The sequence below is a fragment of the Microbacterium sp. NPDC060132 genome (genome assembly GCF_042729675.1).
Classification (GTDB): Bacteria; Actinomycetota; Actinomycetes; order Actinomycetales; family Microbacteriaceae; genus Microbacterium; species Microbacterium sufflavum.
The window spans coordinates 3072787-3184467 of record NZ_JBHWXU010000001.1; the positions used below are offsets into that span (position 1 = coordinate 3072787).

Here is a 111681-nt window from a genome sequence, read left to right on the forward strand (position 1 = left end):
GCTCCGGCATGCACACGCACCAGTCGCTGTGGAACGACGGCAAGCCGCTGTTCTACGACGAGGCCGGCTACGGCCAGCTCAGCGACATCGCCCGCTGGTACATCGGCGGCATCCTGGCGCACGCTCCCGCGCTGCTCGCCTTCACGAACCCGACGCTGAACAGCTACCACCGTCTGGTGAAGGGCTTCGAGGCTCCGGTCAACCTGGTGTACTCGGCCGGCAACCGCTCCGCCGCGATCCGTATCCCGATCACGGGCTCCAACCCGAAGGCCAAGCGCATCGAGTTCCGCGCTCCCGACGCCTCCGGCAACCCGTACCTCGCCTTCGCGGCGCAGCTCATGGCAGGTCTCGACGGCATCAAGAACCGCATCGAGCCGCACGAGCCGGTCGACAAGGACCTCTACGAGCTTCCGCCCGAGGAGGCCAAGAACATCCCGCAGGTGCCGAACTCGCTGCTCGACTCGCTCGAGGCACTCCGCAACGACCACCAGTTCCTCCTCGAGGGCGGCGTGTTCACCGAGGAGCTCATCGAGACCTGGATCTCCTACAAGTACGAGAACGAGATCCTGCCGATCGCGCAGCGTCCGCACCCGTTCGAGTACGAGCTGTACTTCGGGGTCTGACCCGCACCGCGAAGCGCCCGCCGGGATTCCTGGCGGGCGCTTCCGCGTGTCCGGGGGTCATTCCACACACCCTCTTGCAGGTCCCTGCCCCGGAGTCAAGCCCGAAGACGGGAATCGTGCAGGGCCCTAGCGTGAGAGAGTCGCCGGGCTACCCGACCCGGCGACGGGGAGGCGGCACCATGTGGACGCAGGAGGCGACGCCGACCGAGGCTCTGCTCGACAGCCGATACCGGCTGGGCGATGCCGTGGGCGTCGGCGGCATGGCGACCGTGTACCGCGCCGAGGACATCGTGCTGGAGCGCACGGTCGCGGTCAAGATCTTCCGCACCTCGGACGATGCCGTGACCTCGACGGACCGCGCGCACTCCGAGAAGGCGCTGCTCGCCTCCCTCAATCACCCCAACCTGGTCACGCTCCTCGACGCCCGCCTCGACCCCGGCCGGGCGATGTACCTGGTGATGGAGTTCGTTCCCGGCCCCACGCTCAGCAGCCGCCTCTCCCGCTCCGCCGTGACCCCCCAGGAGGTCGCGACGATCGGTGCCGACGTCGCCTCCGCCCTCCATGCCGCTCACGCGGCGGGCATCGTGCACCGTGACGTCAAGCCCTCCAACGTTCTCCTCACCCCGCCGACGTCGGGCAGCGACCGGTGGACGGCGAAGCTCGCGGATTTCGGGATCGCGTGCATGATCGACACGTCGCGGGTCACCGCGCCGGGCATCGTCCTCGGCACCCTCACGTACATGGCGCCCGAGCAGCTGCGCAACGGCGAGGTACGGCCGTCGGTCGACATCTACGCGCTGGGCCTTGTGCTCCTGGAGGCACTGACCGGCACGCCCGGCTTCGCGCCCACCCTGAGCGTCGAGACCGCCCTCGCCCGCCTGCACCTGGCGCCGGACGTTCCCGCGTCGCTCGGACAGGACTGGGGGCGGCTGCTCACCGCGATGACGAGCATCGACCCGGCCGAACGGCCGCACGCTGCCGAGGTCGCGGTCGAGCTGCGGCGGTTGAGCGAAGCACTCGCGGAGGCCGACGAGCGCGCCACCGCTCCCCTTCCCGCCGTCGTCGCGCCCGCCGCCACGCGCGTCCTGCCCGTTCCCGGCATCCCCTCGCCCGCCGCATCTTCGGCGCCCGTGGCCCCGCTGGTCATCCCTCCCGTGCCGTCGCTCCCCGCCCCCGCGGCTCCGGTTCGGCCGCTCACCCGTGCCCAGGCCCGGCGGCGGCTCGCCGCCGGTGCGGTCGCTGCACCGCGCCGGACACCGCGGCGACGCGACAGTCTGCTCTTCGCCGCCGTCGTCGCCATCGGAGCCGTCACCACGGTCGCGGTGTCGCTGTCGGGCCAGGCCCCACAGGCCGTGGCGAGCTCCGGCGCCGTCCTCAGCGGGATCTCCTCCGTCGAGTCGCCCACGGCCGCCGAGACGGCCCCGCCCACCGTCGTCGAGGTGCCCGCGGCCGTCGCTCCCGCCCCCGCCGAGTCCCTCACCGTCGAGTCCGTCGGCGACGAGCACTCGACCGACCATGCCGACGACAACCCGGCTGCACAGCAGGACAACGGCAAGGGCAAAGGCAAAGGAGCGAAAGGCAACGGCGAGGGCACGAGGGGCGGAAAGCCGGGTTCCGCGGACCAGGGTTCGCCGACCACGGACGATCGAGCCGCGGTCGAGACGCCCGGCAAGGGCGATAAGGGCACAGGCTCGCAGGGCAAGGGCTCGGACGACTAGGCCCGGCGTCCAGCCGCACGCCCTCGGGTGTCGCTGAGCGCGCCGGGCCCCGGTGTGGAGCAAGATCGAGTGCGAGCACGCACAGTTGGAGGGGACATGCGCCGCAGGAGAATCATCGCGACCGACGAGGCGCAGACCGTATCGGCCCAGCGCCGCTCCCCCACCTCGGTGGTCGCAGGGGCGAGAGCGAACCCGTTCATGTTCGGGCTGCTCGGAGCCCTGGGCGTCCTGGTCGCTCTCGCGATCGGCGGCATCGTCAATCAGCTCGCGACCGTACTGGTCTACATCGGCGTCGCGATCTTCCTCGCGCTCGGACTCGACCCCATCGTCACCAGCATCGAGCGCAAGCTCCCCCGTCCCGCCGCCGTCGCGATCGTCGTCGCCGGCGTCGTCCTCGCGTTCGCCGGGATCATCCTCGCCATCGTCCCGATCCTCGTCGAACAGATCACCAACCTGATCAAAGACGGTCCGAAGATGATCGAGGACTTCATGAAGACGGACTGGTACAAGGACATGAGCGCCCAGTTCGGCTCGACCATCACCGATGCCGTCAACGGCGTGCTCGGCTTCGTGCAGGACCCCGACAACTTCTTCGACATCGGCGGCGGTGTCTTCGCGGTCGGCGCCGGGATCGCCGGAGGCATCACCGGCGTCACCATCGTCCTGATCCTGACGCTGTACTTCATGGCGTCGCTGCGCAGCATGAAGCGCGTCGCCGCTCGCTTCGTGCCCGCCTACCAGCGCGACACGTTCAGCGAACTCCTGGAGGACGTCTCGAGCGCGGTCGGTCGCTACGTGATCGGTCAGGCGAGCCTCGCCCTGACCAACGGCGTGCTCAGCCTGATCTTCCTCAGCATCATCGGCGCACCGGTGCCGGCGCTGCTGGCCCTCATCGCCTTCATCGGCTCGATGATCCCGCTCGTCGGAACCCTGTCGGCATCGATCATCATCTCGCTGATCTGCCTGTTCGAGTCGCCCACGACCGCGCTCATCGCGATCATCTACTACCTCGTGTACATGCAGATCGAGGCATACGTGCTATCGCCCCGCATCATGAGCCGCGCGGTCGCCGTTCCGGGGGCTCTCGTGGTGATCGCGGCCGTCGCGGGTGGTGCGCTCGGCGGGATCCTCGGCGCGCTGGTGGCCATCCCGATCGCGGCGAGCATCATCATCATCGTGCAGAAGGTGGTGTTCCCGACACAGGACCGGAAGAAGACACCACCGGCCGTGACGGTCGCGTGATCAGCGGACGGTGACGGCGCCCGCCTGCACGCGCACCGCGAACGACGAGATCTCCCCGACCTCCTCGCCGTCGATCTCGAACATCTGCGGAGCCGCAAGGCGCACCTCGATGCGCTCGGCGGAGACGTGCGTGGTGGAGTCCGTGCTCACCGCCTGATCGACACTCCCGAGAATCCGTCGGATGCCGTTGTCCCACACCACGGAGCGGACGGTGTCGAGCCACTGGAGCGGTCCGTCGGCGCTGATCAGCAGCATGTCGAGGAGCCCGTCGTCGACGAGGGCGTCGGGCAGCAGCCGGATACCGCCCTGCAACATGCCGCAGTTTCCGATCAGGAGGGTGTGCCCACGCAGCTCCTGCGGCTCACCGTCGTCCAGCTGCAGCGTGATGTCGGTCATCTCCGTGCCGGCGAGTGCCCGGCCCATCGCCTCGACGTACGCGAGCCATCCCGCGCGGTCCTTGAGGTCGTCATTGGTCTCCACCAGCATCTGGGCATCGACGCCGAAGCCCACCATGACCGAGAACGCGTGCTCCTCCCCGTCGATCTCGACCCATCCGAGGTCGATGTTCCGCGGCTCGCTGTCGCGGACGTGCTCCAGCGCGGGAAGGACGCCCTCCAGGGGGATGCCGAGGTTGCGGGCCAGGAGGTTGCCGGTGCCCTGCGGCACGATGCCGAGGGCGACCCCGGTCTCCGCGAGGGCCTCCGCGACCGCTCGGATGGTCCCGTCTCCGCCCACCGCGATGACCGGGTCGCAGCCCTCCGCGACCGCCTCCGCCGCCATGCCACGGCCCGCGTCCTCCGGGGTGGTCTCCCACCAGCGGATGTCCGCGTCATCGCCGAACGCGAGCCGGACGGCCTCCTCGAGAACCGCCCTGTCCGACTTCGTGGGGTTCCAGATCACTGCCAGAGGAGAAGACGTCATGCGCTCAGCCTGGGCGACCGGAGCCGTTCCCGCAACTCGGTTGACAGTCACCCGTAGAACAGGTGCTCGAAGGTCCGCCGAGCCCGGCGCGTGACACCCAGGTAGTCCTCCTCGAGCTGCGTGGCCGCGCGGTTCGGGTAGCCCAGCAGCCGCGCCAGCGCGTCGAGCTGCCGGCGGTCGGCCGGGAGCACGTCGCTGGTCTGTCCGGTGAGCAGGGTGATGGCCGACCGGAGCCGGCTCGACAGCAGCCAGGCGGCCCGCAGACGCTCCGCGTCCTCCTCCTCCACGAGCCCGGCAGCGACCGCCGCGTCCAGCGCCCGCAGTGTCGAGGTGGTGCGGAGTCCCGGCACCTGCGCCGCATGCTGCAGCTGCAGCAGCTGCACGAGCCACTCCACGTCGCTCAGGGTTCCCGGTCCGAGCTTGAGGTGCCGCCGCGGATCCGTGCCCTGCGGCAGCCGCTCCCCCTCGACCCGCGCCTTGATGCGCTTGATCTCCCTCAGCCCCTGGAGGTCGACCGTGTCGGGGTAGCGGATCGAATCGGCGAGCTCCGTGAACCGCGCGATCAGCTTGACGCTCCCCGCGACGCCCTGCGCGCGCAGCAGCGCCTGCGCCTCCCACGACAGCGACCAGCGACGGTAGTACGCCGTGTACGCGTCGAACGAGCGCACCAGCGGACCGTTGCGCCCCTCCGGACGCAGTCCGGCGTCGAGCTCCAGCGGCAGCCGGTGGTCGGTGAGGTGCTCGCGCAGACCCGCCACGATCTTCGTGGCGAGCCTCTCGGCGCGCTGCGGATCCACGCCGTTCGCGTCGTACACGTACAGCACGTCCGCGTCGGAGCCGAACCCGAGCTCGCCACCGCCGAACCGGCCCATCGCGATCACGGCGAAGTCGAGCGCCGCGTCCTCCGGCGGCACGACCTCACGCATCACCGCGCGCAGCCCGGCCTGGATCGTCGCGGCGGTGATGTCGGTGAGGGCCGTCGCCACCTCCTCGATCGTGAGCACATCGAGCACCGCGCCCATGGCCGTGCGCAGCAGCTCGCGCCGCCGCAGGGCCCTGACCGCCCGCAGCGCGTCCGCGACCGTCTCGTGCCGCGTCTGGATCGCCCGCGCCTCCTCGTCCAGCGCCTCCGCGCCACGTGGTCGCAGGCGCTCCGTGCTGTCGAGCCAGGCCACGGACTCCGGGATCCACTCGAGCAGCTCCCCGATGTAGCGCGACGACGACAGCAGCCGCGTGAGACTCTCGGCCGCGCCGGAGGAATCCCGCAGCATCCGCAGGAACCACGAGGTGTCGCCCAGCCGCTCGCTGATGCGACGGAACGCCAGGAGCGCGTAGTCCGGGTCGCTGCCGTCGGCGAACCAGCGCACCATGATCGGCATCAGGTGCCGCTGGATCGTGGCCTTGCGGCTCAACCCTCGCGTCAGGGCACCGATGTGGCGCAGCGCCCCGGCCGGGTCGCGGAACCCGATCGCCGCGAGCCGGTCGTGCGCCTGCTCCAGCGACAGCGTGCGCTCCTCCTCCGGCAGACCGGCGACCGCGCTCAGCAGCGGGCGGTAGAACAGGCGCGTGTGGATCTCGCGCACCTCGCGGCGCACGGCCTCCCAGCGCGCCCAGATGGCGTCGCCGCTGTCGGCCAGTCCGGTCGCGCGGGCGAGGAACCGTCGTCCGGCCGGCGTGCGGGGCATCAGGTGCGTGCGGGAGAGCTCGCGCAACTGCAACCGGTGCTCCATGAGCCGCAGCACGCGGTAGTCGGCGGCGAAGGTCGCCGCATCCGCCCGGCCGATGTACCCGCCGTCGACGAGGGCGTCGAGGCTCTCCAGCGTGCCGCGGGTGCGCAGCGTCTCGTCGGTCAGCCCGTGCACGAGCTGCAGGAGCTGCACCGTGAACTCGATGTCGCGCAGACCGCCCGCGCCGAGCTTGAGCTGGTACGGCGCGTCCTCCGGATCGATGTGCTCCATGACCCGTTCGCGCATGCGCTGCACGTTCTCGACGAACTCCTCGCGCGCGGCGCTCGACCACACGAGGGGCTGCACGGCCGCGATGTACTCCGCGCCCAGCACGGGGTCTCCCGCGAGCGGCCGTGCCTTCAGCAGCGCCTGGAACTCCCACCCCTTCGCCCAGCGGTCGTAGTAGGCGGCGTGCGAGGCGAGCGAGCGCACCAGCGCCCCCTGCTTGCCCTCGGGCCGCAGCGCCGCATCGACCTCCCACAGGGGCGGCTCGACCTCGATCGCGCTGAGGGCACGCATCGTCTCGCGCGCCAGTCGCGTCGCGATGTCGATGGCCCGCGCCTCCGACACGACCGCGTCATCGGCGGTTCCCGCGACGAAGATGACGTCGACGTCGCTGACGTAGTTCAGCTCCCGCGCGCCGGCCTTGCCCATGCCGATGATCGCGAGCCGGGTCGCGGCGAGCTCGTCGTGGCCGGTGCTCGCGCGCAGCCGCGCCCGCGCTACCGCCAGCGCCGCCTCCAGCGCCGCACCGGCGAGGTCGGCCAGCGCCGCGGCGACCGCGGGCACCGCGTCCTCCGGGCGCTCGTGCGCGAGGTCGAACGCGGCGATCGCGGCGAGCTCACGCCGATACGCCACGCGCACCGCCACGACCGCGTCGTCGTCGCCCGCCGCCGCGACACCGTCGCTGGCGTCCACGGCGGCGAGGAGGCGGCTGCGCAGCGCGTCGGCCGATGGCAGCGCTGACACGGGCTCGCTGAGCACGGAGAGCTGTGCGGGGTGGCGCAGGAAGAACTCGGCGAGCCCGGTCGAGGCGCCGAACACCCGCCACACCGTGCGGCGCGTCTCCGCATCGTCGACGAGCGGCCGCACCGCCTCCGGGTCACGGCGCGCCACCCGGAGCAGTCCGCGCACCGCCGCATCCGGGTCTGCGGCGCCCATGCCGTCGAGCAGCCCCGCACGGGGTCGGTCCAGCAACGACTCCAGCTCTGCCAGCGACGCGGCGGCCTCGGACAGCTCGGAGAAACCGATCCGTGCGAGCGCGGAGAGCGAGACGGAGGCGTCGGGTCGGGCCATGCCGCGCCTCAGAGGAGCTCGAGGTTGTTCTTCAGCTCCAGCGGCGTGACCTGCCCGCGGTACGCCTCCCACTCCTTGCGCTTGTTGAGCAGCACGTAGTTGAACACCTGCTCGCCCAGCGTCTCGGCCACGAGCTCGGACTCCTCCATGTACTCCAGCGCGTGGTCGAGGCTCGCGGGCAGGGCGGAGTACCCCAGCGCACGGCGCTCGGCGTCGCTCAGCGCCCACACGTTGTCCTCGGCCTCCGGCGGCAGCTCGTACCCCTCCTCGATGCCCTTGAGGCCGGCGGCGAGCATGAGCGCGTAAGCCAGGTAGGGGTTCGCGGCCGAGTCGAGCGCGCGGTACTCCACGCGCGACGACTGCCCCTTGTTCGGCTTGTACATCGGCACCCGGACGAGCGCCGAACGGTTGTTGTGACCCCACGTGATGAAGCTGGGGGCCTCGTCGCCGCCCCACAGCCGCTTGTACGAGTTGACGAACTGGTTGGTCACGGCGGAGATCTCGTTCGCGTGCCGCAGGAGCCCGGCGATGAAGTGACGGCCGGTCTTGGACAGCTGGTACTTCGCCCCCTCCTCGTAGAACGCGTTCTGATCGCCCTCGAACAACGACATGTGCGTGTGCATGCCGCTGCCGGGCTGACCGCTGAGCGGCTTCGGCATGAACGTGGCGTACACGCCCTGCTCGATGGCCACCTCCTTGATCACGGTGCGGAACGTCATGACGTTGTCGGCCGTGGTGAGGGCGTCGGCGTAGCGCAGGTCGATCTCGTTCTGACCGGGACCGCCCTCGTGGTGGCTGAACTCCACCGAGATGCCGAGGTCTTCGAGCATGCGCACCGAGCGGCGCCGGAAGTCATGGGCCGTACCGCCCGGCACGTTGTCGAAGTACCCGGCGGAGTCGACCGGGACCGGACCCTCGGGCCCGAACGACGAGGACTTGAGCAGGTAGAACTCGATCTCCGGGTGCGTGTAGAACGTGAAGCCCGCGTCAGCGGCCTTCGCGAGCGCGCGCTTGAGCACGTGACGCGGATCCGCCACCGCCGGCTGCCCGTCCGGGGTGGTGAGGTCGCAGAACATGCGCGCCGTCGGGTCGATCTCCCCGCGCCACGGCAGCGTCTGGAAGGTGGTCGGGTCGGGCTGCGCCAGCAGATCGGACTCGTATGTGCGGGTGAGGCCCTCGATGGCCGAGCCGTCGAAGCCGATGCCCTCCGCGAACGCCCCCTCGACCTCGGCCGGCGCGATCGCGACCGACTTCAGCGTGCCGATCACGTCGGTGAACCACAGCCGCACGAACTTGACGCCGCGCTCCTCGATCGTGCGAAGCACGAAGTCCCTCTGCTTGTCCATGGCTACTCTGCGCCCTGGCCCTTCGCGTCGGAGCCGAAGCCGCTCGACGGCTTCGCGTCCCAGCCCTGCTCCGCGGCCTCCTCCTCGGCCCAGGCACGCGACCGCTCCTGGAGGACCTCGGGCGCACGACGCGCCTCGGCCTCGGTGTCGAAGGGGCCGACGCGGTCGATCGAGGGCGACAGCATGCCGAACTCGACCTCGCCCGTGGCGGAGTTGTACCAGTACTTGTGATCGCCGTCGGTCATGGCTTCTCCTTCTTCCCGCGAGTCGTTCGGGTGATGTCATCGATCCTACTGGCGCACACAGCGGTCGCTAAGCTATCGGCCATGGCAAAAGCGATCGGCGTCGACATCGGCGGCACGGGTATCAAAGCGGGAATCGTCGACCTCGAACACGGCACCATGGCCTCGGATCGGGTACGCGTGCCCACCCCGGAGGGTGCGGCGCCGGAGGACGTGCTCCTCGCCGTGCAGACCGTGCTCAAGACCCTCGACGTGCACGAGTCGACGCTCCCCCTCGGCGTGGCCTTCCCGGCGATCGTCAAGCGCGGCAAGACCCTGTCCGCCGCCAACGTGTCCAAGAAGTGGATCGACTTCGACGCGGAGCGGTTCTTCCGCGACGGGCTCGGCCGCAACATCGTGTTCGTGAACGACGCCGACGCGGCGGGTGTGGCCGAGGCTCGCCACGGTGCCGCGCGCGACGTGATCGGCTTCACGCTGCTCACCACTCTCGGAACCGGGATCGGCTCGGCCTTCCTCTACGACGGCGTGCTGCTGCCCAACACCGAGCTCGGCCACCTCAACTTCCGCGGCTTCGAGTCGGTGGAGACCTGGGCGGCCACCTCCGCCCGCGAGCGCGAAGGGCTCAGCTGGGCCGAGTGGGCGGAGCGGCTGCAGGAGTTCTACTCCCACATCGAGTTCATCTTCAGCCCCGACCTGTTCGTGGTCGGCGGCGGGGTGTCGAAGAACGCGGGCGACTTCCTCCCGCTGCTCGACCTCAAGACCCCGATCGTCCCGGCGATCCACCGCAACAACTCGGGCATCATCGGCGCCGCGTCACTCGCCGGCGACTGACACCCGCGACACGTGGAAGGCCCCGCAGAGCATCTGCGGGGCCTTTCCTCGTGGGGCGAATGGGCCGGCCTGTACGCCGGGTTCTGTTCCGGGGTTCTTCGCCCCTTCGACGGCCATCTCTCTCGGCGACACGTTGCCGTGCCGCTCCAGCGGTCTACCCGAGGACTCGGCGGGCCGCGTCAACATCCTCTGTCTGACCTTGCTCCGGGCGAGGTTTACCTGGCGGGCCGTGTCACCACGGCCCCCGGTGGTCTCTTACACCACCCTTTCACCCTTACCCGCGATCCGAGGATCACGGGCGGTCTGCTCTCTGTGGCACTTTCTCGCGGATCACTCCGGGTGGGTGTTACCCACCGCCCTGCCCTGTGGAGCCCGGACGTTCCTCGGTGCGGTCACCCGCCACGCGACCGTCCAGCCGACCCATTCGCCCCTCCAGTCTACGGCGCTCACTTCTCCGCGGAATCCGCGATGCGCAGGTCGAGCGGCACCTCGATCGGGAACGTGCCGAACAGGCGGGTCGTCGCGACCTCCGCTGCCTCTCGCACCGCCGCCGCGGCGGCCTCGGCGTGCTCGCGCGGGGTATGCACGATGATCTCGTCGTGCAGGAAGAACGCCAGATGCGGCTCGCGGGCGAACGGGCCGGAGGCCTCGGCGGCCCCGAACACGGGCGGCAGCTGCTGCAGCCGGTGTCGGATCTCGGCGAGCCAGATGAGCGACCACTCGGCCGCCGTGCCCTGCACCACGAAGTTGCGGGTGAAGCGTCCCCAGTCCCGGGCTCGCCGACGAGCGAGGGCCACCACGGCGGGATCAGCCTCCGCGGCCGTCGCATCCGACTGCAACCGCATCCACTCGTCCGACGGCCGCGGCGAGGACCGGCCCAGCCACGTCGAGACGATCCCGCCGTCCTCGCCCGTGCGCGCCGCCTCGTCGACGAGGGCCATGGCGCGCGGGTAGACGCGGCGCAACCGTGGCACCAGACGGCCGCTGTCGCCGCTCGTCGCGCCGTACATGGCCCCGAGCACCGCGTACTTCGCCTCTTCACGGGTCGCGACCGCGCCCGACGCCACGACACCCGCGTAGAGGTCGCCACCGCGCGCCGCCTCGGCCATCGCTTCATCCGCCGCCATGGCCGCCAGCATCCGCGGCTCCAGCTGCGCGACATCCGCGACCACCAGCGTCCATCCGGGGTCGGCCCGCACGGCGGGTCGCAGGTTCCGCGGCAGCTGCAGCGCTCCCCCGCCGGCCGAGGCCCAGCGCCCCGTGACCACGCCACCGGGGATGTAGACCGGACGGAACCGCCCCTCGTGCACCCACTCGGACAGCCACGTCCACCCGTTCGCGCTCAGCAGCCGGGACAGCTTCTTGTACGCCAGCAGCGGCTCGACGACGGGATGGTCCTGCGTCGACAGCTCCCACTTGCTCGTGGACTCGACCTGCACTCCGACGCGATGCAGGGCGCGCAGCAGCTTGGGCTGGCTGTCCAGGTGGAGAGTCGCATCGCCGAGGAGCGCCCGCACCTCGTCCGCACGCTCCACCATGTGCCGGGGAAGACCGCCGCCCGCGGGCCGGGCGCCGAGGGTCTCGGTGAGGATCGCGTCGTGAACCGCCGTGTCCCAGGGCAACCCGGCGGCGCGCATCTCCTCGGCGATCAGGCCACCTGCGGACTCGGCGGCGCACAGGAGCGTCAGCCGACCGTCCCGCGCGGCGGCGATCACCCGGCGTTGCGCGCGGTACTGCTCCAGGGCCGCGACGACCGCCGGCTCCCCCGATTCCTCGTCGAACACGTCGAACAGGGAGGGCGTCGCGTCCGCGGGCTGCCGCGGCTCCCAGGCGGCCGACGGAGGCAGCGGCGCGGGCACCGTCGCGGTGTCCCGCAAGATCGCATGGCACAGGACCAGGTCGTGACTGCGGCCGATGCGGACTCCCTCCCGCAGCAGCAGTGCGTACACCTCGGCGGCCGAGCGCAGGATCCACCGGGGGCCGTCCTCCGCCTCCGTCGCGGCGACCCAGGACGCGAGTTCGCCCGCGGGCACGAGCGTCCGACCGCTCTCCCGGTCGTGCTCGTCGAGCTCGACCGCCGCGTACTCGGCCGCCCCGAGCGCGATCAGGGCGATGCGGCGCTCCGTGCCCGACGCCGGCACCGTCATCGGCGGTGCACGACGGATGCGCTCACGAGAGCCCCGACTCCTCGGTGCGGACGAGGATGCAGCCGCACTCGGGGCAGGAGACCACGGCGTCCTCCGGGGCTCGGCGGATCTCGTTGAGGTCGGTGCCAGGGAGCATCATGCGGCAGCCCTCGCAGGTGCCGCGGGTGAGGAGCGCCGCCCCCGCGCTGTTCTGGGCGCGGCGGTCGTACTCCGCCAGCAGCGGGGCGGGGATCGAGCCGGCGACGGCCTCCCGGTCACGCGTCAGCTGAGCGCCGAGCTCGGTGGCCGCCGCCACGTCGGCCTTCGCCTGCGCGGTCAGGGCCGTGCCCTCGGTCGTGGTCGTGTCGAGCAGCGCCTGCTGAGCGGCGACGGCGGCATCGGCCTCTTCCACGCGCCCCATCACGTCGAGCTCCGCGTCTTCCAGGTCGCTCAGGCGCTTGGCCAGGCTGGCGAGCTCGTGCTCGAGCGCCTGCGCCTCCTTCGCGTTGGTCGCCGCCGCCAGACGCGCGGTGTCGCGGTCCCGGCGCTGTTCGGCCAGGGACACGTCGGACTCCAGCCGCGCGAGCTCGGCACGCGCATCGTCCCGCGCGCCGGTGAGAACCGTGAGCTCGCGGAGCTGCTCCTGGCGGACGGCGACGAGCTCGGTGATCCGCGCCGCCTGACTCGGCTGGGTGCGGGCACGCTCGGCCTGCGCGATGCGCCGGTCGAGGTCCGCGATGTCGAGCAGGGTGCGCTGGTTCTCCGGGGTGGCGTTCACGCTCTCAAATCTAGTCGGTCGGCCGTCGTCCGGTCCTCAGCCGATGACGCCGTCGACGTAGAGCCACGTCCGGCCCTCGCGGACGAATCGGCTGCGCTCGCGCAGGGAGCCGCGCTCGGCGCCGTGCCGCCAGAACGCCTCGAACTCCACGACGCCGTCGCGGTCGAACGGTCCCCCGGCCACGCGGTCGATAATCAGCAGCCGACGCCACTCCAGACCCCGGTCGAACTCGACGTCGCGGGGCCGCGTGCTCGGATGCCAGGTGCGCAGCAGGTACGCGTCGTCCTCCCGGGAGAAAGCGGTGTAGCGGGAGCGCATGAGTCGTTCAGCGGTCGGAGCGGGCGCACCTCCGAGAAGGGGCGCGCAGCACTCGTCGAACGGGTTGCCGGAGCCGCAGGGGCAGCGCGTGGACGAGATCATGAGAGCGCGACGTTCAGGGTCATGCCTGCCAGCATCACCTACGCCGGGCTCATCGTCCAACGCTCCACCGACAAGGCCTACGCTGAACACAAGCCACCGAAGGAGCACCGATGCCCGCCATCCCCACCGTCACCGCCCACAACGGCTTCACCCTCCCCGCGATCGGGCTGGGCACCTATCGCCTCGACGGCGATGCGGGAGCCGACGCCGTCGCCGCGGCCATCGGCGCGGGCTACCGCCTCATCGACACGGCCTTCAACTACGAGAACGAGGGGTCCGTCGGGCGCGGTGTCGCCGCCGCCGACGTCGACCGCGCCGAGATCATCGTCACCACCAAGCTGCCCGGCCGACACCACCCCGCCGACCGGGCGCGGATCAGCATCGAGGAGAGCCGCTCCCGGCTCGGGCTCGATGCGACCGATCTCCATCTGATCCACTGGCCGAACCCGCACCAGGACGAGTACGTCCCCGCATGGACGGCGCTCGTCGAGGCCCAGTCCCGCGGCGTCGTGCGGCAGATCGGCGTGTCGAACTTCCTGCCGGAGCACCTGGAGCGCATCGAGAGGGAGACCGGCGTCCGCCCCGTGGTCAACCAGATCGAGGTGCACCCGTACTTCCCCCAGGAGGAGCAGCTCGCCCACCACCGCGCCCAGGGGATCATCACCGAGGCGTGGAGTCCGATCGGCCGGGCGAAGGCGCTGCTCGACGAGCCCGTGATCAGGGAGGTCGCCGCCGCACACGACATCGCACCGGCGCAGGCGGTGCTGGCCTGGCACGTCGCCCGGGGGACCGTGGCGATCCCCAAGGCCTCGTCGCTCGCTCACCAGCTCGACAACCTCGCCGCGGCGGAGATCGTGCTCGATGACGCCGAGGTGGCCGCGATCACCGCACTCGGTCGCCCGGACGGACGGCTCTTCGACGCGGACCCCGCCGTCCACGAGGAGTCCTGACCGCGGGAGCGCTCAGACGGTCTGCGTCCCCAGCACCCGCAGGAACTCCAGCTTGCCGGCCGCCTCGCTCCCCCGCGGCGCGGTCAGCACGATCAGCGCCTGCGACTCGTCCTCCGTGAACAGCGCCTGGCAGTCGACCTCGATCTCGCCGAGCTCCGGGTGCACCATCACCTTGTGCTGCTCGAAGCGACGGCTCACCTCGTGCGCCTCCCACAACCGCACGAACTCGTCGCTCATGGCCGAGAGGGCCGTGACCATCTCGCAGGCGCGGGAGCGCGCACCAGGGACCGCGTGCGCGGCCCTGAGCGTCGCCACGAGAGACCGCGACTGCCGCACGTGATCGACCTCCCGATAGCGGAGGCGCTCCGTCTCCGGGGAGGCGAACCAGCGGTAGATCCCGCTGCGATCCATCCCGGTCAGGCTTCCCGCATCGCCGATCAGCGCCCGGGAGGCGTCGTTCTGCACGAGCACCTCGTCGAGCACCGACACCACGAACGCCGGCGTGTCGTGCAGCCGGTCCAGCACCCGGAGGATCCCCGGCCGCACGTAGTCGGTCGCCGTGACGCGATCCGGGGCGCTGTGGCCGCTCAACCGGAACAGGTAGTCGCGCTCGTCCTCGGTCAGCCGCAGCGCCCTGGCGAGCGAGCCGAGGATCTGCACGCTCGGCTGCGGTCCCCTCCGCTGCTCCAGGCGTGCGTAGTAGTCCGTCGACATCGTGGCCAGCTGGGCCACCTCCTCGCGCCGCAGACCGGCGGTTCGGCGGCGCGCTCCCGCGGGCAGCCCCACGTCGGCGGGCGTCGACGCCTCCCGGCGGCGCAGCAGGAAGTCGGCCAGCGCATCACGATCCATTCCTGAAGTATCCCCCCGCCGCGGCACCCGAACCAGGGATCGGCGGTCCCTGGACGATCCCTCTCTGGAGCGTCCAGCCGCCGCCGTCGACGCTGGAACCATGGACATCACCGGAAACACCATCTTCATCCCCGGCGCGACCAGCGGCATCGGCCTCGCGCTGGCCCTCCGACTCCACGAACGCGGGAACACCGTGATCGTCGGCGGGCGGCGCGCCGACCGGCTCACCGCGATCGCCGACGCGCACCCCGGCATCCACACCGTGCAGATCGACACCGCGGACGCCGACAGCATCCAGGCAGCCGCCCGCACCGTCCTCGCCGAGCATCCGGCGCTGAACGTGCTCGTCACCATGGCGGGCATCATGCGCGCCGAGGACTGGCGCTCACCCGACGGCTTCCTCGCGACCGCCGAGGAGATCGTGACCACCAACGTCCTCGGGCCGATCCTTCTGATCGCCGCGTTCGTCGAGCACCTGCGCGCGCAGCCCGCCGCGACGATCATGACCGTGACGTCCGGGCTCGCGTTCGTCCCGCTCAAGGCGACGCCGACCTACAACGCCAGCAAGGCCGCGATCCACATGCTCAGCGAATCCCTCCGCCTGCAGTTCGCCGGCACGAGCATCTCCGTCGTCGAGCTGGAGCCGCCGGCGGTTCGCACCGCTCTCATGCCCGGGCAGGAGCAGGACGAGTCGGCGATGCCTCTCGACGAGTTCGCCGACGAGGTCATGGCGCTCATCGAGACCGACCCGGAGGCGCCCGAGGTGCAGGTCGAGCGCGTCAAGTTCCTGCGCCACGCCGAGGCGAGGGGGGACTACGCCCGCGTCGTCGCCGCGCTCAACAGCACCGATCGTCACGCCCGCTGAGGCCGGGGCGGTGCCCGCGCACCGCCCCCCAGTTCACGCCTGCAGGGACCCCGCGACCGCGGTGAGAGCATCGGCCGACTGCCGCAGCTGCTCCAGCTCGCGCTCCGAGAAGGAGGTGGCGCGGATCGGATCGGCCCCGGCGGCGCTCACGATCGACGGCACCGACAGGGCGACGCCGTCCAGGCCGTGGAAGTCGCGCAGCACCGTGCTCACCGGCATCACGGCGTGCTCGTCGCGGAGGATGGCCTCCACGATCCGCGCGCTCGACAGCCCGATCGCGTAGTTGGTCGCCCCCTTGCCGCGGATCACCTTGTACGCGGCGTCGCGCACCTCCACCGCGATCTCGTCCAGCTCCTCCAGCGTGAACCGCGGGTGACCCGGCGTCTCCCACTCCAGGATCGGCACCGTGCCGATCGTGGCGCGGGACCACAGGGGGAACTCCGTGTCCCCGTGCTCGCCGATGATGTGCGCGTGCACGCTCGCAGTCGACACTCCCGCCCGCTCGGCGAGCTTCCATCGCAGACGCGACGTATCGAGCACCGTGCCGGAGGCGAAGATCCGCTCCGGCGGCAGCCCCGTCTCCTGCTGAGCGATCACGGTGAGCACGTCGCACGGGTTCGTGACGATGACGTACACCGCGTTCGGTGCGACGGCGAGCAGGTCGGGCATCATGCGCCGGATGATGCCCGCGTTCACCCCGGCCAGCTCGGTGCGGGTCTGCCCCGGGTTCTGCTTGGCCCCGGCGGTGATGACCACCACGTGCGAGCCGGCCGCGACCGAGATGTCGCTGCCCCCGACGATCGCGCTCGACCCGGTGAACTGGGTCCCGTGGGCGAGGTCGAGCACCTCGGCCTCGACCTTCTCGGTGGCGATGTCATAGAGCGCGACGTGACGGGCGGAGCCGCGGATCAGTGCGGCGTACGCGACGCTGGAGCCGACGCTCCCCGCACCCACGACCGTGAGCTTCGAGTTCTCGATGATCTCCATGCGCCCATACTGACAGCGGGCGCGTCGCTCCGGGAGGGGGCGAGCCGTGCGAAAGCGCGCAGGTCAGACCGCCGCGGCCACCGCATCCGCCGCGGTCCGGTGGGTGAACCGGAACCCCGAGCGCTCGAGCACCTCCGGGCGCACATCGGCATCCGGCAGCAGGAGCGAGTCGGCCGCGTCCCCGAGCGCCAGGCGCAGCGCCCAGCGGGGAGCGCGAAGCCAGTACGGGCGATGCATCCGCGCGGCAAGGGCGCGTCCGATGTCGTTCATGGTGGCGGGCGTCGGACCCGCGAGGTTCACCGGACCGGTGAGCTTCGCGTCGAGCGTGTGCCGGATCGCCCGCACCTCGTCCTCGAGCGAGATCCACGGCCACGTCTGCGTGCCAGGGCCCAGCGGTCCCGCGACCCCGAGCCGGGTGAGCAGCACCAGCGGCCGCAGGACGCCGCGGCGATGGATCACGGGGGCGGTGCGCAGCAGCGCGACCCGGGTGAGGTCCTCCACCCGTCTGGCCTCGGCCTCCCATCGCACGCAGAGGTCGGCGAGGAACGTGTCGCCCGGCCGCGAGTCCTCCGTGAGGGTCTCCCCCGGCGCGGAGCCGTAGTAGCCCACGGCCGACGCGGAGACCAGCGCCGGAGCGTCGGAGCCGAGCGAGCGCAGCGCCGTCGTGAGGGTGTGCGTCGCATCGAGCCGGGACTCCACCAGCTCCCGGCGGTACCGCAGCGTCCACGGGAGCCGGCCGACGCTGGCACCGCCCAGGGCCACGACCGCCTCCGCACCCGCGAGCACGTCGGGGTTGAGGGAGCTCACACCGGGCATCCACTGATGCTCGCCGTCCTCCCGGGGCGGGTGACGCACGAGCGTGTCGACCTCGATCCCGTCGCCTCGCAGCGAGGCCGCGAGGGCGGAGCCGATCAGGCCGGATGCCCCGCTGATGACGATGCGTCGCGCCATGGTCGCTCCCCCGGTCTCCTCGAGACGGTGGGCCCTGCCGGGATCGAACCGACGACATCCACGGTGTAAACGTGGCGCTCTACCAGCTGAGCTAAAGGCCCTGGTGCGCTCAGTCTATCCGGCGGCGCATGCGCACCCACGTCGTGGAAGAGGGATAGGCTGAGGTCGGCGCGCGTTGTGCACGGCCGACAAGGCTGCCCGTGTCGCTTCCCGTTTCCTTGGCATGACCTGCCAGCTTGACGAAAGGTTCCCCCGTGACCGTCCACGACCAGGATCCGTACTCTCAGGGCCCCCTCGACAGCGATCCGGAGGAGACCGGCGAGTGGCAGCAGTCGCTCGATGAGCTGGTGGATGCCAAGGGACACGGCCGCGGCCGTGAGATCATGCTCAGCCTCCTCAAGCGCTCCAAGGAGCTGCACCTGAACGTGCCGATGGTCCCCACCACGGACTACATCAACACGATCGCTCCGGAGAACGAGCCGGAGTTCCCCGGCGACGAGGAGATCGAGCGCCGCTACCGCGCCTGGATCCGCTGGAACGCGGCCATCACGGTGCACCGGGCGCAGCGTCCCGGCATCGGTGTCGGCGGTCACATCTCCACGTACGCCTCCTCCGCCGCCCTGTACGAGGTGGGCTTCAACCACTTCTTCAAGGGTGCCGACCACCCCGGCGGTGCCGACCAGATCTTCATCCAGGGTCACGCCTCCCCCGGCACCTACGCCCGCTCGTTCCTCGAGGGTCGTCTGACCGAGGACCAGCTCGACGGCTTCCGCCAGGAGAAGTCGCACGCCCCGAACGGCATCCCCTCCTACCCGCACCCGCGGCTGATGCCCGAGTACTGGCAGTTCCCCACCGTGTCGATGGGGCTCGGCCCGATCAACGCGATCTACCAGGCGATGTCGAACAAGTACCTGGAGAACCGCGGCATCAAGGACACCTCGCAGTCGCACGTCTGGGCCTTCCTGGGCGACGGCGAGATGGACGAGGTCGAGAGCCGCGGTCAGCTGCAGGTCGCGGCGAACGAGGGCCTCGACAACCTGACCTTCGTCGTCAATTGCAACCTGCAGCGTCTCGACGGCCCGGTGCGCGGCAACGGCAAGATCGTGCAGGAGCTGGAGTCGTTCTTCCGCGGTGCCGGCTGGAACGTCATCAAGGTCGTCTGGGGCCGCGAGTGGGACGACCTGCTCGCCCGCGACACCGACGGCGCGCTGCTGAACCTGATGAACGTCACGCCCGACGGCGACTACCAGACCTACAAGGCGGAGTCGGGCGCGTACATCCGCGAGCACTTCTTCGGGCGCGACGAGCGCACCGCCGCCCTCGTCAAGGACTACTCCGACGACGACATCTGGAACCTCAAGCGCGGCGGCCATGACTACCGCAAGGTCTACGCCGCGTTCAAGGCCGCGACCGAGCACAAGGGCAAGCCGACCGTCATCCTCGCGAAGACCGTCAAGGGCTACGGGCTCGGCCCGCAGTTCGAGGGCCGCAACGCGACCCACCAGATGAAGAAGATGACGCTGGACAACCTCAAGACGTTCCGCGACGCGATGCACATCCCCATCACGGACGCGCAGCTCGAGGAGAACCCGTACCTTCCCCCGTACTACAACCCGGGACCGCAGGACGAGACGATCCAGTACATGCTGGAGCGTCGTCGCGCGCTGGGCGGCTTCCTGCCGGAGCGCCGCTCGACCCACGTGGGGCTCTCGCTCCCCGAGGAGAACGCGTACGCGCTGCCGAAGAAGGGCTCGGGCACGCAGGAGATCGCCACCACCATGGCCTTCGTCCGCCTGCTGAAGGACCTGCTGCGCTCGAAGGAGTTCGGTCACCGCATCGTGCCGATCATCCCCGACGAGGCGCGCACGTTCGGCATGGACGCCTACTTCCCGACCGCGAAGATCTACAACCCGAACGGTCAGCACTACACGTCGGTCGACCGGGAGCTGCTGCTCGCCTACAAGGAGAGCCCGCAGGGCCAGATCGTCCACGTCGGCATCAACGAGGCGGGCGCCCTCGCGGCCTTCACCGCGGCCGGCACGTCGTACGCCACGCACGGCGAGCCGCTGATCCCGATCTACATCTTCTACTCGATGTTCGGCTTCCAGCGCACGGGCGACGCCCAGTGGGCGGCGGGCGACCAGATGGCACGCGGCTTCATCATCGGCGCGACCGCCGGACGCACCACCCTGACCGGTGAGGGCCTCCAGCACGCCGACGGCCACTCGCACCTGCTGGCCGCGACCAACCCGGCCACCGTGTCCTACGACCCGGCCTACGGCTACGAGATCGCGCACATCGTCCGCTCCGGTCTGGAGCGCATGTACGGCGGCGAGCACGAAGACCCGAACGTCATGTACTACCTCACGGTGTACAACGAGCCGATGGTGCAGCCCGCCGAGCCGGCGGACGTGGACGTCGACGGCATCGTCCGCGGCATCCACCGCGTCTCGGTCGGCGAGGGCGACGGGCCTCGCGCCCAGCTGTTCGCGTCGGGCGTGGGACTGCCGTGGGCGATGGAGGCGCAGGAGCTGCTCAAGAACGACTGGGGCGTGATCGCAGACGTGTGGTCGGTCACCTCCTGGACGGAGCTGCGCCGCGACGGTCTCGCCGCAGACGAGCACAACTTCCTCCACCCCGAGCAGGAGACGCGCACGGCGTACCTCACGCAGAAGCTGCAGGGCGTCGAGGGTCCGGTCGTGGCGGTGAGCGACTTCATGCACGCCGTCCAGGACCAGATCCGTCCGTGGGTGCCGAACCGCTTCGCCACGCTCGGCGCCGACGGTTTCGGCTTCTCCGACACGCGGGCCGCTGCTCGTCGCTTCTTCAAGATCGACGGTCCGTCGATCGTGGTGCGCACGCTGCAGTCGCTCGCGGAGGAGGGCACGGTCGACCGTTCGCTCGCCGCGCAGGCCATCGAGAAGTACCGTCTGCACGATGTGAACGCCGGCACCAGCGGTAACGCAGGCGGGGAAAGCTGAGCCTTCGGTGACACCGTCGTCTGCCGCCGGCATGGACAAGGCCGCGACACTCACCTGGCTGCGCCGGATCTCCGGTGACATCGCCTCGGTGACGATCAAGCGGCTGGAGGACACGCTCCCGTGGTACGCCGACATGCCACCGGCCCGCCGTTCTGCGGTCGGGCTGGTGGCGCAGGCGGGCATCACCTCGTTCATCCAGTGGTACGACGACCCCACCTCGACCCCGTGGATCGCGGCGGACATCTTCGCCGCCGCGCCACGGGAGCTCCTGCGCAGCGTGAGCCTGCAGCAGACGCTCCAGCTGATCCGCGTGACGGTGGAGGTGACCGAGGAGCGCGTCGCCGGCAAGGGTGAGCATCTCCGCGAGGCCATCCTGCTGTACTCGCGCGACGTCGCGTTCGCCGCGGCCGACGTGTACGCCCGCGCCGCAGAGGCCCGCGGCCTGTGGGATGCGCGCCTCGAGGCACTCGTGGTGGACTCGATCCTCACGGGAGAGGCCGACGAGGAGCTGCCGAGCCGCATCGCCGCCCTGGGCTGGCACGGACACGGCGAGGTCGCGGTGCTGGTCGGCACGACGCCTCCGCAGTTCGATGTGGACCTCGTGCGTCGGACGGCGCGGAAGCTCGCGGTCGACGTGCTGATCGGCGTGCAGGGCTCACGGCTCGTCCTGGTGCTCGGCCGTGCCCGCGTGGCCGGACAGGAGGGCGAGGACGAGGAGCTGGGCTTCCAGGAGATCGCCGCCCGGCTCGAGCCGTCGTTCGGGCCCGGCTTCGTCGTGCTCGGACCCGCGGTCGCCGCCCTCGTCGATGCGAGCCAGAGCGCCAGGGCGGCCCTCGCCGGCTTCGCGGTGGCTCGCGCCTGGCGGAGCGCACCGCGACCGGTGGAAGCCGACGACCTGCTGCCCGAGCGCGCTCTGGCGGGCGACCCCCTCGCGAAGCAGACGCTGGTCGAGCGCATCTTCCGCCCACTGCAGGCCCATTCGACCGATCTGGTGACGACGCTGTGGAGCTACCTCGACAACGGCCGCTCGCTGGAGGCGACCGCGCGCGAGCTGTTCGTGCATCCGAACACCGTGCGCTACCGCCTCAAGCGCGTGAGCGAGGTGATCGGGTGGGACGCCACGGGCCCGCGCGAGGCCCTCATCCTGCAGACGGCCCTCATCCTCGGGTCCATCGGTGCCGCGGAGCAGGTGCGTCGCCGCCCGTCCGCACGGCGCCCGCCGCGGTGACGCCGCCAGGCCCTGTGCGCCACACACAAGGGATCCTCGCAATCTTGTGATGGATCATCCACCGCTCGTCGGCAATCGTTGGCAGACTGGGTGGGTGATTGTCGTCGTCTGCCCTGGACAGGGCTCGCAGACCCCCGGTTTCCTCGCCCCCTGGCTCGACCTCGACGGCGCCGAGGAGCGTCTCGCCTCCTTCTCCGAGGCGGCCGAGGTCGACCTCCGCACCCACGGCACCGTGTCCGACGCCGACACCATCCGTGACACGCGCATCGCGCAGCCGCTGATCGTCGCCGCGTCGCTCCTCGCCGGCGACGCCCTCGTGCAGCGGTCCGGCCGCCGTGCGGACGGCATCGCCGGTCACTCGGTCGGCGAGGTCGCCGCCCTCGTGGGCAGCGGGGTGATCGACGAGACGACCGGCATGCGTCTGGTGGGGATCCGCGGCCGCGCGATGGCCGATGCCGCCGCGCAGACCCCCACGGGCATGAGCGCGGTGCTGGGCGGCGACGAAGAGGCGCTGCTCGCCCGCCTGGCCGAGCTCGGCCTGTCCCCCGCCAACTACAACGGCGGCGGCCAGATCGTGGTCGCCGGACCGCTGCCGGCACTGGCTGCTCTGGCCGAGGAGCCGGTGAAGGGCACGCGCGTGGTGCCACTGCAGGTCGCCGGCGCGTTCCACACCTCGTACATGGGCTCGGCGGTCGCCGCGCTCCGCGACGCGGTGGCCGACGTGTCCCCCGTCGACCCCGACATCACGCTCTGGACCAACCGCGACGGCTCCGTGGTCTCCGACGGCGCGCAGGCGCTCTCGTATCTCGTCGACCAGGTGTCCTCGCCGGTGCGCTGGGACCTCTGCATGGCGTCGTTCGCCGAGGCGGGCGTCACCGGGGTCATCGAGCTCGCCCCCGCCGGCGCCCTCGTCGGCCTCGCCAAGCGCGGGCTCCGTGGTGTGCCGACCGTCGCCGTCAAGACCCCCGAAGACCTCGACGCAGCCGTCGCGCTGCTGAACGGAGACGCCGCATGAGCGCCACGCTCGCCCAGCTCACCGGCCCCGCGTACACCCGCATCTACTCGTACGGTGCCGCGCGCGGCGAGAACGCCGTCCCGAACGACGACCTGATCGGTCCGATCGACTCGAGCGACGAGTGGATCCGCCAGCGCACCGGCATCGTGACTCGCGTGCGCGCCGACAAGGGAACGGATGCGATCGACCTGGCCACCGCCGCGGCCGCCGAGGCCATCGAGAAGTCGGGCGTCCCCGCCGACCAGGTCGACCTCGTGATCGTCGCGACGATCAGCAACCCGAAGCAGACGCCCTCGGTCTCGGCGATCGTCGCCGACCGCGTCGGTGCGAACCCGGCGGCCGCCTACGACATCAACGCCGCCTGTGCGGGGTATGCGTACGCGATCGCGCAGGCCGACGCGCTCATCAAGGCCGGTACGGCACGCCACGCTCTCGTGATCGGCACCGAGAAGCTGTCCGACGTGGTCGACCCCACCGACCGCAGCATCTCGTTCCTGCTCGGCGACGGTGCCGGCGCTGCACTGATCGGCCCCAGCGAGACGCCGGGCATCTCCCCCGCCGTGTGGGGTTCGGACGGCTCCAAGGCCGACGCCGTGGGCATGAACGCCACCCTCACCGAGTTCCGCGACGGCGAGGTGCCGTGGCCCACGCTGCGCCAGGAGGGCCCGACCGTCTTCCGCTGGGCGGTGTGGGAGATGGTGAAGGTCGCTCGTGAGGCACTGGACAAGGCGGGCGTGACCGCGGAGGACCTCGCCGCGTTCATCCCTCACCAGGCGAACATGCGCATCATCGACGAGTTCGCCAAGCAGCTCGGTCTGCCGGAGACCACGGCGATCGCCCGCGACATCGAGACGACGGGCAACACCTCGGCCGCCTCCATCCCGCTCGCGAGCCACCGCCTCCTGGCTGAACACCCCGAGCTTTCGGGTGGGCTGGCGCTGCAGATCGGCTTCGGCGCCGGTCTCGTGTTCGCCGCACAGGTCGTCGTCCTCCCCTGAGTCCGCGCCGACCTTCCCTAGACTGTTCCACGGTTCCTAATACACCCCGTAAGAAAGAGGAAGACCACCATGGCTTTCACCAACGATGAGGTCCTCTCCGGCCTCGCAGAGCTCATCACCGACGAGACCGGCATCAACGCCTCCGAGGTCGCCCTGGAGAAGTCGTTCACCGACGACCTCGACATCGACTCGATCTCGATGATGACGATCGTCGTCAACGCCGAGGAGAAGTTCGGCGTGACCATTCCCGACGACGAGGTCAAGAACCTCAAGACCGTCGGCGACGCGGTCAACTTCATCGTCGCGGGCCAGGAGTAACACGGCAGGATGCCACCCCCGCTGCGGCGGGGCGTGGCATCCTCCGCTCTGCCCATCTCCCGCACGACTCCCGTTCGACAAGGAACCACCTTCATGACCAAGCGCATCGTCGTCACCGGCATCGGCGCCACGTCCGCCATCGGCGGGACGGCTCCCGAGAACTGGACCAACCTCCTCGCCGGGGTGTCCGGCACCCGCACGATCGAGCACGACTGGGTGCAGCAGTACGAGCTGCCCGTCACGTTCGCCGCCTCGGCGATCGTCCGCCCCGAAGAGGTGCTGCCGCGCCACGAGGCCAAGCGTCTGGACCCGTCTTCGCAGTTCGCGTTGATCGCGGCACGCGAGGCCTGGGCCGACGCCGGTTCCCCCGAGGTCGCCCCCGAGCGCCTCGGCGTCGACTTCGCGACCGGCATCGGCGGCCTGTGGACCCTGCTGGACGCGTGGGACACGCTGCGCGAGAAGGGACCGCGCCGCGTCATGCCGCTGACGGTCCCGATGCTCATGCCCAACGCTGCCGCGGGCAACCTCTCGCTGCAGTTCGAGGCCCGCGCCTACGCGCAGACCGTGGTGAGCGCCTGTGCCTCGAGCACCGAGTCCCTCATCCACGCCTTCCACCACCTGCAGGAGGGTCTCGCCGACGTCGTGATCGCCGGCGGCACCGAGTCCGCGATCCACCCCATCACGATGGCGGCGTTCGCTTCCGCGCAGGCCCTCTCCCGCCGCAACGACGACCCGGCCCACGCATCGCGTCCGGGCGCGATCGACCGCGACGGCTTCGTGATGGGCGAGGGAGCGGCCGCGCTGATCCTCGAGACCGAGGAGCACGCCAAGGCTCGCGGCGCCAAGATCTACGGCTACATCCTGGGCGGCGGTGTCACGGCCGACGCCTACCACATCACGGGCAACGACCCGGAGGGCAACGGCGCGGCCCGTGCGGTCACGCAGGCTCTCGAGGAGGCCGGCATCACGGCCGACCAGGTCACGCACATCAATGCCCACGCCACCTCGACGCCGGTGGGCGACCCGAACGAGTACACAGCGCTCAAGAAGGTCTTCGGCGACCGAATCGATGAGATCCCGGTGTCGGCCACCAAGGCGTCGACCGGGCACCTGCTCGGCGGCACCGGCGCGCTGGAGGCGATCTTCTCGATCCTCGCGCTGCGCGACCGGGTCGCCCCTCCGACGATCAACATGACGGAGCCCGACCCCGAGGTCCCGTTCCGCCTGTCCGGAGAGCCGATGCCCCTGGGCGACGGACCGCAGATCGCGATCAGCAACTCCTTCGGCTTCGGCGGACACAACGCGGTGCTCGTGGTGGGCAGCGCCGACTGACGACCCCGTACGACACGACGAGGCCCCCGGGACGTCCCGGGGGCCTCGTCCTGTCTCGACGGACCCGGCTCAGCCGTTCGAGACGGCGAGCCGCTGCGACCGGGCCCTGCGGCGCCGCTCGATGCGGGGAAGGAACCAGCCGATGAGCGGACCGACGCCGAACGCGAAGAGCACGGTCCCCACACCCACCGGGCCGCCCAGCAGGAATCCGATGAGGAGCACCGAACCTTCGATCACGGTCCTGGCGAGCCAGACCGGCCATCCGGTGGTCCGGACGAGACCCGTCATCAGTCCGTCCCGCGGGCCGGGACCGAAGTCAGCGGCGATGTAGAGCCCGGTGGCGAACGCCAGCAGCACGAGTCCGAACACGAACATGGGCGCGCCGATCCACACGTTCGGCGGGGAGGGCAGTGCCAGCAGCGCGAGGTCGGCGCTGGGGCCGATCAGGAGGGCGTTGAGCAGGGTGCCGAGACCGACGCGCTGGCGCAGGGGGATCCACAGCAGCAAGACCACGATCGACACCAGCACGGTGACGGCGCCGTAGCCGAGGCCGCTCCGTCCCGCGACACCGAGCGCGAGCACGTCCCACGGCGCCACACCGATGCCCCCGCGGACCATGAACGCCAGCGCGATGCCGTAGAGCATCAGTCCGATGACGAGCTGGACCAGGCGCTCCGCGAGGTCGCGAGGGCTCGTGGCGCGGACGGGCAGGAGGATGGAGCGCAGGAGCATCTCTCCATCGTGGAACGACGGGAGCCGCGGTCGCCGAGACCACTGCGACAAAAGTGGCCTGCGTATAGCAGTCCACTTTTGCGGCAAGCTGGAGTCATGTCCTCACGACTCGTGGAACAGCTCGGAGCGCGCAGCGTCGCCGGCGCCTCGGCCACCACCCTGGCCCGCCAGATCACCGCGCTCATCCTCGACGGCCGGCTCACGGTGGGGGAACGACTGCCCAGCGAGCGTGCTCTCGCGGTCGAGCTGCGCCGCTCCCGCTCGACCATCACGCGCGTGTACGGCCTGCTGGAGGCGGACGGCTACGTCACACGGCACCACGGCGGCAGCACCCGGGTCGCACTCCCCCACGGCCCCGCGCTGCCGGGACAGGACGGCGACGGCGACGCGATCGACCTCTCCATCGCCTCGATGGACTCCACCCCCGGGCTGTACGACGCGACCGTGCGCTCACTCCCGCGACTCGCGGCGCTGCGCGGCACGAGCGGCTACTCGCTGCAGGGGCTTCCGGAGCTGCGCGAGGCGCTCGCGCAGCGCTTCACGGAACGCGGGGCCGACACCACCGCGGACGAGATCATCGTGACGTCCGGAGCGCTCAACGCCGTGAACCTGATCCTCACCGCGATCGGGCGTCGGGGCGAACGCGCACTCGTGGAACAGCCCACCTTCCCCCACGCGCTCGAAGCCCTCCATCGGCACGGCTACCGCCTGGTGCCCACGCCGGTCGACACGGACGGCTGGGACACCCGCCACGTCACGGACACGCTGCTCAGCGCGCGCCCCCACGTCGCCTACCTCATCCCCGACTTCCACAACCCGACCGGTGCCACCCTTCCGCAGGAGGAGCGCTCCCGCATCGCCGCCACCGCGCGCCACGTGGGAACCCATCTGATCGTCGACGAGACCACAGCCGAGCTCGACATCGACCGCGGCTGGGCTCCTGTCCCCCTCGCCGCGGAGGGACCGCACGTCATCACCGTCGGCTCGATGTCGAAGATCGCGTGGGGCGGGATGCGCATCGGGTGGATCCGGGCCGAGCGTTCCGTGATCGCGCGCCTGCTCGCCGTCCGCCCCTCGTTCGAGCTGGGCACCGCGCTGCTCGAGCAGTGCATCGCGGTCGAGCTGCTGCGCGACATGCCTGCACTCGGCGCGCACGTGCGCAGCCGGCTCACGGCGGGACGCGCTGCCGTCGCCGAGGGCCTCACGCACCTGCCCGGCGTGCGGATGCCGCGCACCCCGGGCGGTCTGTCGGCCTGGATCGATCTGGGCGCGCCGGTCTCGACGGCGTTGTCGCTCGCCGCCCGCGAGCAGGGCCTGATCCTGCCCCCAGGGCCGCGCTTCACGACCGGCGGGGTGCTGGAGCGGCGGCTCCGCATCCCGATCACCCTTCCGCCGGAGCGCACGGCGGAGGCGATGGCCCGTCTCGCCCTGGCGTGGGGCGACCTGGTGGGAGGCAGCCGACAGCCCGCGGCGGAGATGCGCCACGCGGCTGTCATCTGACGACGAAGACCCCGCCGCGGCATCCGTGGCGGGGTCTTCGTCGAGCGGGGCGAGGATACGTCTTCTCAGCGTCCGGGATCACTCACCGGAATCCGATACTCACGCCTCCCGCGCCCCCGGTCTGCGGGCCGGTCAACCGACCTTGTGGAGCCAGACGACGCGCGCATCGTCACTGGCGTGGCGGAACGGTTCGAGCTCCTCGTCCCAGGCGGAGCCGAGCGCGATGTCCAGCTCGCGCTGCAGCTCGACGGCGTTCCCTGCGGCGATCTCCATCGCGTAGCGGATGCGGTCCTCGCCGATCACGATGTTGCCGGCGGCGTCGGTCTGCGCGTAGTGGATGCCGAGATCCGGAGTGTGCAGCCAGCGTCCGCCGTCACTGCGGGGCGTCGGGTCTTCCGTGACCTCGAAGCGCAGGTGCTCCCAGCCGCGGATCGCGGTCGCGAGCGCAGCACCCGTGCCGACGGGGCCGTCCCAGTAGAACTCGGCGCGCCGGGCGCCGTCGAGGACCGGCTGCTCCGTCCAGTCGAAGTTCACCGCACGCCCGATAGCGCGACCGACCGCCCATTCCAGGTGCGGGCAGAGCGCGCGAGGCGCCGAGTGGATGAACACCACTCCGCGTGCGTAAGCCGTCGCCATGATCTCTCCGTTTCATCAGGTGCGTCTTCCCCTACGACCTGACCCACGAAGTGGCGAGAGTATGCGGTTGTGCGCCCATTCTCGCGGAGTTCCGCATAAATCACAAGCGTGTGATTCCATGACGAAGGCCCCGGTCGAGCGACCGGGGCCTTCGTCGTATCAGCGGAGGATCACGCCTCGCTCATGGCCTGCTTGACCTGCTGGCCCTTGGCGGCGTAGTACGCGGCGCGCGCCGCGTCCTTGCGCGCCTGCTCGGCGTAGCCGAACTCCAGCACGTCCTGCGGGACCTCGACGTTCGGGACGTCGTCGGTGCCGTGGTACTTCTCGATGTAGGCGTCGAGCTCGGGGCCCGAGGTCCACGACGTGATCAGGCAGTAGCGCGGGTCGGTGCCGTTGTGGGTGGCAGCATGCCACAGGCGCTGTGTGTCCACGATCAGCTGCGCGCCGGCCGGCAGCGCGATGCGGTACTCGATGCTCGGGTCGGTGCGGTTCTCGCGCAGGACGAAGTAGCTGTCCTTGTCGTCGGTGAGGTTGAAGAAGCCGCGGACGACCCAGCCGGTCCCGTCCGGGTTCAGGCGGTTGTTGTCGTCCTGGTGCAGGTTGTACAGGCAGTCGCCGTACGGGGTGGGCTGCAGCTCGATGATGCGGCACCGACCGACGTTGGCACCCGGCTCCTGCGCGCGACGCGTCAGGTTCGGTGCCTTCGCGACCTGGGAGTCGATCCAGACGCCGTCCTTGTCGGTGCGCGGCGGCTTGTGGTTCCAGAAGCCGTTGCACTCGATGTCGCCGAAGGCGCTGGCGAGGGGCGCGAACCGGGTGTCGCCCGAGGACTTCCAGTCGTTGTACTCGACGTCCAGCCACTCCTTGGGGTCGGCCTCCTGGTCGTAGCTGTCGAGGACGACGAAGCCCTTCTCCTCCAGCGCTGCGGACTTGATGTATCCCATGATCGAGTCATGTTCCTTTCATCGGGGGCCAGCACGTTTTAACAGGCCCTGATAAGGCAAGCCTAACAGCGGGGCTCGCCGCCTCCCCGAAGGGCGGCCGTGCATAACCCGAATAGACTGGGCGGGGCGTCGAGCGCGTTCTCGGCGCCCGTCGCAACGGGAGGATCAGACACCAGCATGAGCACCGCGACCAACGTCGAGGCGACAGCAGTCAACACGATCGAATGGCTCGCGGCGGGACGCACGACCATCGTCGTCCCCGTGTACCAGCGGCAGTACCGGTGGGACATCGGCGGCTGCGAACGGCTCCTGTCCGACGTCCGCGCGGTCGCGGCGGAAGACGACGCCCACCGTCACTTCCTCGGCTCCATCCTCTCCGCGCAGGACGGCAGCGGCGAGGACGCCGACCTCATCCTGATCGACGGACAGCAGCGGATCACCACGCTCATGCTCCTCGTCGCCGCGCTGCATCACGCGGTCCGCGACACCGATCCGGACCTCGCCGCCGAGCTCTCCCGCGTGCTCGTCCTGGCGGACGCTCCCGGACGCACCAAGCTCCGACCCCACGACGCATGGGCCGAGCTGTACGAGTCCGTCGTCCTCGACCGCCGCGACGACCTCGACCGCGAGTCGCGGTTCGACGACAACTACGCGTTCTTCCGCAGCCAGATCCACGTCGACGAAGTGCCGCTGATCTGGCGGGGGCTGCAGCGCCTGGAGCACGTGTCGATCACGCTGGGTCCCCGTGCCAACGCGCAGCAGATCTTCGAGAGCCTCAACTCCACCGGCGAGCCGCTGCGCGACCACGAGCTCATCCACAACTACATCCTGATGGGCCTGAGCCACGCCGAACAGCTCGACGTCGAGTCGCGCTTCTGGCTGCCCATCGAACAGCACACCGGCGAGGCGATCGGCGCGTTCTGGCGCCACTACCTCGTCATGGTCACCGGCCGAGAGGTTGCGGCGAACGGCGAGCACGGCGTGTACAGCGCGTTCCGCCAGTCGTTCCCGCGCGTCGACGTCGCGCACCTCCAGGCCGATGCCGCGAACTGGCGGCACTTCGCGGAGCTCTACGGCATCCTGCTCGACCCGTCACGGGAGCCCGACCTCGAGATCGCGCGGCAGCTGCGGGCCGTCAACACGTTCGGACGCTCGTCGTATCCGCTGGTGCTCAACGCCTACAGCGACCACGTCCGCGGACGCATCGACCGAGCCGAGTTCCTGCAGACGCTCGAGTGGCTGCAGGCCATGTACCTCCGCCGCGTGCTGGTGAATCTGCCGACCGAGCGCCTGATCGCGCGGCTCTGCCGGGCGCGCGCGAACGGTCAGGAGGCGCTTGCCCGCGCGATCGCCCGCATCACGCCGTCGGACGAGCGTGTGAGCGCCGTCCTGAAGTACAGCGAGCTGCCCTACCCCGCCTACGTGCTCGGGCGACTCGAAGGCGTCGACGAGGTCGAGGGCTTCGATGTCGAGCACATCGTCCCGGCCGTCCCCGGTGACGCGTGGTCGGGCGACGGCGTGCGTCCGTGGAGCGAGTACAGCGAGGACGAGCAGAACAGCCACCGCGCGCTCGCTCCCACGCTCGGCAACCTCACGCTGCTCGAGCAGGGGCTGACCGAGCGCGTGTTCGGAGCATCGTTCCCGGTCAAGCGCGACGAGGCCTACGCGCGCAGCACCGTGCCGGCCACGCGAGAGCTGACCGCCGCTGCGGCCTGGGGCACCGCCGCCATCACGGCCCGCACGGTCGCGCTGACGACCGAGCTGCTGCGGATCTGGGCCCGCCCTGCCCTGCCGGAGATCGACGACGACGGCCTCACCCCGATCCTCGACGCCGTCCGCCGGCGCGGCTGGCCGGCCGGCTGGGAGCGCGAGTTCGACTACGTCGAGTACCGCGGAGAGCGCTGGGAGGTCTACGACGTCAAGCACCTCTTCAACCGCGTGTTCCGGCGTGCGTGGACCGACACCCGTGAGGCGGCCGTCGCGTACTGCGCCGCGCACGGCGGCCCCATCTACGACGCCCAGGCGTGGAAGGGCCAGTGGGACCGGCTCGACGACGAGCACTCGCTGTACATGGGGTGGGACTCGAACTACATGATGACCGCGGTGCAGGGCGTGCTGGAGGAGTCCGGGCTCGCCTCCGAGGTCTTCGTCAAGTACTCCTACATCGGGAACGTGATGTGACATGACCACCACCGTCCGCCGCCGCCTGCTCGACCTGACCGTCGACGAGCACACCCTGACCGTGCCGCTCGTGTGGGACGACCCCGCCGACCCGCGCAGCATCGACGTGTTCGCCGCGGTGGTCGCGCGCGAGGGCGGAGAGCAGCTGCCGTACCTGGTCTTCCTGCAGGGCGGCCCGGGGCACGAAGCGCCGCGGCCGTTCCACTCCTCCACCGCCCCGGCGTGGCTCGACCAGGCGCTCGCGCACTACCGGGTCGTGCTGCTCGACCAGCGGGGCACCGGTCGTTCCACCCCCGTCGGCGACGACGACCTCGCTCAGGGAGCCGACGCGGTGGCCGAGCACCTGACCCACCTGCGCGCCGATGCGATCGTGCGCGACGCCGAGGCGATGCGCGAGCACCTGGGTGCCACCACCTGGAGCGTGCTGGGTCAGTCGTTCGGCGGGTTCACCACGCTCGCCTACCTGTCGACCGATGCCGGGTCGCTGCGCGACGTGTTCATCACCGGCGGCCTCAGCACCGTCGAGCGGCACCCCGACGAGGTCTACGCGCTGTGCTACGACAAGATGCGCATGGCCTCCGAGCGCTACTACCGCCGATTCCCCGAGCACCGCGACACCATGCGCCGTCTGATCGACCTCGCCGACGAGGGCCGCATCGTCCTGCCGGACGGCGAGGTCGTCTCGCGCTCGCGCCTGCGCTCGGTCGGCTCCGCGCTCGGCACCGACGACGGATGGCAGACGGTGTGGTCGCTCCTGGAGCGCGACCCCTCGTCGAACGCCTTCCGGTACGACCTGATGCACGCCATGCCCTTCGGCGGCCGCAATCCGCTGTACTACGTGTTCCATGAGTCGAGCTATGCGAGCGGCCATGCGACCCGGTGGTCGGCCGAGCGCGTCGAACCCGCCGACTTCCAGGACGATCCCACGCTGTTCACGGGCGAGCACATCCGCCGCGAGTGGACCGACACGGTTCCGGCGCTGCGGCCGTGGCGAGAGGTCACTCTGGCCCTGGCCGAGCACGCCTGGCCGCAGATCTACGACCCCGCGGCGATCACCGCCTCGGGTGCGACGGGAGCCGCCGCCGTGTACGTGCATGACGTGTACGTGCCGCTCGAGTTCTCACTCGAGACCGCGCGACTGCTCCCCGGGGTATCCCTGTGGGTGACCAGCGAACACGAGCACAACGGCTTGCGGACGGGCCAGGTGCTCTCCCGCCTGATCGACCTCGCCGCGGGTCGACGCCTGCGCTGACGCCCCACGGCGACACTGCAGCCGCCTATCCTGGGGGCATGCGAGACGTCATGGCGTGGGCGACGGTCGCGCTGGTCCTGGTCACGGGTCCCGCGCTGCTGATCGCCGGGATGCGACACACGTTCTCGCGCAAGCCGGTCGACGAGAAGTACGAGCACGCGACCGGCGGCGGGCTCGTCGGCGCATTCGACAGCGTGTGGTCCCCCTCTGCTCACGAAGCCGGCCAGGAGCGCGATCGGCAGACACGGCGCACCGCCCCCGCCCCCTCCCCGGGCGACCCGCCCGACCGCATCCGCGGCACCAGGATCATCATCGACCTGTGACGGGCGCCGGGCATGACGAAGGCCCCGCGTTCCGAGGAACGCGGGGCCTTCGTCGGGGGCCCTTACTTGGAGGAGCCGCCGAAGCCCTTGAAGCGCTGGTTGAACTTCTCGACGCGACCGGCCGAGTCCATGATGCGCTGCTTGCCCGTGTAGAAGGGGTGCGAAGCCGAGGAGATCTCGACGTCGATCACCGGGTACTCCACGCCGTCCAGCTCGATGGTCTTGTCGCTGGTGACGGTGGAACGGGTGAGGAAGGTCTCGCCCGAGCCGAGGTCGCGGAACACGACGGCCTGGTAGTCGGGGTGAATGTCAGTCTTCATGGGATTCCTTAGTTGCTGCCCTGGATTGTGCCAGGGACGAGGGAAGTCTGCGGTGCAGAGAGCACCAAGGGTCGATTCTATCAGATGCCGCGTCAGGACGCGGCGCGGGCGGCGTAGCGGCCACCCTCCTGAGACAGCGTGATCGGCATCCCGAACGCGGCCGTCAGCGACTCGCTCGTGAGCGACTCCTCGATCGGTCCCGCCGCGACGACGACGCCGTCACGCAGCAGCAGCACGTGCGTGAAACCGACCGGGATCTCCTCCACGTGGTGCGTCACCATCAGCATCGCGGGCGTCGACGGCGCCGAGGCGTACCCGCCGAGCAGGGCGAGCAGCTCCTCGCGCGAGCCGAGGTCGAGCGAGGCCGTCGGCTCGTCGAGCAGCAGCAGCTCCGGGTCGGTCATGACGGCGCGCGCGATCTGGACACGCTTCTGCTCGCCGTCGCTGAGCGTGCCGAACGTGCGGTCGGCGAGGTGATCCAGACGCCAATCGCGCAACACGCGGAGGGCGCGGCGCTCATCGATGTCCTCATAGCTCTCGTTCCACCGGCCGAGCACCGAGTACGCGGCCGTGAGCACCGTGTTGAGCACGGTCTCGTCACGCGGAACCCGCTTGGCCATCGCGGAGGAGGCGAACCCGATCCGGGGGCGGATCTCGAACACGTCGGTGCGACCGAGCGTCTCGCCCAGCACGGTGACCGTGCCGGCCGTCGGGTGCATGAGCGTGTCGGCCAGCTGCAGCAGCGTGGTCTTGCCCGCGCCGTTCGGCCCGAGGATCACCCATCGCTGATCGTCGGCGACCTGCCAGGTCACGTGATCGATGATGTTGCGCCCCTCTCGGCGCACGACGACGTCAGCGAAATCCAGAGCGATCGGCATGCGGCCAGCCTATCGGCTCAACGGATCAGCTCCGCGTAGAGCGCGCGGGTCGCTTCCGCGATCGCGGTCCAGCTGAACTGGGTCCGCGCCCGCTCCCGTCCGGCTTCACCGTATGCGCGGGCGCGCTCCGGATCCGTCGCGACCTCGGTCAGCACGGCGGCCAGGTCGGCGACGAAGCGCTCCGGGTCGATCGGGGTGCCCGTGCCGTCCTGCACCTGCTCGATCGGCACCAGGCGGCCGGTCACGCCGTCGTCGACCACCTCCGGGATCCCACCCGTGGCCGTGCCGACGACCGCGGCGCCGCACGCCATCGCCTCCAGGTTCACGATGCCCAGCGGCTCGTACACCGAGGGGCACACGAACGTGGTCGCTGCGGCGAGGATGGCCGACAGCTCGTCGCGGGGGAGCATGCGCTCGATCCAGATGACGCCCTCGCGAATCTGCTGCAAAAGCCGCACCCCCTCCTGCACCTCGGCCATGATCTCCGGGGTGTCCGGGGCGCCGGCGCACAGCACCAGCTGCACCTCCGGCGGCAGGAGCCGGGCCGCCTGGAGCAGGTACGGCAGTCCCTTCTGCCGGGTGATCCGCCCGACGAACACCACGGACGGGCGAGCGGGGTCCATGCCGATCGACTCCAGGAACGCGGCGTCCTCGACCGGCCGCCAGCGCTCCACATCGATGCCGTTGTGGATCACCCGGACACGCGCGGGGTCCACCCCGGGATAGCTGCGCAGGATGTCGGCGCGCATCCCCGCGCTCACCGCGACGACGGCGGCCGCGTTCTCGTACGCCAGCTTCTCGATCCCGCTCGACACCGCGTAGCCGCCGCCGAGCTGCTCCGCCTTCCACGGTCGCAGCGGCTCCAGGCTGTGCGCGGTCAGCACGTGCGGGATGCCGTGCAGCTGCGAGGCGAGGTGACCGGCGAAGTTCGCGTACCAGGTGTGGCTGTGCACGAGGTCGGCCCCGCCGATCGCGGCGACGATCTCGAGGTCGGTGCCCAGCGTCTGCAGCGCCGGGTTCGCGCCGGCAAGTCCGGTCGGCGTGCGGTACGCGAACGTGCCCTCCTCCTCGCGCGGCGCACCGAAGGCTCGGACCGTCACATCGATGCTCTCGCGCAGGGCGGCGACCAGCTCAGCCACGTGCACTCCGGCGCCGCCGTAGATCTCCGGCGGGTACTCCTTGCTGATCATCTCGACTCGCATGCCTAGACGCTAGCGACCGGCTTGTCCAGACGCTAGTTTCCCCGGCGCGGCGGCATCTATGGTGGAGCCATGTCCGCTCCAAAGAAGGTCTTCGGGATCATCCTCGCCGGCGGCGAGGGCAAGCGACTCATGCCGCTGACAGGGGATCGTGCGAAGCCTGCCGTGCCGTTCGGCGGCCAGTACCGCCTGATCGATTTCGCCATCTCCAACCTGATCAACTCGGGCCTGCGTCAGATCGTGGTGCTCACCCAGTACAAGTCCCATAGCCTGGACCGGCACATCTCGCAGACCTGGCGGATGTCGGCACTGCTCGACTCGTACGTCGCCTCCGTCCCCGCGCAGCAGCGACTGGGCAAGCGCTGGTTCTCCGGCTCGGCCGACGCGATCCTGCAGAGCATGAACCTGATCAACGACGAGAAGCCGGACATCGTCGTGGTGATCGGCGCCGACCACGTCTACCGCATGGACTTCCGCCAGATGCTCGAGGCGCACATCGAGTCGGGCGCCAAGGCCACCGTGGCCGGCATCCGGCAGCCACTCGCCCTCGCCTCGCAGTTCGGCGTGATCGACGCGGACCCGGAGTCCGGACGGATCCGGCAGTTCCTCGAGAAGCCGACCGACGCGACCGGTCTCGCGGACTCCCCCCACGAGGTCCTGGCCTCGATGGGCAACTACATCTTCGATGCGGACGCCCTCATCGCCGCCGTCGAGGCGGACGGCGAGTCCCCGACGTCGAGCCACGACATGGGTGGCGACATCGTGCCGTACTTCGTCGACCGCGGCGAGGCCGGCTACTACGACATGAAGCAGAACGACGTCCCCGGCTCGTCGCCGCGCGACCGCTCCTACTGGCGGGATGTGGGGACGATCGACTCGTTCTTCGACGCGCACCGTGATCTGATCTCGACGCTGCCCGTGTTCAACCTCTACAACATGGAGTGGCCGATCCACTCGCAGGCGGTGAACTCGCCGCCTGCGAAGTTCGTGCGCGATTCCGTCGGCCGCATCGGCAACGCGATCGACTCGATCGTGTCCCTCGGCTCCGTCCTGTCCGGCACGCACCTCGAGCGGAGCGTGGTGGGACCGTGGACCCTGGCCGGTGGCGGTTCGACCATCACCGACTCCGTCGTGTTCGATCATGTGCACGTCGGGCAGGGCGCACGCGTGCACCGGGCGATCCTCGACAAGAACGTCGTCCTCGCGGACGGCGCGACGGTCGGTGTGGACCGTGAGCGAGACCTCGCGCGCGGCTTCACCGTGACGGAGTCGGGCATCACCGTGGTCGGCAAGGGCGTCTTCATCGAGCGCTGAGCCGTCACGCCGTCCGGGCCCGTGCGCCCGCATCGCTAGGCTCGGAGGGTGACCTCCGCGCGCTTCCTCGTCGTCCTCGATGCCGATTCCACGCTCATCCGCAACGAGGTGATCGAGCTCCTCGCCGACGAGGCCGGTCGCCGCGCGGAGGTGCAGGCCGCCACCGAGGCCGCGATGCGGGGCGAGATCGACTTCGCATCCAGCCTCCGCTCCCGCGTCGCCGCACTGGAGGGGGTGCCGGTGTCGGCGTTCGAGCGCGTCCGCGCCCGCATCGAGCCGACCCCGGGCGTCCGCGAGCTCACCGCCGCCGTGCACGCGCGCGGTGGCGTGGTGGGCGTCGTGTCCGGCGGGTTCCACGAGATCCTCGACCACATCGCTCCCGAGCTCGGCGTCGACCGGTGGCGCGCCAACCGGCTCGAGGTCGCGGACGGCGTGCTGTCCGGTCGCGTCGACGGCGACATCGTCGATGGGCAGGCCAAGGCGTCCTGGCTGCAGACCTGGGCGGATGAGCTCCGGGTCCCGCGGCGAGCCACCATCGCCATCGGTGACGGGGCGAACGATCTGCCCATGATGGCCGTCGCCGGACTCGGACTCGCGTTTAACGCGAAGCCGGCCGTCCGGGAGGCCGCGAGCCTCGTCGTCGCCTCGCAGGATCTCGCCGAGGTCATCCCTCTCCTGCCGTGAGGGCGGTGGTGGATGTCGGCGGCCAGCGCTAGCGTCGCCGCATGGACATCATCCTCATCCCCGGACTCTGGCTCGACGCGCGCAGCTGGGACGACGTGATACCGGCGCTGGAGCAGGCAGGACACCGCACCCATCCGCTCACCCTTCCCGGTCTCGGGGCTTCCGGTCCGGCCGCCTCCGACATCGGCATGGCGGAGTGGGTGGCCGCGGGCGTGGCCGCCGTCGATGAGGTCGAGGGCGACGTGGTCGTCGTCGGTCACAGCGGAGGCGGCAATGTGGCCTGGGGAGTCGCCGACGCGAGGCCCGAGCGCGTGCGGCGCGTGATCTTCGTCGACACGGTGCCGCCGCCGCCCGGTTCGGGCATCAATGAGTTCGAGGTCGTCGACGGTGCCGTCCCGTTCCCCGGGTGGGACTTCTTCCCCGACGAGGATGTGCACGACCTCGACGACGCGACACGGGCCCGCACGGTCGGGCTGACGCAGAGCGTGCCGGGACGCGTGCCCGCGGACGAGATCCAGCTCGAGAACCCCGCGCGCCACTCCGTGCCGGTGACGCTGCTCATGGGCGGGCTCGACGAGGAGGCGTTCGAGGCGACGATCGCACAGTGGGGTGCATACGCGGAGGAGTTCCACGCCATCGCCGACGCCGAGGTCGTGCGCATCGGGTCCGGCCACTGGCCGCAGTTCTCGGTTCCGCAGCGCCTGGGTGAGCTGCTGGTCGCCGCCGTCGCCCGGTGAGTCCGACGTGCGGACGGGTCGGAGCCCGGGCCTCTCAGCGCGTCAGTGGCCCATCCCGAGGCCGCCGTCGACGGGGATGACGGCACCCGAGATGTAGGCGGCATCATCGCTCGCGAGCCAGGTGACCACACCCGCGACCTCATCCGCCGTCGCGAACCTTCCGGCGGGAATGCTGGCCTGGTACTGCTTCTGCGTCTCCTCCGGGAGCTCCGCGGTCATGTCGGTCTCGATGAACCCGGGCGCGACGACGTTGGCGGTGATGCCGCGGGCCCCGAGCTCGCGCGTGATCGACCGGGCGAAGCCGACCAGGGCGCTCTTCGACGCTGCGTAGTTGACCTGACCGGCGGAGCCGTAGAGCCCGACGACGCTGGAGATGAGGATGATGCGTCCGAACCGTGCGCGCAGCATGCCCTTCGACGCACGCTTGACGACGCGGAAGGTGCCGCCGAGGTTGGTGGCGACCACGCTGTCGAAGTCGTCCTCGCTCATGCGCAGCAGGAGGGTGTCCTTCGTGATCCCGGCGTTGGCCACCACGACCTCGACCGGGCCGAGCTGCTGCTCGACCTCGGTGAACGCGGCATCGAGGGACGCGGCATCGGTGACATCGGCGCGCACCGTGAGCGTGCCCTCCGGACCCTCGCCGCTGCGGGCGGTGACGGCCACGCGGTACCCCTCTCGCACGAAGCGCTCGGCGATGGCGCGGCCGATGCCGCGGTTGCCTCCGGTGACGAGGACGACGCGGTCAGCACTCATGGGGGCACTCCTGCTCTGGTCGGGGGTCGGGTTTCCGAGCCGTGAACGATCCTAGCGACTGCAGCGAGCGTGCCCCGGGCGGAATCGGGGCGCCGCCGAGCCCGCACCGGCGTAGGCTGGAAGCATCGTGAAGAACGCACGTCGAGTCCCGGCCGTCACCTCTCTCCCCCAGTCTCCCGGGGACGAGAGCGACCACCGCGTGCGCCGCTACGCGCTCACGATGACGATCCGCGTCGTGTGCTTCGGCCTGATGTTCTTCGTGCAGCCGTTCGGGTGGTACACGTGGGTGTTCGCCCTGGCCGCCGCTGTGCTGCCCTACATCGCCGTGGTGTTCGCCAATGCGGGAAGCGACAGCACGGAGACCTCCGCCGAGTCGCCGTTGCAAGAGCTCGATGCGGCTCCCGGTCCTCCGCCTGTGCAGGAGGCGAACCCCGGCGTCTTCACGATCCGCGAAGGCCGCGCGGAGCAATGACCGATCTGATCTGCTCGCGCGCCGGATGCCGGAGCGCGGCGACCAGCCAGGTCGTGTGGCGCAATCCCCGCATCCACGCCCCCGACCGCGAGAAGATCTGGCTGGCGTGCCCCGAGCACGTGGACTTCCTCCGCGACTATCTGGCCGCCCGTGACTTCCCCGTGACCGTGAGAGACGGTGTGCCCTCGTGAACAACCGCCTGACCCGCTGGGGCGTCTACACCCTGATCGCGATCGGGTTCGCGATCGCCTGCGCCTTCCTGTCGCACTGGCAGTTCGAGCGCAACGAATCGCGGGCCGAGCAGATCGCGCTGGTCGAGCAGAACTACGACGCCCCCGCGGTGCCCCTCACCGAGGTGCTGGGCGACGACGACGTGCTCGATCCCGACGACGAGTGGCGGCCGGTCACGCTGCAGGGCGAGTACCTCGCCGACGAACAGCTGCTCGTGCGCAACCGCCCGCACGGGGGCACGAGCGCCTTCGAGGTGCTGGTGCCGTTCCGCGATGTCGACGGTCGCGTGCTGATCGTCGACCGGGGGTGGGTTCCGCCGGGCGAGGGTGACGTGCCGGACGCCATCCCCGCCCCACCGTCCGGCGAGGTCACGGTCACGGTGCGCCTTCGACCCGGCGAGCCGCTTCCCGCCTCCGGTCGCGGCGCGCCGGAGGGCCAGGTGCCCACGATCCATCTGCCGTCGATCTCCGAGACCATCGACGGTGGCGCCCTCACCGGCGCTTACGGGCGACTGGTGTCGGAGGACCCGGCGGGCTCGGGAACCCTCGGCGGCTTCGAGTCGCCCACCGACGATCCCGGTCCGCACCTGTCGTACGCGATCCAGTGGATCCTGTTCGCGATCATGGGGTTCATCTTCATCGGCTACATCATCCGCACCGAGATCGTGAAGCACCGCGAGGAGCTCGAGGGGAAGCCGGCACCCGTGAAGGCGCCGCGCCGGCGCGACCGCGACGCCGACGTCGAGGACGAGCTGCTCGACGCCCGCTGAGCCCGAGTGCCGCGCGCTCAGGTGCCGGTCGTACCGCTCACGTGCCGTCCCCAGCCGCCCGGTGCCACCTCGTACACGATCCGAGTGTGCCGTCGATCGGTCGCCCCCTGCCAGAACTCCACCCGCGAGGGCTGCAGGCGCCACAGCACCCAGTCCCCGGCGGCGACCCCGTCCCGCGCGGCCGGAGACCGTGCGGCCAGGTCGGCCGCGCTCTCCGCGGGCGTCGCCTCCCGCACCGGCCCGCGGAGCCGCACCGCCCGGGCGAGCGGCTGCCACCAGAAGTTCAGTGCCGCCACGGCGTGCACGGCGAGCTGGACGCCCTTGCCCGACGAACGAGGCCCCGCGAACGCCCATCCGCGGGCGTCCGCATCCTTGAGGAGGAGCGTGCGCGCATCCGGCATGCCGTCGCGATCGACCGTCGCCAGGGTGGCGGCGTGCGGCTCCGGCACCCCCTGATCGGCAGCGAGCCGGATCCACGAGAGGAACAGCGGCAGGGGCTCCGCCGGGAGCGCGGCGACGTCGACCGGTCGCCCGCGACCGGTGAGCGCCGGCCGGCTCCGCAGCCATGCGCGCATGTCGGACGGATGGTTCGGCGCGGGCGTGCTCATGCTCCCGATGATGTCACGCCGTCGCTCGGGCCGCGCCGGGTCAGGCGAGCTCGATGAGCTCCTGGTACTCCTGGTTCCAGATGTCCTCGACGCCGTCCGGGAGGATGAGCACCCGCTCCGGGTTGAGCGACTGCACCGCTCCGGGGTCGTGCGACACGAGCACCACGGCGCCCTCGTAGTGCGCGAGCGCCCCGAGGATCTCCTCGCGCGACGCCGGGTCGAGGTTGTTGGTCGGCTCGTCGAGCAGCAGCAGGTTGGCCGACGAGACCACGAGCGTGGCGAGCGAGAGGCGGGTCTTCTCCCCACCGGACAGCACCCCGGCGGGCTTCAGGACATCGTCGCCGGTGAACAGGAACGAGCCGAGCACCTTGCGCGCCTCCGTCTCGGTGATGTGCGGAGCGGCGGAGACCATGTTCTCCAGCACCGAGCGGGAGACGTCGAGGTTCTCGTGCTCCTGCGCGTAATAGCCCACCTTGAGGCCGTGCCCCGGCTCGAGCTGGCCCGTGTCGGGCTGGTCGACCCCGGCGAGCATCCGCAGCAGCGTCGTCTTCCCTGCGCCGTTGAGTCCGAGGACGACCACCTTCGAGCCGCGGTCGATCGCGAGGTCGACATCGGTGAAGATCTCCAGCGAGCCGTAGGACTTCGACAGCCCGGACGCCATGAGCGGGGTCTTGCCGCAGGGGGCAGGCTTCGGGAACCGCAGCTTCGCGACCCGGTCCTCCTGCCGCACCTCGTCGAGTCCGGCGAGCAGCTTCTCGGCGCGCGCGATCATCTGGTGCGCGGCCGCGGCCTTCGACGCCTTGGCGCCGAAGCGCGCGGCCTGCTGCTGCAGCGTCGTCGCCTTCTTCTCCGCGTTCGCGCGCTCCTTCTTCCGGCGCTCCTCGTCGGCGGCGCGCTGGCGCAGGTAGTTCTTCCAGTTCATGTTGTAGATGTCGATGACCTGGCGGTTCGCGTCGAGATAGAACACGCGGTTCACGGTCTCCCCCACGAGCTCGACGTCGTGGCTGATGACGATCAGGCCGCCCTTGTAGTTCTTCAGGAACTCACGAAGCCACACGACGCTGTCGGCGTCGAGGTGGTTGGTCGGCTCGTCGAGGATCATCGTGTCGGCGTCGGAGAACAGGATGCGCGCCAGCTCGATGCGCCGACGCTGACCGCCCGACAGCGTCGAGAGCGGCTGGTCGAGGATGCGGTCCGGCAGCGAGAGGTTGTGCGCGATCGACGCGGCCTCCGCCTCCGCGGCGTACCCGCCCTGCGCCTCGAACCGCTCCGTGAGCGTGGCGTAGCGCTTCATGGCCTTCGCCGCGACCGCCGGGTCGTCCGAGCCCATCGCGAGCGACGCCTCCGTCATGCCGAGGTTCAGCTGACCGAGGCCGCGCGCGTCGAGGATGCGCGTGCGCGCGAGGTCTTCGGGGTTCCCGGAACGCGGGTCCTGCGGCAGGTAGCCGAGCTCACCCGATCGGGTGACCGAGCCTCCGGAGGGCAGCACATCCCCCGCGAGCACCTTGGTGAGCGTGGTCTTGCCGGCGCCGTTGCGCCCGACCAGTCCGATCTTGTCTCCGTCGCCCACGCGGAACGACACGTTCTCCATCAGCAGGCGCGCGCCAACGCGGATCTCGAGGTCGTGCACGGCAAGCACAGCGGACGTCCGTTCCTTCGGGGTGGGTGAGCGGCCGATCGGCCAGCCTCCCAGTATATGCCGCCCGGAGAGCCTCACCGCCCGGCAAGATCCCTCCCGAGAGTGAGAGCCGGAATACCGCAGAGGGATGCCCGCTGCGCGACCGCCCGCCTACCGTGCAGGAGTGGACATCCTCAACGAGCTCATCATGCAGGCGATCGCCTCCCCCTGGCTGTACCTGGTGCTGTTCGCCGTCACGGTGATCGACGGGTTCTTCCCGCCCGTGCCGAGCGAGACCGTGCTCGTCGCCGCGGCCGCCGTCGCCGCATCCACCGGCGACGGAAACCTGCTTCTCCTGGGGCTCGTCGCGGCGGTCGGTGCCGCCATCGGCGACAACCTCGCCTTCCTGATCGGACGCCGGCTGGGCACCTCACGATTCGCCTGGATGCGGCGGCCGAGGGTGGTCACGGCCTTCGCATACGCCCAGCGCGCGCTCGATCGACGCAGCGCCACGCTCATCCTCGGCGCGCGGTACATCCCCGTCGGTCGCGTCGCGGTGAACATGTCCGCGGGTGCGCTGGGCTTCCCCTGGCGCCGGTTCCTGCCGCTGAGCCTCATCGCGGGCGCGAGCTGGAGCATCTTCAGCCTCGCGATCGGGCTGCTCGCCGGTGCATGGATCAAGGACCAGCCCCTGCTCAGCGCCCTGCTCGGCATCGGCGTGGCCCTGGTGATCGGTGTCGTGGTCGACCGGATCGCCGCCGCCCGTCGTCGCCGTGCGCCCGTGGCCCACCTGGCAGGATGAGAGTCATGGCACGCCGCCGAGCCCGACCCCCGCGCGCGCCGCGGATGAACCGCCGCACCACCGCCCTCGCGGCGCTGTATGCGGCGGTCGTCGTGCTCTACGCGCTGCTCGTGCCCCTGCAGACCGTGCTCTCCGGCACCCCCCTGCCGCTGACGTTCCTCGTCGGCGCGGCGCTGTGCGGAGCGCCGCTCGTCGCCCTCGCCCGACCGCGCACGGCCATCGCGCTGTTCACCGCCGCGACCTTCACCCTGCCGCTCCTCGTGGTGCCCGCGCAGGCCATCCAGTCGCCGTGGCCCTGGTCGGTGCCCGCGCTGCTCACCTTCCTCCTGTTCGTGGGCGTCGTGACTTTCGTGCACGGCGCGCGCCTCGGAGCCGTCGCCCTCGTGCTCGGGGCCCTCACGTCGCTCACGGCTCCGCTGCTGCGCGTCGACATGGTCGCCAGCGACGCGTCAGCGGGGAGTGCGACCGCCGATCTCATCGTGACGTCGTCGCTCGCCGCGGCCATGTACCTCATCGCGGTGCTCGTCGCCGGACGGGTCCGCGTGGCCCAGGAGCTCACGCGTGAGCGGGAGCACAGCGCGCTGGAGGAGTCGCGCCGCGCGCTCGTCGAGGAGCGCACGCGGATCGCACGCGAGCTCCACGACGTGGTGGCGCACAGCATGTCGGTCATCCAGGTGCAGGCGTCGACCGCGCGGTACCGGCTGCCCGGGCTCGACGACGCCGCGACGGCCGAGTTCGAGGACATCGCCGCGACCGCCCGCACCTCGCTCACGGAGATGCGACGCATGCTGGGGGTGCTGCGCACGGAGGACCAGCACGCCGAGCTCGCCCCGCAGCAGGGTCTCGACGACATCCCCGCGCTCGTGGACAGCATCCGCCGCGCCGGCGTCGAGGTGGGGCTCGTGATGGAGGGCGCGGACGCCGCGTCCGCCGCGGAGCCCACCGTGCAGATCGCCGCGTTCCGCATCGTGCAGGAGGCGCTGAGCAACGCCGTCCGTCACGCGCCGGGGGCCCGTGTCACGGTGCGCGTGCACGGGGACTCGGCGGCGCTGCGGCTCGTCGTGCAGAACGCCGCGCCGCCGCGACCGCCGGAAGCCCACCCCGGCGGCTACGGGCTGCGGGGAATGCGCGAGCGCGCGGAGATCCTCGGCGGCAGCCTCTCCGCCGGCCCCACGGACGACGGCGGCTGGCGCGTCGAGGCGACCCTTCCCCTGGCCAACGGCTCGACCCCGACCACCGCCGACCACGGCATGACGGCAGCCCCACCGGCCGCAGCAGACGAGGAGACCCCGTGACGATCAGCGTGCTCATCGCCGACGACCAGGCGATGGTCCGTGCGGGTTTCGCCGCCCTTCTCGACGCCCACGACGGGATCCGCGTGGCCGGACAGGCCGCGAACGGCGCCGAGGCCGTGGCGCTGTCTGCACGGCTCGATCCGGACGTGATCCTGATGGACGTGCGGATGCCGGAGCTCGACGGCATCGAGGCCACGCGCCGCATCCTCGGCACGTCGTATCCCGCCGCTCACGTGCCGCGCATCCTGATGCTCACGACGTTCGACATCGACGACTACGTCTACGACGCGCTGGAGGCGGGCGCGAGCGGCTTCCTGCTCAAGGACGCCCTGCCCGAGGAGCTCGTGCACGCGGTGCGGGTGGTCGCGGGCGGCGACGCCCTGCTGGCTCCGAGCGTCACCCGCCGCATGATCGAGCAGTTCGCCGGACGACGCCCGCGCGCCCCCCGCTCCGCGACCGTGCTGGCGGAGCTGACCGATCGCGAGCGCGAGGTGCTGGTGCTGATCGGTCGCGGCCGGTCGAACTCCGAGATCGCCACGGACCTCTTCATCGCGGAGCAGACCGTGAAGACGCACGTGGGCAAGGTGCTGTCCAAGCTCGGCCTGCGCGACCGCGTGCACGCGGTGATCCTCGCCTACGACACGGGCCTGGTCGAGCCGTCGTCCTGACTCCCCCCACGGTAGGGGTCTGATCGACACCGCAGGGTGATGCCGCCGCGGACACCCCGTCCCTAGCCTCCGAGGACACCGTTCCGAGGAGGACCCATGGCCATCGTCCAGGCGCTGCCCGCCGCCGCTCCCCCGCCCGCGCCGTCCGCACGACGCGACACCGGCATCGACTTCATCCGCGCGCTCTGCGTGCTCGGCGTGGTGGTGCTGCACGCCATCATGGTGGGCGTCACGGTGGCCGACGGCGCCCCGGTGTTCGAGAACGCGAGCGACGGCACGGGATGGATCGCACCGCTCAGCTGGGTGCTGCAGGTCATGCCGCTGTTCTTCGTGATCGGAGGGTTCTCCGGGCTGCTCGCCTCCCGTCGGCTGCGGGCGAGGGGCGCGAGCACCCTCGACTTCCTGACCGCACGGGTACACCGGCTGCTGCGTCCCGCAGTCATCACGGTCGCCGCGGTCGGCGTGGCACTGGCCGTCCTGACGCTCCTCGGCGTCCCGGCCGAGCTGATCGCGGTCGCGGGCTTCCGCTACGGGCAGCCCCTGTGGTTCCTCGGGGTCTTCCTGCTGTGCCAGCTGCTGCTGCCCGCCCTGGCGGCCCTCCACGAGCGTGCTCCGCTGCGCACGATCGGAGCGCTCGCGGCCGCCTCAGTCGCGGTGGATGCGCTACGCGGCGTGACCGGCGTGGCAGGACTGGGGTTCCTCAACCTCGCCTTCGTCTGGCTCACGCTGCAGCAGCTCGGATTCTTCCTCGCCGACGGGCGCATCGACGCCCTCGCCCGCCGCACCCGGGTCGCCGTCACCGCGGGCGCCGGAGTGCTCCTCACCGTGCTCTTCGTCGCCGGCGTGTACTCCCCCGACCTCATCGCCAACATCAACCCGCCCACCGCCGCGCTCCTGCTGGTCGGCGTGGTCCACACGGGCCTGCTGTCCCTGCACCGCGAGCGGATCGCCCGGGCGAGCAGCACCGCCGCGGCGGCCGCGTTCACGCGATTCGTCACCCGCCGCACGATGACGATCTACCTGTGGCACATGCCCGTGCTGCTGGCGATGGCCGGCGTGACCGCAGTCGTCGCCCTCGGCACCGGTGCCGCTCTCCCGGCGCTCGACGGCCCGGAGTGGTGGCTGACACGCCCGCTGTGGCTGCTGTCGGCGCTGGCCCTGACCGCAGGGGTGGCCGTCGCCGTCGACCGCTTCGAACGACAGCCGGCGCCGACGGGCACCCGATCGTCCGGGCGGCTGGTCTCGGCCGGGCTGCTCGGGCTCGGCGGCGTGGTGCTGCTGCTGGTCGTGGGCACGTCCGTCACGACCGCGGTCGTGGCCGTGGCCCTGCTGATGGCCGCGCTGCGCCTCGCCAGGGCGGCCGAACCGGTGCCAGCGCTCGCGGTCGGGTGAGGCTCAGGCCACGCCGCGCGCGGCGAGGGCGTCGCCCACCCGGTCGGCGTGCCGGAGGGTGAGCACGAGGAGCGGCACCGCCGCGCGCGGCCCTAGGCGCACCCCTCGAGCGCGCTCGGCCTCACGGAGCCGGTGGACGAACGCCGCGACCACCGGCACCATCGTGAGCGTGAGCGACAGCGTCAGCGCGACGACCTCCGGATCGACACCCCAGCGACGCAGCGGCCGCAGCACCGTCTGCAGCACATCGAGCAGGTCGGACATCCGGGTGGTCATCGTCACCAGTGCGGCGACGAGCAGCAGCGCCGCGACCCGACTGGCGCCGACCCACGCGGCGATCGGCGAGACGAACACCGCCAGCATCACCCCCAGCACGAGGAGGATCCATCGCAACCGCCACAGTTCGACGAGCAGCGTGCGCGGACTCTGCCCTCCGAGCGGATAGAGCACGACCGTGGCGGCGAGGGCCACGCTCACGACGACGGGCTGCGGCGGAAGCAGGGTCAGACCGAGCGCGCAGAGCACGAGCCCCGCGAGCTTCACCCCCGCCGGCAGGCGATGCAGCACGCTCGTGCCGGGGCGGTAGAGCGAGATCACGCGGACACCCGGCAGTACTCGTCGATCACCGCATCCGGGTGACCCACGGCCACGGCTCGCCCGCCCTCGAACAGCACGGCCAGGTCGCAGCGCGCGGCCAGGTCGAGGTCGTGCGTGGCCACCACGACCTGCGCCTCCTGCGCCATCAGCAGCTCCGCGATGCGCCGGGCGTTGCGCCGGTCGAGAAGCGTGGTCGGCTCGTCGGCCACGAGCAGCCGCGGCTCGGTCACGAGCACGGCCGCCAGCGCGAGCAGCTGCTTCTGCCCGCCGGACAGCGACGACGCCGGCACGTCCGCGTGCGCCTCGAGCCCATGCACCGCGAGGGTCTCGCGCACGCGTCGGTCGACCTCCGCGCGCGGGAGGCCCCGCAGCGACAGGGCGAGATCTTCCGCGGGCGTCGGCATGAGGATCTGCGCGTCGGGATCCGTGAACACGAAGCCGACGCGGCGTCGGAGCTCCCGCGTGTCGCGCACCACGTCGAGCCCGTGCACGACCGCAGTGCCCGCCGTCGGCACGACCAGGCCGTCCAGCACACGCGCGAACGTCGACTTTCCCGAGCCGTTCGCTCCGATCACGGCGATGCGTCGTGCCGTGAGGTCGAGGCTCACGTCATCGAGGATCGCCCGGCCGTCGACCTCCACCCGCACGTGCTCCAGCACGATCGATGCGGCGGCTTCCTCGGCCCGACGCTGCTCGCGCACTCCCACCTCCTGAACACCGTTCACCTGAACGCCGTTCACTATAGTGGGGTCATGACCCCCGAGCCCAATCCGGCCCGACACGACCGCGACAGCGTCGCCCGCAGCGCTCTCGCCCTGCTCGACGAGGTCGGTCTGGCCGACCTCTCGATGCGGCGCATCGCCGCGCGGCTCGACGTGCAGCCCAGTGCTCTCTACTGGCACTTCGCGAGCAAGCAGGAGCTGCTCGCCGATCTCGCCGACCGCATCACCGCGAGCGTCCCCCGCGGAACCACCGGCGTCCTCGCCACCGCCCGCGGCCTGCGGGATGCTCTGTTCGCCCACCGCGACGGCGCCGAGCTCGTGCTGAGCACCTACGCGCTCCAGCTCGGCTCGGCGCACGCGCTCGACGCGCTCATCGCCGCGCTGCGGAGCGACGGCGCCGACGATCCCGAAACCCGCGCGACCGCGATCCTTCACTTCGTCCTCGGCCACGCGACGCTCGTGCAGCAGCGCATGCACGCCGACAGCCACGGCGCCCTGCCACCCTCGGACGAGATCGACGTGACGGCGGGTCTCGACCGCGCGTTCGACCTGGGCGTGCGGGCGCTCGCGGGCGAGGTCAGCGCACTGCGGGCTCCGCGGCGTGCCCGAGCCTGAGACCCGGCACGAGCGCCAGCAGCACGAGACCGAGACCGAACGCGAACACCACGCCGAAGGCACCAGGACCGCCGCCGAGGGTGGCCACGGCGAGCCCCGCGACCGCGATCGCGACCGCGGACCCCGTCGCGTCGGAGATCGACAGCGCCGAGGAGTTGAACCCCTGGTTCGACTCGTCCGAGTAGGCCAGCGTGAGCACCGTCAGGCGCGGATACAGCAGCCCCATGCCGCCACCCGCGAACGCCCACCCGAGGATCACCACGACGGGCGACACCGGGAACACGGCCGCCGCGAGCACCGCCAGCATCGCCACCAGGAGGGCTCCGAGGCTCAGCAGCGTGATGCGGCGGTTGCCCAGCCGCTCGCCGTAGCGCCCCTGCAGCGCCGAGGCTCCAGCCCACGCGAACGCGGCGAGCATGAGCGCCACCCCCGCCCACGTGGCGGTGAAGTCGTACTTCCGGATGAGCAGGTAGGGGATGTAGGCCTCCGCCGCGAAAAACGCGCCGGCCGCCACGCCGCGCATCAGCACGACGCTGGGCAACCCGGCTCCCGCGTGAAGGGTACGGGCGGGGAGCAGCGGCAGCACCGCGACGCCGATCCCGAGGATCGCGGCCACGGCGACCGGCCAGCGCACCCCGTGGTCGAGCTCGGCCGAGACGCCGATCACCACCGCCAGCGCCGCCACCACGACGGCCAGCAGCAGGCGGAGGCGCAGCGCACGCCGGTCCTGGGGTTCACCGCCGCCCAGGTCGACACCACGCAGCCGGACCGCGATCATCAGGAAGGCGATCGCGGTGAGCACCGCGACGCCCAGGAACGCCCAGCGCCAGTGCAGGTACTCCGCGACCGCTCCCGCGAGGAACGGCCCCACCATCGACGGGACGACCCAGGCGGCCGCGAACGCCGCGAACACGCGCCCGTGCAGCTCCGGCGGGTAGAGCCGCGCGACCACGACGTACAGCGCGACCGTCTGACCGCCGGTGCCGAGCCCCTGCACGAGCCGACCGATCAGGAACTGCGGCATCGACGTCGCGAAGCCCGAGATCAGCAGGCCGACGATGAACAGCGCCACCGCCACGTACAGCGCGCCGCGCGGCCCGCGCGCGTCGGACCAGGCACCGGTCGCGACCATCCCGATCACGCTCGTCGCAAGGGTGCCGGCGAACGCGACGGCGAACAGCGCCTCACCGTCGAGCGCCGCACTCACGATCGGCATGACCGTGGTGACCGCGAGCGCCTCGATCGCGGCGAGGAAGATGAGCGCGACCGCGCCCACCGTCACCCAGATTCGGCCGCGATCCCAGATCGATGCGACGGGCTGCGGCGCGGTCATCGCTCCACGAGCGCGGCGATCCGCTCGACGGCCTCCGTCAGGATCTCCGGGCTCGTCCCGAAGTTCAGTCGCACGTGGCCCGCTCCCTCGGTGCCGAACGCCGGGCCGAAGTGCAGGGCGACCTTCGCATCCCGCAGGATCCGCCGCGCGGGGTTGTCGCCCCAGCCCAGAGCCGACAGGTCGATCCAGGCCAGGTAGCCCGCGTCCGGGATCCGGTAGCGGGCACCGGGAAGATGCCGCGCCAGCAGGTCCTCCAGGAGCACACGGTTCTGGTCGAGCGTGTCGAGCAGCCCGTCCAGCCACGCATCGCTCTCCTCCGCGAACGCTGCGACCGAGGCGAGCAGACCGAACTGACCGGTGCGCCACTCGACCTCCACGGGGAGCCCTCGCACCACGGCGCTGGTGTCGTCGTCGGCCGTGACCATCAGCGCACACTTCAGGCCGGCGAGGTTGAACGCCTTGCTGGCGCTCACGACCGCATAGCCGACGCGTGCGGCCGTCTCGCTCGCCGCGAGGAAGGGCGTGAACCCGGTCCCCGGCTGGGCGAGCGGCGCGTGGATCTCGTCGGACACGACGGCGGCGCCGTACTCGGCAGCGATCTCCGCCAGCGCGGCGAGGGCGTCTCGGTCGTGCACCGTGCCGGTCGGGTTGTGCGGGTTGCACAGCAGGATCGCGGTCGCACCGTCGTCGAACGCCCCGCGGATCCCGTCGAGGTCGAGCTCCCACCCCGTGCCCGTGTCGCGCAGCGGCACCCGCAGCACCTCCGCACCGGCCTCCTCCACGAGGTCGTAGAACGGCGGGTACACGGGCGGGGTGACGACGACCCGCTCCCCCGGCTGCGTCACGCGGCGCAGGATCTCCACGATGCCCATGCTCACGTCGGCCGTGCTGCGAGTGCGAGCGGGATCCACCGCCCAGTCGTAACGGCGGCGCGCGAAGCCCGCGAACGCCTCGGCCAGCGGCGTCTTCGAGGCGATGTACCCCGTGTCGCCACGCTCGACCGCACGGTGCAGGGCCGCGGTGATCGCGGGGGCGAGGGGGAAGTCGGTCTCGGCGACGAAGAGCGGAAGCACATCGGCGGGGTACTCGCGCCACTTCTCGCTGCTGCGCTCACGGAGTTCCGCCAGGGACAGGGCCTGAACATGCAACATTCGATCTCCCGAGTTCTCGTCCCCGCCTCACCGCGGAGTCAGCGAAGCGGGCGCGTCTCCGCGCCCGCTCCGTCGTGCATCACTGTCTTCAGCGTCAGATTGCGAATCCCAGCGCGCGCATCATGTCGCGCCCGTCGTCCGTGATCCGCTCCGGACCCCACGGCGGCATCCACACCCAGTTGATGCGGAACCGGTCCACGACGTTGTCGAGAGCCTGCGCGGTCTGGTCTTCGAGGACGTCGGTCAGCGGGCAGCCCGCGCTGGTCAACGTCATGTGGATGACGAGAGCATCGTTCTCGTCATCCCAGGCGAGGTCGTAGATGAGGCCGAGGTCGACGACGTTGATCCCGAGCTCCGGGTCCATGACGTCCTTGAGCGCCTCGGTGACCGCGTCGTACTTCTCATCCGTGAGGGTCGCTGTCATACGGCTCAGCCTACGCCTCGATCGGGGCGGAAGGGTCGAGGAACCGGTCGTAGCCCTCGTTCTCCAGCCGGTCGGCGAGCTCGGGCCCGCCCTCTTCGACGATCTTGCCCGCGACGACGACGTGCACGAAGTCGGGGCGAATGTACCGCAGGATCCGGGTGTAGTGCGTGATCAGGAGCACGCCGAGTCCCGTGGACTCCTTGGCACGGTTCACGCCCTCGGACACGATCTTCAGCGCGTCGACGTCGAGACCCGAGTCGGTCTCGTCGAGCACGGCGAACTTCGGCTTGAGCACCTCGAGCTGCAGGATCTCGTGGCGCTTCTTCTCGCCGCCGGAGAAGCCCTCGTTGACGTTGCGCTGCGCGAACTTCGGGTCCATGCGCAGGTTCGCCATGGACTCCTTGACGTCCTTGGTCCACTGGCGGATCGAGGGCGCCTCGCCGTCGAGCGCGGTCTTCGCCGTGCGCAGGAAGTTCGTCACGGTGACGCCGGGGATCTCCACCGGGTACTGCATCGCGAGGAAGAGCCCGGCGCGGGCGCGCTCGTCGACGCTCATCGCCAGCACGTCCTCACCGTCGAACGTGATCGAGCCGGAGGTCACCGTGTACTTCGGGTGACCGGCGATCGTGTAGGCCAGGGTCGACTTGCCCGAGCCGTTGGGGCCCATGATGGCGTGGGTCTCACCGGTGTTCATGGTGAGGGTGATTCCGTTGAGGATCGGGGTGGTCCCCGCCTCGGTCTCGACCGTCACGTGCAGGTCGCGGATCTCGAGAACAGACATTCTTCAGACTTCCTTCGTCACAGCAGGATCGATGAGCACGTCGTCGCCGTCGATCTCGACGACATAGACCGGGACGGGCTCGTAAGCGGGGAGGTTCTGGGGCTTGCCGGTGATCAGGGAGAAGGCCGAGCCGTGAGCCCAGCACTCCACCGTGTCGCCTTCCACGAAGCCCTCGGACAGCGAGATGTCGCCGTGCGTGCAGGTGTCGCCGATGGCGTGGATCACGCCATCGCCGTCCTTGATCACCGTGATGGGCACGCCGCCCGGCTCGACGCGGAGCGGGGTGTCCTGCTCCAGGTCGGAGACCGCGCAGACGCGCTCGGCGGTCACGCGTCCACCTCGGCGAGCTCGGCCTCGATGGCGGCGAGCAGCTCCGCCTCGAGCGTCGGGATACCGAGGCGCAGCACGATGTCGGTGAGGAAGCCGAGCACGACGAGACGCCGCGCCTCCTCCTCCGGGATGCCGCGGGCCTGCAGGTAGAAGAGCTGCTCGTCGTCGAAGCGACCGGTCGCACTCGCGTGGCCCGCGCCGACGATGTCGCCCGTCTCGATCTCGAGGTTCGGGATCGAGTCGGCGCGCGCCCCCTCGGTGAGCACCAGGTTGCGGTTCGCCTCGTACGAGTCGGTGCCCGTGGCGTCGGCGCCGATCAGCACGTCGCCGATCCACACACTGTGCGCGCTCGCGCCCTGCAGGGCGCCCTTGTACAGCACGTCGCCCGTGGTGTGCGGGCCCTTGTGGTGCAGGTAGACCTGGCTCTCCAGGTGCTGCCCGGCGTCGGCGTACGACAGCCCGTAGAGGTAGCCCTCGGAACCCGCGCCCGCGAGCTCGACGCTCGGGTTCACGCGCACGAGGCCGCCGCCGAAGCTCACCACGAAATGCTTGAGCGTGGCGTCGGAGCCGACGCGGGCCTGGTGCGCGGCCGCGTGCACCGCGTCGTCCTCCCATTGCTGCACCGTGACCACGGTGAGCTTCGCGCCATCGCGGACGATGATCTCCACGTTCTGCGCGTACTGCGCGGAACCCTTGTGCTGCAGCACCACGGTCGCGACGCTGTGCTCCAGCGCCTCGATCACGATGTGGGCGTCGGCGCGGCGGTCGGCACCCGTACCCGTGACGGAGATGAAGATCGGCTCGGCGACCTCCTCCTCACGCGGGATGCGCACGTGCACCGCCTCGCTCGCACCCTGCCAGGCGACGGCGGCCGTGATGTCCTCGGGGAGGAAGACCTCGCCGCGCGGAGCGGCGCCGATGGCGAGCGGTCCTGCCACGTACTGCCCGCCGGAGCTGAAGGCGTACGCGACGCCGTCGTTCGCCTCTGCCGTCTGGAACAGCGGCGTCAGCTGCGCGACCGGCGTGTGCTTCCAGTTGACCTCACGGCCGCTGGGGGCGCCGAAGTCGTCCGGGTCGTACGAGTGCGGGCGCTCGGAGCGCGTCTGCACCGGGACGAATCCGGCGTCGGCGACCTGGGCGGCCGGGTCGATGTGCGCGTTCGTGTGCTGCGCCTCCGTGGGCGCTGTCGTCGAGGCCGCCATTTAGCCGACCGATCCTTCCATGCCCATCTCGATGAGCTTGTTCAGTTCCATCGCGTACTCCATCGGCAGCTCGCGCGCGATCGGCTCGATGAAGCCGCGCACGATCATCGCCATCGCCTCGTCCTCGGGCATGCCGCGGGACTGGAGGTAGAAGAGCTGCTCCTCGCTGACCTTCGAGACCGTGGCCTCGTGGCCGAGCTGCACGTCGTCGACGCGGATGTCGATCGCCGGGTAGGTGTCGGAGCGCGACTTCGTGTCCACGAGCAGCGCGTCGCAACGGACGGTGTTCGCCGAGTGGTGGGCGTTGGCGTCGACGCGGACCTCACCGCGGTAGCCGGCGCGACCGCCGCCGCGGGCGATCGACTTCGAGACGATCGACGACTGCGTGTACGGCGCCATGTGGATCATCTTGGCGCCCGCGTCCTGGTGCTGACCGGGACCGGCGAAGGCGACCGAGAGGGTCTCGCCCTTCGCGTGCTCGCCCATCAGGTAGATCGACGGGTACTTCATCGTCACCTTGGAGCCGATGTTGCCGTCGACCCACTCCATGGTCGCGCCCTCGTGTGCCACGGCGCGCTTGGTGACCAGGTTGTAGACGTTGTTCGACCAGTTCTGGATCGTCGTGTAGCGCACGCGGGCGTTCTTCTTCACGATGATCTCGACCACGGCCGAGTGCAGCGAGTCGGACTTGTAGATCGGAGCCGTGCAGCCCTCGATGTAGTGGACGTAGCTGTCCTCGTCGGCGATGATCAGGGTCCGCTCGAACTGGCCCATGTTCTCGGTGTTGATGCGGAAGTACGCCTGCAGCGGGATCTCGACGTGCACGCCCTTCGGGACGTAGACGAACGAGCCGCCCGACCACACGGCCGTGTTGAGTGCGGCGAACTTGTTGTCGCCAGCCGGGATGACCGTGCCGAAGTACTCCTCGAAGAACTCGGGGTGCTCGCGCAGCGCCGTGTCGGTGTCCATGAAGATGACGCCCTGGGCCTCGAGGTCCTCGCGGATCTGGTGGTACACGACCTCGGATTCGTACTGCGCGGCGACGCCGGCCACGAGGCGCTGGCGCTCTGCCTCGGGGATGCCCAGGCGCTCGTACGTCTCGCGGATCTCCTCGGGGAGGTCCTCCCAGCTCTGCGCCTGCTTCTCGGTGGAGCGGACGAAGTACTTGATGTTGTCGAAGTCGATGTCGCTGAGGTCGGCGCCCCACGTCGGCATCGGCTTGCGACCGAAGAGCTGATACCCCTTCAGACGGGTCTTCAGCATCCACTCGGGCTCGTTCTTGAGGGCAGAGATCCCGCGGACCACCTCTTCGGAGATGCCGCGTTTCGCCACGGCACCCGCGGCGTCCTCATCGTGCCAGCCGAACTCGTACACCCCCAGACCGTCAAGCTCCGGGCGGTCGATCAGCACATCCGACATGCAACACTCTCCTCACAGGTCCCAAACGGTGTCATCCGCCCCGACACACCTGATCCCCGTCGAGTCTGCGGGAGCGGGTGCCGTTGGTGGGCCCTCATCATCGGCGCTTCCATCGCGCCTAAACTGTTGACGATGCTTCAGCGCGGTCAGCGCTCATCGCAACAATCCGATTCTACAGGTTCCGCCTGGCGGACGGGCCGCGCGCCACGTCGCCGACGAGCCGGAGGACTCATGCCCGAGACGACCATCACCACCCCTCCGACGACTCGGACGACCCCCGTTCCGCGATCCCGCGGGTGGGCGAAGGCGCTGACCGTCTTCGCGTGGCTCTCGTTCGTCAGCGAGACGATCATCATCGGCACCGGCGGCGCGGTGCGTCTGACCGGCTCCGGCCTCGGCTGTTCCGACTGGCCGCTGTGCACGCCCGAGTCGCTCGTGCCCATCCTCGAAGTGCAGGGGGTGCACGGCATCATCGAGTTCGGCAACCGCCTGATGACGGGCGTCGTCGGCATCATCGCGCTCACCGTCGTGCTGCTCGTCCTGTACACGGTGAACGGGCGTCGCGCGGTCACGAAGGCGCTGTGGTTCGCGCTCGGCGGCATCGTCGCGGCCGGCATCGCCTTCGCGATCGCCTTCCCCTTCCACTTCCCCGCCTCGCCGATCGCTTCCGGCGTGCTGCTGCTCGCCGTCATCGCGGCCGCCGTCCACTCCGTCCGCACCACGGCCACGCGTCGCGACCTCGTGCTCCTGGCGTGGCTCGTGCTGATCGGTGTGGTGGCTCAGGCCCTCGTCGGAGGCATCACGGTCCTGACCGGGCTGAACCCCTTCATCGTGGGCTTCCACTACACCTCGTCGTTGCTTCTCGTATGCGTCACGGCCGCGTTCCTCGTGCGCCTCAAGACCGCACCGGGGCCCCGCGAACGCGCCGTGCCGAGCTGGTTCGCGATCGTCACGCATGTGACAGGACTCGCGCTCGCGGTGACGATCCTGTTCGGCGTCCTCACCACCGGCTCCGGGCCGCACTCGGGTGATGCGGACGTGCTGCGCCACGGCTTCGACGCGACCATCCTCGCGCACGTGCACTCCTGGCCCGGCTACGTGCTGGCCGCCCTGGTGCTGTTCCTCACGATCACCGCCTGGGCACTCCGCCTGGAGCCCCGCCGCTGGCTGCTCGTGCTCGTGCTCGCGATCCTGGTGCAGGTCGGCGTCGGGGTGTGGCAGGCGCGCGAGGGGCTGCCGCCGATCCTGGTCGGCATCCACATGGTGCTCGCCTCGCTGTCGGCCGCGACGTACACCGTGGTCGTGCTGCACCTGAAGCGCCCGGTGCGGACGGACGTCGCGGCCGAGGAACCCGCCCCGGCGCTCACCGGGCGCTGAGCCGCACAGACGATCCATAGCGTGCGCACCGGGGCCTCATCAGGGCATCGGTCAGCCTGGTCGGCATGCACAGAACACTGACCAGAAGCATCGGATTCTGGATTCTCCTCATCGTGTCCCTCGCCGCGATCGGCGTCGGCGGATGGCTCATCGCCGGCCAGATCGGCACCATGACGAGCACCCTGCTCGATGGCACGGCCACGGGGGTGGAGGTCTACGTCGGCCAGTCGCTCGTGGTGGTCGGAGCCGCGGTGCTCGGCGCCGGCCTGATCGGCCTGCTCCTCGCCCTCGGCCTCGTGGCGGCGCGGGCACTCGTCCCGGCCGTGCCCGTCGCGCTCGACGCCGGAATGGATGAGCCGTCCCCCAACGAGGTCATCGCCGCGACCGGGTCCGCGACCGATCAGGATGCGACGGCGACCACGGACGCCGCCAACACGCCGGCGGACGACGCGTCAGCGTCCGCGGCGTCGGAGGACGCTGCGGATCAGAACGGCAGCAGCGGGTCGACCGCGACGGCCACGAAGATCAGCGTCAAGTAGGTGATCGAGGCGTGGAAGACTCGCATCGGCCGCGCCTCGGTCCCCCGCACCGCCTGGTTGTACAGGCGGTGCGACTCGTAGATGAACCAGCCGCCGAAGACCAGCGCGGACACCGTGTAGACGAGACCCATGTTCGCGATCGGCACCAGCAGCAGCGAGCACGCGACGGTCGCCCACGCGTAGAGGATCACCTGGAGGCCGACCTGCGAGGCGTTGCGCGTGACGCCGAGCATCGGGACGTCGACGTCCTCGTAGTCGTCCTTGTACTTCATCGACAGCGGCCAGTAGTGCGGCGGCGTCCACAGGAAGACCAGCAGGAACAGGATGAACGCCGGCCAGTCGAGAGAGCCCGTGACGGCCGACCAGCCGATGAGCACGGGGAAGCAGCCCGCGATGCCGCCCCAGATGATGTTCTGCTCGGTGCGGCGCTTGAGGATCATCGTGTAGATCACGACGTAGAAGAAGATGGCCGAGGCCGAGAGCACTGCGGTGAGCCAGTTGGTGGTGAACCAGAGCCAGACGGTGGACACGATCGCGAGAGTCCAGGAGAAGATCAGCGCGCCGCGCGGGCTCACCTCGCCCGTGACCAGCGGACGGTTCTCCGTGCGGTGCATGTGCGCGTCGATGTCGCGGTCGAGATACATGTTGAAGGCCCCGGCCGAGCCGGCGCTCATGGATCCGCCGATGACGGTCGCGAGGACCAGCCAGAGGTTCGGGAGACCGCCCTGGGCGAGGAACATCACCGGGACGGTCGAGACGAGGAGGAGTTCGAGGACTCGGGGCTTCGTCAGCGTCACGTAAGCGCTCACCGTGCGACCGATGGACGACTTCCGTACGGTCTGATCAGACATCGTCGAGATCTCGATCGCCTCCTCCGCGCGCGTTACGGGACAACCTCTCCAGTGTATGACACGCGATGACGCCTTCCGTGCCCCCCCGGCCACCGATCGGATCCACCGTCACCGCTATGCTGAAGGCACTCGCGCGCCCGATGCTGCGCACACCCCCACCCGTCCTCGAGGCGGTGCGGAATGCGCCAGGGAAGTTGCGGATGCGCCAAGGAATACGGGCGCCCTCGAAACTGTCGGAAAGGGCATGAACGTGTCGGAATTGCAGTGGGACGAGATCGATCGACGCGCGGTGGACACCGCCCGGATCCTGGCGGCCGATGCGGTCGAGAAGGTCGGCAACGGCCACCCCGGCACGGCGATGAGCCTGGCTCCCGCGGCGTATCTGCTGTACCAGCGCGTCCTGCGGCACGACCCCGCCGACACCGACTGGCTCGGCCGCGACCGGTTCATCCTCTCCGTCGGACACTCGTCCCTTACGCAGTACGTGCAGCTCTACCTCGGCGGCTTCGGCCTGGAGCTCGATGACCTCAAGGCGCTGCGCACGTGGGGATCGAAGACCCCCGGCCACCCCGAGTACGGACACACGAAGGGCGTGGAGATCACGACGGGTCCGCTCGGGCAGGGCCTCGCCTCCGCCGTGGGCTTCGCGTACGCCGCCCGCTACGAGCGTGGGCTGTTCGATCCGGAGGCCGCGGCGGGCACGAGCCCGTTCGACCACTTCGTCTACGTGATCGCCGGTGACGGCGACCTGCAGGAGGGCGTGACCAGCGAGGCCTCGTCGCTCGCGGGCCACCAGCAGCTGGGCAACCTCATCGCGATCTACGACTCCAACCAGATCTCCATCGAGGACGACACCAACGTCGCGTTCACGGAGGATGTCGCCGCCCGCTACGCCTCCTACGGCTGGCACGTGCAGACGGTCGACTGGAAGAAGACGGGCGAGTACGTCGAAGACGTCGCCGAGCTCTACGCCGCCATCGAGGCCGCGAAGGGCGAGTCCGACAAGCCCTCGCTCATCATCCTCAAGACCATCATCGGCTGGCCCTCGCCCGGCAAGCAGAACACCGGCAAGATCCACGGCTCCGCCCTGGGTGCGGACGAGCTCGCCGCGACCAAGAAGGTCCTCGGGTTCGACCCGGAGCAGACGTTCGTGGTGGCCGACGACGTGATCGCCCACACGCGCGGCCTGGCCGAGCGCGCGGCCGAGGAGCGCGCCGCCTGGCAGAAGTCGTTCGACGCCTGGGCCGAGGCGAACCCGGAGCGCAAGGCGCTGCTCGACCGCGTCGAGGCCCGCGAGCTCCCCGCCGACATCGCCGACGCGCTGCCCGTGTTCGAGGCCGGCAAGGACGTCTCGACCCGCGCCGCGTCCGGCCAGGTCATCAACGCCCTCGCCGCACAGCTGCCCGAGCTCTGGGGCGGGTCCGCCGACCTCGCCGAGTCCAACCTCACCACGATCAAGGACGCGGCGTCGTTCATCCCCGAGGAGTGGTCGACGCACGAGTGGTCGGGCACCCCCTACGGCCGCGTGCTGCACTTCGGCATCCGCGAGCACGCGATGGGCGCGATCGTGAACGGCATCGTGCTGCACGGGCCGACGCGCGCGTTCGGCGGCACCTTCCTCATCTTCAGCGACTACATGCGACCCTCGGTGCGTCTGGCCGCTCTGATGAACGTGCCGAGCATCTTCGTCTGGACGCACGACTCCGTCGCCCTCGGTGAGGACGGACCCACCCACCAGCCCATCGAGCAGCTCGCCACGCTGCGCGCGATCCCGAACCTCGCCGTCGTGCGCCCCGCCGACGCGAACGAGACCGCCGCCGTCTGGCTGGAGATCCTCCGCCGCCACGAGGGCCCCGCCGGCATCGCCCTGACGCGACAGAACATCCCGGTGTTCGAGCGCGGCGAGGGCGAGGCCTCCGGCGACACGTTCGCCTCCGCCGCTCAGGCCGTCAAGGGTGCGTACGTGCTCGCCGAGGCCCCGAACGGCACGCCCGACGTCATCATCGTCGCCACCGGATCCGAGGTGCAGCTCGCGGTGAACGCCCGCGCGGCCCTCGCCGAGGAGGGCGTGAACGTGCGCGTCGTCTCGGCCCCGTCGCTCGAGTGGTTCGCGGAGCAGGACGAGGCGTACCGCGAGAGCGTGCTGCCGTCGTCGGTCACGGCGCGGGTGTCGGTCGAGGCCGGCTCCGTGCTCACGTGGCGCGGCATCGTCGGCGACCGCGGTCGTTCGGTCGGCATCGACCACTTCGGCGCCTCCGCCGACTACAAGACCCTCTTCGAGAAGTTCGGCATCACCACCGAGGCCGTCGTCGCGGCCGCCCGCGAGACCATCAAGGAGAACGCATGAGCACCCCCACCGCACAGCTCGCCGAGGCCGGCGTCAGCATCTGGCTCGACGACCTCTCGCGCACCCGCATCTCCTCCGGCAACCTCGCGGAGCTGATCTCGTCGCGCAACGTCGTCGGCGTCACCACGAACCCGACGATCTTCGCCAACGCGATCACCGACAAGAACGACACGTCGTACGACGCGCAGGTCACCGAGCTCGCCGCGTCCGGCGCCTCGGCGGAGGAGGCCGTGTTCGCGGCCACCACGCAGGATGTGGGTGCCGCGCTCGACATCTTCCGCCCGGTGTGGGAGCAGTCCGGTCACGTGGACGGCCGCGTGTCCATCGAGGTCTCCCCCGACCTCGCGCATGACACCGACGGCACCGTCGCGCAGGCGAAGGAGCTGTGGGCGAAGATCGACCGCCCGAACCTGCTCGTGAAGATCCCGGCGACCAAGGCCGGCCTCCCGGCGATCACCGAGGCGATCGCGCACGGCATCAGCGTCAACGTGACCCTGATCTTCAGCCTGGAGCGGTACGCCGAGGTCATCGACGCCTACCTGACGGGCCTGGAGCGCGCGAAGGACGCCGGTGTCGACCTGTCGACCGTCCACTCCGTCGCGTCGTTCTTCGTCTCCCGCGTGGACACCGAGACCGACAAGCGCCTCACCGCGATCGGGACCGACGCCGCCGAGGCCCTCAAGAGCAAGGCCGGCCTGGCCAACGCCCGCCTGGCCTACGAGCTGTTCGAGCAGAGCTTCGAGACCGACCGGGCGAAGGCCCTCCTCGCGGCGGGGGCGAACGCCCAGCGTCCGCTGTGGGCGTCGACCGGCGTGAAGGACCCTGCGCTGCCCGACACCCTCTACGTCACCGAGCTCGTCGCCCCCGGCGTCGTCAACACCATGCCGGAGAAGACCCTCGAGGCCACCTTCGACCACGGCGTCGTCACCGGCGACACCATCACCGGCGGCTACGACGAGGCCCGTCAGGTCTTCGCCGGGCTGGAAGAGGTCGGCATCGACTTCACCGACGTCACCCAGGTGCTCGAGGACGAGGGCGTCGCCAAGTTCATCGATTCGTGGCACGACCTGCTCACCCAGGTCGCCGAGGCACTGGAGGCACAGCGATGACCTTCGCGATCCACGCCTCGGGCGCCGCGCGCGCCGCGATCGAGGAGACCGTCCCGAGCCTCGTCCACGACCTGGTCGCCTCGCGCATCACGAGCGGCGACACCACGCTGTGGGGTCCGGCGGCCGAGGCCGAGGCCTCGATCCGGCTCGGGTGGGTCGAGGCGGTCTCCGTCTCCCGGCCGCTCGTCGCCGAGATCGTCGCCCTGCGCGAGGAGCTCGCCGCGAAGGGAGTCACGCGCGTCGTGCTCGCCGGCATGGGCGGGTCGTCGCTCGCGCCCGAGGTGATCGCACAGACCTCGGGGGTCCCCCTCACGATCCTCGACTCCACGGCGCCCGGCCAGGTGCTGGCCGCGCTCGACGAGGGCCTCGCCGAGACCGTGCTCGTGGTGTCGTCGAAGTCCGGGTCCACGGTCGAGACCGACTCGCAGCGTCGCACGTTCGAGGCGGCGTTCCGCGACCTCGGCATCGACCCGACCGAGCGCATCGTCGTCGTCACCGACCCGGGCTCGCCGCTCGACGCCTCCGCGCGCGAAGCCGGGTACCGCGTGTTCAACGCCGACCCGAACGTGGGCGGCCGCTACTCCGCGCTGACCGCGTTCGGCCTGGTGCCGTCCGGCCTCGCGGGCGTCGATATCGACGAGCTGCTGAACGAGGCCGAGGCCTCGCTGCTCGAGGTCGCCGTCGACTCCGCCGAGAACCCGGCCCTGCGCCTGGGCGCGGCCATCGCCGCGACCACCCCGCGCCGCGACAAGCTGGGTCTGATCACGGACGGCACCCACATCAAGGGCCTGCCCGACTGGATCGAGCAGCTCATCGCCGAGTCCACGGGCAAGGAGGGAACCGGCATCCTCCCGGTCGTGCTGCTCCCCGTCTCCCCCGAGCTCGACCCCGTGCCCGCCGACCTGCAGATCGTGCGACTGGTCGACGACGCGAACGAGTTCCACCTGCACGAGCGCCACGAAGGTGAGATCCTCGTCAGCGGCACGCTCGGCGCGCAGTTCATCGTCTGGGAGTACGCCACCGCCATCGCCGGGCACCTGCTCGGCATCAACCCGTTCGACCAGCCCGACGTCGAGTCGGCGAAGGTGGCCGCGCGCGGCCTCCTCGACGCCCGGCCCGAGCCCACCGCCCCCGCGTTCGTGGAGAACGGCGTCGAGGTGCGCGTGTCGGACCCGGCTCTCGCGGCCTCCGGCACGGTCGAGGGCGTGCTCGACGCGCTGTGGGCGCAGCTGCCCGCCGACGGCTACGTGTCGATCCAGGCGTACGTCAACCGTCTCGAGGTGCCGCAGCTGCAGGGCCTGCGCGAGCTGGTCGCCGCCGACTCCGGTCGTCCGACCACGTTCGGCTGGGGCCCGCGCTTCCTGCACTCGACCGGCCAGTACCACAAGGGCGGCCCGGCGCAGGGGGTGTTCCTGCAGATCCTGGAGCGCACCGACGTCGACCTCGAGATCCCCGGTCGGCCGTTCACGTTCGGTCAGCTCATCCAGGCGCAGGCCGCCGGCGACGCGGGCGTGCTCGCGGAGCACGGGCGTCCCGTCGTCTCGCTGACGATCACGGAGTCGTCCGACGACGTGCTCACCCTCTTCGAAGCCGCACAGAAGTAACAGCAGGAGAAGCCCCCACCGATGACTGTTCCCCTCTCGCGCGGGCACAACCCGCTGCGCGACCCCGACGATCGCCGGCTCAACCGGATCGCGGGGCCCAGCGCCCTCGTGATCTTCGGCGTCACGGGAGACCTGTCGCGCAAGAAACTCATGCCCGCGGTGTACGACCTCGCCAACCGCGGCCTGCTGCCCCCCGGGTTCGCTCTGGTCGGGTTCGCCCGACGCGACTGGGAGGACCAGGACTTCGCGCAGGTCGTGTACGACGCGGTGAAGGAGCACGCCAGGACGCCGTTCCGCGAGGAGACCTGGGCGCAGCTGTTGCAGGGCATCCGCTTCGTGTCCGGCGAGTTCGACAACCCGGACTCCTTCCGCAAGCTCAGGGAGACCGTCGAGCGTCTCGACGTGGAACGCGGCACGATGGGCAACCACGCGTTCTACCTGTCGATCCCGCCGAAGGACTTCCCGCTGGTGGCGAAGCAGCTCAAGGACTCCGGGCTCGTCGGGCAGGACGCCGACGACGATGAGCGGTGGCGGCGTGTGGTCATCGAGAAGCCGTTCGGGCACGACCTCGAGTCGGCCCGCGCGCTGAACGCGGCGCTGGAGGTCGCGTTCCCGGCCGACTCGATCTTCCGCATCGACCACTACCTCGGCAAGGAGACGGTCCAGAACATCCTGGCGCTGCGCTTCGCCAATGAGCTGTACGAGCCGATCTGGAACCGCAACTACGTGGACCACGTGCAGATCACGATGGCCGAGGACATCGGCGTCGGGGGACGCGCGGGGTACTACGACGGCATCGGGGCGGCCCGTGACGTGATCCAGAACCACCTCCTGCAGTTGCTGGCGCTCACCGCGATGGAGGAGCCGATCAGCCTGTCGGCGGAGCATCTGCGCGCCGAGAAGGAGAAGGTGCTCGCCGCCGTGCACGTGCCGGAGGACCTGTCGCTCGCGACGGCCCGCGGGCAGTACGCCGGTGGCTGGCAGGGCGGCGAGAAGGTGACCGGCTTCCTCGACGAGGAGGGCATGAACCCCGAGTCCACGACCGAGACCTACGCGGCCATCAAGCTGGAGATCGACACGCGACGCTGGGCGGGCGTGCCGTTCTACCTGCGCACCGGCAAGCGCCTCGGCCGTCGCGTGACCGAGATCGCCGTCGTGTTCAACCGGGCACCGCAGCACCTCTTCGGCCGGGGCAACGCCTCCGAGCTCGGACAGAACGCGCTCGTCATCCGCGTGCAGCCCGATGAGGGTGTCACGATCCGGTTCGGCTCGAAGGTCCCCGGCACAGGCTCGAACGTGCGCGACGTCACGATGGACTTCGGCTACGGCCACGCCTTCACGGAGGCGAGCCCGGAGGCGTACGAGCGGCTCATCCTGGACGTGCTGCTCGGAGACCCGCCGCTCTTCCCGCGGCACGAGGAGGTCGAGCTCTCCTGGAAGATCCTCGACCCGGTGGAGAAGTACTGGGCGGCCCAGGGCGGCCCGGTGGAGCAGTACGCTCCGGGATCGTGGGGCCCGGCGTCCGCCGACGACCTGCTGGCCCGCGACGGACGAGTCTGGAGACGCCCGTGATCATCGACCTTCCCGACACGACCGTCAGCCAGGTCGCGAAGCAGCTCGTCAAGGTGCGCGAGGAGGGCGGCGCGGTCGCCCTCGGACGCGTGCTGACGCTCGTCATCTCCGCGCGCAACGGAGTCGCGGAGGCCGCGATCGACGCGGCCAACGACGCCTCGCGTGAGCACCCGATGCGCGTGATCGTGCTCACGACCGGAGACGGCGAGTCCCGCCTGGACGCACAGATCCGTGTGGGCGGAGACGCCGGAGCCAGCGAGGTCGTGGTGCTGCACGCCTACGGCGACGCCGCCAGCAACGAGGAGAGCCTGATCACCGGGCTCCTGCTCCCCGACGCACCCGTCGTGGCGTGGTGGCCGGAGGAGGCTCCGGCGTCGCCGTCGTCCTCCCCGCTCGGCCGCATCGCGCAGCGCCGGATCACCGACGCCGCGACCTCGCCCGATGTGCGCGACCGGCTCGCGCTGCTCGGCCGCACGCACGCGCCCGGCGACACCGACCTCGCGTGGACGCGGCTCACGCACTGGCGCGAGCAGCTGGCCGCCGTGCTGGATCAGCCGCCGTACGAGACCATCACCGCCGTCGAGGTGCGCGGGGCCGCCGCCTCCCCCTCCACGGCTCTGCTCGCCGCGTGGCTGCAGATGGCGCTGGACGTGCCGGTGCGGTGGTCGTACGAGAGCCCGGAGGAGTGGCAGGAGGGCATCAAGTCCGTGCGTCTGACGCGTGAGTCCGGTGACATCCTGCTGGAGCGTCCCTCGCCCGGCATCGCCGTGCTCACGCAGCCGGACCAGCCCAACCACGACCTCCACCTGCCGCGGCGCACGCTGCGCGAGTGCCTCGCCGAGGAGCTGCGCAGATTGGATCCAGATCTCCTGTACGGTCGAGTCATCACGGATGGCTGGGAGAAGCTCGGTCCGCCCGAGACGGGAGAGTGACACCGATGTCGGAATCGTCCGCAGAGAAGCGGGTCGTGGTCGAGGCCACCCCGACAGCCCTCGCCCTCCGGGTCGCCGATCGTTTCCTCACCCGCGTCAAGGCGCGCACCAGGAACGGTCGCGTCGCCCACATCGCCCTCACCGGCGGTTCCATGGGCGGGGCCGTGCTCCGTGCGGTCGCCGACAACCCGCGCGCGGCGGACATCGACTGGTCGCTCGTGCACTTCTGGTGGGGCGATGAGCGCTTCGTTCCCCGCGACGACTCGGACCGCAACGCGCTCCAGTCCCGCAACGCCCTGCTCGACCACATCCCGGTGCCCGAGGAGAACATCCACGAGGCCGCGGCGTCCGACAGCGGTCTGAACCTCGACGAGGCCGCTGCCGCGTACGCGGCGGAACTCGCCCGGTTCGGCACGGACGACCACCCCTGGCCGTCCTTCGCGGTGTGCTTCCTGGGTGTCGGTCCCGACGGCCACATCGCCTCGCTGTTCCCGGATCGCGAGGAAGTGACGGTCACGGACGCCGCCGCGCTGCCGGTGCGCGATTCCCCCAAACCCCCGCCGGAGCGGATCACGCTCACGCGTCCGGTCCTGAACTCGTCCAAGCGGGTCTGGCTCGTGCTGACGGGAGCGGACAAGGCCTCCGCGCTGGGCCTCGCACTGGCGGGCGCGAGCTACACGAGCGTGCCGGCGGCCGGTGCCAAGGGGCGCAAGCGCACGGTGTACTTCGTCGACGAGGCCGCAGCGTCCGAGGTGTCGCCCGACCTCATCGATCAGACCTACTGAGCCGGTCCTCCGGCCGCGGTCGCGCGCCCGCTCGTCCTCGGGGACGGGCGGGCGTCTGCGTGCGTCGCGTCGAACCGAGGACGAGGCTACGGGGCGTCGGGGCGCGTGCGCGCCTCGGGGTCGTCGCCAGAGCGCGGCGCTTCAGCGGCGGACGTCTCCTCGACGGCAGACGCCGCGTCGCGCATCGGTGACGGCGGTGCGGCGGCTGCGGCATCGTCCGCGTGCGTCGGAGCCGAGCTGCCCCGGGTGATGCCGAGCTCCTGGCTGTCGCTGAGCACCTGCGGGTGGTAGCGCGCGAGGCCCACGACACCCCACACGGCGATGCCCCCGGCGATCGCGAAGATGATGAGCACCCACCACGGCGCGGCGGCCGCCTCGCCCAGCACGACCATGCCGATGAGCACCGCCACGAGCGGGTCGACGACCGTGAGTCCGGCGATCACGAGGTCGGGGGGTCCCGAGCTGTAGGCGGTCTGCACGAAGTACGCGCCCACGGCCGCGGCCGACACCAGGGCAAGCACGCAGACGGCGGTGATCCATTCGAACTGGCCCGCCTCGATGCGCTTGATGACGACCTTTGCGAGCGTCGCCACGAAGCCGTACAGGATGCCGGCTCCGATCACGTAGAACAGCGCGCGCATGCGGTGACGCAGGATCAGCCAGCACGCACCGAGCACGATGATGACGACGAGCAGGAGGGCGAGGATCACGAACAGTTCGCGGTCGGTGACGTCCTGCTCCGTCGCGAAGATCGCCGCGAAGAACACGAACAGGAAGATGCCGCCGACGCACGCCACGATCGCCGTGAGCGACTGCCTGGTCGGGGAATGCCCGGAGATCCGCGCGTTGAGGAGCGTCGTGATGACCAGGGCGATCGCGCCGAGCGGCTGCACGACGATCAGTGGCGCCTGCACGAGGGCTGCGAGCTGGCAGACGATCGCGAGGCCGAGCATCAGCGTGCCGATGATCCAGGACGGGCGCGTGAGCAGACCCTTGATTTGGGCGAACGTGAGCCCGGAGGTGCCGGTGGAGCCGCTCAGCCGCTCGACCTTCTCCACCCCGCGGTGCTGGTACTGCGCGCCGAGCGACATGAAGACGGCACCGGCCAGGGCGAGAGGGATGCCGAGAAGGATCCCCGGGTTCTGGAAGGCACCGACGAGCTGGTCGCCGACGTCTTCGGCCATCCCCATCCACACCCCTGCGCTCACACTACGACCCTACCCGGAGAGTCTCGCGGACTAGGGTTGTGACGTGGCCGTACTTCCGATTCGCATCATGGGCGATCCCGTCCTCCACTCCCCCGCATCCCCCGTCGAGCAGATCACCGAGGAGGTGCGCACGCTCGTCTCCGACATGTTCGAGACGATGGACGCCGCTCCCGGCGTCGGGCTGGCCGCCCCGCAGGTCGGGGTGCCGTTGCGTATCTACACGTACAACTACGTCGACGACGAGGACCGCCCCTGGCGAGGCGTGCTGATCAATCCCGTGCTATGGATGACGCCCCCCGAGCCGGGCGCACCCGACCCCGATCTCGAGGCGGAGGGATGCCTGTCGTTCCCCGGCGAGCGGTTCCCGCTCCGCCGGTCCGATCGCGTGCGCGTGACGGCGATCGACCTCGACGGCGCGCCGGTGACACTCGAAGTGGATGGGTGGCGTGCTCGCATCATGCAGCACGAGTTCGACCACCTCGACGGAGTGCTCTACATCGATCGACTGTCGGACGCCGACTGGAAGACCACGCAGAAGATCGCCCGCAAGCGCGGATGGGGTCGCCCCGGTGTGAGCTGGCTGCCCGGGGTGGACGACCTCGAGGGCTGAACGCTTTCAGCCCACGCACAGCATCCGTCGAGTTGCGTCACAGACTTCGGGCACTATAGCGTGTTCGCGGCGGGGATATATCAGCATGCCCCGCACCACGCTTTGGAGGGGAAACATGATGAAGATGCGCACTCGTCGCGCGCTCGTGCTCGCAGGATCGATCGCGGCGGCCTCGCTCGCCCTGAGCGGCTGCAGCGCGATCAACAGCATCCTGGGCAGCGGCTCCGGTGACGCGAACCGCGACGAGGAGACCGGCCAGGTGACGGAGAGCGCCAACATCGACGTCTTCTCCGTGAAGCTCGGCGACTGCATGCTCGAGACCGGCTCGGGGATGCTCACCGACGCGAACGTCGTGCCGTGCACCGAGCCGCACGACGAAGAGGTCTTTCACGAGATCACGATGGACGACGGCGACTACTCGGAAGACGCCATCGGCGCCGCGTCCGAGGGGTGCATCGGCGACGCGTTCACCTCGTTCGTCGGTATCGGCTACCAGGAGTCGGCCCTCGACGTGACCACGCTCACGCCGAGCCAGGACTCGTGGGAGCAGGCGAACGACCGCGTGATCCAGTGCCTGATCGTCGACCCGGCCGGGCAGGTCGAGGGCTCCCTGGCCGGCGCCGCGCGCTGACGGTCAGTCCACCACCGCATCGGCGGCCGGGAGCGATCCGCTCCCGGCCGCCTTCTGCGTCGAGCCGCCTCCGGCGCGGTGACGGAGCATGCCGACAACACTGACGAGCACCGCGATCGCGAGCGAGATCGTGATCTGCCAGAGGGTGTCCGGCTGGAGGAACATCGCCAGGCACAGAGCGACGATCACCGCCACGACGACGTAGCTGAGCACCGGAAAGCCCCACATGCGCAGGGGCACCTGCACACCTCGGCGCATCGCCGCCCGCCGCAGCCGGATCTGCGACACGGCGATCACGAGCCAGACGACGAGGGCGATCGCCCCCGACGAGTTCAGCAGGAACAGGAAGACCGTGTCGGGATACAGGTAGTTCAGCCCGACCGTGATGAACCCCACGACCGTCGCGGCCAGCACGGCGTACCGGGGCGAGCCGTTCCGCGCCGTGCGGCCGAGCAGCGCGGGGGCGTCGCCCCGCCGAGCCAGCGAGTAGAGCATGCGGCTCGCCGTGTAGAGGCCCGAGTTCAGGCACGAGAGCACCGCCACCAGCACCACGACGTCCATGATCACCGCCGCCACCGGGATGCCGATCGCGTCGAGAACCGCGACGAACGGGCTCTTCGCGATCGAGGCGTCGTTCCAGGGCAGCAACAGCACGATCAGGGAGATCGACCCGACGTAGAAGACGATGATCCGCCACACCACGGAATTGACCGCCTTGCGGACGGCCACGGTGGGGTTGGTCGATTCCCCGGCGGCGATCGTCGCGATCTCCGAGCCGAAGTACGAGAACACCACGACGAGGATGCTCGAGAACGCGGCGAGCACGCCGTTCGGGAAGAACCCGCCGTGGGCCACGAGATTGTCGAGCCCCGGTGGGGGGAACCCGGGGAACGCGCCGAGCGCCGCCAGCACCCCGATCACGAGGAACGCGGCGATCGCGACGACCTTGACCCCGGCGAACCAGAACTCGAACTCGCCGTACGACGCGACGGACGCCAGGTTCGTGAGGGTGAGCACCACCATGAGCGCCAGAGCGAATCCCCACTGCGGGACTCCGGGCATCCACCGGTGGAGGATCAACGCGCCGGCGGTCGCCTCGACGCCGAGGACCACGATCCAGAACCACGCGTAGAGCCAGCCGATGCTGAAGCCCGCCCATCGACCGATCGCGCGGTCCGCGTACGTGGAGAAGGAGCCGCTGTCGGGGTTCATCACCGACATCTCCCCCAGCATGCGCATCACCAGCACGACGATCACCCCGGCGGTCGCATAGGCGATGATCGCGGCGGGTCCTGCGGCGTGGATCACCGCCCCCGAACCCACGAACAGCCCGGCGCCGATGACGCCCGCGATCGCGATCATGGACATGTGGCGCGACTTGAGCCCTGAGCGCAGTTCGCGGGGGTCGGATGTCGTCATCGATCTCTCCTTCGACCGCGAACGAGGTCAGCGGTGCGACGAGAGTAACATTTTACTGTGAACAGACCGATACTCTGCAGAGTGGTCTCGTCCGCAAGGACACGCGTCTCGGGAGACGAGAAGAGCCCCCTCCGCGGAGGGGGCTCTTCTCGTTGGCTCCCCGGCTTGGACTCGAACCAAGAACCTGCCGGTTAACAGCCGGCTGCTCTGCCAATTGAGCTACCGAGGAATGTGCTCCGCTGTGCGGGCAACTCGACAAGCTTAGCAAACTCCGAAGGCCGTTCGTGACACCGACGGCCCTTCGGCGGACGCCGGGCGTGTCGCCATCAGCCGCGGGAATCGGTCTCCGCGTTGGGCACCCAGAGCAGGTCCTTCCCCACCCCTCTCGCCACCACGTGGCCGCCGCGCAGCATGAGCGTCTCGGCGTTGAGCTCGCGGATGAAATCGGCGTCGTTCGTCACCAGCAGCGCCGCCATGCCCTCCTCGGTGCGTCGCCGCGTGATCGCGTCGAACACCACCGGGCGCACCTCGAGGTCGAGGTTGGCCAGCACCTCGTCCGCGATCAGGACCCGGGGCTCGAGCACGAACGACCGGGCGATCGCGACGCGCTGCCGCATGCCCGCGCTCAACTCGTACGGGAACTTCGACGCCGTCCCCAGGGGCAGGTGCAGCTCGTCCAACAGCGTCGCGACACGGATCGACAGCGCCTTGGTGTTGACGCGGCGCTCGCGGATCAGGATCGGCTCGGCGATGACCTCGTTCACCGTGAGCCGCGGCGGCAGATCCGCGCCCGCACCCTGCGGCACGAATCCCGTGCGGTACGTGAGGATGCGGTGCTTGCGACCGGGACGGCGGATGTCGATGCCGCAGACCTGGGCGCTGCCGCCCACCACGCGCACGGAGGGGTCGGTGGACCCGGCGAGAGCGGCGACGAGCGTCGACTTCCCCGACCCCGTGGGTCCGGCGACGCAGATGAGCCCGCCGGGCGCCAGGGTGAACGTGACCCCGTCCACCGCGCGGTTCGGTGTGCCGTGACCGATGCGGTCGATCACCAGATCGGAGCACTCGATCGCGGACGTGGAGACGGGCCTGCGGGACATGTCTTCCATCCTGCCCGCTGCACCGCGCCCCGCCCCGTTACGACTCGGCCGAGAAGCGCTGACGCTCCACATCGATGTCACGGAGACGGACCCGCAGAGCCCGCCCGCCGTCGGAGTCCGCCGGGACGCGCTGCACCGCACCCAGGAGCTCCTGCTTCTCCCGCTCGAGCTGCCGCACCACCAGTCGCCGCGCGAGATCCGTCGCGGAGGCGACCGCCCCCGCCTCGTCGCGCGCCGGGAACGGCGTCATCAGCAGCTCGCCGCCGAGCGACCGGTACGGCTCCCGCACCGCATTGACCGCATCGGTCACCCACCCCGGTCTGCTGCGGTCGGGGGCCGCCGCGATCGCCTCGCGCACCGCGTCGAGCCCCGGCGTGCGGAACGGCTGCGACAGGGCACGGTCGAGCAGCACCGCGTCGATTTGGTGCCCGTACTGCAGCGCACCCATGAGGGCGTCGCGCTCCACGGCCACATCGGCGGTGCGGGGCAGGCTCGCCAGCGTGACCGCGGCCACCGCGGGACCACCCGAGGTGGCGTCGGGGGTCGAGGTCTCGCGCCTCGGCGCACCGGTCGCCGCGCCCCGAGCCGCCCGCTCGACCTCGCCGTGCACCTCGGTCGGGTCCATGCCCAGACGGCGTGCCAGTACACGCTCGTACCCCGGGCGCAGCAGACGGTCCCGGATCTCCGCCACGATCGGCGCCGCGGCCCGGAGCGCGCCCACGCGGCCCTCCACGGTCGAGAGGTCGAAGCCGGCGAGCTTGCGGTCGATCGCGAACTCGAACATCGGCTGCTTGGCGTCCATGAGCCCGCGCACGGCCGCATCGCCGCGCTGCAGGCGGAGGTCGCACGGGTCGAGCCCGTCCGGAGCCACGGCCACGAAGGTCTGCGCGTTGAAGCGGTCGTCCTCCGTGAACGCCCGCAGCGCGGCCTTCTGCCCCGCCTCGTCGCCGTCGAACGTGAACACGACCTCGCCGGAGGCGTTGTCGTCGCCCATGACACGGCGCAGCACCTTGATGTGCTCGGTGCCGAACGCCGTTCCACACGTCGCGATCGCGGTCGTGAGACCAGCGAGGTGGCACGCCATCACGTCGGTGTAGCCCTCGACGACAACGACGCGCCGGGGGTCGCCGCGGGCGATGTCGCGCTTGGCGAGGTCGAGCCCGTACAGCACCTGCGCCTTCTTGTAGATCGGGGTCTCGGGGGTGTTCAGGTACTTGGGGCCCTGGTCGTCGTCGAAGAGCTTGCGCGCGCCGAACCCGATCGTCTGTCCCGACACGTCGCGGATCGGCCACACCAGTCGCCCGCGGAACCGGTCGTACACGCCGCGCTGCCCGGTCGACACGAGTCCCGCGGCGCTGAGCTCGTCGCGCGTGAAGCCCTGCGCCGACAGCGCTTTGAGCATCCCGTCCCACCCGCGCGGCGCGAAGCCCACCCCGAAGTGCGCGGCTGCTCCGGCGTCGAAGCCCCGCTCGCCGAGGAACCGACGCGCGGCTTCGGCGTCGGGGGTCAGCAGCTGGGCGCGGAAGAACTCCGCCGCCGCCGTGTTCGCCGCGTACAGGCGGCTGCGGCCACTGGTCTCCGGGGCCGCTCCCCCGTCTTCGTAGTGCAGGGTGTAGCCGATGCGGCCCGCCAAGCGCTCGACCGCCTCCGTGAAGCTCACGTGGTCCATCGCCCGGAGGAACGAATACACGTCGCCCGACTCCCCGCAACCGAAGCAGTGGTAGTAGCCGACCTGCTGGCGGACGTGGAAGCTCGGGCTCTTCTCGTCGTGGAACGGGCACAGCCCCTTGAGGGATCCGACCCCCGCCGACTTCAGCGCCACGCGCTCGCCCACGATGTCGGCGATGTTCGTGCGGGCCTTCACCTCGTCGACGTCGGCCTGCCGGATCCGCGGCATCAGTGCGCCCCTTCGGCGACGGGACGCCGCGTGACGGGGGTGCGCGTGCCGGGTCTCGCGTGACGCGGGGTCCAGATGCCGACCTCCGCCGGGTCGATCTCCCCGACGAGCCGGTTGTGCCAGTCCACCGCGCTCTGGTCGGTCAGGCTCGCGATCTGATCCACCACGACCCTCGCCCGCTCCGCGTCGCTCTCGGCGGCGACGAAGTCGGCGGCGAACGCGGGCTCCAGCACGTCGGCCCCGGCCGACCACAGCGCATCGGTCGACCACAGCGCGTCGGCGAGGCGCTTGAGCACCCGCCGCTGCTCCTTGTACACGCCCTTTCGTGCGTCGATCGTGACGATGGCCTGACCCATGATGCCCTTGAGCACGGCGATCTCGACCTCGATCACGCGCGGCACGATGACGTGCGCGTTGTACCGGACCAGCGGTGCCGTGCCGTAGGCCTCGCGCGTCGCGGACACGGCCGCACGGGCGAAGCGCCCGATCAGGTCGCTGGTGAGGTTCTTCAGCCGAGCGAGCGACTGCCGCGAGCGGTCGAACGACGCGAGCCACATCGGCTGCGATGCCAGACGGTAGAGGGCGTCGGCGAGCTCGTCGCGCGTGAAGTCGTAGCCCACCCACTGCTGGATGCGGCTGAGCAGCGCCTCATGGGCCGCGGGGTCGGCGAGCTGCGCCACGTCGACGTAGCCGTTGACGATCGCATCCTCGAAGTCGTGCACCGAGTAGGCGATGTCGTCGGAGAGATCCATGATCTCGGCTTCGATGCACCGCAGGCGGCCGGGCGCCCCCTCGCGCATCCAGCGGAACACCGCCTCGTCCTCCGGGTACACACCGAACTTGAGCCGGCCGCCCGGGTCGGGCACGGGGCTGTCCACCGTCCAGGGGTACTTGCAGGTCGCGTCGAGGCTGGCCCTGGTCAGGTTCAAGCCGACCGAGTGCTCGTCTGCGTCGAGCACCTTGGCCTCGAGGCGCGTGAGGATGCGCAGCGACTGCGCATTGCCCTCGAAGCCGCCGATCGGCTCCGCCCACTCGTTCAGCGCCCGCTCGCCGTTGTGACCGAACGGCGGGTGGCCGAGGTCGTGGCTCAGGCAGGCGGTGTCGACCACGTCGGCGGAGACGCCGAGCGCCGCGGCGAGCTCGCGACCCACCTGCGCCACCTCGAGCGAATGCGTCAGGCGGTTGCGAGCGAAGTCGGCCGTGCTCGCCGGGCTGAGCACCTGCGTCTTGGCGGCGAGACGGCGCAGCGCGGCCGAGTGGAGCACGCGGGCCCTGTCGCGCGCGAAGTCGTCGCGCTCGGAGCGGTGCGTCTCGGCGAAGAAGCGCTCGGCGTCGCGCGGGTGGTAGTCGTCGGCGCGACCGCCGACCGAGGGGTCATCCGCCACTGTTCTCGATCTCCGCTCCACGCATCATCTCCGAGGCGCTGGAGGCCAGCTCGCGCGACTCCAGCCACTTCTCCGGCAGCGCCGTCTTCTTCGGGTGGCCGGCGCGCCCGCGCTGCCCCTCGGCGTCGGCTCCAGGGTACGGTGCCGACCGGTCGAGGCGACCCAGCAGCTCGTCGATCTCGGCGAGGCTCGACGCCGTCGCCAGGCCCGTGCGGATGTCGCCGCCGACGGGGTAGCCCTTGAAGTACCACGACACGTGCTTGCGCACGTCGCGGCACCCGCGGTCCTCGTCCTCGAAGAACTCCACCAGCAGTTCGGCGTGACGGCGGAACGCATCCGACACGAAGCCGAGAGTGGCGTCGACCGTCTTGCCCTCGCCACCGAACGCGTTGGCCAGCTCGCCGAACAGCCACGGCCGCCCGAGGCAGCCGCGACCGACCACCACACCGTCGCAGTCGGTCTCGGCCATCATGCGCACGGCATCGTCGGCCGACCAGATGTCACCGTTGCCGAGCACCGGGATGCTCGTGACGGCCTGCTTGAGCTCGCCGATCGCGTTCCAGTCCGCGTGGCCGGAGTAGAACTCGCTCGCGGTGCGGGCGTGCAGCGCCACCGCGGCCGCCCCGGCGTCCTCCGCCGCGCGCCCGGCGTCGAGGAACGTGAGGTGATCGCGGTCGATGCCCTTGCGCATCTTGACCGTGAGCGGGATGTCGCCGGCGGCCTTCACGGCCTGATCCACGATGTCGGCGAACAGCTTCGACTTCCAGGGCAGAGCCGCCCCGCCGCCCTTGCGCGTGACCTTGGGCACCGGGCAGCCGAAGTTCAGGTCGATGTGGTCGGCGTGGTCCTCCGCCACGATGATGCGCACGGCTTCCGCGATCGTCTTCGGATCGACGCCGTAGAGCTGGATGGACCGCGGCGTCTCGGACTCGTGATGACGGATCAGCCGCATCGTGGTCTCGTTGCGCTCGACCAGCGCGCGCGACGTGATCATCTCGCTCACGTACAGCCCCGCGCCGTACTCCCGGCACAGTCGCCGGAAGGCCGTGTTGGTGATGCCCGCCATGGGTGCGAGCACGACCGGCACGTCGAGGTCGATCGGGCCGATGCGGAGGGGGCGGGCGGGGGCGGTGGCGACAGTCATGGCACGTCCATTCTCCCAGACCCGGAGCCCCTGCGGATGCGGCGACCTAAGCTGTGCATATGACCGATTCCGCGCTCCGTTCGATCCCGTTCACCGACGCTCAGGGTCAGGAGAAGACCCTCGACGATCTCGGTGCCGACGTGGTGATGGTGGTGAACGTGGCGTCCAAGTGCGGGCTCACCCCGCAGTACGAGCAGCTGGAGGAGCTGCAGCGCCGTTTCGGCGACCGCGGCTTCACGGTCGTCGGCTTCCCGTGCAACCAGTTCTTCGGTCAGGAGCCGGGCTCGGTCGACGAGATCCTCGAGTTCTGCTCCACCACGTACGGCGTGACCTTCCCGGTCAACGACAAGGTCAAGGTCAACGGCAGGAACGCGTCCGAGCTGTACAAGGCGCTCAAGGAGACCCCTGACGCGGGCGGCAAGGCCGGACGGGTGGAGTGGAACTTCGAGAAGTTCCTGGTGCTGCCCGACGGAGAGGTGCTGCGCTTCCGCCCGAAGCAGAAGCCGGACTCCCCCGAGATCGTCGAGGCGATCGAGGCCGCACTCCCCCGCTGACCCGGGGCCGCGCTCGTTCACCCCCGCGTCACCCGGAACGGGCTGCTCGCGGCCCTCGAACGGCCGCGGTGTTCACGCGCTCGTCAGACCCTCGCCATCCGGCGCCCCTAGTCTCCCCTGCGGCCACACCCGCCGCAGATGAAGGAGACACCGCATGCCCGACCGACTGCCGATCAGCCGGCGAACCGTCCTCACCGCCGGAGCGCTCGGCGCCCTCGGCTCCGCCCTGCCCCTCGGCACCACGACCGCCGCCGCCGCCGCCGCCGCCGACACGACCGTGGCCGCCTCGACAGCGAAGGCCGCGCGTGGACTGCGGTTCCGCGCCGACGGGACCTTCACGGTCGTGCAGTTCAACGACACGCAGGACGACGAGCAGACCGACCGCCGCACCGTCGAGCTGATCGAGAAGGTGCTCGACCAGGAGCAGCCCGACCTCGTGGTGATCAACGGCGACGTGATCACGGGCGGATGCGAGACCCGTCTCGCCGTGAAGCAGGCGATCAACAACGTCGTGTGGCCGATGGAGTCCCGCGGCATCCCGTGGGCGGTGACCTACGGCAACCACGACGAGGACTCGCTCCCGCAGTCGGGCGTGGACGAGGCGGGGATGCTGAAGATCTACCGCTCGTACGAGTACAACGTGAACGCGGAGAACACGCGCGGCGTGACCGGCACCAGCAACACGCTGCTGACCATCGGCTCGTCGGCGAAGAAGAACCGGGAGGCGTTCGCGCTCTGGCTGCTGGACTCCGGCCGCTACGCCCCGGACGCCCTCGCCGGACAGGACTTCGCCGGCTACCCGACCTGGGACTGGGTGCGCATGGACCAGGTCGCCTGGTATCGCGAGCAGTCGCAGCGGCTCGAGCAGCGCGCCGGCCGCAAGGTCCCCGCCCTCATGTTCCTCCACATCGCGCTCTGGGAGCACCGGTTCATGTGGTGGGGCGGCGTGGACACCCGCACGGAGGCCGACGCCGCCCGCGGCCGCGCGCGCCACGGCATCGTCGGAGAGCGCAACGAGGACGAGTGCCCCGGGCCCTTCAACTCGGGCATGTTCAACGCGATCGTCGAGCGCGGCGACGTGAAGGGCGTGTTCGTCGGCCACGACCACGTCAACGACTACATGGGCGACTACTACGGCGTGCTGCTCGGCTACGCGCCGGGAACCGGCTTCGGTGCGTACGGCCTCGACGGAGCGGAGCGCAACCGCCTCCGCGGCGGGCGTGTGTTCGAGCTGACCGAGAGCGGCGATCAGGTGAGCATCGCCTCGCGGGTCGTCTATGCGAAGGACCTCGGCATCGATCTCACCGCCGACGACCAGCCCATGGAACCCCTGCCGCTGGCACCTCGCCAGCAGCGCGTCTGACGCGAACGAGAGAACGGCGGGGGCCCGCGATCGGGTCCCCGCCGTTCTGATCCTCTCGGCCGGCGGCGGTCAGGCCTCGACGGCCTCGCCGCGCTGCGCCCACAGGTCGCGGAGCACGTTCTCGAACGCTGCCGGCGGCTGCGCACCGCTGATGCCGTACTGGCCGTCGACCACGAAGAACGGCACGCCCTGGATGCCGTACGCCCGGGCCTGCGCCTGATCCTGACGCACGTCGGGCAGATACTGCTCGCTCTCGAGCGCGGCGCGGGCCTTGTCGGCGTCGAGGCCGACCTCGGCCGCCAGCGCTACCAGGTCGTCGATGCGACCCACGTGCTTGCCCTCGGTGAAGTACGCGGACATCAGCCGCTCCTCCATCTCGTGCTGAAGCCCCTCGGCCTTCGCGAAGTGCAGCAGCTCGTGCGCCTTCACGGTGTTGGTGTGCTGCAGCAGGTCGAAGCGGTACTCGAGCCCCGCGTCCGCGGCCACGCCGGTGACGTGCGACAGCATCTGCTCGACCTGCTCGCGCGGCACGCCCTTGTGCCCGGCGAGGAAGTCGACCTCGTCGCCGTGGAAGTCGACGGGCGTGTCGGGCGAGAGCTCGAACGAGTGGAACGTGACGGTGACCCGGGGGGCGTCCTCGTCGGCGGAGACCGCCTCCAGACCCTTCTCGAGATTGCGCTTGCCGATGTAGCACCACGGGCAGGCGATGTCGGACCAGATGTCGATGGAGATGGGTTCAGTCACACCTTCTTCCAACCGCATGCACTCCCGGGGTATTCCGTGCTCGGTAGGATGCTCGGATGCTCTCCGCCGACGACCCGCTCCCTCATCGGCCGGAGCGCGTGCTCGTGGCGGGCGTCACGGGCTCGGGCAAGACCACCCTCGCGCGTCGCCTCGGCGAGCTGTGGGGGCTCCGCCACGTCGAGATCGACGCGCTGTTCCACGGGCCGGGCTGGACTCCGCGCCCGGAGTTCCTCGACGACGTGCGCGCCTACGCCGCGGAGGAGCGCTGGGTGACCGAGTGGCAGTACACGAGCAAGGGCACGGACGCGTTCCTGACGCCGCGCGCCCAGCTCGCACTGTGGCTCGACTACCCGTACCCGGTGGTGCGGGGACGGCTGCTGCGGCGGACGCTGGCCCGCGGCATCCTACGGAGGGAACTCTGGAACGGAAACCGCGAGAAGGGGCCGTGGAACCTGCTCAACCGCGACCCCGAGCAGAACATCCTCGCGTGGCAGACGAAGACGCTGCACACCTGGAGCGAGCGGATGCCGGGCTACGTCGAGCGCTTCCCGCACCTCATCGTCGTGCGGCTGACGCACCCGCGCGAGACGGAGCGCTGGCTGCGTGCTCAGGCCGAGGCGTCCGGGGTGTCGATCGCGCCGCCGAAGCGCCGGTCGCGCGACAGGTAGACGCCGATCGCGCGCCACAGCTCCTCGCGCGAGAAGTCGGGCCACAGCGTGTCGAGGAACACCATCTCGGCGTAGGCCGACTCCCACAGCAGGAAGTTCGACGTGCGCTGCTCGCCCGAGCTGCGCAGGAACAGGTCGACATCGGGCATGTCGGGCACGTAGAGGTGACGCCGGACGGTCTTCTCGGTGATCGCGTTGGGCTTGAGCCGCCCGGATGCGACGTCGGCGGCCATCGCCCGCATCGCGTCGACCAGCTCCACGCGGCCGCCGTAGTTCACGCACATCGTGAGCGTGAGCACGTCGTTGCCGCGGGTGAGCTGCTCGGCGTACTGCAGCTCCTTGATGACGCTGCCCCACAGGCGCGGCTTGCGCCCGGCCCACCGCACCCGCACGCCCCACTCGTTGAGCTGGTCGCGGCGGCGGTGCAGCACGTCGCGGTTGTAGCCCATCAGGAAGCGCACCTCCTCGGGCGAACGGGCCCAGTTCTCGGTGGAGAAGGCGTAGACCGAGAGGTGTTTCACCCCGGCCTGGATCGCGCCGGCGACCACGTCGAGCAGCACCTCCTCCCCCGCCTTGTGCCCCTCGATGCGGCTGAGGCCGCGGCGGTTCGCCCAGCGGCCGTTGCCGTCCATCACGATCGCGACGTGCTCGGGCACCGCGGGGAACGGCGGCGGATACACCCCGGTCCAGTCGAGCGGCCGGTAGGCGACGGCGTCCTTGTGCGTGTAGGGCTTCGGGCTCACCGTGCTCCTTCTCCCGGGGTGGTGGTGACGTGCGCGAGAGAGCGGATGCCGCGCTCCAGGTGCCACTGGGCATAGGCCGCCACCAGGCCGGAGGCGGCAGCGGTGTCGGCGTGGGGCGCCGCGTCGATGAGCTCCCAGTCGCCGCGGATGAGCGCGCGCAGCAGTGCCAGGGTCTTCTCGGCGATGCGCGGACTGCCCGCGGGGGCGTCGGCGTGGCACACGAGCCCGCCCAGCTGTGCGACGAACACGGTGTGCGGACCCGGGGCACCACAGCGGGCGCAGTCGTCGAGCGACGGCGCCCACCCCGACAGCGACATCACGCGCAGGAGGTAGGAGTCGAGGATGCTGCGCGGCACGTGCTCTCCGCGCGAGAGCGCACGCAGTCCGCCGACCAGCAGCAGGTACTGCTCCGGTGTGGCCTCCGCGTCGCTCAGCCGGTCGGCGGTCTCGACCATCGCGTTGGCCGCGGTGAAGCGGTCGTAGTGCGCCGCGATGTCGGTGCCGTACGCGCCGAGCGACTCCGCCTGCTGCACGATGTCGAGCGAGCGCCCCTCGTACAGCTGCACGTCGGCGACCATGAACGGTTCGAGCCGCGAGCCGAACTTCGACGACGTGCGCCGCACGCCCTTCGCGACCGCCCGCACCTTGCCGTGCCGGCGCGACAGCATCGTGACGATGCGATCCGCCTCGCCCAGCTTGTGGGTGCGCAGGATCACCGCTTCGTCTCGGTAGGTGGGCACCTTCCGATTATCCTCCGTGCGGGACAATGGACGGGTGACCGAACCGCTCTTCACCATTCCGCTGTGGGCGGACCTCCTCGGCGTCGGGCTCGGCGGGGTGCAGGGTGCCATGTTCGCCGCCGGATTCCAGGGGCAGCGGCGGCTCGACTGGCTCGGCGTCGCGATCATCGGGATCATGATCGGCATGGGCGGCGGTCTCATCCGCGACATCCTGCTCGGGCAGACGCCCGCGACCCTGCAGAACCAGTGGTACCTGGTGACCGCTGCCGGTGCCGCGCTCCTCGGCATGCTGCTCGCGGGACTGTTCACCCGCCTCAACACCGCGATCGTGGTGCTCGACGCCGTGGTGATCGGCATGTTCGGTGCCTTCGGCACGAGCAAGGCCCTCGCGTTCGGCATCCCCGAGGTGCCCGCCGTGTTCATCGGCGTCTGCGCCGCGGTCGGCGGGAGCGTGCTGCGCGACATGCTGATGGGCCTGCCGACGGCGATCATGCACGTCGGCTCGCTGTACGCGGTCGCGGCTGCGGCCGGATGCACGTTCATCGTGATCGCGAACGCGGTCGGCATGCCGATCACGCTGGCCGCGATCGTCGGCATCGTCGTGACGGCGGTCATCCGGATCCTGGCGGTCACGTTCGACGTGTCCCTGCCGGAGCAGCGCCGCCTCTACCGCCGCAAGGTCGCCGCGGAGACCGGGGCCATCGCGATCGTCAAGCCGAAGGACTGATCAGGGCGCCGCGTCTCGGGTCTCGATCAGACCGGCGAGCCCGTCGATGACGCGCGCGAGCCCGAATTCCCAGGCCGCGTCCGCATCGGATGGGCCGCCCATGGCCTCGCCAGCGGCCCGGCCCACGGCCTGCGCCAGGGGGTAGTCGTCGCCGAGGTAGCCCGCGAGCCGCGGAGCGGCGTCCGCCCAGATCGGCGCGAAGTCCTCCGCTTCCGCGGCGTCACGCAGGCGCGCGGCGGCGGACCGCGTGAACTCCCGCACGAACGTGAGGGCCGCGTCGCGCTCCACGTCGTCGAGGCCGAGCCCGTCGAAGGCGCGGAGCTCGCGATCGTACGTCGCGATGGTCCCGGGGCCGAGAGCGGCGCGCGGGTCGTGCACGTCGAGCAGCCAGGGGTGCGCGCGGTAGAGGGCGAGGTTGTGCGCGGCGACGAGGCGGACGCGGGCTCGCCACCCGTCGGCGTCGCCCGACGGTGCGCGCTGTCCGTGGACCGCGTCGGCCATCAGCACGAGCAGATCCGCCCGGCTGTTGACGTGCGTGTAGATCGACATCGGGGTGAGGCCCAATGCCTGGGCCAGAGCGCGGATGGTGACCGCGGCGAGGCCGTCGGCATCGGCCAGGTCGATCGCGCGCGTCACGACGTCGTCGGTGGAGTGGCGGGCTCGCGGTCCACGGCGCGACGAGGTCTCAGCGGCACTGTCACGCCACAGCAGATCGACCAGATTCTTCGCCATCGGGAATAGCCTAGCCGTCGGCGCACTTAACCCTGTACGTTGTACGTTGTTTAGAACAGGAGACCCATGAACATCACCCAGACCGCCCTCTCGCTCAACGTGCCCGACATCGCCGCCTCCGCGGCCTTCGCCACCACCCACTTCGGATTCACGGAGGCCATGTCCGCCGAGGGCTTCGTGTCGCTCGAGCACCCCGGTTCCCCGCCGAACCTGATCTTCCTGCAGACCGGGCTTCCCACGTTCCGCCCGGAGGAGATCGCTGGATCGGCAGGCCAGGGCACGCTGCTGGTGTTCGTCGTGGACGAGATCGACGCCGCCTTCGCCCGCATCGCCGCCGCCGGCGCCCGCGTCGTCACACCGCCGGAGACCGAGCCGTGGGGCGAGCGCTACTGCCAGTTCGCCGACCCCAACGGCCTCATCTGGCAGCTGGTGCAGTGGGTCTGACCACCCGCCGGAGCACGCGGAAGCGGCCGGGCCCTCGGACCCGGCCGCTTCCGTGGTGCGACCTCAGACCGCCGCGAGCTCCTGCTGGCGCGTGCGGATCGACCGGTTCACACCCGACACGATCGCCTTGAGCGACGCGGTCGAGATGTCGCCGTCGATGCCGACACCCCACAGACGCTGGTCCCCCACCTGCAGCTCGACGTAGGCCGCAGCCTGCGCGTCGCCGCCCGCACTGAGAGCGTGCTCGACGTAGTCGTACACCGTGATGTCGAAGCCCTGTCCGCGCAGCACCTCGACGAAGGCGGCCACCGGACCGTTGCCGTTGCCGGAGACCGCGACCTCCTGGTCGTCGTCGCGCAGCACCACGTCGAGCACCACGTCACCCGACATGTCGCTGCGCGTCTGCGTGGCCAGCAGCTCGAAGCGGCCCCACTTCGCCTCGGTGTCGGTCGCCGGCAGGTACTCGTCGGTGAAGATCGACCAGATCTGCTCGCTCGTCACCTCGCCGCCCTCGGCATCGGTCTTGGCCTGCACGACGCCGGAGAACTCGATCTGGAGCTTGCGGGGCAGATCGATCGCGTGGTCGGACTTCAGCAGGTAGGCGACGCCGCCCTTGCCCGACTGGGAGTTCACGCGGATGACGGCCTCGTACGAGCGGCCCAGGTCCTTCGGGTCGACGGGCAGGTAGGGCACGGCCCACTCGATCTCGTCGACCGTGACGCCCTGCGCCTCGGCCTTCGCCGCCATCGCCTCGAAGCCCTTCTTGATCGCGTCCTGGTGCGAGCCGCTGAACGCCGTGAACACGAGGTCGCCGGCCCACGGGCTGCGCTCCGGCACGGGCAGCTGGTTGCAGTACTCGACCGTGCGCTTGACCTGGTCGATGTCGCTGAAGTCGATCTGCGGGTCGATGCCCTGCGTGAACATGTTGATGCCCAGCGCCACCAGGTCGACGTTGCCCGTGCGCTCGCCGTTGCCGAACAGGCAGCCCTCGATGCGGTCGGCGCCGGCCATGTAGCCCAGCTCGGCGGCGGCGATCGCGGTGCCCCGGTCGTTGTGCGGGTGCAGCGACAGGATCACGTTCTCGCGGTGGGCCAGGTGGCGGCTCATCCACTCGATCGAGTCGGCGTAGATGTTCGGCGTGGCCATCTCGACCGTGGCGGGCAGGTTGATGATCACCTTGCGGTCGGGCGTCGGCTCGAAGATCTCGATGACCTGGTTGCACACGTCGACCGCGAACTCGAGCTCGGTGCCCGTGTAGCTCTCCGGCGAGTACTCGTAGTAGACCTGCGTGTCGGGGATCGTCTTCTCGAACTTCCGGCACAGGCGGGCGCCCTCGAGGGCGATGTCGATGATGCCCTGCTTGTCGGTGCGGAAGACCACCTCGCGCTGCAGCACGCTCGTGGAGTTGTAGAGGTGGACGATGGCCTGCTTCGCGCCGGCGATGGCCTCGTAGGTGCGGGCGATCAGGTGCTCGCGCGCCTGGGTCAGCACCTGGATCGTGACGTCGTCGGGGATCAGGTTCTCTTCGATGAGCTGGCGCACGAAGTCGAAGTCGGTCTGGCTGGCCGAGGGGAAGCCGACCTCGATCTCCTTGTACCCCATGCTCACGAGCAGCTCGAACATGACGCGCTTGCGCTCGGGGGACATCGGATCGATGAGGGCCTGGTTGCCGTCGCGGAGGTCGACCGCGCACCAGCGCGGGGCTTCGGTGATGCGGGCGTCGGGCCACGTGCGGTCGGGCAGGTGGACGGTGATCTGCTCGTGGAAGGGCCGGTACTTGTGGATCGGCATCGCGGACGGGCGCTGAGTGTTCTGCATGATGGGCTACTTCTCTTCGTCGGAATGGACGGGCCAACACAAGCGCCGCGACGAGGAAGGCCCTAGTGTCAGGACTCGTCGCGGCAGCTAAGAAGAAGCAGACCGCCGAAAGGCATGGCGCCATGCTAGCAGGGTCGGTGCGGCCGTTTCGACCGCGCTGAGACGATGAGCCGACGCGGGACACTGATGGACATGAGCCCTTCCTCGCGTCGCCTGCTCCTCGTCGCCGCCACCGTGACCGCAGCGGTCACCCTGAGCGGGTGCGCGGTCGGACCCCGTGCGACCCTCCCGCCGACCAGCACCACCGTGCCCTCCGACCAGCGGCTGGAAGACGCGCACCCCACGCCCCCGGAAGGTCGCGTGCTCGGAACGGGCACCGTGATCGACGGAACGGACGGCCCCACGCTCTGCCTCGGCGCGGTCATGGATTCGTCCCCTCCGCAGTGCGCCGGCGTGCCGCTCGACGACTGGACGTGGGACGGCGTCGACGGCAGTGTGAGCGCGCGTGACACGCGGTGGGGGTCGTACGCGGTGTACGGCACCTTCGACGGCGAGCGTCTGACCGTCACGGATCCGCCGATCCTCCTCGCCCTGTTCGACCCGGTGGCGCCGGAGGACCCGACAGGCGGGAAGACGGGCATCACCCCGGAGGGCGAGCTGACCCGGGTGCAGGAGGACATCGCGGCGCGGCTCGGACCCGGGGCGGTCTTCGTCGGCACCGACCGTGGGTACGTGTGGCTGCAGGTTTCGTGGGACGACGGGACGCTGCAGCGCGCGGCGGACGACGAGTACGGAGACGGCGTGGTGATCGTCGAGTCGCTGCTGCGCGAGGTCGACTAGTCCTCGGGGATCAGCGGTCCTCGGGGATCAGCGCGAGCTTGCCGCCGGCGTGACCGGTGGCGAGCAGCCGGTGCGCAGCCGGTGCCTCGGCGAGCGGGAACGTGCGGGCGACCGGGACCACGAGGTCGCGGTTCTGCGCGAGCGCGAGGAGTTCGCTGCGCACCTCATCGCGGAAGCGGGCGCTGTCGGGCATCGACCCTGCGATCGCCAGAAGCCCGTCGGCGGAGGCCCGCGCGAAGTTCGCGATCGTGACGATGCGGCGGTGATCGGCCACCAGGGCGAGGGACACGTCGATCGCCTCGTCGGTGCCCACGGCGTCGAGCGCCGCAGCGATCGGTCCGTCCGCCAGCTCGGTCACCCGGTCGGCGAGACCCGGGCCGTACGCGACCGGGATCCCCCCGAAGCGTCGTACCTCATCGAAGCGGTCCGGCGCGGCGGTGCCGATCACTCGTACCTCGCGCAGCCGCGCCTGCTGCAGCACGCTGACCCCCACCGCTCCCGACGCCCCGTGCAGCAGGATCGTCTCGCCCGGCGCCGTACCGGTTACCGCGAGCATCTCGGCCGCCGTCGTGCCGACGAGCAGGAGGTTCGCGGCCTCGGGGTGCGTGAGCGTCGTCGGCTTCGCGAACACCTTCGCGGCGGGCACCGTCACCTCGGACGCGTAACCGCCCTGCACGCGGAAGGCCACGACCTCGTCGCCGACCTCGGCCGCACCGGAGCCGATGCGAGTCGCGGGGCCGATGGCCGTGAGCTCGCCCGACACCTCGTACCCGATCGGCACCGGGAACTCGACCCCCGGACGAGCTGCCGCGACATGCTTCGCATCGGCCGGATTCGCCCCGGCCGCGCGGACGCGGATCGTGACCTCGCCCTCGCGCGGCGCCGCGGGCTCGTACTCCTCGAACTCCCACGACTCCGGAGACCCCGCCGCCGTCGCCACCCAGTGCTTCGCCATGACCCGCCCTTCGTCGATGCCTCCATCATGCTCCCGCCGGGACGGTCAGGCGCTGAGACGACGCGTTCCGATTCACGGCCTACTCGTGAGAGCTCGGCATGCCGCACGGATCGGTCGACACGGTCCCGTTCGCCCAGATCCACCCGTTCTCCGGCCAAGAATCGAGATCGGACGCACCCTCGCTCTCGAAGTCTGCACCGAAGCTCCCTTCGACCAGCTCCCCCTCGGCGTCCCGCGCCTCGTAGTCCACCGTCACGCCGATCTCCGAAAGCTCCGCCCCGGCGTACTCGTGACGCTCCACGACCCACTCCTCGGGGAGCCCGTCAGGTGTTACTTCCGCCCCAGGAGCAACAGGGAGGCGCCCCCTCGCATCGATCACCACCTCCGCGTCGTCGGCAGACACCGTCCCGTAGTACACACGCACGCGGACGACCTCGGCGCTGGGCGCACACCAGCTCAAGATCGGAGTTCCGCCACGCACCGCAAGCGAGAGTGGTTGGTCCTCTGGCACCCCGGGAAGAAACGCGCAGGCCGAGAGGACAAGCGAACTCGCGAGCACCACGGCCCCTACCGCCAGGGGTCGACAGAGGAATCGCTTCAGCATGAGTGGTTCTCCCTTCGCCCCGGCCGCGCGGACGCGGATCGTGACCTCGCCCTCGCGCGGCGCCGCGGGCTCGTACTCCTCGAACTCCCACGACTCCGGAGGCCCCGCCGCCGTCGCCATCCAGTGCTTCGCCATGACCCCGCCCTTCGTCGACGCCTCCGTAATGTCGTGCCCTCGCTCCGCCGTCACGGCGACTCCTTCGCGACGTCTCGGGCCAGGACGATGACGAGGAAGTCCACCGCGAAGAGGCCGGCGAGGAGAAGCAGCGTCAGACCCGGATAGGGCGGGAGCGGCCGCCAGAACAACAGAAGTGAATACAGAAGGGCCTGGATCACGGTGAAGATCGCGGAAACAGTCACGGCCGTTCTCGCCCCACTTCGCGAGCGAGCGATGAAGACCATCGGAATGCAGGTTGCAGAAGACAGCACGATGATCACCGCCAGTCCGAAACCGATGCGGTTCAGGATGTCCTCCGGAGAGGACAGCAACGGCCCGCCGCCGAACCACCCCAGCCACGTCACGAAGATCGACGCCATCTGGACCGCGGTCGTCCCTGCAATGGCGAGCAGAAACGGCATGGCACGTCTCATGCTCATTCCTCCTCTCCCCGCAGAACCGACTGATGGTCGGCGCTGGCGGACATCAAGCCTGACCTCCTGAACACGATCTTGCGGTCAGCGACCAAGAGCACGAAGAACCCGAGCGAGGCGATCACTCCCGCAGCTATCGGGAAACCGTTGGCCTGCGCGAGCAAGAACCAGGTGCACAGAGCCACCAGGAACCCCGAGATCACGGCGGCGAGAACTCTTCCCCACCATCGCGCACTCGTCCTGCGCGCAATGACTGCCGGTAGAGCTGCGATGAGAAGCACCACGAAGAACGCGATGCTCGATCTGAGCGCGTCCTCTCCTGCTTCGGCCCCTCCTCGCTTACGAAGCAATGGCGCGAGAAAGACGAGCCGGTAGAGGAACCCCAGGAAGAGCGCTAGACCGGCACAGACGAGCACCACCGCGATCGGGTACCGAAGACGCTGGACGCCACTCTCGTCCTTCACTTTGCACCGTCCTCCCCGATCACCGGCTCGAACCTGCCACGGTTCCCGCTCCGCACTCAGAATCCGCGCATTCCGACATCAACGGTCTCCCTCTTTTCTCTGCACACCATGCACAAGCGTGACCGCCACGATGCTGAGCGCACTTCCGGCTATCGATGCCACAGCGACGAAGGCAAGGACGACCGGAAAGGACCAGACGAACACGAAGCTGAGGAGGGAAAAGATCGTTGGTCCCACGGCGATCGATACCGGCCACAGGTGGGAGCGAGCACGTCGCGGAATCATCGCGAGTAGGCTCAACGCTGTCGGAAGGGTGAGTCCGAAAATCGCGCTCACGATGATCGAGCTCAGAACGTGTCCCGCGTTCCCATCAGCATGGATGGAACCCCCGGTGAAGGGGAACGAGTACAGGCCGTACATCAACCCCAAGACCGCTCCCACGATCGTGTTCGACGTCCCGACCGCAACGGCGCATGCGCGCCATCGCACCGAGTAGCTGGTGCCCAACGTGGTCGTCACGCCCTTCCTCCTCGCCTCCCCCATGCTCCCGAAGTCTTCATTCGCGAGCACTCGCCTTGCCGCACGGATCCTCCGAAACGGTCCCGTCCGAGGTAGGGCTCGACGCCATGCCCCAGACGCCCTGAGACTTCGGTGGCGTCGCGAAGACGGACATCACCCTGACCTCTTGAACACCGTTTCGGGGTCGGGATTCGAGTCGCGGTCAACGCCCGGCGCGAAGTACCACAGCTCGACCGAGCCCTGTGCGTCCTCGAAAGCGAACAGGGCAGGCATCGCGTTGCAGGGCGGATTCAGGCTGAACGCGATAGCGCTGGCGCCGTATCCCGCGGACCATTGGCCGGTCAGGGAAGGGAACGATGGACCGGTGTCTGGCGCGGCGTCACACCACATCGATGCCGGCCAGTCCTCCGCGCTCACCCCTCCGCCCTCATGCAGCTCGAACTCCGCCGTTCCGGACGTCGCCGTCCACACGCCGATCAGGTCGTCCTCGGACACCTCCACATCGGGCACGGCCCCACCTGAGCATCCGGCACACGCGACGACGGCGAGCCCCAGTACCGCAGCCGCGTGAAGCGGCCTCACCGCACGAGCTGAGCGCCACGAACGAGGCAGACGAAGGTTGAGCGGGGAGGCCACAGCGGCACGCTAGGGGCAGTCAAGCCGGTGGGTCTACATCCCCGGAGTGGAAATACTCGGCTGTAAGGTATTGCCGCCTCGTGCAATGCAGGAGTCCGACCGGCCTGTCTTCGCGTCGAGACACCGCCGCTCACTCGGCGCCCATGCCGCAGGGCTCGTCGCGCACCTCCCCGGAGTGATACACGTACGCACCCTCCACAAGTGAATCGATCGCGACGTTCTTGAACGACATCTCCGCGCGGTGGTCCGGCCCGGAAAGGATGACGTACACAGTGACAGGTCCGTCCAGACTCGACACCGGATACTCGCGGCTGCTGGTCACAGAGAAGTCAGGGAAGGTGTCGGGAAGGATCGGCTCACCGGAGGGCACAGCGACGGCCCGCCCCTCGTCGGCGGTCGCGGAGAAGAGCACCACCTCGTCCTCTGATCCCCACTCTTCGCGCACGGCCGTGGAGATGTAATCGATGGCCCACGCCTCATCGAGGCACTGCACCCACGCGAACCGGTCGTCGACGACTGTGAGGGCGACCGGCTCCAGGAAGACGGGTCGCGACGGCACGCATCCCGACAGGGCCGCGGCACCCATCAACCCCAGTGCGACCGCGGCGACCCGGATCACCGCCCTCTTCAGCATGACGAGTACCGTGCTTCGCGGGCGAGCCCGAGCGGGGGGGGAAGTCACAGCGGCACGCTAGGGGCAGTGAAGCCGGTGGGTCTACACCCCCGGAGCGGAAATACTCGGCCGTAAGGTATTGCCGGCTCGTGCAATGGACAGGGCCTCGACCCGCGGAGCACTCGCGATCGGCGACAGGCCGAGCTCGCTCTGCAGCTTCCGTCGCGCCCGGCTGAGGGTCGTCCAGACGGTTCCCTGGCTGCACCGCAGAAGCTCAGCGATCTCGCCGGCGGCCAACCGGTCCCAGTACGCGAGAATCACGATCCGACGCTCTCGCGGCGTCAGCACCGTGTCGATCGCTCGACGCACCGCGAGCGCGTCGAGCAGGTCGCCCTGCGGCGCCCGGTGCCCGGTGCGGACGGCGTCGATCGCTCTCGCATGGGCTCGCTCACTCCGGTCGCGATCCTTGAGCTTGTTGTCGCATGCCCGCAGCAACCACACCAATCCGAGCGGGCACGCCGGATCCAGCTTGCGCCAGGCGAGGAGGAACACGTCGGCGACCACCTCGGCCACCTCCGCGTCATCGTCGAGCGTGCACTCCACATGTCGTTGCACGGCGGCCCAGTGCTGGGCGTAGATCGCGGTGAACACGCGCTCGCGCTCGGCGGCACGCTCCTCCGCGCGACGACTCACGGGGCACCCCCGCCGGCACCGGACACCGGGCGCTCGACGCCCTCCTCCCCCGACACCAGCGCTCAGAGGTAGCAGCGGATGTTGTTCGCCGAGCCGTAGACGTTGGCGGAGCCGTTCGCGTACGCCGTCGCGAGCACGGTGCTGCCGTTGCGGGCCTGGGCGTAGCCGGAGGTGCGCGCGTTGGCGATCGACCGGGTCACGAAGGTCGAGGGGATCGCGATGCTGCCGCAGCTCCCCCAGCTGAGGATGCTGCCGGAGAGGTTGTACGCGGTGTACGCGCAGATGCGACCTGTGGAGCAGCTGCCCACGGACCGGGCGCTCAGCCCGGACGAGCCGGAAGCCGCCACGAACTCCATGTCGAGTTCCGGCCAGACGACGTGACCCGGCGCGACCAGCTCGCCGCCCGGAACCTCCTCGAGCAGCTGCGCCGCCTGCGGATCGACCGCATCCGGGTTCGCCGCCGCTGATGCCGCGGTGGGCACCCCGGTCAGCACCAGCACCAGGCCCACCAGGGCTGCCATCGTCGCGCGCGTACGCCTCATTCGATCATCTCCTCGTCGAGATCCCACATGCGGTAGTCCGTGATCGAGCCAGGGGCCACGATCCCGTCGTCCACGAGCACCGTGCGCTCCACGCCCACGATGCGCCCGCTGTCGAGCGACACCAGCACGTCGTCGCTGACGGCACCGTCCGCGGCGATCACCCGGATGCCGGCGACCGGACGACCGAGCCGGTCCGTCGTCGCGCCCAGCGCCTGCGCACCGCCCGAGTCCTCGATGAGCGCGAGCAGCTCGGCGTGCTGCGCGTTGGTCAGCGTCCACTGCCCGAAGACGGAGGTGACCGCCGTGACCACGTCGAACGCACTCGGCTCCTTCGGAAGCCCGAACGCCTCCAGCAGCGCCCGCACGTCGGCGGGCGTCTCTCCCGGCACAGCGACGACGGGGGTCACGAACTCGCCGGGTGCGTACGTGACGCGCGACGCCACCTCACCCGTGCTCACGACCTCGGCCTCCTGGTTGGCGACCGCGTCGCCCGGGTCGTAGGCGACACCATTGATCGCGATCGCCTCTCCCGAGAGGTCGTCGCTCCACTGGAACGTCGACAGCTGCGGCACGATCTCGGCCCGCCCGGCGTCGACGTCGACGGAGAACGACCACGATGCGGCGCGCACGGAGCGCTCAGGCGTCTCCGGCTCGTGGAACACGCCGAGGTCGGTGTCGGCGGTCGCCACGGTCTCGGCGAGTGAGGCGGATCCGTCGAACGCGAGCGGGGTGGGTGTGCCCGCAACGGCCGCGCCCTGCGGCAGCAGCACCCCGAACGCGAGAGCAGCCGACGCCGCGACGGCGGTGAGTCCCGCCGCCCACCCGACCCGGCGCGCCCGGCGACGCTGCGGCTCCCGGGAGCTGCGCAGGATGCGGTCGCGCGTCGCGATCGCCCGCGCGTCCGGTTCCGCGTCGCGCGGAGTCCGCGCCGGATCCGCAGCGGTGAGCGCTCGCTCGAGCAGGGCGTTGTCAGGCATCACGCGTATCCGTCCCCTCCAGGCCCAGCGCCGCGCGAAGCCGATCCTCCGCCAGACGCAACGTCTTCCGTACCCGTGACTCCGATGCGCGCACCAGCTCCGCGATCTCCCCCACCGTGAGTCCATCCCAATACGTGAGCATGATGATACGCCGTTGGGCCGGGCTGAGGGTACCCACCGCGTGCAGCACCTCGCTGCGGCCGACGAGCCCCAGCGGCTCGGGGTCGCCGGACAGTCCGTTGTGCAGCGCGTCGAGCGCCCTGAGCCGGGTCGTCCCCCGCCGACCGCGGGTGCGCAGACGACGGTCGGCCTCGCGCAGCAGCCACACCCGACCGGGCGGACGACTCGGTCGCAGACGCGACCACGCGGCCAGGAACACCTCTGACACGATCTCGGTGACCTCGTCGTCGTCACCGACCACGCCCTCGATGTGATGGCGCACCGCCGCCCAGTGCTCATCGAACACTCGTGTGAAGACCTCGTGCCGCAGCGTGTTCGGGTCCTTGCTGCGGCCGCTCATGACCGCGGGGTCGGCGGTCTGCCCGCCGCCTTCGACGTCGTGCCCCGTCTCATCTCAGAACCCGAGTCGGCCGAGCTGCTTGGGGTCGCGCTGCCACTCCTTCGCGACCTTGACGTGCAGTCCGAGGAACACCCGCGTGCCCAGCAGCTCCTCGATGCCCGTCCTTGCGCGAGCGCCCACGTCGCGCAACCGCGAGCCCTTATGGCCGATGATGATCGCCTTCTGACTGTCGCGCTCCACCACGATCGACGCGTGCACGTCCGTCAGGTCGCTGTCCTCGCGGGGGGCGATGTCGTCCACGACCACGGCGATCGAGTGCGGGAGCTCGTCGCGCACGCCGTCGAGCGCCGCCTCGCGGATGATCTCGGCGATGCGGTCCTCGTTCGACTCGTCCGTCGTGATCCCGGCCGGATACAGCGCGGGTCCCTCCGGCATGAGCTGCAGGATCTCGTCGGCGAGCACATCGAGCTGATCGCGCGTCAGTGCCGAGAGCGGGATGACGGCCGCCCAGTCCTCACGCAGCGAGTCGACCTCCATGAGGCGCTCCGTGATCTCGTCGCGCCCCGCCGCATCCGTTTTCGTGACGATCGCGATCTTCTGCGCACGCGGGTAGCCGTCGAGCGAGGCGGCGATGCGACGATCGCCCGGTCCGACCTTCTCCGTCGCCGGCACGCAGAACCCGATCACGTCGACGTCGCCCAGGACCTGCTCGACCAAGTCGTTCAAACGCTCGCCCAGGAGGGTGCGCGGCTTGTGGATGCCGGGAGTGTCCACGATCACGAGCTGCCCGTCCGGGCGGTTCAGGATGCCGCGGATCGCGCGCCGCGTCGTCTGCGGCTTCTCGCTCGTGATCGCGATCTTGTCGCCCACCAGCGCGTTCGTCAGGGTGGACTTGCCGACGTTCGGTCGACCGACGAAGGTCACGAATCCGCTCCGGGTGTCCTCAGTCATCGCGTCGCTCTCCTTCTTCCTGCACCTCGTCCGCCACCGCGGCCCTCTCGACGAACACCGTCGCGATCCCGCGGCCGCGCCCCCGAGAGGCCCCGCCGGTGAGGACCAGACCGTCCACGACCGCCGTCGCCCCGGGCTGCGGCACCTGTCCGAGCGCCTTGCCGAGCAGACCGCCGATCGAGTCGACGTCCTCATCCTCGAGCTCGAGGCCGAACAGGTCGCCGACGTCTTCCAGCGACAGCCGGGAGCTGACGCGGTAGCGTCCGGCACCGAGATCCACGAACTCCGCGGATACCTGATCGTACTCGTCGGAGATCTCGCCGACGAGCTCCTCGATCAGGTCCTCCAGCGTCACGAGGCCGGAGATCCCGCCGTGCTCGTCGATCACCAGGCACACGTGCACCGCGTCGCGCTTCATCTGCTGCAGCAGCGTCTCGGCGCGCATAGACTCCGGCACGAACGTCGCGGGGCGGGCGATCGGGCGGATCGACGCCGCGCGCCAGGCCAGGTCGTCGCGGTAGGCGAACTGCACCAGATCCTTCAGATACAGCACCCCGACCACGTCGTCGGCCTCGTCGTCCACGACCGGCATGCGCGACACCCCGCGCTGCAGGAACAGCGACATGGCCTCGTCGGTGGTGGCCTCCGCGTCCACGGTGACCATTTCGGTGCGCGGCACCATCACCGCCCGCACGAACTGGTCGGTGAAGTCGAACACCGAGTGGATGAGATCGCGGTCGTCTTCCTCGATGAGGTCGTTCGACGCGGCCTCGTCGACCATGCTCAGCAGCTGATCCTCGCTCGAGAACGAGCTGCGACCCGTGCCGGGCGTGACCCGGTTGCCGAGCACGACCAGCCCCTGGGCGAGCGGGCCGAGGATGATGCGCAGACCGCGCACGATGCCCGCGCTCCCGCGGATCATGGCCTCGGCGTGCTGGTGGCCGAACGTGCGCGGACTGGCGCCGACGAGCACGAACGTGATGCCCGTCATCAGGATGGCCGCGGCGAGCATCGCCCACCAGATGCTCTCGAACATGATCGTGAACGCCACCGTGACGAGCACGGCCGCGGTGACCTCCGCGAGCACCCGGATGAACGCAACCGCGTTGACGTGCGCGTCGAGGTCGGCGGCGATCCGCTCGAGCGCCTTCGCCCGTCGCCCCTCGGTCGCCAGATCCGCGAGGCCGGCCCGGGACGTGACGCCGTAGGCGGCGTCGATCGCAGCCATGAGGCCGCCGAAGGCCACCAGCAGCACGGCGGCGATCAGCAGTAGGATCTCCGTCATCGGCGGCGGCGCTCGGACACGGCGAAGCCCTGGATCAGCTGCTTCTGGAGTCCGAACATCTCCCGCTCCTCCTCCGGCTCCGCGTGATCGAAGCCGAGCAGGTGCAGCAGACCGTGCGTGGTGAGCAGGATCAGCTCGTCCATCAGGGTGTGGCCGGCCGCCTGCGCCTGGGTCTCCGCCACCTGCGGGCACAGCACGATATCGCCCAGCAGGCCGGGAGGCGTCGGGCGGTCCTCGGTGCCGGGGCGCAGCTCGTCCATCGGGAAGCTGAGCACGTCGGTCGGGCCCGGCTCGTCCATCCACTGCACATGCAGCGCCTCCATGGCGCCCTCGTCGACGAGCACGATCGCCACCTCGGCGTCCGGGCTGACGTGCAGCTGCTCCAGGTTGAAGTCGGTGAGCCGCTGCAGCACCGTCTCGTCGACGTCGATCGCCGACTCGTTGTTGATCTCGATCATGAGAGCCCCCGTTTCGGCATCCGGTCGCGTGGTCCTGGTCGCTGCGCCCCGCGGCGCTCGGCCCTGTTGGCGAACTCCGCGGCCTGCTCGCGCTCGAACCGCTGCGCCGTGCGCTTCTCGTCGTACTCGCTGTACGCGTCGACGATGCGCCCCACGAGCGAGTGCCGCACCACGTCGTCGCTGGTCAGCCGGCTGAAGTGGATGTCGTCGATCCCGTCGAGCACCCGTGTCACGAGCCGCAGTCCCGAAGACCCCTGCGGCAGGTCGACCTGGGTGATGTCGCCCGTGACGACCATCTTCGTGCCGAAGCCCAGCCGCGTCAGGAACATCTTCATCTGCTCCGGCGTCGTGTTCTGCGCCTCGTCGAGCACCACGAACGAGTCGTTGAGCGTACGACCGCGCATGTACGCGAGCGGCGCCACCTCGATCGTCCCCGTGGCCATCAGGCGCGGCACGATCTCCGGGTCCATCATCTCGTTCAGCGCGTCGTACAGCGGGCGCAGGTACGGGTCGATCTTGTCGGTGAGCGTGCCGGGCAGGAACCCCAGCCGCTCCCCCGCCTCCACCGCCGGACGGGTGAGGATGATGCGCGTGACCTCCTTGCGCTGCAGCGCCTGCACGGCCTTCGCCATCGCCAGGTAGGTCTTTCCGGTACCGGCCGGGCCGATGCCGAACACGATCGTGTTCTCCTCGATCGCGTCGACGTACTCCTTCTGTCCGAGCGTCTTCGGGCGGATCACCTTGCCGCGGGTCGACAGGATCGCCTCGCCGAGCACCTCGCTCGGGCGCGGACCGCCCTCGGTGCGGAGCATGCGCGCCGAGCTGGACACGTCGCTGGGCGCCAGGTCGTGCCCGGCCTTCGTCATCGCCAGCAGCTCGTCGACGAGGTTCTTCGCCTTCGCGACGGCGTCGCGCTCGCCCGTCAGGGTGATCTCGTTGCCGCGGACGAGCACCTGCACATCGCGGTGCTCGCGTTCCAGCATCCGCAGCAGGCGGTCCTGCGGACCGAGCAGCTGCACCATCGCGACACCGTCCGCGTAGATGCGTTCGGTGACGGTTTCCTGATCGTCAGAAGCCAACGAGCTTGTTCTCCTCGAGATTGCCGAGCACATGGGCGTGCACGTGGAAGACGGACTGGGCGGCGCTCGCGCCGTTGTTGAAGATGAGGCGGTACTCGCCGTTGGCGTGCTCGTCGGCGATGCGCTTCGCTGCCGCGACCATCTCGGCCAGCAGACCCGGGTCACCCGCCGCGAGCTCCGTCACGTCGCGGTACTCCTCGGTCTTCGGGATCACGAGCGCGTGCAGCGGAGCCTGCGGGTTGATGTCGCGGATCACGAACACCCGACCCGCATCGAGCAGGATCTCGCCGGGGATGTCCCCGTTCAGGATGCGCGTGAAGATCGAGGGTTCGCTCATGCGTTCAGCTTACCGGGGCCCCTGCACGCGGCGGCGGTCACCAGCGGCCGAGAGCGACCGACAGCACCGCGATCGCCGCCGGTCCGGCCGTGGACGTGCGCAGCACCGTGTCGCCGAGGAGCACGCGCTCCGCGCCCGCCGCCGTGAGCCGCTCCAGCTCCTCGGTGGAGATGCCGCCCTCGGGCCCCACCACCAGCACGAGGTCGCGGCCGTCGGGCTCCAGGTCGGACAGCCGCCCTGGCGCGGTCGGGTCGAGCAGCAGCACCCGCTGCTGCGCCGCGCGCGCCGCCAGCTGCGCGGTCGACTCGACCGGCGCGACCTCCGGCACCCATGCGCGATGGGCCTGCTTGGCCGCCTCGCGCACGATCGTCGCCCAGCGCTCGCGACCCTTCGCGGCCTTGGGCCCCTCCCAGCGCGAGATGCTGCGACCCGCCTGCCACGGCACGATCTCGTCCACGCCGAGCTCGCACGCCGCCTGCACCGCGAGCTCGTCACGGTCGCCCTTCGCGAGCGCCTGCACCAGCACGACCCTCGGCGACGGCGCCGGCGACTCCGCGCGCTCTTGCACCCGCACCTCGACGCGCGACGGCGAGACCTCCTCCGCGACGCCGGTCAGCCACGCGCCACGGCCGTCCCCCACCGTCACGGCCTCGCCGACCCGCAGCCGACGCACCACGGCCGCGTGCTTCGCCTCGGCGCCGGTCAGCGTGACCACGTCGCCGACGGCCGCGCCTCCCGCCGTCTCGACAAGGAAGTGGAGCGCCACGATCAGTGTCCGCGGAACCGGTCGCGCAGCTTCGAGAACAGCCCCTGCTGGAACTGGGCGAGCTGCGGGGCCGGAGCCTTCGCCTTCTTCGCGAAGTCCTCGATGAGCTTGCGCTGCGACGCGTCGAGCTTCGTGGGTGTCACGACCTGCACGCCCACGCGCAGGTCGCCGCGCTGGGTGCCGCGCAGCGGCGTGATGCCGCGGCCCTTGATCGTCAGCACGTCGCCGGACTGCACACCGGGGCGGATCTCCAGGTCGACCTCGCCGTCCAGGCCCTCGATCGACGTGTCGGTGCCGAGGATCGCATCGGTCATCGACACCTCGAGCGTCGCGAGGAGGTCGTCGCCCTCCCGGCTGAACGCGGGGTGCGGGGTGACCGTGACCTCCACGTACAGGTCACCGTTGGGACCACCGGCGCGACCGACCTCACCGGAGCCGGGCAGCTGAAGCCGCAGTCCGGTCTCCACGCCGGCGGGGATGTCGAGCGACACGGTGCGCCGCGACCGCACGCGCCCCTGTCCGCCGCACGTGCCGCACGGATACGGGATGGTGGTGCCGTAGCCCTCGCACGTGCCGCACGGCTGCGAGGTGACGACGTTGCCGAGCAGGCTGCGCACCTGACGCTGCACGTGGCCGGTGCCGCCGCAGATGTCGCACGTGACGGGCGACGTGCCCTCCTGGCAGCACGAGCCCTGACACGTCTCGCACAGCACCGCGGTGTCGACCTCGATGTCGCGGTGTGCGCCGAACACGACGTCGCCCAGCTCGAGCGTCACGCGCACCAGGGCGTCTTGACCGCGCTCGCGCCGCGACCGGGGTCGGGCTCCGCGGCCACCGCCCTGCGCGGCGCCGAAGAACGTCTCGAAGATGTCGCCGAACCCGCCGAAGCCGCCGAAGTTGCCCGCGGCGCCGTCCCCGCCGCCCATGTCGTAGCGGCGTCGCGACTCCTCGTCGCTGAGCACGTCGTAGGCGTGGGTGACGAGCTTGAACCGCTCGGCCGCGTCCTCGCCCGGATTCACGTCCGGGTGGAGCTGCCGCGCCAGTCGGCGGTACGCCTTCTTGATCTCATCCGTGGAAGCGTCCCGGGACACCCCGAGAACCTCATAGTGGTCCGCCACAATCGCCCTTCTGCGTGTTCCGTGGGGCCGCGTCAGCGGCCGGCCTCGTCGTCGTCGAGCATCCGCGACAGGTAGCGGGCCACCGCCCGCGCCGCCGCCAGGTTGCTCGGATAGTCCATGCGCGTCGGCCCCATCACGCCGACGCGCGCCGTTCCGGTCGGTGCCGCGTAGTCGCTCGCGACGATCGACGCCTCGCCGAGACCGAACGGCGCGTTCTCGGTGCCGATGCTGGCCGCCAGGCCGTGCTCGTCGGCCACCATCTCGCTCATCAGCCGCAGCAGCGTCACCTGCTCCTCGATCGCCTCGAGGAGCGGGTGGATGCTGCCGCGGAAGTCGTGCTCGCGGCGGGCGAGGGTCGCCGCGCCCGCCATCACCAGTCGCTCCTGACGGAACCCGCCCAGCTCGTCGACGAGGACGCCGGCGAGAGTGCGCAGCACGCGGTCGCGCGGCGTCTCCTCCGCGGCCAGCAGGGTCTGCAGCCGCTCGGACGCCTCCGCGATCGCCTGCCCCGTGATGAGCGCGGAAAGCCGGGCGCGGAGCACACCGAGATCGGCCTCGTCGATCGCATCCGGCAGCACGGTCATCCGCTGCGAGACGCCGCCGGCATCGGTCACCAGCACGGTCAGGAGACGGTTGGGGGCCAGCGCGACGAGCTCCACGTGCGTGACCCGCGCGCGGGCGAACGACGGATACTGCGCCAGCGCGACCTGGCCCGTGAGCTGCGTCAGTACCCGCACCGTGCGCGCCATGAGGTCGTCGAGGTCGGCGGGGTCGGCGAGGAACGACTCGATCGCCGAGCGCTGCGCCGAGGAGAGGGGACGGAGCTGGGCGAGGTGGTTGACGAACACGCGGTAGCCCTTGTCGGTGGGCACGCGACCGGACGACGTGTGGGGGGCGGTGATGAGCTCCTCGTCTTCGAGCTGCGCCATGTCGTTGCGGATCGTCGCCGCGGACACCCCGAACGAGTGACGGTCGACGATCGATCGGCTGCCCACCGGCTCGTGCGTCTCGACGTAGTCCTGCACGATCGCGCGGAGAACCTGGAGTCCTCGCTCTGTGACCATGGCCCACCCCTTCCCGCTGACGACCGGACGCTGGCACTCTGACACCCTGAGTGCCAATCCTACCGCGTACGACCGGGAGTTCTCCGAACCCGCGCGCCGATCACTCAGTCGGTGAGCTCGCGCACCACCGCGTCGGCGAGGAGGCGTCCGCGCAGGGTGAGCTGCACGCGCCCGCGGATCGCCGCCGCCGCGTCGATCAGGCCGTCCGCGATGAGCCCGGCCACGCGGGGGCGGTTCGCCGCGGGCAGGTCGTCCACCGCGATGCCCTCGCGGATGCGGCTGAGCAGCAGGATGCGCTCGAGCGTCTGGGCCTCCACGTCGGGGCGCTCCCGTCCCGCCGCCGGAGACGCGGACGCCGCGAGCCGCTGCGCGTAGGCGGCCGGATGCTTCACGTTCCACCAGCGCAGTCCCGCCACGTGGCTGTGCGCGCCGGGACCGAAGCCCCACCAGTCGCTCCCCCGCCAGTACGCCAGGTTGTGCCGCGACCTCTGCTCCGGCGTGCGCGCCCAGTTGCTGACCTCGTACCACTCGAAGCCCGCCGCGGCCAGCCGCTCGTCGGCCAGCTCGTACATGTCCGCCTGCAGGTCGTCGTCGGGGGCTGGCACCTCGCCGCGACGGATCTGCCGCGCCAGCTTCGTGCCGTCCTCGATGATCAACGCGTACGCGGAGATGTGGTCCGACTCGAGCTGGAGGGCCGCATCGAGCGACGCCTCCCAGTCGGCGAGCGACTCCCCCGGCGCGCCGTAGATGAGATCGACGCTGACGTCCAGTCCCGCACCCTTGGCCGCGGCCACCGCCGTCCGCACGTTCTCCGGCTGATGCGTGCGATCGAGAGCGGCGAGCACGTGCGGCACCGCCGACTGCATGCCGATCGACAACCGCGTGACGCCGGCCTCCGCGAGGGTGCGCGCCACCTCGGGCGTCACCGTGTCGGGGTTCGCCTCCACCGTCACCTCGGCACCCGGCGCCAGCCCGAACGCCGCGGTCGCCGCGCCGAGCATGCGCGCGAGGTCGCCCGGGGGCAGCAGCGTCGGCGTGCCGCCCCCGAAGAACACCGTGTCCATCGGTCGCAGCGCCCCCGCGGCCTCCAGCACGCCGCGAGCGAGGGCGATCTCGCCGATCAGGGTCGACGCATAGTCCTCCTGCTTCGCGCCGCGCAGCTCGCTCGACGTATAGGTGTTGAAGTCGCAGTAGCCGCAGCGCACGCGGCAGAACGGCACGTGCAGGTACGCCGAGAACGGGGTGTCGGCAGAGATCGTCAGGTCGTCGGGCAGGCGGCCGTCGGCGGGAGCCGGATCGCCGAGGGGAAGCGGTCCCGCCATCAGACGGGGGTCGCGTACAGCGGGGAGATCGCGCGCAGGTACCGCGCGAACAGCTCGCGGCGGCGCCGCTTCATGAGTGCCGGGATCAGGCGGTAGACGAGCGCGTTGGGCGCGTCGAACGCGCGCACCGTGAACCACACCTCGTCGTTGTCCTCGCGCCAGTCGACGTCGAACGACTCCTCGCCGCTGACGACCGAGCCCCCGATCGTCCCGAGCACGAAGCCGATGCGCCGTGTCTCCTCGGTGACCGAGATCACGCGCAGCTCGGAGTCGGCGCGCATGCCGCCCACCCGACCGCGCAGGTGCAGCGTCATCCCGGCGCCGACGAACGGCATGCCCTCCGCGTCGTAGCGCGGCTCGACATCGCGCTTGCTCGGCGCGATCGGGTTGCCCTCGGCGTCGAAGCTGACCCCGGCGTACGCGGGGCCCGGGGCAGGACGCACGTCTTCCACCGAGAGTCCCGCTGCGCGCTGCGCCGTCCACGACAGCAGGGCCTCGCCCGCCGTCTGGAACCGCTCCTCGCCGCTGCCGATCCGCCAGGACTCCTCCGCCGGGATGCTGCGCTCCGGCGGGTACTGCATCAGGTCGGGGGCGTGGGTCGCACCCACGGCCGCATAGTCCACCGTGTCGTCTCGGAAAGTCCCGCGCCGCATGAGATCCAGCCTACTTCGGGTTCCCTGGGCGAACACCCCCCGCACCACGGGAGCGCCCAGGATCGCCCGGGTTACTTCTTGTCCTTGCCCTCGACGTCGCCGGAGAGCGCCGCGATGAACGCCTCCTGGGGGACCTCGACGCGGCCGACCATCTTCATGCGCTTCTTGCCCTCCTTCTGCTTCTCGAGGAGCTTGCGCTTGCGGGTGATGTCACCGCCGTAGCACTTGGCGAGCACGTCCTTGCGGATCGCGCGGATGGTCTCGCGGGCGATGATGCGCGCACCGATCGCCGCCTGGATCGGCACCTCGAACTGCTGACGAGGGATGAGCTTGCGCAGGCGCTCGGCCATCATCGTGCCGTACGCGTAGGCCTTGTCGCGGTGCACGATCGAGCTGAAGGCGTCGACCTTCTCGCCCTGGAGGAGGATGTCGACCTTCACCAGGTCGGCCTCCTGCTGACCGGAGGGCTCGTAGTCGAGCGAGGCGTACCCCTGCGTCTTGGACTTGAGCTGGTCGAAGAAGTCGAACACGATCTCGCCGAGCGGCATGTTGTAGCGCAGCTCGACGCGCTCCTCCGAGAAGTACTCCATGCCCAGCAGCGTGCCGCGCCGCGACTGGCACAGCTCCATCACGGTGCCGACGTAGTCCTTGGGCAGCAGGATCGCCGCCTTCACCATCGGCTCCGACACCGAGCCGATGCGCCCATCGGGGTACTCGCTCGGGTTCGTGACCGTGACCGTCTCGCCGGTGTCGCTGGTGACGACCTCGTAGATCACGCTCGGCGCCGTGGTGATGAGGTCGAGGCCGAACTCGCGCGCGAGCCGCTCCGTCACGATCTCCAGGTGCAGCAGGCCGAGGAAGCCGCAGCGGAAGCCGAAGCCGAGCGCGACCGAGGTCTCCGGCTCGTACTGCAGCGACGCGTCGGAGAGCTTGAGCTTGTCGAGGGCCTCGCGCAGTTCCGCGTAGTCGCTGCCGTCGATCGGGTAGATGCCCGAGAACACCATCGGCTTCGGGTCGGTGTAACCGGGGAGCGCCTCAGCGGCGGGCTTGCGCGCGTTCGTGATGGTGTCGCCGACCTTCGACTGGCGCACGTCCTTCACGCCGGTGATGAGGTAGCCCACCTCGCCGACGCCGAGGCCCTTCGTGGGCGTCGGCTCCGGGCTGGAGACGCCGACCTCGAGGGCCTCATGGTTCGCCCCGGTCGACATCATCTGGATGCGCTCGCGCGGAGAGAGGCTGCCGTCGACCATGCGCACGTAGGTGACGACACCGCGGTAGGCGTCGTACACGGAGTCGAAGATCATGGCGCGGGCGGGAGCCTCGGCGTCTCCGACGGGCGCGGGGATCTCCTGCACGAGGCGGTCGAGCAGGTCCTCGACGCCGACGCCGGTCTTGCCCGACACGCGCAGCACGTCTTCCGGCTTGCCGCCGATGAGCGACGCGAGCTCCTTCGCGTACTTCTCCGGGTCGGCCGCCGGGAGGTCGATCTTGTTGAGGACCGGGATGATGTGCAGGTCGTTCTCGAGCGCCAGGTAGAGGTTGGCGAGCGTCTGCGCCTCGATCCCCTGTGCGGCGTCGACCAGGAGGATCGCCCCCTCGCACGCGGCGAGGGAGCGCGAGACCTCGTAGGTGAAGTCCACGTGGCCGGGGGTGTCGATCATGTTGAGCGCGAACGTCTCGCCGTCGATCTCCCAGGGCATGCGCACGGCCTGGCTCTTGATGGTGATGCCGCGCTCGCGCTCGATGTCCATGCGGTCGAGGTACTGCGCCCGCATGTCCCGGTCCGACACCACTCCGGTGATCTGGAGCATGCGGTCGGCGAGCGTCGACTTGCCGTGATCGATGTGGGCGATGATGCAGAAATTGCGGATCTGCGCAGCCGGCGTCGCGGCAGGCTGAAGCGGGGTGAGAGCGCGTGGGGACATGTCCCGTCGATTCTACGGTGAGGGGCAGGGGAATCCCCATTCGGGGACATCGGTGATAGTCTCCCGAAGTTGCCCGGGATCAATCCGTGACACCGGATCCCGTAAGCGATACGACTCCGTCACAGACTCCGTGAGGGCTGTCGCGTCGCGCAGAACGGCGGATGGCGCCCGATTCATCCGCCCGGCTCAGCGTTGCGTCGGCGGATCCCGAGCGCGTCTGGAGAAGAGAAAGACAATCCCCCTTGATCAAGTACCTCGCACGCCGCGCCCTCGGCTGGCTGCTCATGATCGTGGTCGCGACGAACCTCACCTACTTCCTCGCGTGGGGGTTCCTCGATCCGCGCAGCAACTACGTGGGCCGTCGTCCTCCGCTCAGTGAAGAGCAGATCAACAACCTCCTCGTGCCCCGCAACCTCAGCGACACCGTGCCGCTCATCGAGCGCTGGTGGAACTGGTTCACGAGCATCCTCCTCCGCTGGGACTGGGGGGTGAGCCCGACCGGCGGCTCCGTCAACGAGCAGGTCGCGTACCGCATGTGGGTCAGCGCGGAGCTCGTGCTCGGCGCGACGATCATCACCACGATCCTCGGCATCGCGCTCGGCGTGTACACGGCCTCCCGCCAGTACAAGCTCGCCGACCGCATCGGCCAGGCCACCAGCATCATCACGCTGAACATCCCGATCGTTGTCGCGGCCTTCGCGATCGTGCTGCTCGCGATCGGCCTCAACAACGCCACCGGCACGCGCATCTTCTATGTGACAGGGAACGCCAGTCAGGGGGTCGAGGGCTTCTTCCCCACCCTGATAGATGTGCTGCAGCATCTGACGCTGCCGACCATAGCCCTGGTGCTCACGGGCTACGCGAGCATCCACTTCCTGCAGCGCTCGCTGCTGCTGGACAACATCAACGCCGACTACGTGCGCACCGCTCGCGCCAAGGGCCTCACCAAGCAGCAGGCCATCCGCAAGCACGCACTGCGCACCTCGCTGATCCCCGTCGCCACGCAGGTCGCCTTCACGATCCCCGCCATCTTCACCGGCGCGGTCCTGACCGAGACGATCTTCGCGTGGAACGGCATGGGCAAGTACTTCATCGAGACCATCTCGAAGAACGACATCCACGGAACCGTCGCGATCGCGGCCTTCGGCGCGGTCCTCACGGCGATCGGCGCGATCCTCGCCGACATCGCCGTCGTGGTCCTCGACCCGCGTGTGAGAGTGAGCTGACATGAGCACCGACATGCTCGACCCGACCATCCACCCGGACCCCGCGGCCGCCGGCCCCGAGACCACCCGCGTCGCGACGAAGCGCCTGTCGAAGTGGAGCCTGTACTGGCGGCGCTTCTCCCGCAACCGCGGTGCGCTCATCGGCCTGGTGATCTTCGCGCTGCTCGTGCTGTTCGCGATCTTCGGCCCGCTGATCGCGCGCTACGACCACGTGGAGCTCGACTTCCTGAACCTGAGCACCCCTCCGTCCACGGAGCACTGGTTCGGCACCAACAACGCCGGCAACGACCTGTTCGCGCAGGTGGCAGTCGGCCTGCAGCGCTCTCTCATGATCGCGCTCACGGTCTCGATCGGCGTCACGATCGTGTCGGCCCTGGTCGGCACGGCCGCGGCCTACTTCGGCGGCTGGACCGAGCGCATCTCGCTCCTGATCATCCACTTCATGATGGTGATCCCGAGCTTCCTCATCCTCGCGATGATCTCGAACAAGGCCGGCGGAGACTGGCGCGTGATCGCGCTCATCATGATCTTCGTGATCGGGTGGTACTTCCCCGCCCGCGTCATCTGGACCATGGCCCTGTCGCTGCGCGAGCGCGAGTATGTCAGCGCGGCCCGCTACATGGGCGTGGGCGGCATGAAGATCGTGCTGCGCCACCTGCTGCCGAACATCGGCTCGCTCCTCGTGATCAACTTCACCCTCGGCGTCGTCTCGGCCGTCGTGACTGAGACCGGCCTGTCGTTCCTCGGCTTCGGCGTCAAGATCCCCGACGTGTCGCTCGGCGCCCTGATCGGTGCCGGCTCGAGCTCGCTCACCACGGCCCCGTGGCTGTTCTACTTCCCGGCGGCGGCGCTGACCCTGCTCACGGTGTCGATGGCGTTGATCGCCGACGGCCTGCGCGACGCCCTCGACCCGACCTCGGCTGCAGGAGGCCGCGCATGACCAACGTCCTCTCCGTCCGCGATCTCAAGGTCAGCTTCGCCTCCGAGGCCGGCCGCGTCGACGCCGTGCGCGGCGTCTCGTTCGACCTCGAAGCCGGCAAGACCCTCGGCATCGTCGGCGAGTCCGGCTCCGGCAAGTCCGTCACCTCGCTCGCGATCATGGGACTCCTCGACGAGAACGCCAAGGTCACCGGCTCGATCATGTACGACGGCAAAGAGCTGATCGGCATGAGCGACAAGCAGCTGTCGGTGATCCGCGGCAACGGCATGTCGATGGTCTTCCAGGACCCGCTGACCTCGCTCACCCCCGTCTACACCGTGGGCGACCAGCTCATCGAGGCCCTCACGGTGCACCGCAGCCTGTCGAAGAAGGATGCGTGGGACCGCTCGGTCGAGCTGCTGAAGCTCGTCGGCATCACCGAGCCGGAGCGGCGCATGAAGTCGTTCCCGCACGAGTTCTCCGGCGGCATGCGCCAGCGCGTGGTGATCGCCATCGCGATGGCCAACAACCCCAAGCTCATCATCTGCGATGAGCCGACCACGGCCCTCGACGTCACGATCCAGGCGCAGATCCTCGACCTGATCGAGAAGGCGCAGGACGAGACCGGAGCCGCGGTGATCATGATCACGCACGACATGGGCGTGGTGGCCCGCACGGCCGACGACGTGCTGGTGATGTACGCGGGCAAGCCCGTGGAGCAGGCGCCCGTGCACGAGCTGTTCCACAAGACGCGCATGCCGTACTCGATCGGCCTGCTGGGCGCGATCCCGCGCGTGGACAAGGGCGACAAGCAGCCGCTCACCCCGATCAAGGGCAACCCGCCGCTGCTGATCGACCTGCCCGACGCGTGCCCCTTCGCCGACCGCTGCCCCATCGTGATGGACGCGTGCCGCGCGAAGGAGCCGGAGCTGCTCCCCGTGGCCACCGGCTCGGGCGACCTGCACCGCGCCGCCTGCATCCGCTCGCACGAGATCGAGGACGGCGGCCTGCTGGGCGGCCTCCCGGTCTACCCCGTGCGCGCGGTGCCGGAGAGCGACCTCACGCGACTCCCGCGCGAGGAGCGCCCGGTCACGCTCGAGGTCAAGAACCTCACGAAGACCTTCCCGCTGCTCAAGGGCGCGTTCCTCAAGCGCAAGGTCGGCGAGGTGCAGGCGATCAAGGGCATCAGCTTCGACGTCCGTGAGGGCGAGACGATGGCCATCGTCGGCGAGTCCGGCTCCGGCAAGACCACGACCCTGCTGCAGATCATGGACATGGTCAAGCAGAGCGAGGGCGACATCGTGATCGCCGGCACCAGCGTCAACGACATCCACAGCCGCAAGGTGGAGCGGGCGCTGCGACGCGACATCCAGATCGTGTTCCAGGACCCGATGGGCGCCCTCGACCCGCGCATGACGGTCGCCGACATCATCTCCGAGCCGCTGTTCGCGATCGGCACGCCCAAGGAGGAGGCGCACCGTCGCGTGGACGAGCTGATGGACCTCGTCGGCCTGAACCCGGCGCACAGCGACCGCTTCCCCCAGGCGTTCTCCGGCGGTCAGCGGCAGCGCATCGGCATCGCCCGCGCCCTGTCGACGAACCCGAAGATCGTGGTGCTCGATGAGCCGGTCTCGGCGCTCGACGTGTCGATCCAGGCCGGTGTGATCAACCTGCTCGACGAGCTGAAGGTGAAGCTGGGCCTGTCGTACCTGTTCGTCGCGCACGACCTGTCCGTGGTGCGCCACATCGCCGACCGCGTGGCCGTGATGTACCTCGGCGAGTTCGTGGAGCACGGCGACGTGGACGACGTGTTCGACAACCCGCAGCACCCGTACACGCAGGCGCTGCTGTCGGCCATCCCCGTCCCCGACCCGGATGTGGAGCGCACCCGCCAGCGCGTCGTGTTCGACGCGGCGACCATGTCGACCAAGCCCGCGACGGTCTGATCGCCGCGGTCGCGGGGTTGCTGGTCACCGTCCGATAACGGTTAGGCGCGATTCACTCCGGGGCGGTATGCCGGTCGCGACCGCGAACTATTCTTCCCTTTATGAAACGCCGAAAGGCGAAAGGAGCACCATGAAGAACAAGAAGTTGCTGGGGGCGATCGCGATCAGCGGCGCCCTGGCACTCGCCCTCGCGGGTTGCGCGAGCGGGTCCGGAAACACCGGTGGCGGGGACAACGGCGGCGACAAGGTCGAGACCAAGTCCGCCGACTACAACCCCCAGGACCGCAGCAACCTGCAGGAGGGTGGCGAGGTCAACTTCCCGATCAACGAGATCCCCGAGCAGCTGAACGCCTTCAACGGTGACGGCAGCGCGGACACCGTGCGTCTGTGGTCGTGGTACATGCCGCAGATCCTGCTCGTCTCGCCGGAGGGCGAGGTCACGAAGAACGACGCGTACCTCGACGCCTACGACATCGGCGAGAACGACGGCAACACCACCATCACGTTCACGTTCACGGACGAGGCCCACTTCAACGACGGCACGGACATGGACTGGACGGCCATCGACGCGACGTGGAAGGCCAACCGCTCCTACGACGAGGGCTTCACCCCCAACGCGACCGACGGCTACAAGCAGATCAAGAGCGTCGAGCAGGGCGACTCCGCCAAGACCGCGGTCGTCACCTTCGACGGCATCTACGCCTGGCCGTCCATGGCGTTCCTGACCGGTGGCGTGCTGCACCCGGCCGTCGCCGACCCGACCGTCTTCAACGAGGGCTTCATCGGCAACATGCACCCCGAGTGGGGCGCCGGACCGTACACGGTCGACACGTTCGACCCGAACGGCGGCTTCGTCTCGTTCAAGCCGAACCCCGAGTGGTGGGGCAACGCACCGCTGCTCGACTCGGTGACCTTCACGGCGATGGAGCCGGACGCCGCGATCAACGCCTTCAAGAACGGCGAGATCGACATGGTGGGCGCCAACACCAACGACCGTCTGAAGCAGCTGCAGGACGTCGACGACACCACGGTGCGCCGCGCGCAGCAGACCGCGAAGACGATCATCATGGTCGACGCCGACAAGCCGCAGTTCGAGGACATCGACGTGCGCAAGGCCTTCTTCATGGGCATCAACATCGACCAGCAGAAGCAGATCGCGTGGAACGGCCTCGGTTACGAGGAGCCGGCCGCCGGTTCGCTGAACCTGTACGCGTTCCAGGACGGCTACTCCGACTCGTTCGCGACCGCCGGTCTGAAGAACGACGTCGACGCCGCCAAGAAGCTGCTCGACGACGCCGGCTGGACCGAGGGCGACGACGGCATCCGCGAGAAGGACGGCGAGAAGCTGTCCATCACCTACCCGGTGTTCGGTGAGGACCCCACGCTCGAGGCCCTCGCGAAGTCGCTCCAGGCGCAGCAGAAGGAGATCGGCATCGACGTGCAGATCGACGTCCGCCCCTCGGCCGACTTCTCGAACGACCTGACGTCGAAGAACTGGGACGCGGTGTCGCTCCGCTTCACCGACTCCGACCCGTTCGGTCCGGCTTGGTTCTGCCAGCTCTACTGCTCGGACAGCCAGCTGAACCTGTCGGGCACCGGCACGGCCGAGATCGACAAGCAGATCGCCGACGAGGTCGAGTCGCAGAAGGACGCGGAGTCCTGGACCGCCGCCTCCATGGAGCTCGAGCCGAAGATCATCGAGCAGACGTGGGGCGTCATCCCGCTCTACAACGGCCCGTCGATCTTCGTGGTCAAGAACGGCCTGGCGAACCTCACGCCGGAGCCCTACGTGGGCCTCGACCTGTTCGGCGTCACGCCGGTCGAGAACGTCGGCTGGGAGAAGTAACACCCTCTGACACATCTCGTGTCGACGCGGGGTCGGTGGTTCGCCACCGGCCCCGCTTCCTTATGCTGAAGACGTGAGCGTCCAGACCGTCCTCGTGCACGGCATCCGCACCTCGGCGACCATGTGGCGCTCCCAGGTGGCGTACCTGGAGGAGCACGGGCATCCCGTGACCGCGCTCGATCTTCCCGGGCACGGCTCCCGCATGGCGGAGGACTTCACGCTGCACGAGGCCCTCCACACGATCGATGCCGCCGTGCGCGCCGCCGCCGAGCGCGGACCCGTGCTCCTGGTCGGGCACTCGATGGGCGGACTGCTCTCCCTCGCCTACACCGGGGGCGCCGAGCGTCCTCCGGTCGCCGGGCTCGTCGCGGCCGCCTGCACCTCGCTCCCGCAGGGTGCAGGGCTCCGCGCGTACCGACTGTTCGCGCGGGCCGTCGACTCGCTCCCCGACCGCGGCCTGTGGCTCACGCGGCAGATGCTCGCCGCCACGATCCCCGCCGAGAACCGCGCCGACTTCCAGGCCGGTGGCTACGCGCTCGACATGCAGGACACCGCGCTGCGCAGCCTGGCCGCGCTGGACGTGGCCGCCGCCGTCCCGCGCATCGACGTGCCGCTGTGGTTCGTGAACGGGCAGTATGACCAGCTGCGCCTGAACGAACCGCTGTTCCGCCGGCTCGCACCGCACGCGGAGCTCATCGTGGTCCCCCGCACCACGCACCTGGTCACGGCCATGCGACCCCGGGTGTTCAACGCGGTGCTGGCCCTCGCGATCGCCACCGTCGAGGCGCAGGCCGAGGACTCATGAGCGGGCGGGCTGCCGTGCGAACGCCGTGAGCAGGCCCCCCACGAGCGACAGCACCGCAGCGGCGAGGAAGACGAGCCAGAAGCCGCCGACCAGCGCCACCAGCCCCGCCCCGAGGACCGGGCCGATCAGCTGACCGAGCGCCGCGGTGACGTTCACGATGCCGAGGTCGCGGGCGTGGTCCTGCTCATCCGGCAGCAGGTCGGCCGCGAACGCGAGTCCCACCGTGGAGAAGGCGCCGTAGCCGAGCCCCATGAGCGCCGCGGCGACCATGGTCATCTCGAACGTGGGCACCAGCACGATCGCCACTCCGGACGCCGCCTGCACCACGGTCGCGGCGACCGTGAGCGTGCGGCGCCGCCCCGTCCGGTCGGATACGAGGCCGGTGACCACCGAGGCCAGCACCACGAACACCGTGTAGACGACGATCAGCAGCAGCAGGTTGTCCTGGGCGGTCGTGTTCTCCTGCCCCAGCCCGTGCAGCAGGAAGAACAGGAACAGGGCGGTGCCGAGCGCATTGCCGACGTTGGTCACCAGCCGACCGGACAGCATCCAGGCGAAGTCTCGGTCGCGCAGCGAGGCCAGCCGGGGGCGTCCGGCATCGCGGGGACGCAGCGCCTCGGTCGTCGGCGGGTCGGGCAGCAGGAGCGCGGCCACCGACCCCGCAATCGCGATCACCGCGGCCAGGAGCAGGTAGCCCGACACGATGTCGAGTCCGAGGAGCACGACCAGCCCGACGCCGAGCACGATCCCGACCGCCTGGGCGGAGCCGACGGCGGCGGAGGCGGCACCCCGCTGCGTGGTCGGAAGCTGATCCGCGATCAGGGCGGTGAAGGCGGCCGACGACACCGCGACGCCGATCGAGACACCCACCCACCCGGCACCGACCGCCCAGGGTCCGGTCGCGAAACCGGTCAGCACCAGGCACAGGGCCGTCAGCCAGACACCACCCAGCGCCCACGGGCGTCGGCGGTGCCGTCCGGCGCGCGCGCGATCCGACAGGGCACCGGCGGCCGGACCGGCGACGATGCCCGCCAGTCCGCCCACCCCGAGCACGAGGCCGGAGGACACGACCCCGCGGATCCAGTCGTCCTCCGGGGTATCGAGCTGCAGCGGGAGGAGCAGCTGCACCGGGGTGAGCTGCACGGTCCAGATCGCCAGCCACGCCAGCGTGAACAGCGACATCCACCGCGCGCCGGCCCGGACGCGGTGCGTCGCCGGAGCCGCGGTCATCGCCGCGCCGCCGACGTCGTGGCACCGGTGCGGACGGAGGCGATCAGGTCGCGGTACCAGTCGTACGAGGCCTTCGGGGTGCACTCCCCCGTGACGAAATCGACGTGCACCAGTCCGAAGCGCTGGGTG

General features: G+C 70.2%; 112 protein-coding genes, 2 tRNA genes and 1 other RNA gene (2 of these 115 cut by a window edge). 49 read left to right on the forward strand and 66 right to left on the reverse strand.

Annotated features, from left to right (window positions below):
- From glnA (ACFWCH_RS14850) to ACFWCH_RS14860, 3 genes are all read left to right on the forward strand, one after another.
- Nucleotides 1-623: the final stretch of a type I glutamate--ammonia ligase gene (gene glnA / locus ACFWCH_RS14850; RefSeq protein WP_136030300.1), read on the forward strand. The gene continues 802 nt to the left of window position 1, outside the view; only the last 623 of its 1425 coding nucleotides appear in the window; its start codon lies off the left edge, out of view; the stop codon is at nt 621-623.
- 179 nt (nt 624-802) lie between these two features.
- The gene (locus ACFWCH_RS14855) at nt 803-2341 is read left to right on the forward strand and encodes a protein kinase (RefSeq protein ID WP_378803736.1); all 1539 of its coding nucleotides are present in this window, start codon (nt 803-805) and stop codon (nt 2339-2341) included.
- A 96-nt stretch (nt 2342-2437) separates the two neighbouring features.
- Nucleotides 2438-3583, forward strand: a complete 1146-nt coding sequence (locus tag ACFWCH_RS14860) for an AI-2E family transporter (protein ID WP_136030295.1) — start codon at nt 2438-2440, stop codon at nt 3581-3583.
- Here ACFWCH_RS14860 and ACFWCH_RS14865 read toward each other — a convergent pair whose 3' ends face one another.
- Genes ACFWCH_RS14865 through ACFWCH_RS14880 form a run of 4 tightly spaced genes read right to left on the reverse strand, consistent with a single transcriptional unit; the run spans nt 3584 to nt 9118 of the window.
- Entirely contained in the window at nt 3584-4504 is a 921-nt protein-coding gene (locus ACFWCH_RS14865; RefSeq protein ID WP_136036954.1) for a diacylglycerol kinase family protein, read from the reverse strand.
- Between the two features lie 47 nt (nt 4505-4551).
- The gene (locus tag ACFWCH_RS14870) at nt 4552-7527 is read right to left on the reverse strand and encodes a bifunctional [glutamine synthetase] adenylyltransferase/[glutamine synthetase]-adenylyl-L-tyrosine phosphorylase (protein ID WP_378803737.1); all 2976 of its coding nucleotides are present in this window, start codon (nt 7525-7527) and stop codon (nt 4552-4554) included.
- An 8-nt stretch (nt 7528-7535) separates the two neighbouring features.
- Nucleotides 7536-8873 carry a type I glutamate--ammonia ligase gene (gene glnA, locus ACFWCH_RS14875; protein WP_136030252.1) on the reverse strand — a complete coding sequence of 446 codons (1338 nt, stop codon included), beginning with the start codon at nt 8871-8873 and terminating at the stop codon, nt 7536-7538.
- 2 nt (nt 8874-8875) lie between these two features.
- Nucleotides 8876-9118, reverse strand: a complete 243-nt coding sequence (locus ACFWCH_RS14880; protein ID WP_136030250.1) for an SPOR domain-containing protein — start codon at nt 9116-9118, stop codon at nt 8876-8878.
- 81 nt (nt 9119-9199) lie between these two features.
- On the opposite strand from ACFWCH_RS14880, the gene ppgK reads away from it, so the two are divergent.
- Nucleotides 9200-9946, forward strand: coding sequence for a polyphosphate--glucose phosphotransferase (gene ppgK / locus ACFWCH_RS14885; protein WP_136036155.1), 747 nt, complete (start codon nt 9200-9202; stop codon nt 9944-9946).
- 56 nt (nt 9947-10002) lie between these two features.
- Here the strand turns inward: ppgK and rnpB are convergent.
- From rnpB to ACFWCH_RS14905, 4 genes are all read right to left on the reverse strand, one after another.
- Nucleotides 10003-10369: RNase P RNA component class A (rnpB, locus tag ACFWCH_RS14890), an RNA gene on the reverse strand.
- A 23-nt stretch (nt 10370-10392) separates the two neighbouring features.
- A complete protein-coding gene (locus tag ACFWCH_RS14895) occupies nt 10393-12093 on the reverse strand; it encodes a bifunctional 3'-5' exonuclease/DNA polymerase (RefSeq protein ID WP_247981754.1) in 1701 nt (566 codons plus the stop codon).
- 22 nt (nt 12094-12115) lie between these two features.
- On the reverse strand, nt 12116-12850 hold the full coding sequence (locus tag ACFWCH_RS14900) for a zinc ribbon domain-containing protein (RefSeq protein ID WP_136030244.1): 735 nt from the start codon (nt 12848-12850) through the stop codon (nt 12116-12118).
- 36 nt (nt 12851-12886) lie between these two features.
- On the reverse strand, nt 12887-13270 hold the full coding sequence (locus ACFWCH_RS14905; RefSeq protein WP_378803738.1) for a YchJ family protein: 384 nt from the start codon (nt 13268-13270) through the stop codon (nt 12887-12889).
- 110 nt (nt 13271-13380) lie between these two features.
- Here ACFWCH_RS14905 and ACFWCH_RS14910 point away from each other — a divergent pair, with 110 nt between their 5' ends.
- Nucleotides 13381-14220 carry an aldo/keto reductase gene (locus tag ACFWCH_RS14910; protein WP_136036160.1) on the forward strand — a complete coding sequence of 280 codons (840 nt, stop codon included), beginning with the start codon at nt 13381-13383 and terminating at the stop codon, nt 14218-14220.
- Between the two features lie 12 nt (nt 14221-14232).
- Here ACFWCH_RS14910 and ACFWCH_RS14915 read toward each other — a convergent pair whose 3' ends face one another.
- Nucleotides 14233-15069: a helix-turn-helix transcriptional regulator gene (locus ACFWCH_RS14915; RefSeq protein ID WP_378803739.1), complete on the reverse strand. Its 837-nt coding sequence runs from the start codon at nt 15067-15069 to the stop codon at nt 14233-14235.
- Nucleotides 15070-15169: 100 nt separating this feature from the next.
- Here ACFWCH_RS14915 and ACFWCH_RS14920 point away from each other — a divergent pair, with 100 nt between their 5' ends.
- Nucleotides 15170-15934 (forward strand): SDR family oxidoreductase, encoded by a 765-nt coding sequence (locus ACFWCH_RS14920; RefSeq protein ID WP_378803740.1) that lies wholly within the window; start codon nt 15170-15172, stop codon nt 15932-15934.
- A gap of 33 nt (nt 15935-15967) precedes the next feature.
- Here ACFWCH_RS14920 and ACFWCH_RS14925 read toward each other — a convergent pair whose 3' ends face one another.
- The 3 genes from ACFWCH_RS14925 to ACFWCH_RS14935 all read right to left on the reverse strand — a co-directional run bounded on the left by ACFWCH_RS14925 (nt 15968) and on the right by ACFWCH_RS14935 (nt 17973).
- Entirely contained in the window at nt 15968-16921 is a 954-nt protein-coding gene (locus ACFWCH_RS14925; protein WP_378803741.1) for an L-lactate dehydrogenase, read from the reverse strand.
- 63 nt (nt 16922-16984) lie between these two features.
- On the reverse strand, nt 16985-17872 hold the full coding sequence (locus ACFWCH_RS14930; RefSeq protein ID WP_136036163.1) for a TIGR01777 family oxidoreductase: 888 nt from the start codon (nt 17870-17872) through the stop codon (nt 16985-16987).
- 28 nt (nt 17873-17900) lie between these two features.
- Nucleotides 17901-17973: transfer RNA gene (locus tag ACFWCH_RS14935), tRNA-Val, on the reverse strand.
- A 153-nt stretch (nt 17974-18126) separates the two neighbouring features.
- Here ACFWCH_RS14935 and aceE point away from each other — a divergent pair.
- The 6 genes from aceE to ACFWCH_RS14965 all read left to right on the forward strand — a co-directional run bounded on the left by aceE (nt 18127) and on the right by ACFWCH_RS14965 (nt 25744).
- Nucleotides 18127-20853 carry a pyruvate dehydrogenase (acetyl-transferring), homodimeric type gene (aceE, locus tag ACFWCH_RS14940; protein ID WP_378803742.1) on the forward strand — a complete coding sequence of 909 codons (2727 nt, stop codon included), beginning with the start codon at nt 18127-18129 and terminating at the stop codon, nt 20851-20853.
- A 31-nt stretch (nt 20854-20884) separates the two neighbouring features.
- Nucleotides 20885-22081 (forward strand): CdaR family transcriptional regulator, encoded by a 1197-nt coding sequence (locus ACFWCH_RS14945; RefSeq protein WP_136030264.1) that lies wholly within the window; start codon nt 20885-20887, stop codon nt 22079-22081.
- A gap of 94 nt (nt 22082-22175) precedes the next feature.
- Nucleotides 22176-23096 carry an ACP S-malonyltransferase gene (locus tag ACFWCH_RS14950; RefSeq protein WP_247639002.1) on the forward strand — a complete coding sequence of 307 codons (921 nt, stop codon included), beginning with the start codon at nt 22176-22178 and terminating at the stop codon, nt 23094-23096.
- The gene (locus ACFWCH_RS14955) at nt 23093-24094 is read left to right on the forward strand and encodes a beta-ketoacyl-ACP synthase III (protein WP_136030221.1); all 1002 of its coding nucleotides are present in this window, start codon (nt 23093-23095) and stop codon (nt 24092-24094) included. Before ACFWCH_RS14950 ends, ACFWCH_RS14955 begins: the two co-directional genes overlap by 4 nt.
- A gap of 69 nt (nt 24095-24163) precedes the next feature.
- Complete coding sequence (locus tag ACFWCH_RS14960) at nt 24164-24412, forward strand: acyl carrier protein (RefSeq protein WP_136030219.1); 249 nt, start codon at nt 24164-24166, stop codon at nt 24410-24412.
- A 93-nt stretch (nt 24413-24505) separates the two neighbouring features.
- On the forward strand, nt 24506-25744 hold the full coding sequence (locus ACFWCH_RS14965; RefSeq protein WP_136030217.1) for a beta-ketoacyl synthase: 1239 nt from the start codon (nt 24506-24508) through the stop codon (nt 25742-25744).
- Nucleotides 25745-25813: 69 nt separating this feature from the next.
- Here ACFWCH_RS14965 and ACFWCH_RS14970 read toward each other — a convergent pair whose 3' ends face one another.
- Nucleotides 25814-26476, reverse strand: coding sequence for a YitT family protein (locus tag ACFWCH_RS14970; protein WP_136030215.1), 663 nt, complete (start codon nt 26474-26476; stop codon nt 25814-25816).
- 96 nt (nt 26477-26572) lie between these two features.
- On the opposite strand from ACFWCH_RS14970, the gene ACFWCH_RS14975 reads away from it, so the two are divergent.
- Nucleotides 26573-27976, forward strand: coding sequence for a PLP-dependent aminotransferase family protein (locus ACFWCH_RS14975; protein ID WP_378803743.1), 1404 nt, complete (start codon nt 26573-26575; stop codon nt 27974-27976).
- 132 nt (nt 27977-28108) lie between these two features.
- On the opposite strand, the gene ACFWCH_RS14980 is transcribed toward ACFWCH_RS14975, so the two are convergent.
- Nucleotides 28109-28612, reverse strand: coding sequence for a DUF3145 domain-containing protein (locus ACFWCH_RS14980; protein WP_136030211.1), 504 nt, complete (start codon nt 28610-28612; stop codon nt 28109-28111).
- A 170-nt stretch (nt 28613-28782) separates the two neighbouring features.
- Nucleotides 28783-29556 carry a hypothetical protein gene (locus ACFWCH_RS14985; RefSeq protein WP_136030209.1) on the reverse strand — a complete coding sequence of 258 codons (774 nt, stop codon included), beginning with the start codon at nt 29554-29556 and terminating at the stop codon, nt 28783-28785.
- Nucleotides 29557-29733: 177 nt separating this feature from the next.
- On the opposite strand from ACFWCH_RS14985, the gene ACFWCH_RS14990 reads away from it, so the two are divergent.
- Genes ACFWCH_RS14990 through ACFWCH_RS15000 form a run of 3 tightly spaced genes read left to right on the forward strand, consistent with a single transcriptional unit; the run spans nt 29734 to nt 33312 of the window.
- A complete protein-coding gene (locus tag ACFWCH_RS14990) occupies nt 29734-31737 on the forward strand; it encodes a DUF262 domain-containing protein (protein ID WP_378803744.1) in 2004 nt (667 codons plus the stop codon).
- Between the two features lies 1 nt (nt 31738).
- Nucleotides 31739-32989 (forward strand): alpha/beta fold hydrolase, encoded by a 1251-nt coding sequence (locus ACFWCH_RS14995; RefSeq protein ID WP_247638998.1) that lies wholly within the window; start codon nt 31739-31741, stop codon nt 32987-32989.
- A 38-nt stretch (nt 32990-33027) separates the two neighbouring features.
- Nucleotides 33028-33312, forward strand: a complete 285-nt coding sequence (locus tag ACFWCH_RS15000; RefSeq protein ID WP_247638997.1) for a hypothetical protein — start codon at nt 33028-33030, stop codon at nt 33310-33312.
- 62 nt (nt 33313-33374) lie between these two features.
- On the opposite strand, the gene ACFWCH_RS15005 is transcribed toward ACFWCH_RS15000, so the two are convergent.
- The 3 genes from ACFWCH_RS15005 to glgA form a co-directional block, all read right to left on the reverse strand.
- A complete protein-coding gene (locus ACFWCH_RS15005; RefSeq protein WP_047520045.1) occupies nt 33375-33632 on the reverse strand; it encodes a type B 50S ribosomal protein L31 in 258 nt (85 codons plus the stop codon).
- 92 nt (nt 33633-33724) lie between these two features.
- Nucleotides 33725-34510 carry an ABC transporter ATP-binding protein gene (locus ACFWCH_RS15010; RefSeq protein WP_136036170.1) on the reverse strand — a complete coding sequence of 262 codons (786 nt, stop codon included), beginning with the start codon at nt 34508-34510 and terminating at the stop codon, nt 33725-33727.
- Nucleotides 34511-34527: 17 nt separating this feature from the next.
- The gene (gene glgA, locus ACFWCH_RS15015; protein WP_378803745.1) at nt 34528-35712 is read right to left on the reverse strand and encodes a glycogen synthase; all 1185 of its coding nucleotides are present in this window, start codon (nt 35710-35712) and stop codon (nt 34528-34530) included.
- 69 nt (nt 35713-35781) lie between these two features.
- On the opposite strand from glgA, the gene ACFWCH_RS15020 reads away from it, so the two are divergent.
- From ACFWCH_RS15020 to ACFWCH_RS15030, 3 genes are read left to right on the forward strand one after another with little or no spacing between them, the layout of a single operon-like run.
- Nucleotides 35782-37023: a glucose-1-phosphate adenylyltransferase gene (locus ACFWCH_RS15020; RefSeq protein WP_136030197.1), complete on the forward strand. Its 1242-nt coding sequence runs from the start codon at nt 35782-35784 to the stop codon at nt 37021-37023.
- Between the two features lie 48 nt (nt 37024-37071).
- The gene (gene serB, locus ACFWCH_RS15025; RefSeq protein WP_378803746.1) at nt 37072-37707 is read left to right on the forward strand and encodes a phosphoserine phosphatase SerB; all 636 of its coding nucleotides are present in this window, start codon (nt 37072-37074) and stop codon (nt 37705-37707) included.
- Between the two features lie 41 nt (nt 37708-37748).
- Nucleotides 37749-38444 carry an alpha/beta fold hydrolase gene (locus ACFWCH_RS15030; protein ID WP_206251167.1) on the forward strand — a complete coding sequence of 232 codons (696 nt, stop codon included), beginning with the start codon at nt 37749-37751 and terminating at the stop codon, nt 38442-38444.
- A gap of 42 nt (nt 38445-38486) precedes the next feature.
- Here ACFWCH_RS15030 and ACFWCH_RS15035 read toward each other — a convergent pair whose 3' ends face one another.
- A complete protein-coding gene (locus tag ACFWCH_RS15035; RefSeq protein ID WP_136030190.1) occupies nt 38487-39197 on the reverse strand; it encodes a beta-ketoacyl-ACP reductase in 711 nt (236 codons plus the stop codon).
- Nucleotides 39198-39324: 127 nt separating this feature from the next.
- Between ACFWCH_RS15035 and ACFWCH_RS15040 the strand changes: the two genes are divergently transcribed.
- From ACFWCH_RS15040 to ACFWCH_RS15050, 3 genes are read left to right on the forward strand one after another with little or no spacing between them, the layout of a single operon-like run.
- Nucleotides 39325-39669, forward strand: a complete 345-nt coding sequence (locus ACFWCH_RS15040) for a DUF3099 domain-containing protein (protein ID WP_206251166.1) — start codon at nt 39325-39327, stop codon at nt 39667-39669.
- The gene (locus ACFWCH_RS15045; RefSeq protein ID WP_136030186.1) at nt 39666-39860 is read left to right on the forward strand and encodes a hypothetical protein; all 195 of its coding nucleotides are present in this window, start codon (nt 39666-39668) and stop codon (nt 39858-39860) included. Before ACFWCH_RS15040 ends, ACFWCH_RS15045 begins: the two co-directional genes overlap by 4 nt.
- Nucleotides 39857-40669, forward strand: a complete 813-nt coding sequence (locus tag ACFWCH_RS15050; RefSeq protein WP_136036174.1) for an SURF1 family protein — start codon at nt 39857-39859, stop codon at nt 40667-40669. Before ACFWCH_RS15045 ends, ACFWCH_RS15050 begins: the two co-directional genes overlap by 4 nt.
- Before the next feature lie 17 nt (nt 40670-40686).
- Here the strand turns inward: ACFWCH_RS15050 and ACFWCH_RS15055 are convergent, their stop codons facing one another.
- Nucleotides 40687-41277, reverse strand: coding sequence for a pyridoxamine 5'-phosphate oxidase family protein (locus tag ACFWCH_RS15055; protein WP_206251164.1), 591 nt, complete (start codon nt 41275-41277; stop codon nt 40687-40689).
- A 40-nt stretch (nt 41278-41317) separates the two neighbouring features.
- Nucleotides 41318-42916: an ABC-F family ATP-binding cassette domain-containing protein gene (locus tag ACFWCH_RS15060; protein ID WP_136030182.1), complete on the reverse strand. Its 1599-nt coding sequence runs from the start codon at nt 42914-42916 to the stop codon at nt 41318-41320.
- Between the two features lie 163 nt (nt 42917-43079).
- Between ACFWCH_RS15060 and ACFWCH_RS15065 the strand changes: the two genes are divergently transcribed.
- The 4 genes from ACFWCH_RS15065 to ACFWCH_RS15080 all read left to right on the forward strand — a co-directional run bounded on the left by ACFWCH_RS15065 (nt 43080) and on the right by ACFWCH_RS15080 (nt 47052).
- Nucleotides 43080-43697 carry a VTT domain-containing protein gene (locus ACFWCH_RS15065; protein ID WP_247638995.1) on the forward strand — a complete coding sequence of 206 codons (618 nt, stop codon included), beginning with the start codon at nt 43080-43082 and terminating at the stop codon, nt 43695-43697.
- A 5-nt stretch (nt 43698-43702) separates the two neighbouring features.
- Nucleotides 43703-44992 carry a sensor histidine kinase gene (locus ACFWCH_RS15070; protein ID WP_247638994.1) on the forward strand — a complete coding sequence of 430 codons (1290 nt, stop codon included), beginning with the start codon at nt 43703-43705 and terminating at the stop codon, nt 44990-44992.
- On the forward strand, nt 44989-45660 hold the full coding sequence (locus ACFWCH_RS15075; RefSeq protein WP_136030177.1) for a response regulator transcription factor: 672 nt from the start codon (nt 44989-44991) through the stop codon (nt 45658-45660). The genes ACFWCH_RS15070 and ACFWCH_RS15075 overlap by 4 nt, the downstream gene beginning before the upstream one ends.
- Before the next feature lie 96 nt (nt 45661-45756).
- Nucleotides 45757-47052 carry an acyltransferase gene (locus ACFWCH_RS15080; RefSeq protein ID WP_136030175.1) on the forward strand — a complete coding sequence of 432 codons (1296 nt, stop codon included), beginning with the start codon at nt 45757-45759 and terminating at the stop codon, nt 47050-47052.
- Between the two features lie 3 nt (nt 47053-47055).
- On the opposite strand, the gene ACFWCH_RS15085 is transcribed toward ACFWCH_RS15080, so the two are convergent.
- Entirely contained in the window at nt 47056-47649 is a 594-nt protein-coding gene (locus ACFWCH_RS15085) for an energy-coupling factor transporter transmembrane protein EcfT (protein WP_247638992.1), read from the reverse strand.
- The gene (locus tag ACFWCH_RS15090) at nt 47646-48350 is read right to left on the reverse strand and encodes an energy-coupling factor ABC transporter ATP-binding protein (protein WP_205828235.1); all 705 of its coding nucleotides are present in this window, start codon (nt 48348-48350) and stop codon (nt 47646-47648) included. The genes ACFWCH_RS15085 and ACFWCH_RS15090 overlap by 4 nt, the downstream gene beginning before the upstream one ends.
- Nucleotides 48351-48401: 51 nt before the next feature.
- On the opposite strand from ACFWCH_RS15090, the gene ACFWCH_RS15095 reads away from it, so the two are divergent.
- Complete coding sequence (locus ACFWCH_RS15095; RefSeq protein WP_247638991.1) at nt 48402-48986, forward strand: TetR family transcriptional regulator; 585 nt, start codon at nt 48402-48404, stop codon at nt 48984-48986.
- Here ACFWCH_RS15095 and ACFWCH_RS15100 read toward each other — a convergent pair.
- From ACFWCH_RS15100 to sufB, 7 genes are all read right to left on the reverse strand, one after another.
- The gene (locus ACFWCH_RS15100) at nt 48949-50319 is read right to left on the reverse strand and encodes an MFS transporter (protein WP_247638990.1); all 1371 of its coding nucleotides are present in this window, start codon (nt 50317-50319) and stop codon (nt 48949-48951) included. The genes ACFWCH_RS15095 and ACFWCH_RS15100 overlap by 38 nt on opposite strands.
- Nucleotides 50316-51470 carry a MalY/PatB family protein gene (locus ACFWCH_RS15105; RefSeq protein ID WP_136030167.1) on the reverse strand — a complete coding sequence of 385 codons (1155 nt, stop codon included), beginning with the start codon at nt 51468-51470 and terminating at the stop codon, nt 50316-50318. The genes ACFWCH_RS15100 and ACFWCH_RS15105 overlap by 4 nt, the downstream gene beginning before the upstream one ends.
- A 94-nt stretch (nt 51471-51564) precedes the next feature.
- Nucleotides 51565-51894: a metal-sulfur cluster assembly factor gene (locus ACFWCH_RS15110; protein WP_017202280.1), complete on the reverse strand. Its 330-nt coding sequence runs from the start codon at nt 51892-51894 to the stop codon at nt 51565-51567.
- A 10-nt stretch (nt 51895-51904) separates the two neighbouring features.
- Nucleotides 51905-52675: a Fe-S cluster assembly ATPase SufC gene (gene sufC / locus ACFWCH_RS15115; protein WP_101845421.1), complete on the reverse strand. Its 771-nt coding sequence runs from the start codon at nt 52673-52675 to the stop codon at nt 51905-51907.
- Between the two features lie 3 nt (nt 52676-52678).
- Nucleotides 52679-53005, reverse strand: a complete 327-nt coding sequence (locus ACFWCH_RS15120; protein WP_136030165.1) for a non-heme iron oxygenase ferredoxin subunit — start codon at nt 53003-53005, stop codon at nt 52679-52681.
- Nucleotides 53002-54207 carry a Fe-S cluster assembly protein SufD gene (gene sufD / locus ACFWCH_RS15125; RefSeq protein WP_136030163.1) on the reverse strand — a complete coding sequence of 402 codons (1206 nt, stop codon included), beginning with the start codon at nt 54205-54207 and terminating at the stop codon, nt 53002-53004. Before sufD ends, ACFWCH_RS15120 begins: the two co-directional genes overlap by 4 nt.
- Nucleotides 54208-55626, reverse strand: coding sequence for a Fe-S cluster assembly protein SufB (gene sufB, locus ACFWCH_RS15130; protein WP_136030161.1), 1419 nt, complete (start codon nt 55624-55626; stop codon nt 54208-54210). It abuts the gene before it with no gap.
- Nucleotides 55627-55857: 231 nt separating this feature from the next.
- Here sufB and ACFWCH_RS15135 point away from each other — a divergent pair, with 231 nt between their 5' ends.
- Together ACFWCH_RS15135 and ACFWCH_RS15140 are read left to right on the forward strand one after the other, a co-directional pair.
- Nucleotides 55858-57003, forward strand: a complete 1146-nt coding sequence (locus ACFWCH_RS15135) for a heme A synthase (RefSeq protein WP_206251156.1) — start codon at nt 55858-55860, stop codon at nt 57001-57003.
- A 65-nt stretch (nt 57004-57068) separates the two neighbouring features.
- Entirely contained in the window at nt 57069-57542 is a 474-nt protein-coding gene (locus tag ACFWCH_RS15140) for a hypothetical protein (RefSeq protein ID WP_206251155.1), read from the forward strand.
- On the opposite strand, the gene ACFWCH_RS15145 is transcribed toward ACFWCH_RS15140, so the two are convergent.
- Nucleotides 57488-58393: a heme o synthase gene (locus tag ACFWCH_RS15145; protein ID WP_136030155.1), complete on the reverse strand. Its 906-nt coding sequence runs from the start codon at nt 58391-58393 to the stop codon at nt 57488-57490. The two genes, ACFWCH_RS15140 and ACFWCH_RS15145, sit on opposite strands and share 55 nt — an antisense overlap.
- A gap of 250 nt (nt 58394-58643) precedes the next feature.
- Here ACFWCH_RS15145 and tkt point away from each other — a divergent pair, with 250 nt between their 5' ends.
- Genes tkt through pgl form a run of 6 tightly spaced genes read left to right on the forward strand, consistent with a single transcriptional unit; the run spans nt 58644 to nt 66742 of the window.
- Nucleotides 58644-60740, forward strand: a complete 2097-nt coding sequence (gene tkt, locus ACFWCH_RS15150) for a transketolase (RefSeq protein WP_247639004.1) — start codon at nt 58644-58646, stop codon at nt 60738-60740.
- The gene (tal, locus tag ACFWCH_RS15155) at nt 60737-61849 is read left to right on the forward strand and encodes a transaldolase (RefSeq protein WP_136030153.1); all 1113 of its coding nucleotides are present in this window, start codon (nt 60737-60739) and stop codon (nt 61847-61849) included. The genes tkt and tal overlap by 4 nt, the downstream gene beginning before the upstream one ends.
- Nucleotides 61846-63453 carry a glucose-6-phosphate isomerase gene (locus ACFWCH_RS15160; protein ID WP_378803747.1) on the forward strand — a complete coding sequence of 536 codons (1608 nt, stop codon included), beginning with the start codon at nt 61846-61848 and terminating at the stop codon, nt 63451-63453. The genes tal and ACFWCH_RS15160 overlap by 4 nt, the downstream gene beginning before the upstream one ends.
- Before the next feature lie 21 nt (nt 63454-63474).
- Nucleotides 63475-65025 (forward strand): glucose-6-phosphate dehydrogenase, encoded by a 1551-nt coding sequence (gene zwf, locus ACFWCH_RS15165; RefSeq protein WP_136030150.1) that lies wholly within the window; start codon nt 63475-63477, stop codon nt 65023-65025.
- The gene (locus ACFWCH_RS15170) at nt 65022-65957 is read left to right on the forward strand and encodes a glucose-6-phosphate dehydrogenase assembly protein OpcA (RefSeq protein ID WP_136030148.1); all 936 of its coding nucleotides are present in this window, start codon (nt 65022-65024) and stop codon (nt 65955-65957) included. Before zwf ends, ACFWCH_RS15170 begins: the two co-directional genes overlap by 4 nt.
- A gap of 5 nt (nt 65958-65962) precedes the next feature.
- Nucleotides 65963-66742 (forward strand): 6-phosphogluconolactonase, encoded by a 780-nt coding sequence (gene pgl / locus ACFWCH_RS15175; RefSeq protein WP_168387194.1) that lies wholly within the window; start codon nt 65963-65965, stop codon nt 66740-66742.
- An 86-nt stretch (nt 66743-66828) separates the two neighbouring features.
- Here pgl and ACFWCH_RS15180 read toward each other — a convergent pair whose 3' ends face one another.
- A complete protein-coding gene (locus tag ACFWCH_RS15180; protein WP_308194377.1) occupies nt 66829-67932 on the reverse strand; it encodes a DMT family transporter in 1104 nt (367 codons plus the stop codon).
- A gap of 61 nt (nt 67933-67993) precedes the next feature.
- Here ACFWCH_RS15180 and def point away from each other — a divergent pair, with 61 nt between their 5' ends.
- Nucleotides 67994-68560, forward strand: coding sequence for a peptide deformylase (gene def, locus ACFWCH_RS15185; RefSeq protein WP_136036925.1), 567 nt, complete (start codon nt 67994-67996; stop codon nt 68558-68560).
- Between the two features lie 118 nt (nt 68561-68678).
- A complete protein-coding gene (locus ACFWCH_RS15190; protein ID WP_206251150.1) occupies nt 68679-69191 on the forward strand; it encodes a septum formation family protein in 513 nt (170 codons plus the stop codon).
- 3 nt (nt 69192-69194) lie between these two features.
- Here ACFWCH_RS15190 and ACFWCH_RS15195 read toward each other — a convergent pair whose 3' ends face one another.
- From ACFWCH_RS15195 to dusB, 6 genes are all read right to left on the reverse strand, one after another.
- Nucleotides 69195-70610: an amino acid permease gene (locus tag ACFWCH_RS15195; protein ID WP_378803748.1), complete on the reverse strand. Its 1416-nt coding sequence runs from the start codon at nt 70608-70610 to the stop codon at nt 69195-69197.
- 153 nt (nt 70611-70763) lie between these two features.
- Nucleotides 70764-70839, reverse strand: a tRNA-Asn gene (locus ACFWCH_RS15200).
- 97 nt (nt 70840-70936) lie between these two features.
- Nucleotides 70937-71710, reverse strand: coding sequence for an ATP-binding cassette domain-containing protein (locus tag ACFWCH_RS15205; protein ID WP_136030137.1), 774 nt, complete (start codon nt 71708-71710; stop codon nt 70937-70939).
- Nucleotides 71711-71747: 37 nt separating this feature from the next.
- A complete protein-coding gene (gene dnaG, locus ACFWCH_RS15210; protein ID WP_378803749.1) occupies nt 71748-73607 on the reverse strand; it encodes a DNA primase in 1860 nt (619 codons plus the stop codon).
- Entirely contained in the window at nt 73607-74992 is a 1386-nt protein-coding gene (locus ACFWCH_RS15215) for a deoxyguanosinetriphosphate triphosphohydrolase (protein ID WP_378803750.1), read from the reverse strand. The genes dnaG and ACFWCH_RS15215 overlap by 1 nt, the downstream gene beginning before the upstream one ends.
- Nucleotides 74982-76136 carry a tRNA dihydrouridine synthase DusB gene (dusB, locus tag ACFWCH_RS15220; protein WP_136030131.1) on the reverse strand — a complete coding sequence of 385 codons (1155 nt, stop codon included), beginning with the start codon at nt 76134-76136 and terminating at the stop codon, nt 74982-74984. Before dusB ends, ACFWCH_RS15215 begins: the two co-directional genes overlap by 11 nt.
- Nucleotides 76137-76195: 59 nt before the next feature.
- Here dusB and ACFWCH_RS15225 point away from each other — a divergent pair, with 59 nt between their 5' ends.
- Nucleotides 76196-76690 carry a glutathione peroxidase gene (locus tag ACFWCH_RS15225; protein WP_136036920.1) on the forward strand — a complete coding sequence of 165 codons (495 nt, stop codon included), beginning with the start codon at nt 76196-76198 and terminating at the stop codon, nt 76688-76690.
- Nucleotides 76691-76844: 154 nt separating this feature from the next.
- On the forward strand, nt 76845-78053 hold the full coding sequence (locus tag ACFWCH_RS15230) for a metallophosphoesterase family protein (protein ID WP_378803751.1): 1209 nt from the start codon (nt 76845-76847) through the stop codon (nt 78051-78053).
- 69 nt (nt 78054-78122) lie between these two features.
- On the opposite strand, the gene ACFWCH_RS15235 is transcribed toward ACFWCH_RS15230, so the two are convergent.
- Nucleotides 78123-78797 carry a DsbA family protein gene (locus ACFWCH_RS15235; protein ID WP_378803752.1) on the reverse strand — a complete coding sequence of 225 codons (675 nt, stop codon included), beginning with the start codon at nt 78795-78797 and terminating at the stop codon, nt 78123-78125.
- A 56-nt stretch (nt 78798-78853) separates the two neighbouring features.
- On the opposite strand from ACFWCH_RS15235, the gene ACFWCH_RS15240 reads away from it, so the two are divergent.
- Nucleotides 78854-79465 carry an AAA family ATPase gene (locus ACFWCH_RS15240; RefSeq protein ID WP_378803753.1) on the forward strand — a complete coding sequence of 204 codons (612 nt, stop codon included), beginning with the start codon at nt 78854-78856 and terminating at the stop codon, nt 79463-79465.
- Here ACFWCH_RS15240 and ACFWCH_RS15245 read toward each other — a convergent pair.
- Nucleotides 79405-80208 carry an isoprenyl transferase gene (locus ACFWCH_RS15245; protein ID WP_378803754.1) on the reverse strand — a complete coding sequence of 268 codons (804 nt, stop codon included), beginning with the start codon at nt 80206-80208 and terminating at the stop codon, nt 79405-79407. The genes ACFWCH_RS15240 and ACFWCH_RS15245 overlap by 61 nt on opposite strands.
- Complete coding sequence (gene recO, locus ACFWCH_RS15250) at nt 80205-80948, reverse strand: DNA repair protein RecO (protein WP_136030121.1); 744 nt, start codon at nt 80946-80948, stop codon at nt 80205-80207. The genes ACFWCH_RS15245 and recO overlap by 4 nt, the downstream gene beginning before the upstream one ends.
- A gap of 34 nt (nt 80949-80982) precedes the next feature.
- On the opposite strand from recO, the gene ACFWCH_RS15255 reads away from it, so the two are divergent.
- Entirely contained in the window at nt 80983-81675 is a 693-nt protein-coding gene (locus tag ACFWCH_RS15255) for a trimeric intracellular cation channel family protein (RefSeq protein WP_136030119.1), read from the forward strand.
- Here ACFWCH_RS15255 and ACFWCH_RS15260 read toward each other — a convergent pair whose 3' ends face one another.
- Nucleotides 81676-82407 (reverse strand): TetR/AcrR family transcriptional regulator, encoded by a 732-nt coding sequence (locus ACFWCH_RS15260; protein ID WP_378803755.1) that lies wholly within the window; start codon nt 82405-82407, stop codon nt 81676-81678. It abuts the gene before it with no gap.
- Between the two features lie 66 nt (nt 82408-82473).
- Between ACFWCH_RS15260 and ACFWCH_RS15265 the strand changes: the two genes are divergently transcribed.
- Nucleotides 82474-82851: a VOC family protein gene (locus ACFWCH_RS15265; RefSeq protein WP_378803756.1), complete on the forward strand. Its 378-nt coding sequence runs from the start codon at nt 82474-82476 to the stop codon at nt 82849-82851.
- A 63-nt stretch (nt 82852-82914) separates the two neighbouring features.
- On the opposite strand, the gene leuA is transcribed toward ACFWCH_RS15265, so the two are convergent.
- On the reverse strand, nt 82915-84669 hold the full coding sequence (gene leuA / locus ACFWCH_RS15270) for a 2-isopropylmalate synthase (RefSeq protein WP_136036915.1): 1755 nt from the start codon (nt 84667-84669) through the stop codon (nt 82915-82917).
- A gap of 192 nt (nt 84670-84861) precedes the next feature.
- On the opposite strand from leuA, the gene ACFWCH_RS15275 reads away from it, so the two are divergent.
- A complete protein-coding gene (locus tag ACFWCH_RS15275; RefSeq protein ID WP_378803757.1) occupies nt 84862-85509 on the forward strand; it encodes a hypothetical protein in 648 nt (215 codons plus the stop codon).
- A gap of 10 nt (nt 85510-85519) precedes the next feature.
- Here ACFWCH_RS15275 and ACFWCH_RS15280 read toward each other — a convergent pair whose 3' ends face one another.
- From ACFWCH_RS15280 to ACFWCH_RS15295, 4 genes are all read right to left on the reverse strand, one after another.
- Nucleotides 85520-86464 (reverse strand): zinc-binding alcohol dehydrogenase family protein, encoded by a 945-nt coding sequence (locus ACFWCH_RS15280; RefSeq protein ID WP_378803758.1) that lies wholly within the window; start codon nt 86462-86464, stop codon nt 85520-85522.
- Nucleotides 86465-86543: 79 nt separating this feature from the next.
- Entirely contained in the window at nt 86544-87203 is a 660-nt protein-coding gene (locus ACFWCH_RS15285) for a hypothetical protein (RefSeq protein WP_378803759.1), read from the reverse strand.
- Nucleotides 87204-87253: 50 nt separating this feature from the next.
- Nucleotides 87254-87646 (reverse strand): hypothetical protein, encoded by a 393-nt coding sequence (locus tag ACFWCH_RS15290; RefSeq protein ID WP_136030581.1) that lies wholly within the window; start codon nt 87644-87646, stop codon nt 87254-87256.
- 14 nt (nt 87647-87660) lie between these two features.
- Complete coding sequence (locus ACFWCH_RS15295) at nt 87661-88122, reverse strand: hypothetical protein (protein ID WP_378803760.1); 462 nt, start codon at nt 88120-88122, stop codon at nt 87661-87663.
- A gap of 118 nt (nt 88123-88240) precedes the next feature.
- Between ACFWCH_RS15295 and ACFWCH_RS15300 the strand changes: the two genes are divergently transcribed.
- A complete protein-coding gene (locus ACFWCH_RS15300; RefSeq protein ID WP_378803761.1) occupies nt 88241-88618 on the forward strand; it encodes a hypothetical protein in 378 nt (125 codons plus the stop codon).
- A 176-nt stretch (nt 88619-88794) separates the two neighbouring features.
- Here ACFWCH_RS15300 and ACFWCH_RS15305 read toward each other — a convergent pair whose 3' ends face one another.
- The 17 genes from ACFWCH_RS15305 to lepA form a co-directional block, all read right to left on the reverse strand.
- Nucleotides 88795-89151, reverse strand: a complete 357-nt coding sequence (locus tag ACFWCH_RS15305) for a hypothetical protein (protein ID WP_136030572.1) — start codon at nt 89149-89151, stop codon at nt 88795-88797.
- Between the two features lie 256 nt (nt 89152-89407).
- Nucleotides 89408-89896 carry a hypothetical protein gene (locus ACFWCH_RS15310; RefSeq protein ID WP_378803762.1) on the reverse strand — a complete coding sequence of 163 codons (489 nt, stop codon included), beginning with the start codon at nt 89894-89896 and terminating at the stop codon, nt 89408-89410.
- Between the two features lie 96 nt (nt 89897-89992).
- The gene (locus ACFWCH_RS15315) at nt 89993-90583 is read right to left on the reverse strand and encodes an RNA polymerase sigma factor (protein ID WP_136044294.1); all 591 of its coding nucleotides are present in this window, start codon (nt 90581-90583) and stop codon (nt 89993-89995) included.
- A 62-nt stretch (nt 90584-90645) separates the two neighbouring features.
- On the reverse strand, nt 90646-91125 hold the full coding sequence (locus ACFWCH_RS15320) for a hypothetical protein (RefSeq protein WP_240744535.1): 480 nt from the start codon (nt 91123-91125) through the stop codon (nt 90646-90648).
- Nucleotides 91122-92102: a hypothetical protein gene (locus ACFWCH_RS15325; RefSeq protein ID WP_136030565.1), complete on the reverse strand. Its 981-nt coding sequence runs from the start codon at nt 92100-92102 to the stop codon at nt 91122-91124. The genes ACFWCH_RS15320 and ACFWCH_RS15325 overlap by 4 nt, the downstream gene beginning before the upstream one ends.
- Entirely contained in the window at nt 92095-92622 is a 528-nt protein-coding gene (locus tag ACFWCH_RS15330; protein ID WP_378803763.1) for an RNA polymerase sigma factor, read from the reverse strand. Before ACFWCH_RS15330 ends, ACFWCH_RS15325 begins: the two co-directional genes overlap by 8 nt.
- 54 nt (nt 92623-92676) lie before the next feature.
- Complete coding sequence (era, locus tag ACFWCH_RS15335; protein WP_136030561.1) at nt 92677-93573, reverse strand: GTPase Era; 897 nt, start codon at nt 93571-93573, stop codon at nt 92677-92679.
- The gene (locus ACFWCH_RS15340; RefSeq protein WP_136030559.1) at nt 93566-94858 is read right to left on the reverse strand and encodes a hemolysin family protein; all 1293 of its coding nucleotides are present in this window, start codon (nt 94856-94858) and stop codon (nt 93566-93568) included. Before ACFWCH_RS15340 ends, era begins: the two co-directional genes overlap by 8 nt.
- Nucleotides 94855-95316 (reverse strand): rRNA maturation RNase YbeY, encoded by a 462-nt coding sequence (gene ybeY, locus ACFWCH_RS15345; RefSeq protein WP_136030557.1) that lies wholly within the window; start codon nt 95314-95316, stop codon nt 94855-94857. The genes ACFWCH_RS15340 and ybeY overlap by 4 nt, the downstream gene beginning before the upstream one ends.
- The gene (locus tag ACFWCH_RS15350; protein ID WP_240753260.1) at nt 95313-96338 is read right to left on the reverse strand and encodes a PhoH family protein; all 1026 of its coding nucleotides are present in this window, start codon (nt 96336-96338) and stop codon (nt 95313-95315) included. Before ACFWCH_RS15350 ends, ybeY begins: the two co-directional genes overlap by 4 nt.
- Nucleotides 96339-96384: 46 nt before the next feature.
- Complete coding sequence (locus ACFWCH_RS15355) at nt 96385-96732, reverse strand: HIT domain-containing protein (protein ID WP_136030553.1); 348 nt, start codon at nt 96730-96732, stop codon at nt 96385-96387.
- A 37-nt stretch (nt 96733-96769) separates the two neighbouring features.
- Nucleotides 96770-97498, reverse strand: coding sequence for a 16S rRNA (uracil(1498)-N(3))-methyltransferase (locus ACFWCH_RS15360; protein WP_378803764.1), 729 nt, complete (start codon nt 97496-97498; stop codon nt 96770-96772).
- 2 nt (nt 97499-97500) lie between these two features.
- Nucleotides 97501-98616 (reverse strand): molecular chaperone DnaJ, encoded by a 1116-nt coding sequence (gene dnaJ / locus ACFWCH_RS15365; RefSeq protein ID WP_136030548.1) that lies wholly within the window; start codon nt 98614-98616, stop codon nt 97501-97503.
- A 32-nt stretch (nt 98617-98648) separates the two neighbouring features.
- Nucleotides 98649-99680: a heat-inducible transcriptional repressor HrcA gene (hrcA, locus tag ACFWCH_RS15370; RefSeq protein WP_136036372.1), complete on the reverse strand. Its 1032-nt coding sequence runs from the start codon at nt 99678-99680 to the stop codon at nt 98649-98651.
- Nucleotides 99681-99784: 104 nt separating this feature from the next.
- Entirely contained in the window at nt 99785-101002 is a 1218-nt protein-coding gene (hemW, locus tag ACFWCH_RS15375) for a radical SAM family heme chaperone HemW (RefSeq protein WP_136030544.1), read from the reverse strand.
- Complete coding sequence (locus ACFWCH_RS15380; protein ID WP_136030542.1) at nt 101002-101655, reverse strand: DUF1990 family protein; 654 nt, start codon at nt 101653-101655, stop codon at nt 101002-101004. Before ACFWCH_RS15380 ends, hemW begins: the two co-directional genes overlap by 1 nt.
- Nucleotides 101656-101726: 71 nt before the next feature.
- On the reverse strand, nt 101727-103580 hold the full coding sequence (lepA, locus tag ACFWCH_RS15385; RefSeq protein WP_378803765.1) for a translation elongation factor 4: 1854 nt from the start codon (nt 103578-103580) through the stop codon (nt 101727-101729).
- A gap of 242 nt (nt 103581-103822) precedes the next feature.
- Between lepA and ACFWCH_RS15390 the strand changes: the two genes are divergently transcribed.
- From ACFWCH_RS15390 to ACFWCH_RS15410, 5 genes are all read left to right on the forward strand, one after another.
- Entirely contained in the window at nt 103823-104806 is a 984-nt protein-coding gene (locus ACFWCH_RS15390; RefSeq protein WP_136030537.1) for an ABC transporter permease, read from the forward strand.
- Between the two features lies 1 nt (nt 104807).
- Entirely contained in the window at nt 104808-105746 is a 939-nt protein-coding gene (locus tag ACFWCH_RS15395) for an ABC transporter permease (protein WP_136030535.1), read from the forward strand.
- Entirely contained in the window at nt 105743-107671 is a 1929-nt protein-coding gene (locus ACFWCH_RS15400) for an ABC transporter ATP-binding protein (RefSeq protein ID WP_136030533.1), read from the forward strand. The genes ACFWCH_RS15395 and ACFWCH_RS15400 overlap by 4 nt, the downstream gene beginning before the upstream one ends.
- A gap of 130 nt (nt 107672-107801) precedes the next feature.
- On the forward strand, nt 107802-109517 hold the full coding sequence (locus tag ACFWCH_RS15405) for an ABC transporter family substrate-binding protein (RefSeq protein WP_378803766.1): 1716 nt from the start codon (nt 107802-107804) through the stop codon (nt 109515-109517).
- A gap of 73 nt (nt 109518-109590) precedes the next feature.
- Nucleotides 109591-110322, forward strand: a complete 732-nt coding sequence (locus ACFWCH_RS15410) for an alpha/beta fold hydrolase (RefSeq protein ID WP_136030529.1) — start codon at nt 109591-109593, stop codon at nt 110320-110322.
- Here ACFWCH_RS15410 and ACFWCH_RS15415 read toward each other — a convergent pair.
- Together ACFWCH_RS15415 and ACFWCH_RS15420 are read right to left on the reverse strand one after the other, a co-directional pair.
- Nucleotides 110317-111552: an MFS transporter gene (locus ACFWCH_RS15415; RefSeq protein WP_378803767.1), complete on the reverse strand. Its 1236-nt coding sequence runs from the start codon at nt 111550-111552 to the stop codon at nt 110317-110319. The two genes, ACFWCH_RS15410 and ACFWCH_RS15415, sit on opposite strands and share 6 nt — an antisense overlap.
- Nucleotides 111549-111681, reverse strand: the 3' end of a protein-coding gene (locus ACFWCH_RS15420) for a glycoside hydrolase family 1 protein (protein ID WP_378803768.1). It continues 1241 nt past the right edge of the window; only the last 133 of its 1374 coding nucleotides appear in the window; the start codon falls outside the window, past its right edge — the gene reads right to left on this strand; the stop codon is at nt 111549-111551. Before ACFWCH_RS15420 ends, ACFWCH_RS15415 begins: the two co-directional genes overlap by 4 nt.

Excerpts from the sequence above, each read along its gene's own strand:
- ACFWCH_RS14925 (WP_378803741.1), bottom strand. The coding sequence starts at position 16,921 with ATGGAGATCATCGAGAACTCGAAGCTCACGGTCGTGGGTGCGGGGAGC.
- ACFWCH_RS15340 (WP_136030559.1), bottom strand. The coding sequence starts at position 94,858 with ATGACGGAGATCCTACTGCTGATCGCCGCCGTGCTGCTGGTGGCCTTC.
- ACFWCH_RS15135 (WP_206251156.1), top strand. The coding sequence starts at position 55,858 with ATGCCCGAGACGACCATCACCACCCCTCCGACGACTCGGACGACCCCC.
- ACFWCH_RS14995 (WP_247638998.1), top strand. The coding sequence starts at position 31,739 with ATGACCACCACCGTCCGCCGCCGCCTGCTCGACCTGACCGTCGACGAG.
- ACFWCH_RS15190 (WP_206251150.1), top strand. The coding sequence starts at position 68,679 with ATGAAGATGCGCACTCGTCGCGCGCTCGTGCTCGCAGGATCGATCGCG.
- ACFWCH_RS14860 (WP_136030295.1), top strand. The coding sequence starts at position 2,438 with ATGCGCCGCAGGAGAATCATCGCGACCGACGAGGCGCAGACCGTATCG.
- ACFWCH_RS15145 (WP_136030155.1), bottom strand. The coding sequence starts at position 58,393 with ATGTCTGATCAGACCGTACGGAAGTCGTCCATCGGTCGCACGGTGAGC.
- ACFWCH_RS15290 (WP_136030581.1), bottom strand. The coding sequence starts at position 87,646 with ATGCCGTTTCTGCTCGCCATTGCAGGGACGACCGCGGTCCAGATGGCG.
- ACFWCH_RS14975 (WP_378803743.1), top strand. The coding sequence starts at position 26,573 with ATGTCCTCACGACTCGTGGAACAGCTCGGAGCGCGCAGCGTCGCCGGC.
- ACFWCH_RS15225 (WP_136036920.1), top strand. The coding sequence starts at position 76,196 with ATGACCGATTCCGCGCTCCGTTCGATCCCGTTCACCGACGCTCAGGGT.
- dusB (WP_136030131.1), bottom strand. The coding sequence starts at position 76,136 with ATGACTGTCGCCACCGCCCCCGCCCGCCCCCTCCGCATCGGCCCGATC.
- ppgK (WP_136036155.1), top strand. The coding sequence starts at position 9,200 with ATGGCAAAAGCGATCGGCGTCGACATCGGCGGCACGGGTATCAAAGCG.
- ACFWCH_RS15320 (WP_240744535.1), bottom strand. The coding sequence starts at position 91,125 with ATGAGGCGTACGCGCGCGACGATGGCAGCCCTGGTGGGCCTGGTGCTG.
- ACFWCH_RS15205 (WP_136030137.1), bottom strand. The coding sequence starts at position 71,710 with ATGTCCCGCAGGCCCGTCTCCACGTCCGCGATCGAGTGCTCCGATCTG.
- ACFWCH_RS14960 (WP_136030219.1), top strand. The coding sequence starts at position 24,164 with ATGGCTTTCACCAACGATGAGGTCCTCTCCGGCCTCGCAGAGCTCATC.
- ACFWCH_RS15415 (WP_378803767.1), bottom strand. The coding sequence starts at position 111,552 with ATGACCGCGGCTCCGGCGACGCACCGCGTCCGGGCCGGCGCGCGGTGG.
- ybeY (WP_136030557.1), bottom strand. The coding sequence starts at position 95,316 with ATGATCGAGATCAACAACGAGTCGGCGATCGACGTCGACGAGACGGTG.
- ACFWCH_RS14965 (WP_136030217.1), top strand. The coding sequence starts at position 24,506 with ATGACCAAGCGCATCGTCGTCACCGGCATCGGCGCCACGTCCGCCATC.
- ACFWCH_RS15350 (WP_240753260.1), bottom strand. The coding sequence starts at position 96,338 with ATGGTGCAGCTGCTCGGTCCGCAGGACCGCCTGCTGCGGATGCTGGAA.
- ACFWCH_RS15105 (WP_136030167.1), bottom strand. The coding sequence starts at position 51,470 with ATGTTGCATGTTCAGGCCCTGTCCCTGGCGGAACTCCGTGAGCGCAGC.
- era (WP_136030561.1), bottom strand. The coding sequence starts at position 93,573 with ATGACTGAGGACACCCGGAGCGGATTCGTGACCTTCGTCGGTCGACCG.
- ACFWCH_RS14945 (WP_136030264.1), top strand. The coding sequence starts at position 20,885 with ATGGACAAGGCCGCGACACTCACCTGGCTGCGCCGGATCTCCGGTGAC.
- ACFWCH_RS14895 (WP_247981754.1), bottom strand. The coding sequence starts at position 12,093 with ATGACGGTGCCGGCGTCGGGCACGGAGCGCCGCATCGCCCTGATCGCG.
- ACFWCH_RS15160 (WP_378803747.1), top strand. The coding sequence starts at position 61,846 with ATGACCTTCGCGATCCACGCCTCGGGCGCCGCGCGCGCCGCGATCGAG.
- ACFWCH_RS15260 (WP_378803755.1), bottom strand. The coding sequence starts at position 82,407 with ATGGCGAAGAATCTGGTCGATCTGCTGTGGCGTGACAGTGCCGCTGAG.
- hrcA (WP_136036372.1), bottom strand. The coding sequence starts at position 99,680 with ATGGTCACAGAGCGAGGACTCCAGGTTCTCCGCGCGATCGTGCAGGAC.
- ACFWCH_RS15330 (WP_378803763.1), bottom strand. The coding sequence starts at position 92,622 with ATGAGCGGCCGCAGCAAGGACCCGAACACGCTGCGGCACGAGGTCTTC.
- leuA (WP_136036915.1), bottom strand. The coding sequence starts at position 84,669 with ATGCAGAACACTCAGCGCCCGTCCGCGATGCCGATCCACAAGTACCGG.
- lepA (WP_378803765.1), bottom strand. The coding sequence starts at position 103,580 with ATGTCCCCACGCGCTCTCACCCCGCTTCAGCCTGCCGCGACGCCGGCT.
- ACFWCH_RS15005 (WP_047520045.1), bottom strand. The coding sequence starts at position 33,632 with ATGAAGACTGACATTCACCCCGACTACCAGGCCGTCGTGTTCCGCGAC.
- ACFWCH_RS15405 (WP_378803766.1), top strand. The coding sequence starts at position 107,802 with ATGAAGAACAAGAAGTTGCTGGGGGCGATCGCGATCAGCGGCGCCCTG.
- ACFWCH_RS15325 (WP_136030565.1), bottom strand. The coding sequence starts at position 92,102 with ATGCCTGACAACGCCCTGCTCGAGCGAGCGCTCACCGCTGCGGATCCG.
- ACFWCH_RS14865 (WP_136036954.1), bottom strand. The coding sequence starts at position 4,504 with ATGACGTCTTCTCCTCTGGCAGTGATCTGGAACCCCACGAAGTCGGAC.
- ACFWCH_RS14970 (WP_136030215.1), bottom strand. The coding sequence starts at position 26,476 with ATGCTCCTGCGCTCCATCCTCCTGCCCGTCCGCGCCACGAGCCCTCGC.
- ACFWCH_RS15230 (WP_378803751.1), top strand. The coding sequence starts at position 76,845 with ATGCCCGACCGACTGCCGATCAGCCGGCGAACCGTCCTCACCGCCGGA.
- ACFWCH_RS15280 (WP_378803758.1), bottom strand. The coding sequence starts at position 86,464 with ATGGCGAAGCACTGGGTGGCGACGGCGGCGGGGTCTCCGGAGTCGTGG.
- ACFWCH_RS15395 (WP_136030535.1), top strand. The coding sequence starts at position 104,808 with ATGAGCACCGACATGCTCGACCCGACCATCCACCCGGACCCCGCGGCC.
- ACFWCH_RS15020 (WP_136030197.1), top strand. The coding sequence starts at position 35,782 with ATGTCCGCTCCAAAGAAGGTCTTCGGGATCATCCTCGCCGGCGGCGAG.
- ACFWCH_RS14990 (WP_378803744.1), top strand. The coding sequence starts at position 29,734 with ATGAGCACCGCGACCAACGTCGAGGCGACAGCAGTCAACACGATCGAA.
- ACFWCH_RS15400 (WP_136030533.1), top strand. The coding sequence starts at position 105,743 with ATGACCAACGTCCTCTCCGTCCGCGATCTCAAGGTCAGCTTCGCCTCC.
- ACFWCH_RS14870 (WP_378803737.1), bottom strand. The coding sequence starts at position 7,527 with ATGGCCCGACCCGACGCCTCCGTCTCGCTCTCCGCGCTCGCACGGATC.
- ACFWCH_RS15095 (WP_247638991.1), top strand. The coding sequence starts at position 48,402 with ATGACCCCCGAGCCCAATCCGGCCCGACACGACCGCGACAGCGTCGCC.
- ACFWCH_RS15070 (WP_247638994.1), top strand. The coding sequence starts at position 43,703 with ATGGCACGCCGCCGAGCCCGACCCCCGCGCGCGCCGCGGATGAACCGC.
- ACFWCH_RS15110 (WP_017202280.1), bottom strand. The coding sequence starts at position 51,894 with ATGACAGCGACCCTCACGGATGAGAAGTACGACGCGGTCACCGAGGCG.
- ACFWCH_RS15140 (WP_206251155.1), top strand. The coding sequence starts at position 57,069 with ATGCACAGAACACTGACCAGAAGCATCGGATTCTGGATTCTCCTCATC.
- ACFWCH_RS14980 (WP_136030211.1), bottom strand. The coding sequence starts at position 28,612 with ATGGCGACGGCTTACGCACGCGGAGTGGTGTTCATCCACTCGGCGCCT.
- tal (WP_136030153.1), top strand. The coding sequence starts at position 60,737 with ATGAGCACCCCCACCGCACAGCTCGCCGAGGCCGGCGTCAGCATCTGG.
- ACFWCH_RS15240 (WP_378803753.1), top strand. The coding sequence starts at position 78,854 with ATGCTCTCCGCCGACGACCCGCTCCCTCATCGGCCGGAGCGCGTGCTC.
- ACFWCH_RS15180 (WP_308194377.1), bottom strand. The coding sequence starts at position 67,932 with ATGGGGATGGCCGAAGACGTCGGCGACCAGCTCGTCGGTGCCTTCCAG.
- ACFWCH_RS14920 (WP_378803740.1), top strand. The coding sequence starts at position 15,170 with ATGGACATCACCGGAAACACCATCTTCATCCCCGGCGCGACCAGCGGC.
- glnA (WP_136030252.1), bottom strand. The coding sequence starts at position 8,873 with ATGGACAAGCAGAGGGACTTCGTGCTTCGCACGATCGAGGAGCGCGGC.
- ACFWCH_RS14905 (WP_378803738.1), bottom strand. The coding sequence starts at position 13,270 with ATGATCTCGTCCACGCGCTGCCCCTGCGGCTCCGGCAACCCGTTCGAC.
- ACFWCH_RS15035 (WP_136030190.1), bottom strand. The coding sequence starts at position 39,197 with ATGAGTGCTGACCGCGTCGTCCTCGTCACCGGAGGCAACCGCGGCATC.
- ACFWCH_RS15285 (WP_378803759.1), bottom strand. The coding sequence starts at position 87,203 with ATGGCGAAGCACTGGATGGCGACGGCGGCGGGGCCTCCGGAGTCGTGG.
- hemW (WP_136030544.1), bottom strand. The coding sequence starts at position 101,002 with ATGGCGGGACCGCTTCCCCTCGGCGATCCGGCTCCCGCCGACGGCCGC.
- ACFWCH_RS14930 (WP_136036163.1), bottom strand. The coding sequence starts at position 17,872 with ATGGCGCGACGCATCGTCATCAGCGGGGCATCCGGCCTGATCGGCTCC.
- ACFWCH_RS15010 (WP_136036170.1), bottom strand. The coding sequence starts at position 34,510 with ATGCCGATCGCTCTGGATTTCGCTGACGTCGTCGTGCGCCGAGAGGGG.
- ACFWCH_RS15030 (WP_206251167.1), top strand. The coding sequence starts at position 37,749 with ATGGACATCATCCTCATCCCCGGACTCTGGCTCGACGCGCGCAGCTGG.
- pgl (WP_168387194.1), top strand. The coding sequence starts at position 65,963 with ATGTCGGAATCGTCCGCAGAGAAGCGGGTCGTGGTCGAGGCCACCCCG.
- ACFWCH_RS15100 (WP_247638990.1), bottom strand. The coding sequence starts at position 50,319 with ATGACCGCGCCGCAGCCCGTCGCATCGATCTGGGATCGCGGCCGAATC.
- ACFWCH_RS15275 (WP_378803757.1), top strand. The coding sequence starts at position 84,862 with ATGAGCCCTTCCTCGCGTCGCCTGCTCCTCGTCGCCGCCACCGTGACC.
- zwf (WP_136030150.1), top strand. The coding sequence starts at position 63,475 with ATGACTGTTCCCCTCTCGCGCGGGCACAACCCGCTGCGCGACCCCGAC.
- ACFWCH_RS15380 (WP_136030542.1), bottom strand. The coding sequence starts at position 101,655 with ATGCGGCGCGGGACTTTCCGAGACGACACGGTGGACTATGCGGCCGTG.
- ACFWCH_RS15055 (WP_206251164.1), bottom strand. The coding sequence starts at position 41,277 with ATGAGCACGCCCGCGCCGAACCATCCGTCCGACATGCGCGCATGGCTG.
- ACFWCH_RS14855 (WP_378803736.1), top strand. The coding sequence starts at position 803 with ATGTGGACGCAGGAGGCGACGCCGACCGAGGCTCTGCTCGACAGCCGA.
- ACFWCH_RS15045 (WP_136030186.1), top strand. The coding sequence starts at position 39,666 with ATGACCGATCTGATCTGCTCGCGCGCCGGATGCCGGAGCGCGGCGACC.
- ACFWCH_RS14880 (WP_136030250.1), bottom strand. The coding sequence starts at position 9,118 with ATGACCGACGGCGATCACAAGTACTGGTACAACTCCGCCACGGGCGAG.
- dnaG (WP_378803749.1), bottom strand. The coding sequence starts at position 73,607 with ATGCCGCGGATCCGGCAGGCCGACGTCGACGAGGTGAAGGCCCGCACG.
- sufB (WP_136030161.1), bottom strand. The coding sequence starts at position 55,626 with ATGTCGGATGTGCTGATCGACCGCCCGGAGCTTGACGGTCTGGGGGTG.
- ACFWCH_RS14915 (WP_378803739.1), bottom strand. The coding sequence starts at position 15,069 with ATGGATCGTGATGCGCTGGCCGACTTCCTGCTGCGCCGCCGGGAGGCG.
- ACFWCH_RS14985 (WP_136030209.1), bottom strand. The coding sequence starts at position 29,556 with ATGGGATACATCAAGTCCGCAGCGCTGGAGGAGAAGGGCTTCGTCGTC.
- sufC (WP_101845421.1), bottom strand. The coding sequence starts at position 52,675 with ATGTCTGTTCTCGAGATCCGCGACCTGCACGTGACGGTCGAGACCGAG.
- ACFWCH_RS15080 (WP_136030175.1), top strand. The coding sequence starts at position 45,757 with ATGGCCATCGTCCAGGCGCTGCCCGCCGCCGCTCCCCCGCCCGCGCCG.
- ACFWCH_RS15265 (WP_378803756.1), top strand. The coding sequence starts at position 82,474 with ATGAACATCACCCAGACCGCCCTCTCGCTCAACGTGCCCGACATCGCC.
- ACFWCH_RS15000 (WP_247638997.1), top strand. The coding sequence starts at position 33,028 with ATGCGAGACGTCATGGCGTGGGCGACGGTCGCGCTGGTCCTGGTCACG.
- ACFWCH_RS15195 (WP_378803748.1), bottom strand. The coding sequence starts at position 70,610 with ATGACGACATCCGACCCCCGCGAACTGCGCTCAGGGCTCAAGTCGCGC.
- glgA (WP_378803745.1), bottom strand. The coding sequence starts at position 35,712 with ATGCGAGTCGAGATGATCAGCAAGGAGTACCCGCCGGAGATCTACGGC.
- sufD (WP_136030163.1), bottom strand. The coding sequence starts at position 54,207 with ATGGCGGCCTCGACGACAGCGCCCACGGAGGCGCAGCACACGAACGCG.
- ACFWCH_RS15355 (WP_136030553.1), bottom strand. The coding sequence starts at position 96,732 with ATGAGCGAACCCTCGATCTTCACGCGCATCCTGAACGGGGACATCCCC.
- ACFWCH_RS14955 (WP_136030221.1), top strand. The coding sequence starts at position 23,093 with ATGAGCGCCACGCTCGCCCAGCTCACCGGCCCCGCGTACACCCGCATC.
- ACFWCH_RS14910 (WP_136036160.1), top strand. The coding sequence starts at position 13,381 with ATGCCCGCCATCCCCACCGTCACCGCCCACAACGGCTTCACCCTCCCC.